Origin of the sequence: Streptosporangium amethystogenes, from assembly GCF_000721075.1 — a bacterium.
Taxonomy (GTDB): domain Bacteria; phylum Actinomycetota; class Actinomycetes; order Streptosporangiales; family Streptosporangiaceae; genus Streptosporangium; species Streptosporangium amethystogenes.
In genome coordinates this window covers 288,358-401,631 of record NZ_JOEQ01000005.1, presented here as the reverse complement: position 1 = coordinate 401,631, position 113,274 = coordinate 288,358, and the positions used below count along the sequence as shown (strand labels likewise).

The window sequence follows — 113,274 nt, the reverse complement described above, 5'->3', positions numbered from 1 at the left end:
ACACGGGCGCTGCTCGCCTCCGTCCCCCGGAGCGGCCTGGATCTGCCCCCGGCGGACCGGCTGATCAGCGGGGAGCCCCCGTCCCCGGTGACGCCGCCCAGCGGGTGCCGCTTCCGGACCCGTTGCCCGGCGGCGGCGCCCAGGTGCGCCGCGGAGGAACCGCTCATGCGGCGGATCGGTCCCGACCAGTGGGTGGCCTGTCACCATCCGCAGGCCCCCACGCAACAGGGGCCGCCGGTCAGCTGACGGGTTCCTGCCAGGCCGCGTCCCAGGTGGCGCGGTCGACGACGCCGGTGACGGGCAGCCCCTTCTCCTTCTGGAACTTCGTGCAGACATCGCCGGAGGCGGGGCCGTACAGACCGTCGACGTCGATGTTCCAGCCTCGGTCGCGCATCCGCCGCTGCCAGGTGCGGACGTCCTCACCCTTCATGACCGGCGGCTGCTTGAGTGTGCGGCCGGGGAAGGAGGGGTGCGGCTCCGGCGGGTTGGTGGTCCCTCCGCCGGGACGGGGGGCACCCTGCTTGACCCACGTGTACAGGGGCTCGCCGGGGCAGCTGGTCGAGTAGCCGTCGCGATGGCCCTTGATCTCCTTGCCCGCCCCACCCTTGTCCCTGAGGTATTCGATGGCGTCGAGGATGCCGTGCAGGATGCCGTCGGTCGGCTTGGTGAGCCCCGACGAGCCGACCAGGCCGAGCACCGCGTAATGACCGCTGTTGAGACCGGCGCCGTTGGCGGCCGGCACGTGATTCGGGCCCCGGCCCTCGAAGACCTTCCGATGCGGACAGACCAGCATGGAGTACCCCACGTCAATCCAGCCGTTACCGTCCATGTGGTGGTTCTGGATGGCCTTCACCATGGCGACACACTTGGCGTGGTCGTTCACGATGTCCGGGCTGACCTGGCCTCCCGTGTAGTGGACCTTCACTCCCCTGGTGGAGCTGAGCCTGCTGTAGGAACCGCGCGGCTGGCGAGCGCCCCACTCGCGGCGAGTAACAAGATCGATGGCCACGGAACGTCTCCACTGTCTGGGGGATACTGCCCTACCGGAGCGTAATGGTTGACATGACACCGTATGCCGCTGTTAATCAACTGATCTTCCATCACATCGTGACATGGGAACACTCCAGACGGTTATCGGGCAGCGAAACAGCCGCCCCCTAACCGCAACCGGGTGCCCTAAACCAGAAAAACCACCGCGCTCCTCTCGGTAGCCCCCATCCATCTGCCCCCCTCCCATTTCGGGTGGGCGTGGATAGCCTTACCCTCATGGTCGCGACCCCCCTCACCCCTGACGACCCGGTCCAGCTCGGCGCCTTCCGGCTGGCCGGAAGGATCGGCGAGGGCGGTCAGGGCGTCGTCTACCTCGCGCACGCCCCCAGCGGCGAGCGAGTGGCGGTCAAGGTGCTGTTCCGCGGCGACAGCGAGTCGCGGGCGCGGCTCGCCCGCGAGTTGTCCGCGCTGGAGAGCGTCGCGCCCTTCTGCACGGCGCGCGTGCTGACCGCCTCCGTGAACGGCCCCCTTCCGTACGTGGTCAGCGAGTTCGTCGACGGCCCGTCGCTGGAGGAGCGGATCCGCGAACGGGGTCCGCTGCGGGGCGGCGAGCTGGAGCGTCTGGTGATCGGTACGGCGACCGCGCTGGCGGCCATCCACGCCGCCGGGGTCGTGCACCGCGATTTCAAACCGGGCAACGTGCTGCTCGGCCCGGACGGCCCGCGAGTCGTCGACTTCGGCATCGCCAGGGCCGAGGGCGCGGCCACCACCGCCTCCGGCCTGGTCGGCACCCCGGCGTACCTGTCTCCCGAGCAGATCAACGGGGCTCCCGCCACACCCGCCTCCGACGTGTTCGGCTGGGCGGCCACCATGCTCTGCGCGGCGAGCGGCAGGCCCCCTTTCGGGGCGGACACCGTGCCCGCCGTGCTGAACCGGATCCTCAACCACCACCCCGACCTGTCGGCCCTGCCTTCCCCCCTCGCGGGGCTGATCGCCTCCTGTCTGGACAAGGACCCCACCCGGCGTCCCACCGCCCGTGCCCTGATGGTCGGCCTCGTCGACCCGGGCGCGGCCGATCCGTCCACCGAGGATCTGGCCAGAATCGGCAGCCGGATCGCCACCCCTCCCGGCGTCGGCACCCATCCGGGGCGATCGGCGCTCGCGACCCGGCCGAACGGACGCGGCTCCCGGGGGGTGGTCGTCGGCGCGATCCTCGTCGCGGCGTCACTGCTGATCGCCGCGGGCACCGCCGCCTGGTTCGCCCTGCGCGCCCCTGCGACGGTCGTCACCTGGGACATCGCCACCCCCACCCCCGGCCGGGAGACACCGTCATCCTCACCGTCCGGCCCCTCTCCCTCCACCTCGGCCGAGGCAGGGGCAGGGGCAGGGGCCTCGTCCACCCCTGAGCCCGCCGACAAGGTCCCGGCCTCCTTCGCCGGCGCGTGGGCGGGTGACGGCGTCACCTCGACCAACCCGTTCTCCCCCGGCAAGAAGCGGATCGAGGTCACCCTCAGGGAGGGCGACGGCGGAGCCGACTGGGCGGAGCCGGTCAACGGCTGCCAGGGACGGATCACCCTGACCGAGGTCGGCGCCGACGAGCTGACCTTCACCCTCGGCTCCGGCACCGGCTGCGTCCCCGGCACCGTGTGGCTCAGACGCAAGCGCAACGCCCTGACCTACACCTGGAAGGACGTCCCCGGACCCGGCCTGGTCACCGAGACCGGCGACCTGACCAGGAGCTGAACATGCCCTGGCCGGTCATGATGCCGACGATGACCACCACCGCTCCCAGCGGCTGGTTCCATGTCAGTGCCTCACCCAGGACGAGCACCCCCAGGACGACACCCACCAGCGGGGTCAGGTACGTCACCGTCGAGGCGGCCGTCGCCCCCCAACGGACGATGACCGTGGTGTTCCAGATGTAGGCGAGCCCCGTACCCAGGATGCCCAGGGCGGCCATGCTCGCCACGACGGGCAGATCCAGGCGTACCGGACCGCCTGCCAGCAGCGGGCTCAGCGCGAGCATGACCAGGGCCGCCACACTGATCTGGGCGGCGGCGATCGTGGGGGCGTCGTAGCCGTAGGAGACCACGAAGCGCCGCGTGTAGGCGAAGGCCAGGCCGTAACAGAACGTCGCCCCCAGGCAGGCCGCCTGCGCCCACCCGGGGCCGGTGGCCCCGGTCAGGTTCCACGGGGCCAGGACGACGACGACACCGGCCGCGCCCAGCAGCAGGCCGAGCACCCCCGCCGCCCCCAGGCGCTCCTGGCGGAGCGCGGCCAGGGTCACGAACATCGTCATCAGCGGCGTCGTGGCGTTGTAGATGCTGGAGAGTCCCGAGGGGATGTGCTGCCCGGCCCAGGCGAACAGCAGGAACGGCACCACGCACAGCAGCAGTGCGACCACCACCAGGTGCGCCCAGAGTCTCGCCTGCCTCGGCCACCTCCGGCGGGTGACCAACATGATCGCATTGAGGGTGAGTGCTCCCAGTGTGAGACGGCCCAGCACCGTCTGGACGGGAGACAGGCCGGTGAGAGCGACCTTGATGAACAGAAAGCTGGCCCCCCAGGTCAGGGCCAGCGCGAGATATTGGGCAAGCACGGACCGGCTCGCCGGGGGCGGCGCGGCGTCGGCCGCCCGCACCTGCGGAGATGCTGAGGTGGTTCCTTCACGGGTCACCGAAACAGTCTTGTCAGACCTGGATCATGTGTCCAATGAGTTGCTCTGGCAATGTGATGAGATGTCCTCATGAGTGCCACGGTCGCGCAGCTCCGAGTCTTCACCGCCGTGATCGCGAACGGCGGCTTCGGCGTGGCCGCCGAGGAGCTGGGCATGTCCCAGTCGGCGGTCTCCCACGCGCTCGCCGCGCTTGAGCGCGCTCTCGGCGCACCGCTGGTGCTGCGACACGGAGGCGCGGGGCCCACGGCCCTGGGGGCGACGATCCTGCCGCACGCCCAGGCGGCGCTCGCCTCGGTCGCCGCCATCGACGAGGCCGCCTCCGCACACCTGGGACAGCACACCGGAGTTGTCCGCGTCGCCGCCCCGCCCACGGTCTGCTGCGGGCTGCTCCCCCAGCTCATGCGGACGTGGCGCGCGGAACTCCCCGGTGTCGAGGTGCAGGTCTTCGAGGGCGACGACGACGAGCTGTCACCCTGGCTGGAGACCGGGGTCGTCGACGCCGCGATCCTCGTCGATCCGCTGCCTCCCCCTCCCGCCCATGTGGTGGTGGGCCGCGACGCCTTTCACGCGGTGGTCCGCGCCGACCACCCCCTGGCCGGCCAGGCACACATCACGATGGCCGAGCTGGTGGAGGATCCGCTGCTCGTCTCCAAGGGGGGCTGCGAGCCGCAGACCCGCATCCTGTGTTCCCTGGCCGGCGTCCCCTATGCTCCGGCCCAGCATGTGCGCGAGCTCGGCACGCTCATCGGCATGATCGCCGCGGGCATCGGCGTCTCGACGGTTCCCGACCTCGGCCGCGGTCTCCTCACCCCGGGGCTCATCATGATCCCGCTGAAACCGTCCCTGACCCGCGCCCTCGTCCTCACCGGCCCGCTGACCCGCCCGCCGAGCCCCCTGGTCGACGCCCTGCTCCGCACCGCCCCCGAGGCTCCCGCGCCGCCGGCGACCCCCTGAGCCCGGTCCCCCTGCGAAAACCCGTCGACCGGCGGACACGCCAGGAGGATCATTACCGCCATGTCCGTACTCAAGGAGGTCCGCTTCTCCTCGGAGCCCCGCCCGGCGGAGCTGCCGATGAAGATCTGGCTCGACGACACCGACTCCGCGGTGGATGTGATCGACGCCCTCGCGCTGTCGCCGTTCGCCACCGGGGTCCAGCCGTGGTCGTGCACCGCGGAGCTGGAACGGGTCCGTCCCGACGCCTCCCTCACCCCCGCCTCCGGGTCGCTCCTTCGGGCCGCGACGGAGAAGGACGGGCGTGACTCGCGGTTGCTGTGCGGGGAGGGCTGGACGCTGCGCGTGGTCCGCTACCGCAACCGCGCCGCCACGGTCAGCGTGACCGCGGTCGCCGAGGAACTGGCCCGCTCGGTGATCGACGAGATCGTCAAGGACGCCGAGGAGCCCGCCCCCGAGAGCGACCACGTCGAGATGGGCTTCTGGTGGCAGGGCCCCCACGGCAGCCGCCGCTCGGAGAAGCCGATCACCGTCTCCCCCTGGGCGAAGATCTCCGGCAACTACGCCAGGTCGGTCAGCGAGCGGCTGTCGCGGCTGATGTCCGTCACCGCCTCCGACGCACACGGCAGGCTGGTCCTGCTGCACGGCCCGCCGGGCACCGGCAAGACCACGCTGCTGCGCACGCTCGCCCACGAGTGGCGGTCGTGGTGCCAGGTCGACTGTGTACTCGACCCGGAGCAACTGTTCCACTCCCCCGGCTACCTCATGGAGGTCGCGGTCGGCTTTGACGACGACGACGGCAAGCGGTGGCGGCTCCTGGTGCTGGAGGACTGCGACGAACTGATCAGATCCGGTGCCAAGGAGGCCACCGGACAGGGCCTGTCACGCCTGCTCAACCTGACCGACGGGCTCCTCGGCCAGGGCCGTGACGTCCTGGTGGCCATCACCACCAACGAGGATCTGGCCCGTCTCCACCCGGCCGTCATCCGTCCGGGCCGCTGCCTCGCCCAGATCGAGATCGGTTCTCTCCCCTACGACGAGGCCGCCCACTGGCTCGGCGGCACCGAGGGGCTCTCGCCCGCCGGTGCGACCCTCGCCGAGCTCTTCGCGCTCCGCGACGGTGCGTTCAGCCGTACGGCCGTCCCCGAGAACACCGGCCTCTACCTCTGACCTCCGGCCCGCGGAGGATACGGGCCCGGGTGGCGTACGATCGCGGGCCCACCCCGGGCGCCCGTACCTCACCTCCGTGGGCGTGACCGGCGCCCGCGGCCTCGGGCGCATAGGCGAGGAGTCACCGGGTAACAGCAGCACATGCTCGATCTTCTACCGGAGGAAATCCTCCGGCAGGTCGTCAATCTGCTGGTCCGCCTCGTCGAGGCGGCCGGGGCGACTGTCATCTTCGTCGGAGCGACGGTGGCGTTCGTACGCTTCATCCTGGTGGCCGTGCGACGGCAGGACGATGGGTTCGTCACCATACGGCTGTTTCTGGGGCGGTTCCTGGCACTTGGCCTGGAGTTCCAGCTGGCCGGCGACGTGCTGCGCACGGCCATCGCACCGAGCTTCACGCAGATCGGGCAGCTCGCGGCGATCGCGACCATCCGTACCGCGCTGAACTTCTTCCTGAGCCGGGAGATCGAGCGGGAGGGGCGCACGGTGGACGCCCCCGGCAGGCGCGAGCCATCCGGTACCGGGGATGGCTGACCTCGCCCAGGCCGTCGTTCCTCTGATCGTCGTCATGGGGCTGGCCGCCGCGCTCGTCGTGCTGCTCTTCGGCGGTGGTCCCGGCGGTGCGCTGGCGGTGCTGCTGGACTTCCTGCTCGCGGCGGGACTTCTCCGTCTCTCCCAGGCCCAGACCTGGACTGCGATCGCCACGGCGGCGCTCACGGTGGTGATCCGCAAACTCGCCGCAACCGGTCTCTCCCTGTGGGTGGCCGGGCGGCGCCCGGCCGCTCCCCGTGGGTGAGGTCAGGCTTCGCGGACCTCGTCCCGGGTGCGGGAGATCGGCGGGACGGGCGAGAGCGTCCGTCCGGAGGGAGCGGGCAATCCCGCACCCGCCCTTCGGCCCTTACCCGAACAATTCAGGGAACGCCGGTTCTCGATCCTCCCCGACGATGGAACGGGCCAATGAAGGTCAAGACACAAACGGGGCCTGCGGCTCCTCCGCTCCCACAATACGAGACGCCCGGAATCATACGGTCCGTGAGCCGCGTCTCACCGCACCTGAGAGTGTCGGGACCGCGCCCCAATGTGATCGGCCACGTGTCGGCGAACATCTTCGAACGCACCCGATCTCGAGTACCGGCAAACCCGGGGACGTGCGGCCCGTATTCCGGGGCGCACGGAAGTCATTTGCCCTACGAAAATATCGGAACACGTTCGGCGACAGGCAGCTGGCACGTGCGAATTGTCCGGTGAACGTCCGGAGCGAGTCCCACGGCGCTTCTCCCCCGCCCCCGCTCTCTCCTCCGACCCCGCTCGCTCCCCGTTCCCTCTCCCGCAACCTCACCCCGGCAACCGCCATGACCAGCGAAAAAGAAACGGATGGCCGCCCCGGGCACCGGGAGGCGGCGGTCTGCGGGCCGGCCGGCCCACCCGGTCGGACTCTCGAAACGAACGGTAGTGGAACGATGGACTGGAACACCCCCAAGCAGCCGAAGTCGATTCTTTCGTAGCGACCAGGGTGGAAACCACCCGGAGGTCATGAAACTCCAAAGTGCTCGGACACCTCCATCCAGAAAACCCGCCGGGGCAACCGACAGATCTCGGTATACAAGACACCAAGGGGATCCCGACGCCGCCGTCGTTTTTAATCTCTCGTGAGCGGGAAGCATTTCCCAATGACGTGGAGACGCCGGAGTTCAGCCTTGGGTAATTAACCCGAGCAAGTGGATCTCCGGCGGACAGGGTTTCCCGGCGCGACAGCGAAAGGAGGGGCTAGAGTTTTACCACCGGGGAAGAGACGCGGTAGCCATCGTCGGCCGGGTTCACAGCCGCACACTCTGGCGCCAAGATTAAGGAGTGACACAATGGCACGTCAGCAAGTCGTCACGTTCACCGATGACATCACCGGGAAGCGGGCGGACGAGACCGTCTCGTTCGGCCTGGACGGGACCGCCTACGAGATCGACCTGAGCACGAAGAACGCCACAAAACTCCGCGAGGCCCTTAAGCCTTTCCAGTCCGCCGCCCGCAAGGCGAGCACCCCCCTGGGCCGCAAGGGCAGGGCGAAGGGTTCCAGCGGCAACCGCGAGCGGAGCGCCGAGATCCGGGCATGGGCGAAATCCCACGGAATCGAGGTAAGTGAGCGCGGGCGCATCGGAGGAAAGGTCGCCGAGGCCTTCGCGGCGGGTGACCCCAGCGTGGCCAAGGCGGCGACCAAGAAGACCCCGCAGACCACGTCCGGCCAGTAGCGGCCAGGCTCCCGGCCCCTCTCGGAGGTAGCGGCGTCACAGCCGACCGGGAGTACATAGAGCGAACCCCGAGGTGCCCCTCCCACTCCGGAGGGGTATGCACCTTTGGTCCTACATTTGGGCCATCATCTCCAGGGGGCGTTCTTCAATGAGTGAGGTCACACAGATCTGCTCGGACCTGATCAGATTCGACACCACCAATCCCGGTTCCGGCGAACGTCCGGCGGCCGAGCACGTCGCCACCCTGTTGTCGGAGGCCGGCGTCGAACCGGTGGTGTTCGAGTCGGCCAGGCACAGGACCAGTGTGGTCGCCAGGATCCCCGGCGACTCATCCGACGCCCTGCTGATCCACGGTCATCTCGACGTGGTCCCCGCCCACGCCTCCGACTGGCGGGTTCATCCGTTCTCCGGTGAGGTCTCCGACGGCTGTGTCTGGGGCCGGGGCGCGGTCGACATGAAGGGCACCCTGGCCATGACGCTCACCCTGGTCCGCGAGTGGGCGCGGCGCGGGGTACGGCCCGGGCGGGACGTGGTGCTGGCCTTCCTCGCCGACGAGGAGGCCACCGGCGAGTACGGCGCGCGATACGCGGTGCGACACCACCGCGAGCTGTTCGACGGCTGCACCGAGGCGATCAGCGAGTCCGGCGGTTACAGCGTCGAGGCTCCCGGAGCGCGGATCTACCCGGTCGCGGTGGGCGAGCGCGGCACCGCCTGGATGAGACTCACCGCGACCGGCGTCGCGGGCCACGGCTCCCGCCCGCCGGTGGACAACGCGGTGGCCGAGCTCTGCCACGCCATGTCCCGGATCGCCTCTCACCGCTGGCCGGTGCGGCTGACCCCCGAGGTGGCGACGCTGATCGAGAGCCTGTCGGACATCCTCGGCGAGCGCATCGACCTCGACCGGCTGGAGGAGGAGGCCGAACGACTCGGCCGGGTCGGCTCCCTGTTCGGGGCACAGATCCGGAACTCGGCGAACCCGACGATGCTCCAGGCGGGTTACAAGGTCAACGTGGTTCCCGGCACCGCCGTGGGCCACGTCGACGGACGGTTCCTGCCGGGGAGCCGGGAGGAGTTCCTGGAGACGATCGACCGCCTGCTCGGCCCCCGGGTGAGGCGGGAGTTCGTCAATCTGGAGGACGCCCCCTCCGCCCCGATGGACTCACCCTTCTTCGAGCGGCTCGGCGCGGCCCTGGTGGCCGAGGACCCGGCGGCGCGACCGGTGCCGTACGTGATGTCCGGCGGCACGGACGCCAAGTCCTTCGCGGGGCTCGGCATCAGGGGGTACGGCTTCGCTCCGCTGATGCTCACCCCGGAGCTCGACTACTTCGGCATGTTCCACGGCGTGGACGAACGCGTTCCCGTCGAGGGTCTGGAGTTCGGCGTCCGCGTCCTGGATCGCCTCCTCGCCTCCCCTGCCGCCTCCGCGGCTGACAGCAACAATCCCGGATAAAACAGGGCGCTCCTCACCACGATCGAGCCCTGCCGGCCACTTCCGGATACATGCCGGACACGGCCCGCCTGAAACTGGGGCATCATGGCTCACGTGCCGATTCTCATTTACCCCTCGGTGACCGGCCGGTCTCGTGACGAGACGCGAACGCTGGTGCGGCGCCATCCCACTCCCCTCGGGGACGTCGCCGAACCATCCCGTGCGAGCGACGGGCGGGCCTCCGGCACCGCCCCGGAGAGCGGTGCGGATCGGGAGCGTCGCGGTGAATGAGAACGGCACGGGGCTGCCCGCCTGGCACGAGGGCGGCACCCCCCCGTCTGGCCCCCTGCCGGACCTGCCGGGGGCGCGACCTGACTCGGCCACCGGCCTGCGTGCAGCCGACGGCAAGGTCGCTGCAAGCGCTCCACCCGATGATGACGAGGTGACGCGCGACGGAGGCGACCAGGCGATGGGCCGGACAGTGACCGAGGAGCGCAGGACCGGGCTGATGGACCGCCTGCGCAAGGATCTGAGAAACCCCCTGTTCCTCCAGGGCTACGCGCTGATGATCAATACCGGGATCACCGCTGTGCTGGGCCTCGGCTACTGGTTCCTCGCCACACACCTGTACACCGCCGCCGCGTTCGGTGAGGGCCAGGCCGTGATCAGCGCGATGCGGCTGTTCGCCTCTCTGACCGGGCTCGCCTTCGCGGGCGCACTGGCCAGGTTCATCCCGGTGGCAGGCCGCCGCACCGCCGAGTTCGTCCTGCGCGGCTACGCGATCGCCGGGGCCACCGGCCTGGTGGCGGCGTTGGGGTTCCTGCTGACGTTGCCGGCCTGGGGTGCGGTCTATGCCGATCTCGCCGGGTTCGGACCCGGACTTTTCTTCCTCGTCTCGGTTCTCGTCTGGACGGTCTTCACCCTCCAGGACGTGACCCTGGCCGGGCTGCGCAAGGCCGTCTGGGTGCCGGTCAACAGCCTGGCGTTCGGCCTGGTCAAGATGGGCATGCTCGCCGCGCTCGCGGTCGCGCTGCCGGAGGGCGGCCTCTTCGGCGGGATCTTCGTCTCGTGGATCGTGCCGACGGCCATGGCGCTGATCCCGATCAGCTGGTTCATCTTCGGTGTCATCATCCCCAAGCACGTCAAGAACACCGAGGAGAGTGCCGCGAACCCGCCGCGCCTGCGCGAGGTGGGGCGTTTCCTGGCCGGAGACTTCCCCGGCGCGTTCTCCATCCTGCTGATCCTCTATCTGGTCCCGGTCATCATCGCGGGCTGGCTCGACGACGCGCCGACGTTCGGCTACTTCTCGATAGCCCACACACTGGGCTCCATGATCGGGCTGCTGGCGGCCAACATGGCGGTGTCCCTGACGGTCGAGGGATCCTTCAACGCCGCCCGGCTGGCGCAGAGCGTGCGCAACGCGCTGCGCCGCACCTTCCTGATCGTCGGACCGGTCATCGCGGTGGTCGTGGTCGGCGCGCCCCTGATCCTGAGCGTGTTCGGCCCCGGGTTCGCCGAGGCGGGCACGCCGCTGCTCCGCCTGATGGCGATCGCCGTGCTCCCCCAGACGGTGATCGAGATCTGCCTCAGCATGCTGCGCGCGCAGAGCGAGGCCCGCAAGCTCGCACTCATCCAGATCGGGATGGCGGTGCTGGTCCTCACCTCAATCGCCTTGCTGTTCCCCCTCTTCGGGATCGCCGCGGTGGGCTACGCGATGCTCGGCAGCCAGCTCCTGGTCGCACTACTGATCTTCCCGAACATCCGCAGAGTGATCAATCACGGCAAGGCGTCCCAGGCTGCCGCAGGTTAGGGACGGCGTGGCTCTGTTTGCAGTCTTGATCTCATACGTGATAGACGGTCTCCAGTGACTCCTGAGCACATTGTGGCGAAGCGGACAGGCCGCCGCTGCCTTCCGCTGCCCTCCAACCGTCTGGGTCTGTATCTGGCCCTGCGGCACTGGTGCAGCCCCGGCCAGCGGTTGCTGATGTCGCCGCTGTCGGCCGACGAGATCCTCTTTCTCGTGCTCGCCGCCGGACTGCGCCCGGTCATCGCCCCGCTCTCCGCCGACGACGGCAACATCGACGCGGGCGCCGTCGACCTCGACGCGGTCGACGCGGTGCTGACCACCAACCTGTACGGCCTGCCGGACCGGGTAACGGCGTTCACCGGCAAGATCCTGATCGAGGACGTCGCGCACGCGATGGAGACGAGCGTGCACGGCAGGCCGCTGGGCACCTTCGGGGTGGCGGGCGTGTTCAGCCTGTCCAAACACGCCGGCGCGGGTTCCGGCGGGGTGATCGCGGTCGAGCACCTGGAGGACCTGCGCACCCTGGAGCGCGACCGTGACCGGCTGCTGCAGCCGGGTGCCTTCAGGAAGGAGATCCACAGCGTGCTGACCTCGATGGGCCGGCACGCCGCGCTGCGCCTGAACATGGTCCGCCCGGCGCTGAGGGCGATGCGCGCGTTCGGCATGGAGGAGGAGCGCGAGGGCTACCGGATCGCCCCGCGCCCGGCGGATCTGGTCAGGGCGCTGGAGTACGCGCCGCAGCTACCGGCGTTCGACTCCTGGGTCCAGGCCGACCTGCACGACTACCGGGCCAGGCGCGGCCACCTCTCAAGCTGGTACCAGTCGAGGCGCCTGCGGACGCTGCCCAGGCAGCGGTCGCGGCGGATCGCCGGCGTCTCGGCGCTGGCCGCGCTGCCCACCGTGGCACCGGCCGTCCACCAGCACCTGGATCAGCCGCTGTTCCGGGTCCCGCTGCTGGTCTCGGACCGGGACGAGGCCATCGCCGAGCTGGAGCGACACGGGGTCGCCACCGGATACCTCTACGACCCGCCGTACGACAGCTACCTGCCCGGGTTCACCAGCCCCTCGCCGGAGCCCGAGATCGCGCACTGGTGGGGCCGGCACGTGCTGCCGGTCGATCCGCTCTACGCCCATCGCGCCCTGCCGGTCGTCGAACGGCTCGTCCCGGCCGTCCCGCCCGTCTCTCCCCGGGTTCCCCCGGTGCTGCCGAGTTCGACCATTTTCGATATCGCTTAGCAGGTAAAGTAATATTTAGGTAGATTTACTGCATCGGGTGGCGGCGGTAGGGGGATCGCCGCCCGGTTCCGGGACGGTTCCGCACTCCGTGACGCATGCCGCTCATCTCCACGGGCCGGTCGGATCGCGCGTGCTCCGCCCCGAGGACGATGTTCAGTTTCCTGACCCGGGCTTCGAGAAAGGATCGCCTCCTCGTGAACGGTAGGTTGACGCGCACCGCAGACACGGTCGCCGGTCGCCCCGGCGCCGCGGGAGGGGTCGTATGAGGGTCGACGTCATCCGGCCTGCGGAGCTGGGCCCGGGCCAGGTCGCGGCCTGGCGCGAGATGCAACGCTCCAGCGCGCACCTCGCCAACCCCTTCCTCAGCCCGGACTTCACGATCGCGATGGGTGAGGTCCACACCGGGGCGCGGGTGGCGGTGATCACCGAGTCGGACGGACCCGTCGGGTTCTTCCCCTTCGAGCGGCACGGCGGCGGGGTGGGCGCCGCACTGGGCGGATGGGTCTCGCTCTCCCAGGGCGTGATCCACGTGCCCGGCGCCGAATTCGACTCCAACACCCTGCTCAAGGAGTGCGGGCTGAGCGTGTGGGAGTTCGGCTGCATGGTCGACCAGCAGCCCTGGTTCCAGCCGTTCGAGACGCTCAGGCAGAATGCCGTGGTCCTCGACTTCGCCAACGGCTACCCGGCCTTCCTCGACGAACTGCGCGAACGCTCTCCGAAGTTCGCCAAGAGCACCCTGTACAAGGAACGGAAGCTGGGCCGCGACGCGGGCGAGATCACCTCCGAGTTCGCGGTGCGCGACGCGGAGCAGTTCCGGCTGCTGCGGGAGTGGAAATCGGCCCAGTACCAGCGGATGGGCCGCCCCGACCGCTTCGCCAAGTCATGGGTCGTGGAGCTGGCCGAGCGCCTGCACGCCATCGACACCCCCGACTTCGCCGGGCCGCTGTCCATGCTGTACGCGGACGGCAGACCCGTCGCGGGCCACTTCGGGCTGCGCACCGGCACGATGATGATCGGCTGGTTCCCCGCGTACGACCCCGACTACGCCAAGTACTCCCCCGGTCTGATCCAGCACCTGCACATGGTCGAGGCCGCCGCGAAGATCGGTGTCAGCTCGCTGGACCTCGGCATCAGCAACGGCTCGGAGTACAAGGACGCGCTGTGCAGCAGAACCGTTCCCGTCACCGAGGGCATCGTGCGCCGCCGTTCGGCCGGCGCGGCGGCGCACTGGCTACGCACCACACCGGTCCGCCGGGTGCGGCGGTTCATCCTTGACAGCCCGGCCCTGTACGGCGCCGCCGACAGGGCCATGAAGCGGTACGGGCGGCTGCGCACCCGAGGAAGGGCCCAGTGAGCGGTCAGGACGGCAGCCGCGAGCTTGAGACGGCCATGCGAGACCGGATCGGCCAGGAGTGCCTGCACGTGCCCTCCGCCAGGTTCGGCCTGCTCCTGGCGCTGCGTCACTGGTTCGAACGCGGTGACAGGGTGCTCATCTCACCGACGAACTGCGAGACCGTGCTGTTCGTCGTGCTGGCCGCCGGGCTGGAACCGGTGATGGCGCCGGTCTCCTGGCGCGACGGCAACATCGACGTCCCCAACATCGACTGGAGCGGCCTGGCCGGTGTCGTCACCACGCACCTGTACGGCCAGCCCGACCGGGTGACCGAGCTGCGGGCCGAGTGCGACCGGCGCGGCGTGATCCTCCTCGACGACGCGGCGCACGCCATGCAGACGACGGTGGACGGCCGCCCCGCGGGCACGTTCGGCACCGCCGGGGTGTTCAGCCTCGCCAAGCACGGGCGGGCGATGTCCGGCGGGTTCCTCACCGCGCGGGACCCGGCCGCGCTGCCCGAGCTGGCCCGGGCCAGGGACGAGTCGCTGCTCCCCGGCGGGGCGCGTGCCCAGCTGTTCGGCACGCTACGGCCCGTGCTGCGCGAGACGATCTATCGCACCGGGCTGGTCCGGCCTATGTGGCACGCCCTTAAAGCGCTCGGCCTCGTCCAGTGGACCGGTCACCGCTGCCCGCCCCGCGAGAAGGAGCTGCGCGCGGCCCTCGCCGGCGATCCGGTGGACCTGCGCGCCCTGGACCACTGGCTGCGGATCGACCTCGACGACTGGCGGATGCGCCAGGGGCCGCTGCTCCGCCGCTACCAGCGCTCCCGCTTCCGGGTGATCGACCGCGAGCGCGACCGGCGGGTGGCCGGGGTCGAATTACTGCGCACCCTGCCCTGGGCGGCCGAGGGCGTCCGCGACGCGGTGCCGCAGCCGCTGCTGCGGGTGCCCCTGCTGGTCGAGAACCGCGACGAGGTGGTCGCCCGGCTGGAGAGCCGGGGCGTGGTGCCCGGCTTCATCTACGACCCTCCGCTGGACGACTACCTGGAGCTGGTGCCCGAGGGGCCGACCTCGGAGATCGCCCGGTGGTGGACCGGCCATGTCCTGCCCGTCGACCCGCTCCGCGCCGTCCGGATGGCCGGCTTGCTGACCGAACTCGACGTCCGCCCCGCCACCCGTCCGTTCACGGCGTCGCAACAACCGGCCTAGAGTCGCGGGCCTCCTTTCTCGGGGAGGCCGGGCCGTGTCGCCGGGGATCTCCACCACGCGGGCGGGCGCCAGGGTGCCGGGGGCGGGCTGCGCCTCATCCTGGCTCGACGTCCGGCCGAGCCCCGAACCCTCACCTGGCACCGGCCAGGCTGCCCGCGCGCATCCCGGCCAGTTCGAGCACCAGCTCGAACCAGACCTTGTTGCCCCCCGCCTCCCTGACCAGGCCCCAGCGGTGGGCCAGCGCCTCCAGCAGGGGCAGGCCGCGGCCCCCCGTCGCGTCCGCCGAGGCGTGGCAGACGCAGGGAGCCTGTGCGGAGCCCTCGTCCTGGACGCAGACCCGCACGCCCGTCGCCGAGTAGGCCACGGTGACCGTGAACGCCCCGCCGTCCCCGGACCGGGAGTGGATCACCGCGTTGGTGGCGATCTCACTGGTCAGCAGGACACAGTCGTCATGGAGGGGATGGTCTCGCCCCAGGGTCATCGAGACCAGGCGGCGGGCTCTGATCACCTGGTCCGGGGAACCCGCAAGGCGGAGAACCCATTCGCTGCCGTCGTACTCCGACGAGTCCATATGCCCCCTCCGATACCGTTCCTGCCTTTGGGAAGACGCGGAGCTCGAAAGGGAAGATGTCTCGGAAAAGTAGGAATGCGATCACTTACCGGATAGACAGATGGGGCTTGCCAGGCGGGCCTTCGGCTGCGTGCCCGCACCTGCCGTACCGTGCGGTTTCACCCGTCACATCCGGTGCCAGCGGGCCTCGAAGAAACAGTAGACCGCGAACAGCAGCAGGCCGATCGCGACGACCCCGAGCAACCACGGACCCGCCGGGGTGTCGGCCAGCGAGCGCAGCGTCGAGTCGATGCCCTTGGCCTTGTCGGGGTCGTAGGTGATCGCGGCCTGGATGACGAAGACACCGGCGACCGCGGCGATCACACCGCGGGCGAGGTAGCCGGCCATGCCGAGCTTCTCGGCGAGGTCACGCGCCTTCGGCGGCATCTCGCCGGTGCGCAGGTCCTGGAGGAACTTCTTCTTCCAGCCCTTGTGGATCCAGTAGGCCCCCAGGGCGATAACGCCCAGCCCGACCAGGCCCACGATGAACTGCCCGGCGGGCAGCTCCATCAGCTTGGCCGTGAGGTCCTTGGACTGACTGTCCGTCGAGCTTCCCGAGTCTCCGCGCAGCACGACACCGAGCAGCGTGGCCACGATCAGCCCGTAGACCGCCGTGCGCGCCGCAGCCTCCACCCGGTCCTTGGCCTGGCCCCGGCCGATGACGACCTCCGACAGCTGCCAGAGGACCAGGGCCGTGAAACCGACGACCATGAGCCAGAGCAGCGCCATGCCGAACGGCTGCTCGGCCACCGTCTCGATGGCCCCGGTCTTGTCGGCCTCCTTGCCACCGCTTCCACCGCCGAAGGCGATCTGCAGGGCGAGAAAACCGATCAGCCCGTAAAGGACCCCCCTGCAGGCCAAACCGACCCGCGCCAACCTGTCCAGCGTCTGACTGTTGGCCGCTCTGTGAGCGGCACCTGCCACCTGAGTCTGAGGGCTGTTCATAGCTATGCGCACTAACCTGCGCAAGGCCGGATAAACCTTACTGCTCGGGCATGGCGTCCAGCCTGCGCAGGATGACCCCCTCGCGCAGCGCCCACGGGCACACCTCCAGCTGGGCCACTCCGAACAGGTCCATGGTGGCGTCGGCGACGATGGCTCCGGCGGGCAGTTGCGGCGCCCGCCCCTCCGACACCCCGGGCAGCTCGGCCCTCTCCCCCGTGCTCATCCTGGCCAGCCGATCGGTCCACTCGACCAGGTCCGCGTGCCCGAGCACCCGGCGTACGTTCGCCCCCTCGTGCGAGGGCGCCGCGCCGGCGATCCTCGCGAGCTGCCTGAACGTCTTGGACGTCGCCACCGCGTGATCGGCCTGACCGTACCGCGACACCTTGCCCACCACGCGGGCGATCTCGGCCCGCACGTGCCTGCGCAGTGCCCGTACCTCGTCGGCCGGCGGCGGGTCGGCGGTGAAGCGGTCGCGGGTGAGACGGCCGGCCCCCAGCGGCAGCGACACCGCCACGTCGGGCTGCTCGTCGATCCCCGAGGCGATCTCCAGCGACCCGCCGCCGATGTCCAGTACCAGCAGCCGCCCGGAGGACCACCCGAACCAGCGGCGCACCGCCAGGAACGTCAATCTCGCCTCGTCCTGGCCGGACAGCACCTCGATGTCGACCTGCGTGTCGGCCTTGATCCCGGCGAGGACCTCCTCACCGTTCACCGACTCTCTGATCGCGGAGGTCGCGAAGGCCATGAGGTCCTCGACCCCCTTGTCCTCGGCGATCCGCAGCGCCTCCTCGACGAACTCCCGCAACCGCGTCGCGCCCCGCGCCGACAGGCGGTTGCCCTCGTCCATGTGCTCGGAGAGCCTCAGTTCCTCCTTGTGGGAGTACGCCGGTAGCGGCCGGGCCCCCCGATGTGCGTCCATCACCAGCAGATGAACCGTGTTGGAACCGATGTCGAGAACGCCCAGTCGCATGGGACGAAGCTACTACCTCTCGGAGCCTCGCCCGCTGGGGGTTCGTACGTGGACACTCACCGCGTATCCACCACCGTCGTAGGGTGCGCCGTCCCATGTCGCCAGGCGCCGCAGCGGAGCGAGCCCCGAGGCCCGGCACCAGGCGTCGTAGTCGTCCAGGGTGACCGTGGCGGAGGCGAGCGGGAGGTGCGCGGCGTCCAGCCCGAACCCGCTCACCAGCAGCCCGCCGGGCCGCAGCAGTGCCGCGAGCCCGGCGACGGTCCGCGCCTCGGTCCCCGGGGCCAGCAGGGGGATGACGTTGCCCGCGGCGACGACCATGTCGAAGCGCTCGCCCTGCCCACGCCGCTCGCCGGGCACGGCCCGCTCCGCGGAGCCGCCGAGATCACCGAGGTCGCTGAGGTCGCTGAGGTCGGCCAGGATCCAGGGCAGCTCCGGCGCGGCCCGCCGGGCGACCTCCAGCATGGACGCGTCGAGGTCGACGCCCACGCAGTCGTATCCCAGCTCCGCCAGCCGGATCGCCACCCGCCCGGTACCGCACCCGGCGTCCAGCACCCGCGCGCCCGGCGGCAGCAGCCCCGCGCACAACCGCGCCTCGCCGTGCGTGTCCGCCCCCGACTCGGCCAGCCTGGCGAACCTCGCCGCGTACCGCTCCCCGGCGTCGTCTCCCGCGATGTCCGCCCAGCGGCTTCTCTGTTCCATCAGGCCAGGGTCCCATCCCCGGTAGGAGCCGCGCACAGCGGCCGGACCGGACATGGCCCGCGACGGCGTTCGTGGATACCACCACACGCCCCCTGTCCATAGGACTGTCCGGATGCGGCCACTATAAGAAACAGATCTTGTCAATATGGGCGATTATTGCGAATACTTGCGATTTGCTCTTATTCGCGAGAGAGGCTGGTAATGAAGCACGTCATTGTTCACAAACCTGGCACCGTCACACTCAGTGGCACCGCAAGCGCCAAGCATGTCGGCTGAGACGAATCGCAGTACCGGCGTCCAGCAGTGGGCGCCGGCCCCCCAACACAACATAGCCATATATCATCGAATATCATCTAAATCGACTTAGAGGAGTCCGGTGAGTCGGGGAGCCCAACCGTCAGAAAGCCCGTCTCTTCCCGTGTCGCCGCCGCTCGTGGTGGACGCTGACCGGCACCTGCGCGGCCCCTACACCGCGGGGGGCGCGCTCGTCGCCGCCCTGGTGCCCACGGCCCGGCCCGAGCTCGTCGCCCGCTACGACATCGAGCTGCGCGCGGCGGCCCCCGACCTGCGGGACCTGGTTCCCGACCGGCGCCGCTCCGTGGCCGCCAGCCTGCCCAGCGCGGAGCGGATCCTGGTGCACGCGCCGCGACGCACGCTGCGCCTGGCTAACGGCCTGGCCGAGTTCGTCCGTGAGTACCTGGCCGAAACCGGCCCACGGACGCTGGTCGTCGAGAACGTCGACCGGGCCGACCCCACCGACCTCGAACTCCTGACGGTGCTGCGGCGCCGTGTCCCGGCGGAGTCGCTGACCGTGGTGACCCGCCGGGGGACCACCGTCGAGGATCCGCTCGGCGAGGAGGAGCACCGCGCCCTCGCCGACAGGCTGGAGCGGGAGGGAACGATCGGCGCGCGACTTGGAGCGGTCCCCTACCACCGCGAGCGCGGCGGCGACACGTCGAAGGCGGTGGAGGCGTTCCTGTTCGCGGTGCAGTGGTGTCTGGACGCGGGCTGCCATGACGCCGTGGTGGATCTCGGCAGGCGCGCCCTGCGTCTCGCCGATCCCGAAGACGACAGCGGGACCTGGTGGCGGCTCCTGCACAGCACCGCGACCGCGCTGGCCGCGCTGGGCAGGGAGGACGAGTCCGAGGACCTGTTCGACCTGGCCAGGCGGGAGAGCGTCTCCCCCGCCGTACACGCCTCGGTCGCCTACGCCACCGGAATGCTGAAGGTACGCCACCACGACCAGGCCCGGCGTGACCCGGACGCCGCGCTCGCACTGGTCAACCAGGCGATCGCCATCTCCTCGTTGCTGCCCGACCCGCGCGAGCGGGCGTTCAAGCTGGGGTTCGACCTCAACGGCCGGGCACTGGTGGAGGTACGGCGAGGCCGCCCGGCCAAGGCACTGGAGTTGGTCTCCGAGGCCGTCGCCCTGGCCGACCGCGACCTGCGTCCCGGCGAGCACCCGATACACCGGCTGGTGCTGCTGGCCAACAGGGCGCAGCTCACCGTGATGCTGGGCCACCCCGAGGAGGCGCTGGAGGACCTGGACGCGGTGATCGCAGCCGACCCCGGCTACCCCGACTACTACATCGACCGGGGCAACCTGCTGCACCGGCTGGGCCGGATGGACGCGGCGATCGACGACTACGAGACGGCCATGCGGGTCGGCCCGCCCTTTCCCGAGCCTTACTACAACCGGGCCGAGATCCGCTTCTCCCGGGGGGACCACCGGGGTGCGCTCAGCGACCTGGACCACGCGCTGGAGCTGGACCCGGAGTTCGTGGACGGCCTGGCCAACCGGGCCGGGCTGCTGGCCGCCCTCGGTGAGTACGGCAAGGCCAGGGTGGACGCGGAGGCCGGGCTCGCCATCGATCCGGCCAACCCGTACCTGCTGTGCGCGCTGGGCCAGGTGGAAACCGCGGAGGGTCGCTACGACAGGGCGCGTGCCGCCTTCGACAGGGCGCTGGAGCTCGCCCCCTCGCTGGCGGCCGCCTGGGCGAACCGAGGACTGCTGGCGTTCGAGACCGGTGACCCCGAGGGCGCCGTCGCGGACTTCACCCGGGCCCTCGAACCCGGAGCGGACCCCGCACTGCTGTTCAACCGGGCGATGGCGCTGCGCGCCGCCGGGCGGGAGACGGAGGCGGTCGCCGACCTCACCCGGGCGCTGGAACTGGCGCCGGACGACGAGGACATCAGGCGCGAACTGAAGTCCTGACCCCGCAGTCCTGACCCCGCAGTCCCGCCCCCACCGGACCGTCGCCCGCGGCCACGGAGACGAAGACCGCAGGAAAGCCCTCCGGATTCGGCGAAGGGGCGGAAAACAAGGGCTGGGACGATGGAATCCCCATCGCGGAAATCTCATTATCGGATTACGCGTTACCCGCACGGCGACGCGGAGGCCGACGCGTATTCACCACCGCGGACCCGCCGTGCCTCAGGAGTGGGTAGGGACGATTTCCCGATGCGCGGTCACAGCGCGCCACTTCGCCGAGCGGCCCGTACGAGAACGCCGCGCGTGCACTGGACGGACCGGGTCAGCGGAGCGAGCCCCCGAGATAGCGCTCGGCCAGCTCGCAGGCGCCCTCGGTGTAGCCGGAGCCCAGCTCGACGGCGATGTCCGCGCCGGTATGGGTGCCGATCCAGGCGACCAGCAACAGGCGGCGGAACATGACGAACGTCCAGATCTCCGCCTCGTCCTCGGCCGGAAGGTCCAGGACGGTCCGGTAACCCCGCACCCACGCGTCGATCAGCTCGGGGATCTCGGGGAGGTGCTCGATGAAGCTGACCGCCGCGGCCAGGTCGTAGAGGTGCCAGCCGAAGCCGCAGTCGTCGAAGTCGATGACGCTGGGCGGTCCCTCATCCGCCACGAGCAGGTTGGCGGAACGCAGGTCGGCGTGGATCAGGCCGTAGCGCTCCGGCCCCCGGCCGAAGCGGTGGAGCCGCTCGCGCAGTTCCTTGTCCAGCCGCCCCAGCACGGTCCGCGCCTCGGCCTCCATGCCCAGGCCCTCCTGCCAGCGGCCCCATCGTGCCCCGGCGCCGAGGGCCGCCTCGTAGTCCCAGTGGAAGCGGGTGAACCACTCGGGCCGTGACCAGCGGCGCGCGTGCCGGTGCATCCGCGCCGTGAGCGCGCCGAGCCGCTCGAACCCGGGCACCGGGTTCTCCAGGGACGGCTCGGCACCGGGCAGCAACTCGAACATGACGCACTCTCGGGGCTCCGCGCCGGGGACGGTCAGCACCCGGGAGCCGTCGGGAGCCTGGAGCACCCGGGGGGTGCGGATCCCCTCCTGCTCGCGGAGCGCCTCCAGCCAGGCCAGTTCGGACAGGATCGCCGGGATGGAGTGGTAGCCGAGGCGGTGCACCCGCAGGATGGAACGCCTCCCCGTGGCCGGGTCGTCCACCCGGTAGGTGGCGTTCTCCGACACGTTGATCAGCGTGACCTCGGCGTCGGGCAGTCCGTGGATCCGCGCCGCCGCACGGGCCACGTCATGCGCGCGGGCCAGCACGCCGCCCCCGGCGGACAGGTCGTGGGCCCGCATCGGTTCCTCCAGCTCGGTCGCACAGGGCGCCAGATCCTATCCGAGATCCGACATCGCCTGCCCGGCTTCGCGGTCCGACTCTCTCCGGTGGTCCGCTTCGGACCGGTCCTGATCACGTACGACGCGCCCCGCCGAGGGCTCGGGCCCGGGAAACCTGATGCGGATCTTGGACTGCCGGTGCGGAAGCCGCTCCCAGTCCTCCATGAGAGTCGCCTGCAGGCCGTACCCGGAGGCCAGGTCGAGCAGGGTTTCGGCGCGGTAGTAGAAGTCCTCACCCAGGACCTGGTGCTCCTTGCCCTCGGTACGGTCGAAGGTGAAGTCGAACCAGCCTCCCGGCTTCACGACCCGGCCGATGTTCCGGAAGCACTCCTCGATCACCGGCAGCGGGGAGTGGGAGAAGACGCTGTGGGCGTGCACGACGTCGAACATCTCACCGGGCAGGGCGGCGAAGCGCAGGTCCCCGACCAGCATGAGGTGGGGGAGTTTCTCCCGCAGATCGTAGGAGACCAGGGTCTCCTGGGCGGCGATCAGGATGTCCGGGGAGATGTCGAGACCGTAGTAGTTTCCGTCGTCGAGGTAACCGATGAACAGGCGCCCGGCCCGCAGGTTGCCACAGCCGATCTCCAGCATGCGGTGCTCGGGTTTCAGTCCGTGCCGCACCAGGTAGTCGAACTGCATCTTCCCCAGGATCGTCCAGCGCCGGTAGGACCTGCTGCCCACGGCCGCGTGGGGGCTGCGCGCGGTGTCGGACCTCATGATGGCCCGGTAGTAGGAGACATGGTCGCGGGTGCTCAGGCGCAGCCACGTGTTCCTGCTCAGCCGGCTCAGGTGCCTGGGGACTCGCCCCGGATGGCTGAGGGCGTATTTGAGCTGGTGGACGATGTTCGCACGGTTGTGGCTGTGCATGCCTCTCCCCACGTCGAGGCGACACCTCAACGATTCCGCCAGTGACGAGATCGTAGCTTGAGGTAAGACAAACATCACTCTTTGTAAGGGTCGTCGGAATGTCGCCGCGCGTGCTCCTCTCCTCACCGGGCGACAATCCCGGCCCACCCCGGTCCTCCGCAGAGCGCACATGAGCGTCGGATCGTTATGACACCTCGCACCCCCGAGCGGCGACACGTACGCATCCGATCGTCCGCGCCGGAGGTTTTCGAAACAGTGAGGAGCCTCGTGAACCTGGAACTCGCGCTGCGCATGTGTGAGGCCGCGGTGCGGCAGGCCGTGCGGGAGGGAGCGATCATCTCGGTCGCGGTGGTCGACGTGGGCGGACACCTGGTGGCGTTCCAGCGGATGGACGGCGCACGGATCTCCGGCCCCGTCCTCGCCCCCGGCAAGGCCCACACCGCGGTGGCCCACCACATGCCGACCGCCGACCTCGCGCCGCTGGTCCTGCCGGGAGGTGAACTGCACGGTCTGGCCGGCGACCGGTACGTGTGCTTCGGCGGCGGCATCCCGCTCGGGGAGCCCGGCAACGGCCGCGGGGTGGTGGGTGCGGTCGGCGTCAGCGGCGGCACCATCGGCCAGGACGTGGCCTGCGCTGAGGCCGCCGCCGCTCTCTGGGAAGGGACATAGCTGGATATATCAGGAAAAGGCGGGCTGGCCGAAGTTTCCGCTCCCATGAAACGGAGGCACGACGTGTTACCCCCGGTGCGCGCGGGGCAGTGAGGGCTTGCCCCGGACAGTGATCGTCCGGGGGCCGACCCTTTGGAGGATTCTCGTGGACGTTCTCGTGCTGCTCGCCCTGATCTGCTTCCTGGCCGCCACGATCTGGTCTGCCATCAGCCGGTCCTGGGCGATCGCGCTGCTCTCGGCCGGCGCGTTCCTGATCACCCTGTCGGGGACCTCCCTCATCGGTGGCTAGCGCTCCCGCGCCGAGATCGGCCGGGAGATCCCCACGGGTGTCAGGCACCGGCAGTGGAAAGGCTCCGGTCGATCTCGGCGCGGGTGGGCATCGAACTGCTGGCGCCCGCACGCTGGACGGACAGGCCCGCCGCCGCGGTGGCGAAGCGAACGGCCCGATCAGCGGGCTGTTCCTCGAGGTGGGCCGCGGCGAGGGCGCCCACGAAGGTGTCACCCGCGGCCGTGGTGTCCACCGCGTTCACCCTGGGTGCCTCGACCCACACGGCGGCCTCGTCTCCGGAGGCGGTGAGCGCGCCGCGCGCCCCCAGGGTGACGATCACCCATCCGACCGCGCCCCTCAGTTCCTCCAGGGCGCGCTCGTGGTCCGCCTGGCCGGTGATCGCGACGGCCTCGTGCTCGTTGGCCACCAGGATGTCCACGGCCTCCAGCAGCTCCGCGGGCAGGGGCTGGACGGGCGCGGGGGTGAGGACCACCGTGGTCCCCGCGGCACGGGCGGCCCTGGCGGCGGCGGTGACCGCCTCAATGGGAAGCTCCAGCTGGAGCAGGAGCACGTCGGAGCGGGAGATGACCTCGATCTCGGCCTCGGTGGGGGCGGTCACGGTCCCGTTGGCACCGGGAACCACGATGATCGAGTTGCCGCCGCCGCCGTCCACCACGATCTGGGCGATGCCCGAGGGCCCGGGGACCGTGCGCAGGTCCGTCACGTCGACGCCCGCCTCGGCGAGCGTCCTGCGCATCTCGGTCCCGAAGTCGTCGTCGCCCACCGCCCCCAGGAAGGCCACCTTGGCACCCGCCCGCGCGGCGGCGATGGCCTGGTTGGCACCCTTGCCACCGGGAACCGTGCTGAAGGCGCGGCCGGTCACGGTCTCGCCAAGTGCGGGTGCGACATCGACATAGGCCACCAGGTCCATGTTGACGCTGCCGAACACCGAGATCATGATTCCTCCGCCCTCAGGGCCAGCGTACGGCGGGCCAGCTCGTCCAGGCCGATGCCGTCGAACCCGCTGATGCTACTGGACAGCCGGTTCGCCAACGACCACCCCTCCGGGATCCCCGACGCACCGCGCAGCGCGCCGACGATCGAGCCCACGGTCGCCCCCGCCGAGTCGGTGTCCCAGCCGCCCGCCACGGCGCCGGCGATCGAGGCGGTGAAGTCACCCCGGCCGTGGACCAGTGCCGCCGTGATCAGTGCGGCGTTGTTGATCGTGTGAACCCAGTGCAGCTCCCCGTGGCGTACGTGGAGCCGGTCGACGACCCGTTCGAAGTCCGGTTCCCGGCGCGCGTCCTCGGCGGCCTGCCGTACGGCGGCGGCCAGACGGGAGTCCGGCGGGATCACGGCGAGACCGGTCGCGACCACCTCCTCGGCGGAGGAGGCCGTCAGCGCCGTGGCGCACATCGCCGCCACGAACATGGAACCGTAGATCCCGTTGGCGGTGTGGCTGAGCCGCGCGTCGCGCCAGGCGAACTCCGCGGCCGTGGCCGGATCGCCGGGGTTGACCCAGCCGTAGACGTCGGCCCTGATCAACGCACCGATCCACTCCCGGAACGGGTTGCGAAAGGTCGCCGTGGAGAGAGCCCGCGAGTCATGGGGAGCGGGCGGTTCCAGGCCGGCCAGCAGGTTGCGGTAAGCGGCGCGCTCGGCGGTGAAGACCCGGCCGCCGGGCAACTCGTCCAGCCAGAGCCGCGCGACGTCGTCGGTGCCGAACCCCCGGCCGTGCCGCTCCAGCAGGGCCAGGGCGAGCAGCGCGAAGTTGAGGTCGTCGTCCTCGGGGACGCCGTCGATGTTCTCGGCGAGGCTGTTGACGGCGCTGCGCCGGTTCCACGGCCAGCGCCGGCCGAGTTCGGCGGGAAGTCCCCTGGCGGTGAACCATCCCCGGATCGGCCAGTTCCCCGTCGCCTCGGCGATCGCCCTGATCCCCTCCCGGGGGATCTTCTCCACCGGCTTGCCCAGCACGCAGCCCACCGCCCGGCCGAGCCACGCGCCGAGCATCCGGTCCATGTCCGGTGTGCCCGAGGTGGCCGTGCCCCTTTGTGACGGCCACCTCGGGCAGGCTGTGACGATCTCGGCCAGGGTGGAGGGCTCGGCGAGCGGGGACGGGATCGCGGCCAGCTCGTCGAGCAGGTCCTCGGCCAGGCGGCGCAGCCGTACCGGAGGAGCCTGCTGCGAGGCTCCCGCCCGGGTCGGGGCGCCGTGTCCTCCCGCGGCCTGCCAGCGCGCGGCGATCTCCGTCACCTCGCGGCCGTCCTCGGCGGCCTGGCGCAGCTCGTGGCCGACCAGGTCCTCCGGCTGCACCCAGGTCAGCCTGATCATCCGGCGTCCCCGGCGAGGGCGGCGAAGGCGGACTCGTGGGCGCGGCGGCGTTCCAGGTCCGCGCCGTGGATGCGTCGGGCGACGCGGGCCAGGCTCAGGCCGGGGGTGAGGAGGTCGGTGCGGCTGGCGGTGGAGATCTGCTCCACCCAGTCGGCCGGGACGGCCCCGCGCCCGCCGAGGGCGCCGGCGACGGCGCCGCCCATGGAGGCGATGGAGTCGGCGTCGCGGCCGTAGTTGACGCCGCCGAGGACGGTGTCACGGTAGTCGCCCTTGGCGATCAGCAGGAAGGCCAGGGCGAGCGGGAGTTCCTCGATGCTGTGCAGGCGGCTCGGGCGGCGGGCGCCGAGACCCTGGTCACGATAGGTGTCGGCGACCGTGTCGTAGGGCTTCATGGCGGCGCGCAGTGTCTCGAAGGAGCCGTCCCAGTGGCCGAGGTCGCGGGCCACCGAACACACCGCGTCGATGGCCGCCTTGGTACCGTCGCGTGCCAGCCGCAGGCAGGTGGCGACCACCGAGTCGGGCGTCGCGCCCGGGCGCATGGCCTCGGCCACCGCGGCGGCGAGCACCCCGGCCGCCTCCCGGCCGTAACTGGACTGGTGGGCGCCGGCAAGCTCGATCGCCTCGGCGTAGGCGGCGTCGGGGTCGGCGGCGTTCACCACGCCGACCGGTGCCATGTACATCGCGGCGCCGCAGTTGACGATGTTGCCCACGCCTGCCTCACGCGGGTCCGCATGACCGTGGTGCAGCCGCAGCACCAGCCATTTCTCCGCCAGGAAGACCCGCTGCAGCAGCAGCGCCTCGGCCTCCAGTTCCGGGATCCAGCGCTTCTCCCCCATCATCTCCGGTACCAGGTGATCGGCCGCCGCGTAGGCGTCCAGGTGGCCCCCGACCCGCTCGTAGACCCGGATCAGCGCGTGGGTCATCAGGGTGTCGTCGGTGATGTGGCCGTCACCCTTGTGGTAAGGCGCGATGGGGCGGGCGTTCCGCCAGTCCTCGAAGTACGGCGGGACCAGGCCCTCGACGTATCCGCCGTAACGCTCGTGGATCTGTTCGGGCGTCCAGCCCTCGGTGGCGCCGCCGAGGGCGTCGCCGACCGCGGCACCCGCCACGCATCCCACGGCCTTGTCCTCAAGCATGCCCCTGCCCGCTGTACTCATCCGATCCGTCCCCTCACGATGTCCAGTAGATCGATTCCCGCCAGTTCGGGTAGGCAGCAGCCCGTCAGGGTGGTGCTCCATCCCCGCGGCAGCGCGTCATGGCCGGTGAACGCGCCGGTCAGCGCACCGGTCAGCGCGGGCGCGGAGTCCGCTGCGGCGGCCAGGCAGGCGGCGGCCGGTACGGCGGTGCGTATCGAGCCGCCGGAGACCTCCGCCAGGGCGAGAGCCACCGGGAGCGTCTCGGCGGCGGCCACCCCGTAGCTGTAGACGTGGTCGAACAGCGCCTCGTCCAGCGCGGGCACCGCCGCGAACGGATCGCCCGCCTCGCGCGCGACCGCGAGCGCGACGCGGGTCGCGCGGCCGATGACGGTGTCGCCGGGAAGCGCCTCCAACGCGGCCCGCACGGCGTCGCCCATCGGACCGCCGTCCACCAGGACGCCGATCGCCCGGGCCATCGCGACGGCTCCGAGCACACCGTCACCGGCGTTGGTGACCTGGGCGTCGGCCGTGGGATCCAGCCCGGCGGCCCCGAAGGCGACCGCCCGCACGACCGCGGCGTCGTCGAAGAAGTGCGGGTTGTCGTGCCCGCTGGCGGGAGGGCCGAGACCGCGCGCGAGGTTGTCCAGCGCGGTCCGCACCGAGATCCGCGCCCTGACATCGTCCCTGCCGGTCAGGCCGGCGAACGCCGCCGCGCGGTCCTCGTCGATGGTGAGCACGGTCCAGGCGAGCCATTCGGCGTCGTCGGACGGCCCCATCACCAGCGGCGCGACCGGCTGGTTGAGCGCGAACGGCACCGGCAGAGTGGTCACCCGATGCTCCTCGGCGAAGGCGTCGAGCTCGCGGTGCAGGCGTCTGCTCCACGGTGCGTGCACCCCCGCCCTGTGCCGCGACGACGGCCATCCCGCCGCGTCGCCCATCGCCAGACCGGCGAACGCCCCCAGGATCCTGTCCCCCGACGTCATCGCCCTACGTCCCTTCCACGAGTTGATCGGCCACATCGAGCACATGCCGTCCCGCGGTCACCGGCAGGCAGCGCCCCTCGACCGGGCCGATCTGCCGTGCCCACCGCTCCGGCACCGCCGCCTCACCGCGCCCCGCCCCGGCGAGGGCGCCGGCGATGGCCGCGGTGGTGTCGGCGTCCCGCCCCAGGTTCGCCGCGATCACCACGGACTCCTCGACCTCTCCGCCGCCCATCAGGTAGGCGGCGAAGGCGAGGGCGACGGCTTCGGGAGCCAGGTCCGTCCACGGGTAGTGCCGGACCACGACCGCCTCGTGCAACCGCCCGGCGACGTCACCGGACCCGGGGCCGAGGGCCTCGCGGGCGCGGTTGACGCTGCGGGCGGTCCACGAGTCCTCGGGGATCACGCCGAGGCCGGCCGTGACCGCCTCGTCCGGGGAGGCGCCCGCCATCGCGGCGGCCACCGCCCCGGCGACCGCACGGCCGCCGAGGATGCCCTCCCCCGCGTTGCTCACGCTGCCGTCGACCTCCACCAGACGAGCGGCCTCGCCGGGGTCACCCGCGGCGAAGATCCCGTACGGTGCGGCGCGCATGGCCAGGCCGTCCGACCAGCCGTGGCGGTGCCACTGGCCGGTCAGCGGTGGCCGGAGTCCCTGCCGGAGTGCCTGGATGGCACCGAGCTCGGAGAAGCCCGCGCCCTTCATCGGTCCGTCGATCAGCGGGATGATCTCCTGCTGGTAGGCCTGGGCGACGTCCTGGGAGGTCAGCGCGTGCCCGTGCCGTATGAGCAGGGAGGCCGCGAAGATGGTGTACTCGGTGTCGTCGGTGCCGCCGCCGTCGATCTCGGTCAGCCTCCCCCAGCGGGCGGCGATCTGTTCGGGCGAGAGGTTCTCAGCCGGCCGCCCTAGGGCGTCGCCGGCCGCGAGGCCGAGCAGACACCCCCGGGCGCGCCCCCGATGTGTCAATGTCACCGGTTGTACCGCTCCAGCACCTTGTTGCCCTCGTCGACGAGCTTCTTCGCCGTCTCGTCGAGGGTGATCTTGTTGGCGAAGTACTGCTGCAGGGCCGGCGTGGCCACCTTGCTCTTCCACTCGTCGAAGCCGTTGACCTTCAGGAACGGCGCGACCACGAGATTCTTGGCCGACGCGGTCGCCACGTTCCATCCGTTCTCCTCGACCGTCATGGCGGGGTCGCCCGCGGCCTTGACGGAGGTCGGCAGCAGCCAGTCGCCCTTGGCGAGCTTGACCTGGTTGGAACCGTTGAGGAAGAAGGAGATGAACTTCAGCGACTGCTCGGGATACTTGCTGTCCGCGGCGACCGACAGCGTCTGCGAGACGGCTCCCTGCTCGGAGCCGACGCCCTTCAGCGGCGGGAGGGTGATCCACTCGAAGCCGTCCGGCGCCTGCTCCACGACCTGCTGGCGCAGGTAGACGCCTGCGGGCAGCATCGCGTACTTGCCGGCGTAGAAACCGGGCAGCGGATCGGCCGAGCCCATGCCGAGCGCGGACGGGTCGGCGGACCTGTCCTTGTGGAGCTGGTCGTGGATGCGCTGGAGCACCTCGCGCTCCTCGGCACCGACCTTGACCGTCGTCTTGCCGCCGGCGTCGGTCTGGAAGAAGGTGCCGCCGAAGTTCAGGGCAAGGTTGAGCACCTTGTTGACCGGTGACTTCATCGGCCAGGCGACACCGTAGGCGTCACCCTTGGTGAGCTTCTTGGAGATCTCGGCGAACTCGTCCCACGTCCACGGACTGTCCGGGGTCGGGATCCGCACGCCGGCCGCCGCGAGCAGCTTCTTGTTTCCGATGATGACCTGCGACTCCTGCAGGAACGGCACGCCGTACACGCCCTGGCCGCCCTTGCCGTCGCCGAAGGTGACGGTGTCCCAGGCGGGCTGCGGGATGTCCCCCTTCAGCTCGGCCGGGATCTTGTCCTTGATGTCCAGCAGGTAGCCGCGGCTGGCGAAGCCGGACAGAGCCGGGGAGTCGTCGTGGATGACGTCCGGGGGGTCGCCCGCCTCGAAGGAGGTGACGAGCTGGTCGTTGACGTTGTCCCAGCTTCCCTGGATGTACTCGACCTGGATCTTGGGGTTGGCCTTGTTCCACTCCTCGACGAGCTGCTTGTTGGCGGCGATCGACTCCTTCTGCCAGGCGAGGCTCTGGAATTTGATCGTCACCGGCTCGTCGGGGGCGGCCGCTGGCGATTCCGAACCGCATCCGGCGGCCAGAACGAGGAGGCCTGCGGCCAGCACGACCCTCATGCGCATATGACTTCTCCTATCGGGGGGTGGGGCTATCCCTTGACGGCTCCGGCCATCAGGCCGGACTTCAGCCGTCGCTGGATGAATGCGAAGAACACCAGGCTCGGGATCGTCGCCAGAAGCGAGGCTGCGGCGAGCGGCCCGAGGCGCACGACCCCCTCCGCGCCGGTGAACTTCACCAGCGTCAGCGGCAGGGTCGCCACATCCGGGTCCTTAAGGACGATCAAGGCGAACAGGAACTCGTTCCAGGAGGAGATGAACGAGAACAGCAGGGTCGCGACCACACCGGGGGCCAGCAGCGGGGCGACGACGCTCAGCAGCGACCGCACCCGCCCGGCCCCGTCCACCGCGGCGGCCTCCTCCAGCTCACGCGGTACGGCACGCACGTATCCCTGGAGCATCCACAGCGCGAACGGCAGCGTGAAGGTGACGTGCACGACGGTCAGGCCGGGCAGCGTGTTGACCAGGTCCAGCCCGCGCAGCACCATGAACAGCGGGATGATGATCAGGATGAACGGGAAGACCTGGCTGACCAGCACCCACCCGATCGCGATCCGGTTGACCATCGAACGGTGCCGAGCCAGCGCGTAGGCGGCGGGCAGCGCCAGGATCACGGTGAGCACCGCACTGACCACCGCGACGACGAGGCTGCGCACCCCGCTGCCGACCAGGTCCTGCTCGGCGAAGGCGTCGGCGAAGTTGGTCAGCGTCGGTGAGCGCGGGATCCACGTCGGGTCCAGGCTCGCCATCTCCTGCGGCGTCTTCAACGCCGTGGACAGCAGCCAGACCAGGGGGAACGCCAGGAAGACGAGGTAACCGGCCAGGGCCAGATAACGCAGTGACCTGCCCATGTCAGCTCGCCTCCCGCATCTGCCGCCAGAGATAGGCGCCGAGCACGGCCAGCACGACGATCACGATCGCCACCCCCAGGGTGGCCGCGTAGCCGAAGAAGCCGTAGCGGAAGGCCTCCTCGTAGGCGAACAGCATCGGCAGGCGGGTCTGGCCTCCCGGACCGCCCTGCGTGAGAACGTAGACCAGCCCGAACTGGTTGATGTTCCAGACGAAGTCCAGTGAGGTGATGGCCACGATGACCGGGCGGAGCTGGGGCAGCGTGATGTTCCAGAACCTGCGCCAGACACCCGCGCCGTCCACCTCGACCGCCTCGTACAGCTCTTTGGGAACGCTCTGCAGCCCGGCCAGCAGCACCACCGTGGTCTGCGGCATGCCGGTCCAGATCCCGACGACGATCACCGCGGGCAGCGCGATGGAGAAGTCGTTGAGCCAGTCGATCTCGGTGCCCAGCATGCTGTTGAGGATCCCGGCGTCCGGATGGTAGACCAGCCGCCACATCAGCCCGATGACCACCGGCGGCATCGCCCACGGCACCATGGCCAGCACCCGGGCGAACCCCCGGAACCGCAGATCCTGGTTGAGCAGCAGGGCCAGCCCCAGCGAGGCCAGGAACTGCAGCACCGTCACCGAGACCGCCCAGATCATCCCGATCCGGAACGACGCCCAGAAGTCCCCGTCGGAGAGCAGGTCCCCGAAGTTCGACAGCCCGACGAACGAGGTGACCGAGTTGCGCCCGGAGCGCGCGTCGGTGAACGCCAGGAAGATCCCGTAAAGCAGCGGCCCCACGCTGAACACCAGCACGGGCACCAGCGCGGGCAGCATCAGCAGCAGCGCCTCACGCCCCTGCCGCCCGCCCCTTTGGGGTTTCCTCGGGCTCGCCGTCCTGACCGGCCGGTCCGCGGTGAGGGTCACGGCGTCTCCTCTCCCGTGGTCGATGCCCTGACCACCAGGCGGGGCGGTACGGTGACCACTCTGGGCTCCCGTTCGCCGTTGCCCAGCCGGTCCAGCAGCAGTTCCGCCGCCGCCCTGCCCCGCTCGGCCGAGCCGAGGGAGACGCTGGTCAGGGCGGGCCAGACGGCCGCGGCCATGTCGATGTCGTCCATGCCTGCCACCGCCACGTCCTCGGGCACCCGGCGGCCGTTCCGGCGCAGGACCTCCAGGGCACCGAGCGCGATCAGATCGTTGGCGCACATGATCGCGTCCAGGTCGGGTGCCCTGGCCAGCAGTCGGCTTACCGCGGCCGCGCCCTCGGCGCGGTAGAAGTCACCGATCTCCACCAGGTTCTCGTCATAGGGCAGGCCGAGGGCGGTGAGCGCCTCGGCGTAGGCGATGGACCGGGCCGAACCGGGGACCGTGTCCAGTGGGCCGTTGACGAACCCGATCCTGCGGCGTCCCAGGGAGTGGAGGTGGTCCAGCGCCAGCCGTACACCGGTGCGGGAGTCGGCGCGGATGTTGTCCACCCGCGTGCCGTCCGGTACCGAGCCGATGATGACGACGGGGGCGCGGGCCGCCTCGACGGCCTTCAGATGCGCCTCACTCACCCTGAGCGGGATCATGATCAGCCCGTCCACGTAGCGCTCGCCGAGGCCGCGGAGCACGTCGATCTCGTCGGCGACGTCCGCGTCCGTGGAGTGCAGTACGAGACGGTACCCGGCGGCCTTCAGCACCGGCTGGATCTCACGGACCATCGCCAGGTAGACCGGGTTGCCGATGTCGGCCATCGCGAAGGCCACCTGGTTGGTCCGGCGCGACTTCAGCGACCGGGCCACCGAGTTGGGGACGTATCCCAGTTCCTCGGCCGCGCTGAGCACCCGGCGCACGGTGTTCTCGCGGGTCGGCAGACCGTTGAGGACGCGGGAGACCGAGGCGATCGAGACGCCCGCCCGCTCCGCGATCGTGGTGATCGTCGGCCCGTCGCTCACAGAGACCACGCCTTTCTGTAAACGATTACGGTGATCCTGATGATTTACTGAAAACGTTTACGGAGTTAGAGGCATGTAACTCGCAGGCAACAGAGGACGTCAAGTCACGATCAAGTAACAGCGCGCACGATGGATGGCGGCCCGGCCGTCGCGGCGTTCCAGCCGGCGGGCGGGGGCGGCGGTCAGGAACGCAGGTAGGCCAGGACCGCGAGGACGCGGCGGTGCTGGTCGCCGTCCTCGGCGTACAGGCCGAGCTTGGCGAAGATGCTGCGGATGTGCTTCTCCACGGCCCCGTCGCTGATCACCAGCTGACGGCCGATCGCGGGGTTGGACCTGCCCTCGGCCATCAGGCCGAGCACCTCGCGCTCGCGCGGGGTGAGCTGGGCGAGAGGGTCGTCACGACGGCGCCGCACCATCAGCTGGGCCACCACCTGGGGGTCGAAGACCGTACCGCCGGCCGCGACGGTGCGCAGGCCCGCCATGAAGTCGTCCACATCCACGACACGGTCCTTGAGCAGGTATCCCACCGCGCCCCTGGCGTCGGCGAGCAGGTCGTCGGCATAGGAGACCTCCACGTACTGGGACAGGATCAGCACCGGCGCGCCCGGCACCCTCCGGCGCGCCTCCACCGCCGCCCGCAGCCCCTCGTCCGTGAAGCCGGGCGGCATCCGCACGTCCACCACCGAGACGTCGGGCCTGTGCTCGGCGACGGCGGCCACCAGCCGGTCACCGTCCCCCACCGCGGCGACCACCTGGCAGCCGAACTCCTCCAGGAGCCTGATCAGGCCCTCCCTGATGAGCACCGCATCATCGGCCACGACTACCCGCACGGAACCTCCGCCACTATGACCGTCGGCCCCCCGACGGGTGAATCAACAGCCAGCTCGCCGTCGACCGCCTTCAGGCGGTCACCGAGACCGGACAGGCCATGTCCCTTGGCGACATGTGCGCCACCGACCCCATCATCCCCGATTGTCAGCATCAGGAAGCCACCCGTCCTGGTCAGTGTCACGGTGCAGATCGTGGCGTGGCTGTGCTTGGCGATGTTGGTGAGGCACTCCGCGACGACGAAGTAGACGCTGTTCTCCACGGCGGCGGGGAACCGTCCCTCCACCTGGACGTCCAGCTCGACGGGGACGGTGCAGCGCCCGGCGAGCGCGGCGAGCGCGGGGGCCAGGCCGCGGTCACTGAGGATCGGAGGGGCGATGCCGCGCGAGAGGGCACGCAGCTCGTCCAGCGTCTCGCGGGTGGAGGTGATGGCCTGGCCGAGCATCTGCTCGACCCCCGCCGGGTCGCGCCTGAGCTGGCGCTGCGCCCGTGACAGGTCCATGGCCAGGGAGACCAGGCGCTGCTGCGGCCCGTCATGGATGTCGCGCTCCAGCCGGCGCAGCGCGTTGGCCTCGGCCGACACCGCGGCGGCCCGGCCCTCGGCCAGGTCGTCGATGCGATCGTGCAGCTCGGCCACCCCGGTCAGCATGGCCCTGCCGAGCCCGGCCTGGATGAGCGCGGCGCTCCGCACGACCGGCGTGAGGGTGATCGCGAACAGCACACCGATGACCGTGTTGATCACCACCTCGATCCAGAGACTGCCGCCCAGGCCGAGGAGCGGGCCGAGCCCGCCGTCGTTGCCGGGGATGGCGTAGACGATCCACCCGTAGAGCGGATAGGTGAGACCGAGGATCGTCCCGGCCCACCAGACCACCGCGAACACGAAGGTCACGATGGAGATCGGGAAGGCCACGATGCCGTAGAGCAGGTCGAGCCAGGACTGGCCGTTGGTGAGCGGATTGATCATCTTGCGGAACCACCCGGCGTCCTGCGGGGCGGGCCGGTACCTCGGTCTGGCGACGGGCCGGCCGAGCACCTCGGGCAGCCAGCGCCGCTCGACGTCCGCGAAGCCCCGGGCGACCAGGAGTGTCGTCGCGAGGATGGGCAGGCCCACGAACACCACAGCCAGGCCTGTCCCGGCGGAGAAACCGGCCACCATGATGGCGAACCAGATGACCGAGAGGGGAAAGCCCACGACCAGGTAGCGGGTGTCGGAGCCGATGCGGCTGAGGAGGGTTCTCATACCGCTAACGCTATGAGCACGGGGCACGGCAATCGACCCTGCGCACCTGCTTGCCGGGGTGGGGCCAGCACTACCCCCGAGGGTGAGGAGATCTGGCGAGAAGACTACCGCGTGCGTCACTGCGTCGCCGGGGTCCCGGCGGAAGGCTTTTCACACGGCCTTTCCCAAGGTTTCCACTCGCCCTCCCGAAGAATCGAGCCCCCCTTGACCGCCGTGATCCCCGGCCCGGCAACGCGTCCGACAGCCCGCACGGCACCGGCGCCCGCCGGTCGCGACCCGTTCATCGACGTGCTCCGCGTGTTCGGCATGGCCCTGGTGGTGCTCCAGCACTGGAGCATGCCGGTGCTCTCCTTCGCCGACGGTCGGATCACCACCGGCAACGCGCTCGCCACCGGGAACGGCTGGATGATCACATGGATCAGCCAGGTGATGCCGCTGGTCTTCTTCGCCGGGGGCGCGGCGGGTGCGATCAGCAGGCGCGCCGCCGTACGGCGCGGTGACGCCACTCCCGCCTGGCTGGCGACGCGCCTGCGCCGCCTGGCCTGGCCGGTCGTGCCGCTGGCGGCGGTCTGGCTGCCCCTCCCCCACCTGCTCCTGACGCTCGGCATGCCGGAGCAGCCGGTCATGACCGCCTCACGGCTGGCCGGACAGCTTCTCTGGTTCCTGGCGATCTATCTTGTCGCGGTGGCACTGACCCCGCCGATGCTCAGGCTCAACATGGCGTACGGCTGGCGGGTGCCGGCCACGCTGGCGGCGGGGGCGGTGGCGGTGGATCTCCTGCGCTTCACCAGTGGCCTGGAGGTGACAGGTCTCCCCAACATCGTGCTGATCTGGCTGGCGGTGCACCAGCTCGGCTTCCTGTACATCGACGGGCGGCTGGGCCGCCCCTGGATCCTGGCGCTGGCCGGGTACGGTCTGGCCGCGGTGCTGGTGACCTTCGGCCCCTACCCGCTCAGCATGATCGGGATGCCGGGTGCCGCCGTCTCCAACATGGCACCGCCCACGCTCGCGCTGTTCTCGGTCGGGATCGGCCAGATCGGGCTGGCGCTGGCGCTGCGCCGCTGGATCGTCTCATTCGCGGAGTGGCCCGGGGTGTCGAGGGTGCTCGGCTGGGCCGGCGACCGGATGATGACCCTCTATCTGTGGCACATGAGCGCGCTGTTCGTCATCGTCTCGATGGTCGTGGTGGGCCTGGGAGTCTCCACCCCCGAGCCGGGCACCTCGGCCTGGGTCTCCGGCTGGCCGCACTGGCTGCTCATGCTCACCCTGGCGATATGGCCGATGCTGCGGGGTCTCGGGCGGTTCGAGACGCCCCCCTCCGGCAGGCCGTACACCGGGGGGACGGCCAGGATCGTCGTGGCCACCGTGCTGGTGGGACTGGGGCTGCTCACACTCACCGCGATCGGCTTCGTCCCGGGGACGGCTCCTCTGCTCGGGGCGGGCACGATCGTGGCGGGCCTGGCGCTGACCGGGCCGTCCTTTCGCACCTCACCCGCCTCGCGGGCGGGCGTTCCCGGGGCGCGTCCGGTCCCGGATCACCCTCGGCACGTCTGACGGCTCCGGCACTCCAGCCGATGCCAAGTCCTTTTAGTAGCCGTTTATGCCAAAAAAAGTGATCATAACTACATAATGTTACATATTTTACGCTAAATGTAATGTCATCCATCGCCGCCTCCGGTTCGACCACCACAAGTTCTTCGGCAGTATTGGACTGTGAGCCTTGTAGACCGCCTGCCAGAAGAGATCGACGCCGATCCCGATGCCATCTTCGACGCCTTCGTCGAATGGAACTCCGAGCGAGGGCTGACCCTCTACCCCGCGCAGGAGGAGGCGCTGATCGAGGTGGTCTCGGGGAACAACCTGATCCTGGCCACCCCCACCGGCTCGGGCAAGAGCCTGGTCGCCGCCGGAGCCCACTTCACCGCGCTGACCAAGGACGTCCGCACCTTCTACACCGCCCCGATCAAGGCACTGGTGTCGGAGAAGTTCTTCGATCTGTGCGCGGTCTTCGGCACCGAGAACGTCGGGATGATGACCGGCGACGCGAGTGTGAACCCCGGGGCGCCGATCATCTGCTGCACCGCGGAGATCCTCGCCAACGTCGCGCTGCGCGACGGCGCCCGGGCCGACATCGGCCAGGTGGTGATGGACGAGTTCCACTTCTACTCCGAGCCCGACCGCGGCTGGGCCTGGCAGGTGCCACTCCTGGAGCTGCCGAACGTTCAGTTCATTCTGATGTCGGCGACGCTGGGCGACGTCACCAGGTTCGAGGAGGACCTCACCCGGCGCACCGGCAGGCCCACCGCGGTGGTGAAGAACGCCGAGCGCCCGGTCCCGCTGGTCTACTCCTACCGGATGACCCCCCTCCACGAGACGCTGGAGGAGATGCTCACCACCAACCAGTACCCGGTCTACGTCGTCCACTTCACCCAGGCCTCGGCCATGGAGCGGGCGCAGGCGCTGATGAGCATCAACATGTCGACCAAGGCCGAGAAGGAGGCGATCGCCTCCATGATCGGCCACTTCCGGTTCACCACCAAGTTCGGCAAGGCGCTCTCCCGCCTGGTGCGGCACGGCATCGGCGTGCACCACGCCGGGATGCTCCCGAAGTACCGCCGGCTGGTGGAGCGGCTCGCCCAGGCGGGCCTGCTGAAGGTCATCTGCGGCACCGACACGCTCGGCGTCGGCGTCAACGTCCCGATCAGGACCGTGCTCTTCACCGCGCTGTCGAAGTACGACGGCAACAAGGTGCGGCGGCTGCGCGCCCGCGAGTTCCACCAGATCGCCGGGCGGGCCGGACGCGCCGGATTCGACACCATCGGTTACGTCGTCTGCCAGGCCCCCGACCACGTGGTGGAGAACGAGAAGGCACTGGCCAAGATCGGCGACGACCCCAAGAGGCGACGTGGGTTCGCCCGCAAGAAGCCGCCGGAGGGCTTCGTGGGGTGGAGCGAGGAGACCTTCGAGAAGCTGCAGAGTGCCGAACCGGAACCGCTGAACTCCCGGTTCAAGGTCAGCAACGCCATGCTCCTCGCGGTGATCAACCGGCCCGGCGACTGCTACGCGGCCATGCGCCACCTGCTCACCGACAACCACGAGGACCGCAGGTGGCAGCGGCGGCACATCAGCCAGGCCATCGCGATCTACCGGTCGCTGCTGGCCGGAGGCGTGGTGGAGAAGCTGGACGAACCCGACGAGCACGGCCGGATGGCCCGCCTGACCGTCGACCTGCAGGAGGACTTCGCGCTGAACCAGGCGCTCTCCACCTTCGCGCTGGCCACCCTCGAACTGCTCGATATGGAGTCTCCGAACTACGCCCTGGACATGGTCTCGATCATCGAGTCGATTCTCGACGACCCCCGCCAGATCCTGTCCGCGCAGCTCAACAAGGCGCGCGGCGAGGCGGTGGCGCAGATGAAGGCCGACGGCATCGAGTACGAGGAGCGGATGGAGCTCCTCAACGAAGTGACCTATCCGATGCCGCTGGCCGACATGCTGCTGGGCGCGTACGAGACCTACCGGCGCGGCCACCCCTGGGTGGGCGACTACACGGTCAGTCCCAAGAGCGTCATCCGCGACATGTACGAGCGGGCGATGGCCTTCGCCGACTACGTGCAGTTCTACGAGCTGACCCGGTCCGAGGGCACGGTCCTTCGCTATCTCGCCGACGCCTACCGAACCCTGTCGCGGACCATCCCCGAGCACCTCAAGACCGAGGACCTGGTCGACCTCATCGAGTGGCTCGGCGAACTGGTCCGGCAGGTCGACTCCAGCCTGCTGGACGAGTGGGAGCAGTTGCAGAACCCGACCGGGGAGCTGGAGGCGCCCTCCCTGGAGGAGAGCACCAAGCCGGTCACCGCCAACACCCGCGCGTTCCGCGTGCTGGTCCGCAACGCGATGTTCCGCCTGATCGAGCTGGCCGCCCTGGAGAACGAGCAGGAGCTGGAGCAACTGGCCCCCGACGTCGACTGGGGCGCCGCGCTCGACGCCTACTACGCCGACCACGAGGAGATCGGCACCGGCCCGGACGCCCGGGGTCCCGGCCTGCTCCGCATCGAGGAGGAGAAAGAGTTCTGGCGGGTCCGCCAGGTCGTCTCCGACCCGGCCGGCGACGGCGACTGGGGCATCGACGCCCAGGTCGACCTGGCCGCCTCCGACGAGGAGGGCCGCGCCGTGGTCCACGTCATCGGCCTGAACCGCCTCTGACGACCTTGGGACGGAGAGTGCGACGGGGCCGCGATCCGCAGAAACTCCTCCGGGCTCACTCCCCGGCCGTCCAGGGCGCAGAAATATCAGACGGGACCGACAAGAATGGCGGGATGAGCGACGAAGCGATCAGGCAGGTGCTCGGCCTGCTCTACCAGGAGGACACGCTGCGGGTGCTGGCGACTCTGGCATTGGGCGGCAAGCCCGAGGAGGAGTCCGGCCTCGACAGGGAGGTGGTCAGGCGCGCGCTGGACCGCCTGGAACGCGGCGGGCTCGCCGTGCGGGGGGAGGGCGGCGAGTGGCGGGTGCGGCGCGAGCGGTTCCGCGAGCTGCTGCACACCACGGCCAAGCCCGCGGCCCCGGTCTCTCCCGAGGAGAAGGTGCTGCGCTCCTTCCTCGTCGAGGGACGACTGCGGGCGATCCCCAGCAAGCGGGACAAGCAGTTGGTCGTGCTCGACTACGTGGTCCAGGTCTTCGAGCCGGGGGTCCGCTACCCGGAGAAGGAGGTCAACGTCGCGCTGCGCGCCTTCCACGACGACTACGCGGCGCTGCGCCGCTATCTGGTCGACGAGGGCATGCTCACCAGGGAGAACAACGTCTACTGGCGCAGCGGCGGCTCCGTCGAGGCCTGAATCAGCCGTAGTACTTCCTCGCGCCGTCGTGCAGGGGCACCGGCTCGGTCTTCCGCGCGTTGTCCCGGCTGATCTCCCTGGCCACGGGGTGGATCTTCTCCAGCTCCGCTCTGCGCTCGAAGAGCAGCCTCGTCAGGCTCTCCACCAGGGCGGGGTCCATCCTCTCGTGCACCACGAGCAGGTTGGGCACCGAGATGGTCGACACGTCCGAGGGGGTGTCGTAGACGTCCTTGGCGATCGTGCCCGGGGCGTAGGCCGAGCCGTGCTCGGCGCGCATCGCGGGCAGCACCCCGTCCAGCGGTACGAAGGCGACCTGGCCCCTGAGCGAGGTCAGCAGATCGGTGATGCCCGGTGTCGGCAGGCCACCCGACCAGACCAGGGCGTCGAGGTCGCCGTCCTTGAGGGCCTGCACGCTCTCCGGCAGTCCCAGCGACTGACGGGTGACGTCCTCCTCCGGGTCGAGACCGGCCGCCTTCAGCAGGCGCAGCGCGATCACCTCGGTGCCGGAGTTGGGCGAGCCGGTGGAGACCCGCTTGCCCCTGAGGTCGGCGACGGACCTCACTCTGGAGCCGGCGGTGGCGACCACCTGGGTGTGGTTGTCGTAGAGGCGGGCGACGGCGCGGATCGGCTGGGGCGTGCTGAAGGCGCCCTTGCCCGCGACGGCGTCGGCGGCGGAGTCGGCCAGGGTGAAGGCGATGTCGGAGTCACCCCTGACGACCCGCTGGATGTTCTCCACAGAGGCGCCGGTCGCCTCGGCCGTGGCCTGATAGCCGGGGATGTTCCTGCCGATCTGGTCGGCCAGGCCCCCGCCGAGGACGTAGTAGACGCCCGTGGTGTTGCCGGTGGCGATCGACAACCTCTTGCCCGTGGCCTGGTCGGCCGACCTGTCTCCGCCACAGCCGGCCAAGAACAGCAGGATCGCCGCCAGCAGGGCGGCCCCACGTCTGACTGTCAATGCTCCGCCTCTCGTTCGCGTGTCATCAGATGGAGGGAGACGACCACGATCAGAAGCACCGCTCCGGCGAGCGCGGGCAGCGGCGACAGGAACAGCAGCAGGATCGCCGCCACCGCGCACAGCACCCGCTCGACCGGCCCTGCCGGACCGATCAGCCACCCGCCGGTGGCTGCGGCCAGCGCGGCGACCGCCACCGCCGAGACCGTCGTGGCCGCCAGGATCTCCCCGAACGTGCCCTGGGCCAGCAGCCCGGCCCCGCCGGGGGTCAGCACGAAGGCGAAAGGCACCAAGAACGCGGGAAGGGTGTACTTCCAGGTGGTCATCATGGTCCGGTAGGCGTTGCCCCCGGTGATGGCCGAGGCCGCGAAGGCCGACAGCGCCGTGGGCGGACTGACCTCCGACAGCACCGCGTAGTAGAAGATGAACATGTAGGCCTCGGCCTGGCTGACACCGAGATCCGTCAGCGCGGGTCCGATGACGACCGCCGCGATGACGAACGACGCGGTCACCGGCACCGCCAGACCGAGCACGAGCACCGCGACCGCGCACAGCAGCGCGGTGACGGCGAGGATCCCGCCCGAGGCGCCGACGATCAGGGAACTCGCCTTGAGTCCCAACCCGGTGAGCGTGACGACGGCGACTATCAGCCCGGCGGCGGCGCAGGTCGCCGCGACCGGCAGCACCCCGGTCGTCCCCGCGGCCAGGGCCCTCGCCGCCCTGCGGGGGGTCAGGGCGTGCTCGGAGTCGAGGAAGGAGAGCGCGAGGGCGAGCAGCGTGGCGTACACCACGGCGCGGAACGGCGACTGGCCGAGCGCCATCAGGACGACGATCACGAACAGCGAGCTGAAGTGGTAGCCGAACCGCCTGATCAGCGGCCAGAGGTTCGGCGCGTCCACCCCGACCGCCCGTGTCCCGTACCTGCGGGCGTCCATCTCGATGGCCAGGAAGATACCCAGGTAGTACAGGACGGTGGGGATGGTGGCGTAGAGCAGCACCGTCAGGTAGCTCACCCGCATGTACTCGGCGATGATGAACGCCGCGGCGCCGAGAGTCGGGGGCGACAGGATCGCTCCGATGCCCGCCGCCGCGAGCACTCCCCCACCCTGCTCGGGCGGGTATCCGGCCCGGCGCAGAATCGGCCAGGCGACGCTGCCCACGCTCACCGTCGTCGCGACGCCGGAGCCGCTGACCGTACCGAGCAGGAACCCGGCGAGGGTGACCGTGCGGCCCGGCGCCGAGCGCGAGCGGCGGAACGCGGCCAGTGAGACGTCCACGAAGAACTTGCCCGCCCCGGAGTGGTCGAGGACGGCGCCGTAGACGGTGAACAGGATGATGTAGGTGGCCGCCACGTCGAGCGGCACGCCGTACACGCCGTCGGTACCCATCACGAACGAGACGACGATCCGGTCGAGGTCGTAGCCGCGGTGCCCGACGACCCAGTCGAAGGGCAGGTAGCCGCCGTAGTAGGCGTAGGCGGCGAACCCGACGCAGACCGCGGGCAGTATCCACCCGACGGTGCGCCGGCAGGCCTCGAGCACCAGCAGGACGATGACCGCCCCGGCCACCACGTCGAGGGTCGTCGGCTCGAAGGCGCGCCGGATGAAGTCGTCGAAGACCGCCAGTGGGTAGAGGCAGGCCACGAGCGCCAGCGCGGCGAGCGCCCAGTCATCGGCGCCCGGCCGGTCGGTGCCCCGTCGCCCCGGCTTGTAACAGACGAAGGTGAGCGGCAGCACGACCGCGAGGAAGAGCATCCGGTACGGGAGAACGGGGCCGGGCCGGAACGCGCGGTAGAGGACGTACAGCGACAGGCCGAGGGCGACCAGCATGACGGCCTGCGCCACCCTGCCGGAAAGGCGCCGGGCGGGCCGTTCCGCGTCGAACTCCGCGATCAACTCATCCGCTGATGTGGTGCTCGTCAACCGTCGTCTCCACGTGTGAGCCGCGATATTCGACTGCAGATTACCCAGAAGGTTGACTCTGATCTGTCAGAACGGGTCACATTCGCGTCACGCCCGTTCCGCGGGAGACCTCTGCTCCGGCGGCGTGGGGAGGCGGGTGTCAGAGGGCAGGATCGGGACGCGCGGCCACCGATGGCGGTCGACCGTCCGCCACAGCGACGGCACACGGACGGCACACGGCGAGGCGGCAATGGGGCCGCCGGGCAGGAGGACGCGGTCAGCCGCCCGAGGTGTCGGTCTCGGCGTCGGCGCAGGGGACGGCGAGGTCGTACGGATCGTCGAGCCAGCCCGCGGGCAGGTGAACGCGGTCGCGCGGGTTGGTCTTACCCCGGGGGACGTCCACGCCCTCGGGCCAGGGCTGGTCGGCGTCGAGTTCGGCGAGGCCCTCCCGCAGGCCCGCCAGGGTCTCGGAGGTGGCCAGGCGGCGACGGAGGGCGGAACCGACGGTGAAGCCCTTGAGATACCAGCCGACGTGCTTGCGGAAGTCGGCCACGGCGTGCGGCTCGCTCTCGAAGCACTCGGCCAGCAGGGTGGCGTGCCGGTCCATGGTCGCGGCGACCTCGCCCAGCCGGGGACGGCGCCGCGCGTCGCCGCCCTCGCACACGGCCGCCAGGTCGGCGAAGAGCCACGGGCGCCCCAGGCATCCCCGGCCGACGACGACGCCGTCGCACCCGGTCTCGTCCATCATGCGGCGCGCGTCGCCGGCGCTCCAGATGTCGCCGTTGCCGAGCACCGGGATCTCCGGCACGCTCTCCTTGAGCCGCGCGATCGCCTCCCAGTCGGCGGTTCCGCCGTAGTGCTGGATCGCGGTGCGGCCGTGCAGCGCGATCGCGGAGACGCCCTCCTCCACGGCGATCCGCCCGGCGTCCAGATAGGTCAGGTGGTCGTCGTCGATGCCCTTGCGCATCTTCATGGTCACCGGCAGCGTCCCGGCGTTGCGCACCGCCTCGCGCAGGATCCCCCGGAGCAGGTTCCGCTTGTACGGCAGGGCGGAGCCGCCGCCCTTGCGGGTCACCTTGGGCACCGGGCAGCCGAAGTTGAGATCGACGTGGTCGGCCAGGTCCTCCTCGGCGATCATGCGGACGGCCCGGCCGACGGTCACCGGGTCGACCCCGTAGAGCTGGAGGCTGCGAGGACGCTCGTCCGGCTCGAACCGGATCATCTTGAACGTCTTGGGGTTGCGTTCCACCAGCGCCCGCGTCGTGATCATTTCGCAGACGAACAGACCGCCGCCCTGCTCCCGGCAGAGGGCGCGGAACGCCGTGTTGGTTATCCCGGCCATCGGGGCGAGGACGACCGGCGGCCACACCTCCAGCGATCCCAGTTTCAACGACTCCACCTGGCTTTTCTACCGCACCGCGACGAGCGGGACGAATCATCCGCTGGATATGGTGTACCTGGCGTAACCCGACGTGACATGGGAGGCCGCGGATGCTGCTGCGACTGCGGATCGCACTGCCCGACCAGCCGGGCTCCCTGGGGAAGGTCACCCGCGTCCTCGGCGTCGCGGGCGCGGACATCACCCAGGTGGTCGTCCTGGAGCGCGGCGAGGGCCGGGCGCTGGACGACATCACCGTCTACTGGCCCGACTCAGCTCCCAGACAGACCCTGGTCGAGGGGTTGGAGAGCGTGCCAGGGGTGACGATCGAGGGTGTCTGGAGCACGCGCGAGGCACCGGGCACCTACCCTGAGCTGGAGATCCTCAAGTACATCACCACGGCGGGCGATCGGGCGCTGGCCACCCTGATCGACTCCATGCCCGTGCTGTTCAGCGCCGACTGGGCCGCGGCGGCGACCGAGAAGGTCCCTCGCGCGACCGTTCACTCCAGCTGGCGGGCTCCCGAGCAGGTCCCCTTCCCCGCCGAGACCCCCGCCCGCCCGACTTCCCTCACCCTCGACTCCGGCCTGCACGTGATCGCCGCCCCGCTGCCCCCGCTGGCCCTGACCTTCCTGCTGGCCCGCGCCGACGGCCCCGCCTTCCACCGCATCGAGGTGCACCGCCTCACCCGCATCCTGGAGATCTTCCTCACCCTGCCCGCGGTGGAACGCGCCGTCGTCCGCCAGCTGCGCCACCAGACCGACCAGACCGGCTGAGCCGCCCTACGGCCACCGGGCGGGCGGCTGAGCGCACGGTTACGCAACCGCGCGGAAAACCCGCTAGAGTTCTCTCGTCGCCACCGGGAGCGAAACCCGGAGGAAACACGCGGAAGTGGCTCAGTGGTAGAGCATCACCTTGCCAAGGTGAGGGTCGCGGGTTCGAATCCCGTCTTCCGCTCGAAGGGTCTTAGGGCTCTCACTCCGGTGGAGTGGCCGAGAGGCGAGGCAACGGCCTGCAAAGCCGTCTACACGGGTTCAAATCCCGTCTCCACCTCTGGTCTTTCCCCATGCGGACGATTAGCTCAGCGGGAGAGCGCTTCCCTGACACGGAAGAGGTCACAGGTTCAATCCCTGTATCGTCCACTTTTTTAATGGCCGCGCCTTCGGCGCGGCGACCTGGTCGACCGGCTCTACCAGGATGGGGATCCCCCCCATGGGAGATCGTCCTGGCGGCCAGTGTGGTGCCCCCTGCCACTGATCGTGATCTTCTCTCTCGGTCAGCGCTACTTCCTGCGGGGCATCACCACCACCGGCCGCCGATGACGGTCACTTCCCGAGGACCGAGACCAGTTCGTCCTTGGTCATCGAACTGTGGCCCTCGATGCCCTTCTCCTTGGCCTGCTCCACCAGTTCTTCCTTGGTGCGGCCCTTCGGCTTGGGCGGCTTGGCCAGTTCCTCGGCCTTGGCCTGGCTGAAGACCCGGCCCAGCTTGACCAACCTGTCACCGGGGATCGCCTTGGCCATGGCGGGGAGGATGTCGCTCTCCTCCTCCTCGACATGGTGCTTGACGGCCTTGACCATCTGCTCCAGCGCCGTCAGGAACTCCGGCCGGTCCGGGTCGGTCTCCATCAGCGTAACCAGCAGTTCCTCGGCCTCGTGGTGCTCCTCGACCCCGTGGCGCACCTCGCCCTGCTCATTGGGGGCGGCCTTGGCGAGTTCGGGGTAGACCTTGGCCTCCTCAGCGCGGGCGTGCGCGACGAACTTCGCAGCCAGCTCGGCCACCAGCGCGGGACGGTCCTCCGGCTGTTTCTTCAACTTCTCAAAGATCATCTCGACGTCTCGGTGATCCGCCATGATCAGATCGATGACATTCTGTGGCACATTTCCTCCTTAGGACCGGGCCTTGACCGATGCCCGTCGGTTGGCCTTCTCAAAGGAATGCTTGAGAGCGGAGTTGGCGATCCGATGGGCTCGCTCACCCTTGCCGTACTGCTCGACAGCCGAGTCGTGGGCCTTGATCCAGGCCTCCTGGGTCTTCTCGGGAGAGCGCTTCAGGGTGGCGGGAAGCTCCTGTCGGGCCGGCATGATCGTCACCTCTCCTCTGGCTCTGCATCAACCTCCGCCGCCTCCCTACCCACCGCCACCTCATGAAACGCGAAAGACCCGGCCGTATCGCATGGCCAGGTCCCGCACGGTGAAGAGTCAGCTGGTGATCAGGGTTTCCATCGGATCACCGACCGAGGTGTCGGGCAGCGCTCGGGCGACGTCGGCCCGGGCGACCATGCCGACCAGGGGGTGGCCGTCGATCAGGGGCAGCCGGCGCACCTTGTGGGAACCCGTGGTGCGCAGGATCTCGCGTGCGGTGGTCATCGTTCCCCCCTTCTGATACGACCCTGCTGTCCCCTTTCCGGCAAGGCAGATCTACGGCTTCCTCAACGGGTGTCAGGCGATCAGTTGGACGGGCACGGACCGGAAATGCCTGAGGAAGCAGACCAGACACCGCCGGCACAGCATCAGGACTATCCGGGCAGCAGCGGGGACATGGTCCCCGAGCCCCGGGACGAGATGCGCGACTACCAGGGCCGTGACCTGCTCAAGGGCAAGCGGGCTCTGATCACCGGCGGCGATTCGGGTATCGGCCGGGCGGTCGCCGTGGCCTTCGCCAAGGAGGGGGCCGATGTCGCGATCGCGTACCTGAGCGAGAGCGAGGACGCCGGGCACACCCGCAAGCTGGTCGAGCAGGAGGGGCGGCGCTGCGTGCTACTGCCCGGCGACCTGAGCCGGGCCGAACAGTGCGCCGAGGTGGTCGAGCGCACCGTGGCCGAGCTGGGCGGGCTCGACCTGCTGGTCAACAACGTCGCCTACCAGGAGCCGGTCGATTCACTCGACGAACTCGACGATGAGCAGTGGGAGCACACCTTCGCCGTCAACATCCACAGCTATTTCCGGGTCACCAAGGCCGCTCTGCGGCACATGGGCGACGGCTCGGCGATCATCAACACGTCCTCGATCAACGGTCTGCGCGGCAACAAGACCCTGATCGACTACGCCGCCACCAAGGGCGCGATCAACGCCTTCACCCAGTCGATGGCGCAGAACCTGGTGGAGCGCGGTATCCGGGTCAACGCGGTCGCCCCGGGCCCGGTCTGGACGCCGCTGATCCCGGCCACCCTCCCGCCGGAGAAGGTCGACGAGTTCGGCAAGCAGGTCCCGATGAAACGCGCCGCCGACCCCGACGAGATCGCGCCGTCCTACGTGTTCTTCGCCTCCGGACGCCTGTCCTCGTACTACACGGGCGAGGTGCTGGCGCCGATCGGCGGCGAGACCCTCCCCGGCTGACATGGCCGAACCGCGTCCCAGCGAGCCCGCCTGACCCGGCATCACGCGACGCCGCCGAGGGCGGTCGTTCTCGTACGCCTACGCCGACGGCCGCCCCGTGAAGGACCTGCGCACCCTGCGCAGAATCAAGGCGCCGGTCCTTCCCCCGGCCTGGCGGGAGGTGTGGATCTGCCGTGACCCGAACGGCCACATCCAGGCCGTCGGCACCGATGCGGCCGGACGCCGCCAGTACCGCTACCACGACGTCTGGCGTGCGGCGCTCCGGCTTGGCCGCAGATCTTGATGTGCCCCGAGTGCTGCGGAGAACAGCCTTTTGATCTTCTGCGCGACCAGATCGCCCTGCCCTCGGCGGCGAAGGCCGGATCCAGTCGCCGCACCCCACGAACGCGTCCCGGTCGCGTCCGGTGAAGCGTCCGTCTTGAGGATCCTCGCGCCGGACGACCCCGAGCGGCTGGCGGCCGCTCGCACGGAGCGCACCGCCGCTGCCGCCGCCTCCCGAGATCGAGGGCGGCCGGCTGGCGCTGCTGCCGCGGCCCGGCGCGCCGCAGTCCCGTGTCCGGCTGTGCGCGCAGGCGGTGACAACAGAGCACGAGCGCTATCCGGCGCTCTTCCTGACCTGCGACGTCCTGGGTGGCTACCTCTCCTCCCGGTTGTCGAGAAGCCTGCGCGAGGACAAGGGCTACGTGTACGGCGTCACCACGTTCTTCGACCTCCGGCCCGGCAGCGGGCTTCTGGCGATCGAGGCCGATACCGCGGCCGGCACCACGAGCGCCGCGATGGAGGCGCTGGCCGCCGAACTCCGCGGAATGCGGACGCGTCCCCCCACGAGACAGGAGATCCAGGCCGCCCGCGCCTACGCCCTCGGTTCGATGGCGACCCGCCTGGCCCCGCGTGCCGCCTTCGCCTCCTCACTCGCCGACCTGGCCGCCAAGGGCATGGACCCGCTCTGGCTGCTCGGCTTCTCGCACCGCCTGGCCGCCGCGACGCCGGACGCCGTGGTGGCGGTGGCCGAGGAGTTCCTCGCTCCCGAGCGCTTCTCCGGCGTGGTCGCCGCGGATCCCGAAGCGCTCCCCCGTCCCCTCACCCTCACCGAGGTGGAGTAGGGACAAGACCGCCAGGACCAGGCGGGCACCGCCCGGCCGGCTGGTGCACGGTGCCCGGCGGCGCGTCACCACCTTGCCAGGGGGAGCGCCGAGCCGTTCATCGAGCCTTCGGGGCTGTAGACCACGCACATCACGTCGCGGTCGCCGTCGGCCCAGGTCCTCCGGGTCGGCATGACCGGGTAGAAATCCAGTCCCGAAGCCGACTCACCGCTCCAGTTGCCGTCGAACCCCCGCCGGCAGCTCTCCCGGGCGAACGTGGTCAGCGCGGCCGGATCCCACTCACCGTCGGGGGCGTGCACGAAGCCGTACGACTGGTTGGCCGCCTGCTCCTTGCAGGGCGTGTAGAGCACGACGACCTCGGCCGCCTCCGGGGAGTAGGCCGGGTCGGTGAAACACTCCCCCGCCTCGATGTGCAGGAGCCCGCCGGTCTCCGCGGTGACGAAGGTCTCGTCCTTGACCGTCGGCCCCGTCGGCCCCGACATGGACGGCGGCAGGAAGAGCATGCCGAGCACCACGAAGCCGGGAAGCAGCGTCCGGCGGCGGGCAGGTCGCCGGCCGCCGGCCTGCCGGGGGCTCGTCATCGAATACCTCCCGTTCGAGGACCTCGGCCTCGGCCCAAAAGGAGAGACGACGCCCGTTCGCACGATGTTAGGCGCGCGCCACCGAACGCGAGGGCAACGGAAAGTGTCGGGCGCACGGCCTTCCGGCGACATCAATGGTGCGGTTGGGGCCAGAGATACCAGGGAGGAGGTGTTCATCCGGGCGTAATGCCCTATACGAGTTTTTGTCCATCTTTTCTGGATCAATACCGACGTCCACCGCACTCCCTCGGTGGAATGTGATCCTCCCTGGAAAAGAGCTCATGATGGGCAAAGTCAAGCTGCCCCGATCCGCCGGATCCCGGCGTACCAGGCTGACGGCGGCCGGCGCGGGCGTGCTGATCGTCAGCGGCCTCGCCTTCAGCCCGGTGGCGTTCGGCGCGGCCGCGCCGCCGAAGTACCCCGCCGCCGATATCCACAAGCCCTCCCCCATGCCCGACCGGGTCATCCTCACCCCGACCACCACGCCGTCGGCCAGCCAGAAGGTCACCTGGCGGGCCGTGACCGACGCCGAGTCCGCGCAGGCCGAGATCCTCGAGGCCCCGCGCGCGCTCGGTGGGGTCGTACCGCCCGCGGGCGCGGTCACCAACGTCAAGGCGATCAGCACCACCCCGGTCAACACCACGCTGGGGTACGCCTCCGTCTACCACACCGTTGAGTTCACCGGCCTGAAGCCGAACACCCGCTACAGCTACCGGGTCGGCGACGGCACCAACTGGGCCGAGTGGAGCGACTTCACCACCGCGGCGGCCGACCTCCAGCCGTTCTCGTTCATCTACTACGGCGACGCGCAGAACTACATCGACTCCGCGGTGCCGCGCGTCTTCCGTCAGGCGTTCGCCGAGCGCCCGCAGGCCAAGATGATCGTCAACGCCGGTGACCTCATCGACTCCGCCAACAGCGAGGAGCAGTGGGGCCAGTGGTACAAGGCCGCGGGTTTCATCGACGGCCAGGTCAACAACCTCTCGATCCCCGGCAACCACGAGTACAGTGGCGGCCTGTCCGCCTTCTGGCGTCCGCAGTTCCCCTATCCGGACAACGGACCGGGTAACCCGGAGCTGAAGCAGACCGCCTACACCGTCGACTACCAGGGCGTGCGCTTCATCGGCCTGGACTCCAACGTGCAGGGCAACGCCGCCCTGATGGCCACGCAGGCCACCTGGCTGGAGGGACTGCTCAAGGACAACCCGAACAGGTGGACCGTGGTGACCTTCCACCACCCCGTCTACTCCACCACCGGCACCCGCAACAACCCCGCCGTACGCGCCCAGTGGGGCCCGCTGTTCGAGAAGTACGGCGTGGACCTGGTCCTCCAGGGCCACGACCACTCCTACGGCCGCGGCAACGTGGCGACCGCCCGAAAGTCGGTCACGGTCAACAACGGCGTCGCCTACGTCGTGTCCGTCTCCGGCGGCAAGATGTACGCCCTCAACAACGGCGAGAACTGGACCGGCAACGGCGCCGAGGTCGTCAGCAAGAGCCAGAACACCCAGCTCTACCAGCTGATCGACATCGAGGCCGACAAGATCACGTTCGAGGCCCGTTACGCCAACGGCGAGCACCACGACGGCTTCGTCGTCCGGAAGAACAGCAAGGGCGAGCGCACCGTCAACGAGGTCCGCACCGCGGAGAACACCGTCGGCGAGCAGGTCACCGTCGACAAGACCACCGTCGACCACCGCGGCGAGCTCACGATCTCCGCGTACGGTTACGACCCGGCCGAGCGCGTCTCCGTCTCCCTGCGGAAGGCCGACGCGAACGCACGCGGCAAGGACAAGGACAGCGTCTCGGTCGGCGTGCGGGACGCCGACGAACTGGGCCGCCTGACCTACACCTTCAGGCTTCCGGCCAACGTGAAGAAGGGCGAGACCTACGTGGTCCACCTGGACAGTGCCAACCAGAAGATCACCAGCCCGGCCGTCACGGTCAACAAGAAGTAAGCCCGCCGGGCGCGGGGCCGCCGTTACGGCGGCGGCCCCGCGCCCGGACGTGCCGGAACCTTGTCGGACAGGAAATCCATTGAAAATCCATGCCCGCACGCTGGCGGGCGCGCTGCTCGTCTGCGTCCTGGCCGGCTGGGCCACCCCGGCCGCCGCCCACCCCTTCGGACCTCCGTCCACCGCGCGGATCGAGGCCGACGGCTCGCGCGTGACCATCTCGTGGCTCCCGGCCGAGGACGACTGGGTCGCGCTCGGCCAGTCGCTCGGCGCGTTCGAGGACCCGGCCACCGGCACCGTCTCGACGGAGCTGACCGGCGAGCAGAAGCTGGAGCGCTCAACGGCCCTCCGTGACTACCTGCTGGAGAAGATCACGGTCGCCCAGGCCGGCCGGCCGTGCGAGAGCAGGCTGGAGGAACTCCGGGCGCTGCTCGTCGACGGCGCCCGGTTCGTCTTCGACTGCCGGAACCCGGTGACCGAGGTGGACGTGACCGTCGCCGCCCTGACCGACCTCAACACGGCGTACCGGACGATGCTCATCGCGGACACTCCCGCCACCCCCGGGCAGGCACTCTTCACCGAGGCCGTCAGCACCCGGCGTCTGAGCTTCTCCGGCTCGGGCGGGAACGGCATGTCCGGGCAGACGACGAGCGTCGCCGTCGGCACCGCCGTACTGCTGGCCGGGGCGGGCGCGTTCGTCATGCTGCGCACCCGGCGCAGGGTGAGCACGACGGGTACCCGGTCGTGACGGAGCTCAGCGGCTTCGAGAGCCGGTTCATCTCGCTCTTCGACAACAGGGGCGTCTTCTGGGCGGCCCTCGCCGTCGCCCTCGTCGCCGGAGCGATGCACGCGGTCGCCCCCGGCCACGGCAAGAGCGTCACCGCGGCCTACCTGGTCGGCACCCGGGGCAACCACCGCGACGCGCTGCGCCTGGGAGTCATCGTCGCGTTGATGCACACCTTCTCGGTGCTGGTGCTGGCGTTCGCCTGGGTGGGGCTGAGCAGCGCCGCGAGTTTCGGCACGGAGAGCGTCACCGCCTGGATGCAGGTGCTGGCCGGACTGGTCACCGTCTGCGTGGGCGTCCACCTGACCTACCGCCACCTGCGAGGACGTCGGCTTCAGGCGCAGACCCAGCATGGACATGGCCACGGGCACGGACACGGACACGGACACGGACATGGGCATCAGATCGAGGACGGACCGGACCCCTGGTCGCGCCGGGGTCTCGTCGCGCTCGCCCTCTCCGGTGGGCTGCTGCCCTCGCCGTCGGCGTTCGTCGTCCTGATGAGCGGGCTGCTCACCGGCCGGGCCTTCGACGCCGTCACGCTCGTCGCCGCCTTCGGCGTGGGAATGGCCCTCACCCTGACCGGCGTGGGCGTCGTGACGATCCGGGGCTACACCCTGCTGGCCCACGGAACGCACAGGTGGCCACTGGCCTCCACCGTGATGGCCTGGGCCCCGGCCGCCGCTGGCCTCGCGGTCTCCTCCGCCGGCGGCCTCTACCTCGTCGCGGCACTGGGCACCATCACCGGTTGACACTCCCGGGCGAGGTCGTCGATCGCCTTCCCACGGTGGGAGGCGTCCGGCTCAGAACAGAATTCCGCACCCGACGCCCACCTCGTGAACCGGGCGAAGAGGTACCGCGGGCCGGTGTCCGGTGCCTACCGAGGTGGAAGCAGTGAACGGACGGCCTCCTCGGTTCGGGCGACGACGGCCGGTCCGTCATCGGCGGTGATGATGGGACGCTGGATGAGGATCGGGCGGTCGGCGAGCGCCCGGATCCAGCGGTCACGGCTCTCCGGAGTACGGGGCCAGTCGGCCAGGCCGAGTTCGGTGGCCGCGCTCTCCCCCGTCCGGGTGATGTCCCAGGGTTCGAGGCCGAGCCTGGTCAGCACCTCGCGGAGTTCCCGCTCGTCGGGCGGGTCCTCCAGATAGCGCCGGACCGTGTACTCGGCCTTCTCCGCATCCAGGACGGACAGCGCGGAGCGGCACTTGGAACAGTCGGGATTGATCCAGATTTCCATACTGTCCTCCCTTGGGCTCGGGCGGCGGGTGAGGAAGAAGAACCCGCTCTGAGAACCGTAGTGGAACGGTTGTCCGGACCTGGTGCGTGGTGCACGAGCCCCCGGTCCTGGCACGTGTTCCACCTGGATCAACCGGCGTTCATCCGAGAAAGATCAGTTTGTTGTCAGGGTGCGCCTGGGAGGTCGCGGGCGAGGACGGTGCTCAGCTCGGTGGGGGCGCGTCCCAGGAGCATGGTGAGCACCCGGGGGTTGCCCGGGAGGCCGTGGTCGTCGTAGTAGTGGAACATCGCCGCGAGGCCGTCAGCCGTGGAGTCCGGCAGCGAGGTCGCGCCGGTCCGCCACTCTTCGAGGGTCTGTTCGACCGCGACCACCGGAATGCCGAGCACCTCGCCGAGCGTGGCACCCATCTCGCGGGTGTCCAGCAGTCGCGGCCCGCTGAGCTCATAAGTGGCGAAGTCGTGACCGCTCTCGGTCAGCACGACGGCCGCCGCCTCCGCGACGTCGTGAACGTCCACTGGTGCGAACGGGGCCGAGACCGAGTACGGCACGGCGATCCGCCCGGTGTCACGGGCCTGTTCCGCGTACGGCAGCAGGTTCTGCGCGTACCACCCCGGCTGCAGGATCGTCCAGGTCAGGCCTGATTCGCGCAGGGTCAACTCGGAGTTCGCCTTGCGCAGATGGTGCGGCATCCGGGGCAGGTACGGCGCGAGGACCGAGTGCAGCACGAACCTCGGCACCCGGGCCCGCTCCGCGGCGTCGATCACCACGGCGGTGAGCATGTCCTCGGCCGGATGCATGTTCGGTGGAATGTGGTAGACGGCGGCGGCGCCGCTGAACGCGTCGGTCAGCGATGAGAGGTCCGCGAGGTCGACCGCCGCTGCCCGCCTGGCACCGGCGGCGAGCACCTGGGGCCCTTGTTCCGCACGACGCACCAGCGCGATCACCTCGACACCTTGGCGCGACAGCGCGGCCGTGACGGCGCGGCCGGTGTATCCGGCCGCGCCGGTGAGAGCTATCACCGGAGTCACGCGCTGAGCACCTCGTTACCGAGCCGGCGGAAGCGAGCGCGGCGGTCCGCGAGCCTGGAGGCGGTCGGGACCTTGAGCAGTCCGGCGAGTTCGTCCTCGATGACCTGGCCGAGGCGCGACAGGAACTCCTGGGGGTCCCCTGAGTCCTCCCCCACGATCCGGTCGACGATGCCATGGCGGAACATGTCCGTCGAACGGATCTCCTGTGCCGAAGCGAGTTCGGGCGCCCGGTCGACGGTGCGGTGCAGGATGGCGCTGGCACCCTCGGGAGGCAGCGGCGACAGCCAGGCGTGCTGAGCGGCGACGACGCGGTCGGCCGGCAGCAGGGCAAGTGCTCCGCCGCCTGTCCCCTGGCCCAGCAGGACGCAGAGCGTCGGTGACTCCAGGGTGATCAGAGCGTGCAGGCTCCGCGCGATCTCCCCGGCGAGGCCGCCCTCCTCGGCCTCCCTGGACAGTTCCGCCCCGGACGTGTCGACGATCGTTACGAGCGGCAGGCCAAGTTCCCGGGCGAGCCGCATGCCGCGCTGCGCCATCCGCAGACCGTCCGGACCCACCGGCCCGCCTTGTCGGCCAATGCTCCGGTCGTGTCCGAGGACCATGCACGGCGCGTCGCCGAAACGGGCCAGGGCGAGCAGGATCCCGTCCCCTCGGGCGCCGCCCAGCCGGACCACATCCTGTCCGGCGCTCTCCAGCAGCGCGCGGACTCCGGGGCGGTCGGCCTGGCGCGATCGCGTCACGGAATCCCAGGCGGGAGTGTCCGCGATCTCCTCATCGGCCGAGCGGTATGGCCGGTTCAGGCGCCCGGTCGGCGCGCAAAGCACGTTGAGCGCCCGATCGACCATCTCGGCGAGGCCGGTGACCGGCAGGACCGCGTCGAGATGACCGTGCGCGAACAGGTTCTCCGCGGTCTGCACCCCCTCGGGAAACCTCTCGCCGTTGATCGCCTCGTGCACCCTCGGCCCCAGGAAGCCGACGAGCGCGCCCGGTTCGGCGACGGTGAGGTGTCCGAGCGAGCCCCAGGAGGCGAACACGCCTCCTGTGGTGGGATGCCTGAGGTAGACGAGGTAGGGCAACCGCGCGGCACGGTGCACGGCGATGGCGTCGGTGATTTTGATCATCTGCACGAAGGCGACCGTGCCCTCCTGCATCCGGGTGCCTCCGGAAACGGGCGCGGCCAGCAGGGGCAGGCCCTCCCGGGTGGCGCGGTCGATGGCCCGGACGAGCCGCTCGGCCGTCGTGACGCCGATGGAACCGGCCAGGAAACGGAAGTCGCCGATGAGCGCGGCGACCCTGCGCCCGCGGATGGTGCCCTCGCCGACCGTCACCGCTTCGTCCAGCCCGGTGGACTCCCGGACGCGGGCGAGCGTCTCGCGATACTCGGCGTCGTTGTCGCGTCGATCACTGACCGGAAGGTCCCAGGAGATCCAGCTTCCGGGGTCCAGGACCTGCTCGATCAGCTCGTGCGAGGTCGGTCGCGGGGTCATGAGTCCCCTCCCCTGCCTCGCGCGTCGACGTCGTCGAGCCAGGCCCGTACCGACTCGTTGTGCTGTCCGAGCGTGGGCGGCGCCAGATGCTCGACCAGTGCCGCCCCGTCGAATCGGAGCGGCGATCCCGGCAGCGTCACCCGCCCGAGGGTGGCATGATCGACCTCGATCAGCAGATTCTGGGATCGGGTCTGCTCCCACTCGTAGACGCGGTCGAGGGTGCGGACTTCACCTGCCGGGATGCCGAGCTCGGCGAGCCTGGCAAGCAGGTCGTCGAGCTTCCAGGGGGCGAACGCGGCGTTGACCGCGGCGATCACGGCTTCGCGGTTCTCGACCCGCTGGGCGTTGCCGGCGAAGCCGTCCTCGCCCGAGGGCAGGCCGAACGCCGCGGCGAAGGTGTCCCACAGGCCCTCGGAGCCGACTGCCAGTTGCAGCATGCCATCCGCGCAGCGGAACAGGCCATAGGGGCAGATCGACGGGTGGTGGTTCCCGGTGGCGCGTGGTGTCTCACCGGCCACCGTGTACCTGGTGCCCTGGAAGGCGTGTACCCCGACGAGGGCGGCGAGCAGGCTGGTCCTGACCACGCTCCCGGTGCCGGTGCCGGTGCGTTCGTGCAGTGCGGAGACCACTCCGTAAGCCCCGTACATCCCGGCGAGCAGGTCACCGATCGGCACCCCCACCCGGGTCGGCTCGTCCGGCGAGGCGCCGGTGAGCGACATCAGGCCGGCCTCCCCCTGGGCGATCTGGTCGTAGCCGGCCCGGCCGCCTTCGGGACCGTCGTGGCCGAATCCGGTTATCGACAGGATCACCAGCCTCGGGTTCAGCTCGCGCAGCGCGTCCATCGAGAATCCCAGGCGATCCAGCACGCCGGTGCGGAAATTCTCGATCAGCACGTCCGCCTGGCGGACCAGCCTGCTCAGCGTCTCCCTGCCGTCTTCGGACTTCAGGTCGAGGATGATCGACTCCTTGTTCCGGTTACAACTCAGGAAATATGTTGATTCGCGAGCGTGCTCGGAGCCGACGAACGGCGGGCCCCAGCCCCGGGTGTCATCGCCGGTCCCCGGGCTCTCCACCTTGATCACGCGGGCTCCGAGGTCGCCCAGCATCATCGCGGCATGCGGCCCGGCCAGCGCCCGCGACAGATCCACGACAACGGTGCCCGCCAGCGGTCCAGTCACTTCAATACCTTTCGAGCAGAATTGTGGGCTACGCCGGTTGGCCGGACGGCACCGAACCCGGTCGCCATCTCCAGCGCACGGGCGAACCTCAGCGCGTCGAGATCGCGTCTGGGTCCGGCCACGATCTGCACCCCCACCGGCAACCCCCGCTCGGTGAAACCGGCCGGCAGGCTCACCGCGGGCAACCCGGTGGCGGTGATGTAGTAGAGGTGCCGCATCCAGTCCAGGTAGGAGACCACCGGCGCGTCGCCCAGCGTCTCGGGGTGGCGGCTGTCCGCGCCGAACGGCGCGACCGGCACGCACGGCATGACGAGGATGTCGTACTCCGCGAAGAAGTCCGCCATCCGCAGGTGCAGAGCGGTCCGCAGCACCTCGGCCCGTCCGAGATCCTCGCCGCTCACGGCCAGGCCCGCCCGGGTGTTGGCCGCGGTGAACTCGTCAAGCACCTCGGGGCGCTCGCGCAGCAACGTTCCGTAGCTGGTGGCGTAGTACCAGGACCGCCAGGTGAGAAACGCCTCGTCCGCGCCGGTGAGGTCCGGTTCCGCCTCGACCACCTCGGCGCCGAGTCCGCAGAGCGTGCCACCCAGCCGCTCCAGTACCAGATGGACGTCGGCGTCCACCGGTAGCCCGGCGATGCCGGGCGCCCAGGCGACCTTGAGCTTCGAGAGGGCGGCGTTGAGCGGCGGGGCGAACCGGTCGCCCCGCTCCTCGATCGAGATCGCCGCCCGGGCGTCCGGCCCGGCCGTCACCGACAGCAGCAGCGCGAGGTCGTTGACGGTCCGTGCCATCGGCCCCGGCACCACATAGGGAAACCACCCCATCCGTGACGGGAGCCACGGCACCCGGCCAGGTGAGGGGCGCATCCCGACCACGTTGCAGAACGCCGCCGGAATCCGGAGCGATCCCGCCATGTCGGTACCGGTCGCCAGCGGTGCCATTCCGGCGGCGAGCGCCGCCGCCGAGCCTCCGCTGCTGCCCCCGGCGCTCCGGGTGGTGTCGTATGGATTCACCGTCGTGCCGAACAGTGCGTTCCAGGTGTGGCCGCCGGTGCCGAACTGCGGGGTGTTCGTCTTCCCGAGCATCACGGCTCCGGCGTCGGCCGCCCGCCGCACGATCAGCGCGTCCTGGGCAGGGACATGATCACGGTATGCCGCCGACCCGAAGGTGGTACGCACCCCCGCGGTCTCGATCAGGTCCTTGTGCAGGATCGGCAGGCCGTGCAGCGGGCCAAGGTACTCGCCGCGAGCCATCCGGTCGTCGGCTCGCCGTGCCTCGGCCCGCGCGCGATCCTCGCTGACCGAGCAGACGGCGTTGATCATCGGGTTCAGCTCCGCCATCCGCGCCAGGTGCGCGTCGAGCACCTCGGTCGCGGAGACCTCGCCGTACCGCAGCAGCGCCTGCAGATCGACCGCCGAGAGGTCGGTGAGTTCCGTTTCCTGGCGTCGCGGTGCCCGCACCTCGCTCACTTCCGAAGCCCGGCCTCGGTGACGTACGAGTGGAGCAGGGACGGGCTCAGCGGCACCTTCCTGATCGGCGCGATCTCCAGCGGTCGCAGCGCGTCCTCAATCGCCGAGGCGATCACCTGCGCCACCGGGATGGTGCCGGCTTCGCCGACGCCCTTGATGCCGAGCGGGTTCAGCGGCGACGGCGTCTCCTGGTGGATCATCTCCACGTGCGGAATCTCGGTCGCGTAGGGGATCAGGAAGTCCATGAAACTCGCGTTGCGCAGGGCTCCGTCCTCGTCGTACTCCAGTTTCTCGTAGAACGCACCGCCCATCCCCTGGGCCACCCCGCCGGCGATCTGGCCCTCGACGATCATCGGGTTGATCATGTTTCCGCAGTCGTGCACGCAGACGTAACGGTGGATCTTGATGCCGTAGGTCATCGGGTCGACCTCGACGATCGCACCGTGCACGCCGTAGGCCCAGGTGGCGTGCGGCGGCGCGTAGTAGTCGGTCGCCTCGATGCCCGGGTGTGCCCCCTCGGCGAGCGGCGGGCCATCGCTGCGGGCCGCCGGTGCGAACTGGGTCGCGCGCTCGGCGGCCTTGTTGAAGGCGTAGCGCAGCGGGTTGCTGGCCGTCGCTATCTCGGCCAGCGTCACCCCGTCGACTCCGGAGCCCGCGACGAAGGCCCGGCCGTCGGAGAGCTCGATGTCGTCCGGGTTCGCCTCCAGCATGTTGGCCGCGGCGTCGATCAGCTGCTTCCTGGCCAGTACGGCGGCCTTGTGCACCGCGCTGCCGCTGACGACCGCGGCACGGCTGGCGAAGGTGCCGACGCCCCAGTCGTACACCCCGGTGTCGCCCTCGACGACGATGACGTCCTCCACCGCCACGCCGAGCTGATCGGAGACGATCTGCGCGAACACCGTGGCGTGGCCCTGTCCCTGGGTGGTCAGGCCGGTGTTAACGAACACCTTTCCGGTGATCGGATGGACGCGGACGTGGCCGCCCTCGTACGGGCCGAGGCCGGTGCCCTCGACGTAGAAGGACAGGCCAAGGCCCAGGTAGCGTCCCTGTTCCAGGGCCGCCTGCTGGTCCGCCTTGAACGCGTCGACGTCGAGTGCGTCCATCAGCGCCCGCAGCGCCTGCTCGTACTCACCGGAGTCGTGCGTCACCGGCAGGCCGTCCGCGAAGATGAGGTTCGGCCGGGTGTAGGGGAACTCCTCGGGCTGGATGAAGTTGCGCCGGCGGATCTCGAACCGATCCAGCCCAAGTTCGTCGGCGAGCTGGTCCATCGCCCGCTCGATCGCGAAGTTGGCCTGGGGCCGCCCGCAGCCGCGGTAGGGCGTCACCGGCACGGTGGGCGTGTAGACGCAGGAGAACTCGACCAGGATGTTGGGGATCCGGTAGGGACCGGCGATCTGGCAGGAGGCCACCTGGGCGACCGCGATGCCGTAGGGGATGAACGCCCCGGTGTCGTGCAGGAACCGGTCCCGCAGCCCCAGCACGATTCCGTCCCTGGTGGCCGCGAGCTCGATGTCGTGGATCTGCAGCCGCTCGTGGGTCATGTGCACGAAGTTCTCGGAGCGGTCCTCGATCCACTTCACCGGACGGCCGAACTCACGGGCCGCCAGGGGCACCAGGACCTCGTTCGCGTACGGGAAGTGAATCTTCGGGCCGAAGCCGCCCCCCACGTCGGGAGCGATGACCCGTACCGCGTGCTCGTCCAGATCGAACAGGCTGGCCAGTGCCCCGCGCAGCCCGATCGGTGCCTGGGTCCCGTCCCAGACCGTCAGCTCGCCGGACACCTCGTCCCAGCGCGCCGCGGTCGCCAGGCACTCCATCGGGGCGGCGGTGCTCCGCTCGCAGTGCACGGTGATCGACGTGATGTGGTCGGCTTTGGCGAACGCCGATGCCACGTCGCCGCTCTCCTGCACCAGGTTCGCCGCGATGTTGCCCGGGACGTCGGCGTGCACGAGCGGCGCCCCGGGCTCGGCGGCGCGTCGCAGGTCGATCTCGACGGGCAGCGTCTCGTACTCGACATCGATCAGCAGCGCGGCGTCCTCGGCGACGTAGCGGTCGACGGCGACGACGAACGCGATGGCCTGGCCGACGTAGAACACCTCGTCGCGGGCGAGCGGATACTGGGTCCGGCCGTGCGTGATGCACGGGTGCGGGATCAGCAGCGGCATCTTCATATCGAGGCTGCCGAGGTCTTCGTGGGTGTATACCTTCAGCACGCCGGGCAGCGCCGCGGCTCTGGAGACGTCCAGGCGGGTGATCTTCGCGTGCGCGACGTTGCTGCGTGCAAACACGCCGTGCAGCGCGCCCTCCAGCGGGATGTCGTCGACGTAGCGGCCCTTACCCCGGATCAGCCTGTCGTCCTCGTTGCGCTGTACCCGAGCGCCGAACTGGCGGGTGGACACCGGCCGTCACCCCTTCTCGTTGGTGAGTTCGGCAGCACGCCGCACCGCCGACACGATGTTCATGTAGCCGGTGCACCGGCAGACGTTGCCCGCGATGTCCTCACGAATCGAGTCGTCCTCGGCGGTCCGCAGGTCGTCCCGCTCATCGAGGAGACCGGCGACCGCCATCATGAATCCCGGGGTGCAGAACCCGCACTGCAGTGCGTGGCACTCCTTGAACGCCTGCTGCACCGGGTGCAGGCTCCCGTCCGCGTTCGCCAGTCCCTCGACGGTGCGGATGGAGCACCCGTCCACCTGGACGGCCAGCGTCAGGCACGACCTCGCCGGGGTGCCGTCGATGTGGACCGTGCAGGCGCCGCACACCCCGTGCTCGCAGCCGACATGCGTACCGGTCAGCCGGAGCTGGTGCCTCAGGAAGTCACTCAGCAGCAGCCTGGTCGACACCTCCTCGCTGACCGCGCGTCCGTTGACCTCGACGTTGATCCGGACGAGGGCGTTCGGCTCGAATTCAGTGGTCTCGGTCATCACGCACCATCTGTTCTGGTCATTGCCGTTGTGAGGTTTCGTGCGACAAGGCCGGCGAGTACATGCTGCCGGTACACCTTGCTCGTCGCGCTGTCGTCGGAAACGGTGACCGCGTCGCGGGCCAGTGTCCCCGCCTCGGCGAACAGCTCCGGCGACGGCGACTTGCCGGTCAGGAAGCGCTCGCACTCGGTCAGCAGGGCCGGCGTGGTGGCGATTCCGCAGGCGCCGAGCCGTACCCGGTCGATCCTCCGGTCGGCACCGAGTTTGAGCGTGACGGCGACCCCGGCCACCGAGTAGTCGCCGTGCCTGCGGGCGAACTCGGCGAAGGCCCAGCCCTCACCGGGCTCCAGCGCCGGTATGGCCGCCTCGACGAGCAGTTCGTCGGGCTCCATGGCGGTGGTGAAGATGAACTCGAAGAAATCCTCGGCCGCGATGGTCCGGCGGCCCGACGGCCCGCAGACGGTGATCGCGCCACGCATCGTGGTCAGCAGCGTCGGCAACTCCGCGGAGGGATCGGCGTGCGCCAGGCTGCCGCCGACCGTGCCCCGGTTGCGGATCACCGGGTGTGCCACGTTCAGCAGGGTCTCGCGGATCAGCGGGTTCGCCGCGGCGACCTCGTCGTTCTGCTCGACCACTCGCTGCCGAGCCATCGCACCGATCCGCACGACGCCGTCCGCCACCCGGACATAGTTGAGTTCGTCAAGTTTCCGCAGGTCGATGACAACCTCCGGATTGGCCAGCCTGAAGTTCATCGTCGGGATGAGGCTCTGTCCACCGGCAAGGATCACCGAGTCCTCGAACCTGGCCCGGATGTCGATGGCATCCCGCAACGTCGACGGCAACGCGTATCGAAAAGCGGATGGTTTCAACTGTCACTCCTACAAGGGTCGAATCGATCGGCACCTCCGGCGACCCGGTACGGTGCCATCGTCACAGGTCCGTCAGCTTGCCCTCGTACTCCGGGTAGCTCATCGGTGACTTCGCCACGATCGAATCCTTGTTCTCGCCGGTCATCATGTCCTGGAAGACGGTGTTCTTGAAAGTCGGGTCGCCGCCCTCGATCGCGGCGCGCACTGCTTTGGTGGCGAGCACCCCGGTCTCGGCCGCCGAGTAGTAGCGGGTCGCCGCCAGGTACGGCGTGCCCAGCCAGGTCAGCATCTCCGCATCCGCGTCGCTGGTGACGTGGGTGATGTTCTTGATGTCGTTCTGCTTCAGGTACGCGGAGACGCCGTTGCCCATCGCCGCGGCGTAGGACACGATCGTGGTCACGTCCGGGTGCGCCTGCAGAGCGCGCTCGACGACACCGACCGCCTTGTTACGGTCGAAGTACCCCTGTTCGCGGAGCACAATCTGGAATCCGCTCCCCTTGAGCGATTCGTCCAGGCCCTGGTCGATCCGTTCCGAGAAGCCCTGCCCGACCACGCCCTGCACCACCACGACCTTGCCGGGCTTGGCGTTCTTCTTGAGCCAGTCGCCGATCAGCCGGCCGCCGCCGACGGAGTCGACGTGGGCGACGCCCTTGGCGTACTCGTCTAGCGGACCCGGCGCCGCCCACAGGGCGATGCCGGTCGGGATGCCCGCCGACTTGGCCTGTTTCACGGCCGACAGCACGGTGTCGACGGTGTTGGGCAGCACCACCAGCCCGGCGACGCCCTGCGAGATGAGGCTTTCGAGGTTCTTCAGTTCGGTCTGTACGTCGAAGTTGGCCTGTACGATCTTGAGGTTGTACGAGGTGCCGTCCAGCACCTTGGCGACGCCCTCGGCGACGTACCTGGTGTACTCGACGAGGCCGTTGAGCGATACCCCGATCGTCTTGCCGGAACCGATCCCCGCCGCGGAGCCGGTCGGCGCGGAGCCGGTCGACGACCCGCAGGCACTGAGGATCGGGGTGAGCAGTCCCAGTCCGCCGAGTGCGGCGGCGCCGGTGAACAGTGTCCGTCGGCTGATGCCCGTCATCGCGGCACCGGATGCGGGTTCTTGCTGGGTCATTACTTTCTCCGTTTCGTTCGGGCCAGCCGGGTCAGGCACGTCGCTGGACCTTGCGGCGTCTGCGGAAGTCGGCCCCGGCGGTCACCGACACGGCCGCGATGAGGATCGCGCCGAAGACGAACTGGTCGTAGGAGTCGGGAACGCTCAGGAACGTCAGCGAGCTGGTGACGACACCGAGCACGAGCACACCGAGCAGACTTCCCAGGATCGAGCCGCGGCCGCCGGCCAGCGAGGCGCCACCCAGCACGATCGCCGCGATGACGACGAGTTCGAGCCCGATGCCCGCCCGAGGATCGCCCGCGCCGACCCTGCCGGTGATAACAACCGCGGCTAGGCCGGCGAGCGTGCCGTTGAGGACAAAAATCGCGATCTTCGTCCGGGTGGTCGCGATACCGGAGAGGAAGGCAGCTTCCTCGTTCGCGCCGAGCGCGAAGACGTTACGGCCGAACCGGGTGAAATGCAGCAGTACACCGCCGACGATCACGCAGAGCAGCCAGATCAGGGTCGGGGTACGCAGGCCGAGGAAGCTGCCCGTCTGCAGCCAGTCCAGGCCGGTCGGCAGCGGAATCGGAGTGCTCTTCGCCACGGTCAGCGCGATCGAGGCGAACACCGCCAGGCCGCCGAGCGTCAGGATGAACGGTGGAACCCGCAGCAGCGACACGAGCAGGCCCCACAGCGCTCCGGAGGCCGCACCGACCAGGACCGCGACCAGCACGATCACGACGTCGGGCACCTCGCCCGCCACCAGCTTCGCGGTGAGGACACTGCCCAGCGAGACCAGGCTGCCCACGGAGAGGTCCAGCTGGCCACCGACGAGCAGGAAGGTCTGGCCCACCGCGAGAATGCCCAGCACCGAACTGGCGACCAGCATCCGCTCCAGGTTCATGGTCGATAGGAAGGCGCCGTTGCGAGAGGAGGCGAGCGCCGACAGGGCGATGACGATCACCAAGAGCGGCAGATAGACCTGGAGGTGCTCGCGAACCGCCGGAGTGAGCCACTTTCGCCGGGCGGTCGTCGGGAGGACCACCTGAGTCTGCGTTGCCGACATATCAGCTTCCTAGTTCCATCTCGAAGATTCGGTGCTCGGTGGCGCTCTCGCCGTCAAGCTCACCGGCGATCCGGCCGTCCCGCATCACCACGACGCGGTCGGCGATGCAACAGATCTCCTGGTATTCGGTCGAGAACACCACCACCGCGTCACCCGCGGCGGCCCGCTCGCGAAGTAGTCGGTAGATCTCGGACTTGGACGGGATGTCGACTCCGGCAGTGGGTTCGTCCAGGACCAGGACGTCGCTACCGACCTGGAGCCAGCGGGCGAGGATGACCTTCTGCTGGTTACCGCCGCTCAGCCCCCGGATCGGCGCGCGGACGTCGGAGAGTTTGACGGACAGCCGCCGGCAGACCTCGGTTGCCCTGCGCGCCGCCGAGAGGGGGTTGAAGGCGGGAGCTCGCAGCATGCCGTTCTCGGCGAGCAGGGCGTTCTCGACAATGGAGCGATCCAGCATTAGGCCCTCGCGCTTGCGGTCGGCCGGCAGGAAGCCGACGCCCGCGCGGGTCGCCGCCCGGCGTCCGCCCCGATGCCCGTCCAGAATCCGCACCGTGCCGGACGTCGGCTGGATGGCGCCCGCCATCAGTCGCGCGACCTCGCGGCTGCCGCAGCCGACCGCGCCGGTCACCACCAGCACCTCGCCCCGGCGCGCCTTCAGGCTCACCGACCGGACGGCTCCACCGAAGCAGGCGTCCTTGAGTTCTATCGCCACCGGGCCGGGGGTCGCGGCGCCCTCGTGAATGTCAGCACGTCGCATCGAGACCTCGTCGCCGAACATGTGGCTGACCAGTTCGCCGGTCGTCACCTCCGCGACCAGGCCGTCGTGGACCTTCGTCCCGTCGCGCAGCACCGTGTAGTCGTCGGCGAGCTCCATCACCTCGTCGAGGTGATGGCTGATGTAGATGACCGCGATGCCGCTGTCGCGCACCTGCCGTACGACCGAGAACAGCTGGTCGATCTCCGCGCGGTGCAGGGTCGCCGTCGGCTCGTCCATGATGATGCACTTGGCGTCCGCACACACCGCCCGGGCCAGCTCCAGCAGCTGCATCTGGGCGACGCTGAGGGTCCAGGCGGGGGCGTCGGGATCGAGGTCGGCCCCGACTCGCGCCAGTCGCCGACCGGCCTCGCGGGCCACCCCGCGACCGGTGACCAGGCCGAACCTGCCCCGAGGCGGCAGATCGAGCAGAACGTTGTCCGCGACGGACCGGGTGAGCGCGATCTGGCGTTCCTGGTGCAGCACCCGTACCCCGGCGGCCTTGGCGGACCGCGGCGTGAACCGCTGCCGGCGACCGTCCACCAGGAGTTGACCCGCGTCCGGCTGTAGCGCGCCGGAGGCGATTTTGATGAGCGTCGACTTGCCCGCGCCGTTCTCACCCAGCAGAGCGTGAACGCGGCCGGCGAAAGCGGTGAGCGAGACGTCCTTGAGGGCTCGCGCGCCAGGAAAGGATTTTTCCACATTACGCAGTTCTAGCGTGGCGCGCATGCCATACCCCTTATTCGCTGGGCGGATACTGTGTTCGCTAGTCGATGATGAGAGTTTAGGGCGAGAAGTACCCGTGTCAATAGGTCTCACCACTGAAGTTCTTTTCCGGTGAGGTCGCCTGTGACCAGGGACGCGGCCGCTACGCTGCGACGATGCCCGCAACGCGGACGCCGCGATCACCGGTCGGCAGCGGCCGTCGCGTCACGACGCGACGGCGTCACCGCCGACCGGGTCCGGTGGGGCGAGGATGGAGCGAGACTGAGTGGCGGCGGATCAGGCCTGGTAGCGGAGGTTACGCATCGGCTGCCAGCCGATGCCCAGCGAGAGCGCCTGGGCCAGTCGCTGGACTGCGTCGGTGACCACGACCTGGTTCCGGCCACCGTCGAGATGGGCTCGCGAGACGACCGCGCAGACCGCCGCGACCACCGCGCCTTCACTGTCGAACACGGGCGCGGACACCGAGCCGGTGAAGGTCTGCACATCACCCATGGTGACGGCGTAGCCCTGTTTCCTGACGGTGGCGAGCACCTCGCGAAGTTCCTTCGGATCGGTGATCGATCCGGGAGTCAGCGCGATGAGATCGCCGGCCAGATATTCCTCGATGAATTCATCGGGCTCGTAGGCCAGTAGCACATGGCCTTTCGAGCCGGTATGCAGCGGGAAATGGTAACCATAGGTGGTTCTGGTGATGATTTCACCGGACAGCGCCTCATGGGAGTAGAGGACCACCGCGGTGCCCTCACTCCGTTCGACCAACTGGAAAACGGCGAACGGGGTGTCCTGGGTCGCGCGGTTCATCAACGGAATGGCCAGTTCGAGCAGTCGGTGCCCGACCAGGTAGGTGGAGCCCAGCAACCAGGTGCGCCGGCCGATCCTGAAGACACCGGACGCGTCCCGCTCCAGGAACTGGTCCGCCTCCAGTTGCGACAGCGTGCGGTGCAGCGTCGCCCACGACATGCCCAGCGCCTCGGCGGCTTCGGAGGCGCGCATCGGCTGCTGGGACAGTAACTCCATGACCCGCAGCGCGCGGGAGACTCCCTGTAGCGTCGGTTTCGCCCGACCGGCGGAGTCGGTGGGCTGCCCAGAGGACTTCGCGGTGCGTCGCGCCACGTTCACCCACTCCCTTCCCGGCCCCGAGCAGTAGATATGCGGACCCGGCCCGTGGCAGTGGTGATTCTAACGCACGACAACGATCTACGGACGGAGTCCGGTGGGGGAGGACCGTGTGTGGGCCGCCTCCCCCACCTGGGCTCATCCGGTGACGGCTGGCCAGTCGTCCGGATCGGACCACCCCTCGGGCCAGACCAGGCCACCGGCGCTCTGTACCTTGCGGAAGTGCTCGCCGCGGTCGAACATGCCGAGCGTGTCACGACCCCGCCGCCGTTCGTCCCTGAGGCGCTCGGTGGCGTCGGCGTCGACCACCAGATCGTTTCCGGTTCCGGTCACCACCACCCCGTACTCGGATTCGGCGGCCTCGGGAGTGACGAGACCGCACAGCACGTCGTAGTGAACCAGCTCGGTCTCCCGATCCAGCGGGTCTCCCCAGCCACCGCCGCCCGTCGTCCACAGGCGCACCAGATCACCGGCGCGCACCGGCACGTCGTCGACCATCCCCGGCAGCGACCGCGGGCCGCCGCCGTCACTCTCGATGGACACCCCGTACGGCTGGCCGGCGACTCCACCGTTCACCCCGTAGGGAGCGAGCTCAGAGCGGTCCGCGTTGGACAGCAGGAAACAGTCGCGCAGCGCTCGAACCCGCTTGTCGTAGCCGAACCCGCCCCGGCGCTTGCCCGCGCCGGCCGAGTCGGTCTGCAGCGCGAGGCTCTCGACCAGCACGGGGTAGCGCTGCTCAGAGAATTCGGCAGGCAGGTTGCGGGAGTTCGGCACGATGTGCACCACGTCGCTGCCGTCAGCCCAGGGGCGCCCCGGGCCGCCGCCGCCGAGCACCTCGCGGAACAGGCTCAGCTTGCCGTCGGTCTCGCGGCTGTGCATGCCCCAGATGCGGATGGTCTCGTGGTCCGCGGGCATCTTCCCGCCGGTCGCCTTGGCGAGGACTCCGGCGAAGATGCCCAGGGAGCGGATCAGGATGAAGAACCGGAGCCCGGTGGGACGCCCGAAATGCGGGGTGACCAGGGTGCCCTTCTCCGGGAACCTCACATCGAGGACGTCGAGGATCCCCTCGTTGATGTCGATCTCGGCCGCACGCTCGGGGGAGTCGGCCAGGCAGCGCAGCACCGGTCCCAGCCACTTGCGAACGAAACGCCCCTCGCAGTAGTCGATCGCCCAGTTGATCGGCCCCTCGGCCTCCGGGTCGGTACCGGTGAAGTCAAGGGTGATCTTCTCCGCGGTCTTGGTCATGGTGATGCGCATCGCGAACAGCTTGCGGGTGAAACCGTCGGACTCGATGTAGTCCTCGAAGGTGTACACCCCATCGGCTATCTTGGGCAGCAGTTCTCTGCGGATCGTCTCGGCGCAGTTGTCGATGATGGAGTCGAAGGCGCTCTCCAGGGTCTCGACACCGTACCGCTCGGCGAGCTCGATGAGCCGGCGGGAGCCCAGCTGGCAGGCGCCGATCTCGGAGTCGATGTCGCCGCGCAGGTGCTCGGGGAGCCGCGAGTTGCGCTCGATGATCCTGAAAGCGGTCTCGTTCAGCACGCCCCGGTCATAGAGCTTGGCCGGCGGAACCACCAGACCCTCGCCCCACTGGTCACGGACCTGCACCGGCAGGCTGCCCGGCACGCAGCCGCCGATGTCGTCGTGATGGCCGAAGACCTGGGCGAACCCCAGCAACCGGTCCTCGTGGAAGATCGGCACGGTGGTGCACAGGTCCGGGACGTGACCGCACGAACCGGAGCTGTTGTACGGATCGTTCCAGAAGAACACGTCTCCGGGGTTGATGTCGTCGCCGAAGAACTCGAACACCGGCTCGACCAGCGAGCCGTACGACCGGCCGGTGAGCTTACGCCCCTTGGCGTCGTACAGACCGACCCGGTAGTCGTGCTGGTCCCGGATCATCGGGGATCGGGCGGCTCGCTCGACGGCCGCCTCGATCTCGACCTCGGCCGAGCGGATCGTTCCGGTGATGACTTCGAGCTCGATGGGTCCGAGTGTGGTTTTCATGCCTGCCGCCTCACCATGATCAAATTGCCGAAGGAGTCCGTCGAAGCCGCCCAGTGCGCGGGTACGACGACTGTGGCGCCGTACTCCTCGACCACGCAGGGGCCGCTGATCCGGCTGCCCGCGCCCAGCTCCGAGCGTTGGTAGATAGCGCAGTCCTGCTGGCCGACGCCTCGCCAGTAGACCTCGCGCCGTGCCGCCGGCTCGACGGGACCGGTCGAGGCGGGCACTCCCACCAGTTCCGGCCGGTGCAGCCGGCCGATCGCCTGCACCCGGAGGTTGACGATCTCGACCTCCTGCTTGCCCTCGTAGGAGAAGCCGTAGATCCGGTCGTGCTCGGCGTGGAACTCGGCCGTCACCGCGGCCAGTGAGTCCTCGTTCGAGACGCCGGCCGGGATCGACACGGACACCTCGTACCCCTCGCCGACGTACCGCAGGTCCGCGCCCCGGATCAGTTCCACGCCGGCGGCGTTGATGCCCTCTTCTGAGAGCTCGTCCCGGCCCTGTCGCTCCAGCTCCTGCCAGACCGGCGTCACCTCGGCGTCGACCCCGTCCGCCACCTGGCGGACGAACGTCCTGACGTAGTCGCGCTTGACATCGGTCACCTGCAGGCCGAAGGCCGAAAGGTTGCCGGGGTTCGGCGGGACCAGCACCGAGGTCATGCCGAGGAAGTCGGCGACCTCTGTGGCGAGCAGCGGCCCCGCGCCACCGAAGGCGACCAGCGTGTAGTCACCGGGGTCGCGGCCCTTGAGCGTCGACACCTGCCGGATGCCGGCGACCTGACCGGCCACCGCGACCTCCAGGACGCCGGCGGCGATCTCCTCGGCGGACAGGTCCCAGTTGGCGCCGAACTCATGGAAGACGGAGTGCGCCGAGGCCCGGTCGAGCAGGAGATCGCCCCCCACCAGGGAGGCCGGGAAGTATCCCAGGACCGCTGCCGCGTCGGTCACCGTGGGCAGTTCACCACCGCGCCGGTAGCAGATCGGCCCGGGCACGGCACCCGCGCTCTTCGGACCGACCTTGAGCGCCCCGTTCGGACCGACCCATGCCAGCGAGCCGCCGCCGGTTCCCACCGTGGCGATGTCGATCATCGGGATCTTCACCGGGTAGTTCTCGATCACGGTCTCGCTGGTCAGCCTGATCGTCAGGTCCTCGATCAGCGCGACGTCGGTCGAGGTTCCGCCTACGTCCAGCGTGATGATGTTCTTGATACCGGCGCCGCGCGCCGATTCGATGGCGCCGAGCACGCCGCCGGCAGGCCCGGACAGCAGCATGGTGACCGGCTTCTCCCCGGCGGCACGCGCGCTGACCACGCCACCGTTGGACTGCATGATGAGGAAGGGCAGCTCGCCCGAGCGGGCGCGAAGTTCCTGGTGTGCCCGATCGAGATAGGTGCGGCAGTACGGCTTGACCATCACGTCGAGCAGCGTGGTCATGGCGCGCTCGTACTCGCGGTACTCGGGCAGCACGGTGCTGGACAACGACACGAAGAGGCCGGGGAACGCCTCCTTGAGCAGCTCCCCGATCCGCTGCTCGTGCATCGGGTTCGCGTAGGAGTGCAGCAGGCAGACCCCGAGCCGGGTCACCCCGGCGTCCACGAGTTCCCGCACCGCGCTCAGCACCGCCGCCTCATCCAGCTCGCGATGGACCGAGCCGTCGTAGGTGAGCCGCTCGGGCACCTCGCGCACCAGGTGCAGCGGCACGATCCGCGGGGGCTTCACCCAGAAGAACGAGTTTCCGTAACCGTCGGGAACGGACTGGCGTGCGATCTCGATGATGTGCCTGAAGCCTTCGGTGACGAGCAGGCCGATGCCGCCGAACTCGTGCTCCAGGACGGCGTTCGTCGCCGTGGTGGTGCCGTGCACGACCATCTCGACGCTGTCGAAGCCGCGGTTCGCCTGGGTGAGGACCTTCTCGATACCGGTGAGCAATGCCCTGCTTGGATCCTCCCGGTCGCTTGGGGTCTTGACGACGTGAACGTCGCCGGTCTCCCCATCGATACCGATCACGTCAGTGAACGTGCCCCCGGTGTCCACCGAGATCCGCAAAGTATTGGCCACGTGATCGCTCCTATTGACTCGTATCCGCTGAACGGACATACTATGCGCTGAAGGGACAGTAGCTTTACCAAACGACCGATGTCAACGGAACACCTGACGGCCAAGCAGTAAGGATCGCCTTCGCTGACCGGGTCTCATATCCGTTCTATGGGTGCAGAATTCGCTGCTGTCACCGCCCCACCACCCTCGTCTGGAGTACCCGATGAAGCTCGAGCAGGAATTCACCATCCCCGTCGAGGTCGATCGCGCCTGGGAGGTTTTGCTGGACGTGGAGCGGATCGCTCCGTGTTTTCCCGGTATGTCGTTGACGTCGGTAGAGGGGAACGTCGTCAACGGCTCGGTGAAGGTGAAACTCGGCCCGGTCCTGCTGAACTACAACGGCGTGGCCGAGTTCAAGGAGCAGGACGCCGCGAACCACCGCGTCCTCATCGACGCCAAGGGCGCCGACGTCAAGGGCGGCGGCAACGCCTCCGCGCAGGTGACGGCCACCCTGCACGCGATCTCGGCGTCGAGCACGAGGTGTTCCATCGTCACCGACCTCAACGTCACGGGCCGGCCCGCGCAGTTCGGCCGCGGCATGATGCTCGAGGTCGGCAACAAGGTCCTCGGCCAGTTCTCCGCCAATCTCGCCGCGAGCCTCGCCGCGGGCGACCAGCCGGCCCCGGCACAGCCCGCCGCCCCGCACCTGAACTCGGCCGCGGCGCCCGTGGCGGCCGTGCGGCCCGCACCGCAACCGGTCGAGGCGCTGGACCTGCTCGGCGCCGCCCGCGGCGCGGCCCTGAAGCGACTCGCCCCGGTCGCGATCGCCGGGGTCGCCGCGATCGCGCTGATCGTCTGGTGGTCCACGAAGTAGCCGCCTCGATCACACCTGGGAAGGGGCCGACCGATGCGTGAGGCAATGGCCGAACTCGGAGACTGGTACCGGCGCGGGATACCGTTCGCCCTGTGCACCGTGGTGGACACCTGGAGCAGCGCACCGCGTCCGCCCGGCGCGATCATGGCGGTGAACGCGGCCGGAGAGGCGGTCGGCTCCGTGTCCGGCGGCTGCGTGGAGGCCGCGGTGTACGAGGCCGGGCGCGAGGTGCTGTCCTCGGGCCTGCCCCGGCAGGAGCACTACGGCATAGCCGACGATGACGCCTTCTCCGTCGGGTTGACCTGCGGTGGCCTCATCGACGTCTTCGTGGAACGGGTGTCCGCCGAGACGTTCCCCGCCCTGACCGAGGTGTTCGCCTCCGTCGAGGCACGCGAGCCGGTCGCCGTCGCGACGGTCGTCGCCGGAGACGGCCGCGTCGGCGCGCGGCTGGTGATCTGGCCGGACCGTGTCACCGGCTCGCTGGGAAACGACCCGCTCGACCACGCCGTCACCGATGACGCGCGCGGCATGCTGGCCGCCGGACGGACCGGTGTGCTGACCTTCGGCCCCGGCGGTGAGCGGCGGCTCGATGACGTGCGAGTGTTCATCTGCTCCTATGCCCCGCCGCCGCGCCTGCTGGTGTTCGGCGCGATCGACTTCGCCGCAGCGGTCGCCAGAATCGGCAAGTTCCTCGGCTATCACGTCACCGTCTGCGACGCCCGGCCGGTTTTCGCCACCGCGAAACGCTTCCCGGACGCGGACGACGTCGTCGTCGACTGGCCGCACCGTTTCCTGTCCGAGACGGTCGTCGACGAGCGCACCGCGATCTGCGTGCTCACCCACGACCCGAAGTTCGACGTCCCGCTTCTCAAGCTCGCCGTCCGAACGCCCGCCGCCTACATCGGCGTCATGGGGAGCCGCCGCACGCATGACGACCGGATGGCACGGCTACGCGAGGAGAACGTGTCCGAGGCCGACCTGGCCCGGCTGTCCTCCCCCATCGGCCTCGACCTCGGCGGCAGGACGCCGGAGGAGACCGCGGTGGCGATCGCGGCCGAGATCATCGCCCTCACCTGGAACGGAACAGGTGCCCGGCTCTCCACCATCAAGTCGGCCATCCATCGTTGACCAGCGGTGTCGCCTCACATACCGGCGAGCCTGGCAAGACCGGGGACCTGAGATCGACCTTCTGTTCGCAGCAAGCACGCGGCCTCCCCCTGGGACTTTGACAGACCGTCGTCTCAGCCCCGTGTCTTCCTGCCCGATACCGACGAGACCCGTCTGACCTCGCGGATCGTCTCCGGGAGGCAACCGGCCGCCAGGAGGGAATGTCCAGGCGGCCGGGAGGGGACCTCTCAGCCGAGGTCGAACTCGCTGGCCTTCACACCGCTGACGAAGGCGTCCCACTCGGCGGGGGTGAAGAAGAGCTTGGGACCGTCGGGGTCTTTGGAGTCGCGTACGGCGATCAGGGCGGGGTGCTCGGCCTTGTGATCGGGGCCATCGGCGATGTCTCTGAGCTCCGCGACCTCAACGCAGTTTCCGCCGTTGTCTCCGGAGAAGCTTGACTTGAACCACTTGGCGCTACTCAGGTCCATTTTTCTGCTACCGCCTTCTGAATGAGATCGATAGACATACTTAGCGGCAACGCTTCGCTCCGAAGCGCCTCGAAACGCTCTACGGCTACAGCGACGTCTTCTTGGTCGTTCGTGGTGAGACCTCGCACGGCCGTCTCCGCATACAGTACGTCGTTTCCTCCCTTCAGCGTGGCGATTGCGAACCCACCCATCAAGCCCGAGTGCATTCCATGCGGAACCACCTGAACGCTTAGCCGCGGGGTTATCGCCGACATGAGACGCTCCAGTTGCTCCCGCATCACCTGGGGACCACCGATCGGGCGGTAGAGAACCGCCTCATCGATCACGCAGCGGAATGCCGGCGGCTGAGGGTCTTCGCGAACGAGGATGGTCTGGCGATCCAGGCGGGCCTCCACAGCCGCCTCGTCATCGCGCAGCAGTACGCGAGCATAGCCCTCCGTTTGAAGCAGGCCGGGAAACACCAGGGGTTCGTAGGAGCGCAGGGTGATCGCCTCCTGCTCCTTGTCGCGCCATTTCCCGAACCACGAAGGAATCTGCTGCCCTTTCCTCCAGTCGAGGAGGCGACGGAGGGCGCCGCCCGTGTTGAGGGCCTTGTCGCAGGCGTCGGCGAACTCAGGACTGGCCGGAAGCAGGCCCGTCTCGACGCCGCTGATCAGGGACTCGCTGAAGTGGATTACCTCGGCCAGCTGCCCCTGGGTGAGGCCCGCCGCCTTCCGGTAGTGCTTCAGCTCCCTGCCCCATATCGCCTGAGGCGTGTAGAGGTTGACCACGATGCCCTCCTTGCCGGAGTTCAACGACAGCGGCGCGAACCCCAACCATCGAATCCGGCAACCATTCGACTACCAAGCGTAGTCATTTCCCGGCATGCTGGCCATACGAATTCCAGAGAATAAGAAGAGAATTCCAAGGCGCACGAGGCGCCGGACGAGTATCACCACAGGCCGGCCTCCTCGCCATTTCGTGCTGGGCATAAGTGAATAGCGGAGACCGGTATCCGCTGAAAAGCCCGGTGTCGCGCACGGCAAAAAACACAGCGAGGGCAGGTGCGGTTTCAGAGCCGCTCATCTGTGCGGCCTGTTCGGGATAGAAGGTCAAAGGCGCAGCGAGAGCAGGTGAGGGTTCGGGGACCGCCCCCGCCGCCGCCGATGGTGACCGAGCCCGGACGTGACCGAGCCCCACCCCCGGGTACCCGTACACCACATTCGCTGACGTGCCCCGGTCACTCAAGCCCGCCACCAGGTTCGATAGCGGAGCGATAAGGCATGGATGCTGGGCGGTCCTACGTTTCGGACATGAGCACTCCGATCTTTGCGCTTTGCGATGAGTACGTCACCCGCTGGGCGGCCCTCGACCCGATCGCAGCAGGTGCCGAGGGCATCGTGTCCGACTTCGTCGCCGCCACCGACCACAGCCCCGCCGGAAGCGCCGCCAGGGCCGAGCTGATCCGTACGACCCTCAAGCGTCTCGACGAGCTGGTCCCGACCGGGGAGTCGGACGTCCGGGCGGCCGCCCACCTGCGGGAGCGGCTGGAGGCCGAGCTCGGCTGGCACGACATGGGTGAGCCGCTCCGCTGGGTGGCCGCGCCGTACGGACTGCCCTACCGGGTGCGCTCCAGCGTCGTCCTCCTCCCGCACGGCAACGACGACGAGTGGCGCGACGTCGCCGCCCGCCTGGCGGCGATCCCCACGATGCTCGCCGGATGGCGGGAGAGCCTGGAGGCCGGCCTGGCCTCGGGTCTGCGGGGCGCTCGCAGGCAGGCGCTGGCCATGGCCGACCAGGCCGACCAGTTCGCCGGCGTGGGCGGGACTCCCCCGGCGCACGACGCCTTCGTCGCCACCTACGGCGAGGGTCCGGTCAGGGAGGAGCTGCTCAGCGCGGCGGCCGCGGCCCACGCCGCGTACGCCGACGCCGGGCGCTACCTGCGCGAGGAGTACGCCCCAAGGGCGGACGAGGCCGACGCGGTGGGCCCCGAGCGCTACGCGGTCGCGGCCAGGATCAGCCTGGGCTCCGACATCGACCTGCGCGAGGCGTACGAGTGGGGCTGGGCCGAGCTGGAGCGCATCGGGACCGAGATGGCCGCCGAGGTCGAGCGGATCAAGCCGGGCGCGACCATCGAGGAGGCCACCCAGATCCTCAACGAGACCCAGGCCGTCGACTCCCTGGAGGAGTACCAGGCCTGGTTGCAGGAGCGCCATGACCGGGCCATCGAGCAGCTGAACGGCACCCATTTCGACATCCCCGAGCCGCTGCGGCTCGTCGTGGCCGAGGTCGACGTGAGCTCCACCTCGGGTGCGGCCTCCTACAACGCGCCCAGCGAGGACCTGTCGCGGCCCGGCCGCACGCTCTGGCCGGTCGGCGGGCGGACCCGCTTCGCCACCTGGAGCGAGCTGACCACGATCTTCCACGAGGGCGTTCCCGGCCATCACCTGCAGTTCGGCGCCATGCGGATGGCCGAGGACCGCCTGTCCAGGTTCGCCAAGGTCTCCTGGGTGGACGGCCACGGTGAGGGCTGGGGCCTGTACGCCGAGCGGCTGGCCGACGAGCTGGGCTGGTTCACCGACCCCGGTACCCGGCTGGGCATGCTCAACTGGTCGGCGCTGCGCGCCGCCCGGGTGGTCATCGACCTGGGCGTCCACCTGGACCTGCCACTTCCCGACGGCTCGAAGTGGACCTTCGAGAAGGCCTGCGAGGTGCTGCGCGACCGGGGCCGTTGCGAGCCGCACCGGGTCGAGGCCGAGGTGGTGCGCTACTTCGGCTGGCCCGCCCAGGCCATCGCCTACAAGCTGGGCGAGCGGGCCTGGGTGCAGGCCCGTGAGGAGGCCAGGCTGCGCCAGGGCGACGCCTTCGACCTGCGTGCCTGGCACACCGCCGCACTGGAGCTCGGACCGGTCGGCCTGTCCAGCCTGGCCGACGCCCTGCGCCGGATCGGCTGACCCTTGGTCCCGCACCTCGTGTGATGCCGCCGACGGCGGCCGGTCCGGCCAGGGCGGACGACCGGCCGCCGGGCGGCATCACATGAAGGCCACCGGTGACCGACCCGCCGCACCGTCTCCGTCGCCTCTCGCCGGGCACGGCCGGGGTCAGCCGACGGGAGGGTCCGCCAGCTGGGTGCGGATCTGGGCGGCGATCGCGGGGGGCATCGTGTCGGCCAGTTCGAGTGCCTCCTCCGAGACGCTCAGCGCCGCCTCGGTCTCGCCGACGGCCGAGTACGCCTCGCTGAGCATGACCAGGACGCGGACCACGTGGAACGGCGCGTCGATCTTGTGGAACAGGCCGAGGGCCTGGTGGAAGCGGCCGATGGCCTGTTCGGTCTGGTCGGTGGCCAGCGCCAGCTCACCGAGGCCGAGCACGACCCGCGCCTCGGCCAGCTTCTCTCCCATGGTGCTCGCCAGTTCCAGAGCGCGCTGGAGCGTGAGGTCGGCCTCGGCGAAGTCGCCCTGGCGCAGCCGCGCGATGCCCAGGCCGTGCAGGGCGTACGCCTCTCCGGTCGGGTCCCCGATGTTGCGTACCGTGGTGAGCGTCTGCTCGAAGACCTCGGCCGCCGACGGCAGCTCTCCCGAGCGGAGGTAGGTCTCGCCCAGCCGGTGCAGGACCTGTGCCTCCACCCGCCGGCTGCCGCCGACCCTGCTGAGTTCCAGCGCCTCGCTCAGCAGTCGCTTGGCCGCGTCGAGGTCCTCGCAGTCCAGCCTGATCTGGGCCACGCTGTGCAGCACGTAGGCGGAGGCGACCTGGTCATCGGTGCTGCGGAAGATCGTCAGCGCGCGTTCGTAGCGTTCCACGGCGTCGTCGAGCCGACCGCTGATCCGGTCCAGGAAGGCGATGTTGCGGATGACAAGGGCCACGCCGAGGTCGTCGCCCGCCTCCTCGAACAGTTCCGCGGCCGCCTCGAAGTCGCGGCGCGCGTCTCCGAACCGCTGCTCGGCGATGTAGAGCGAGCCGATCGAGTAGAGCATCGCCGCCTGCCCCCTGCGGTCCCCCGCCCGCCGGGCGGCGGCCAGCGCGACCTCGTGGGTCTCCCGCCAGTCGTCGAAGTAGATCCTCGACTCGAACAGGGTCACGGCGCTGATCGCGAGATCCCAGCAGAGCTCGACGAACCCGGCCTGCGCCGCCTGGCGGATCCCCGCGACCAGCGTCAGCCGCTCGCGCTCGTACCAGGGCAGGGGGGCCATGACCAGCTTCTCGACCAGCCGGTCGGGCAGCGACCAGCGCGGGGCGTCGCTGTGCACCTGTACGTAGTCGCCGCCGTACTCGCGGCGATGCGCCTCCCCGGTCAGGAAGAGCAGTCCGCCGAGCACCCTCTCCAGCGCGGCCTTGCGGTCGGCGACCGCCTCCTCGGTGGCGAGGCGCTCGCGGGCGAAGACGCGGATCAGGTCATGGAAGCGGTACTGGCCGTGCACGCCGTACCCGGTGTCCGTCGCCTCGATCAGCTGGGTGTCGGCCAGGTCGTCGAGCAGGTCCTGGGCATCGGAGGGGTCGCTGTCGAGCAGCGCGGCGGCGACCCAGCCGGAGAAGTGCCGGAACTCCAGGATGGCCAGGCGCCGAAACAGCCTCCGCGCGTCCTCGCTGACGCTTTCGTAGGTCAGCGAGATGCTCGCCCTGATGCCCAGGTCTCCGTGTTTGAGCTCGTCGAGCCTGCGGGTCTCGTCTTCGAGCCGGCCCACCAGCTGGTCGATCGTCCAGTGCGGACGGGCCGCGAGCCTGGCGCCCGCGATGCGCAACGCCAGTGGGAGGTGGCCGCAGAGGTCCGCCAGCCGGGCCGCCGCCTCGTGCTCGACCTGCACCCGCTCGACACCCGCGATGCGGGAGAGCAGGTCGACCGACTGCCGCGAGTCGAAGAGGTCCACGTCGAGGTGGGCGGCACCGGGCAGGCCGGCCAGCCGGGTCCTGCTGGTGATTATCACCGCGGCCTCGGGATTTCCGGGAAGCAGGGGCAGCACCTGGCTCTCGCTCCTGGCGTCGTCCAGGACGATCAGCATCCTGCGTCCGGCGAGCAGCGCGCGGTACATCTCCGCCCGCTCGTCCACCCCGTCGGGAATGGCGGTGCCCGGCACGCCCAACGCCCGCAGGAAGCGTTCGAGCACCTGCCCGGAACCGAGCGGGCGCGACTCCCCTCCGTGCAGGTCGGCGAAGAGCTGGCCGTCCTCGTAGCGGCCGGCGACGCTGTGCGAGACGTGCACCGCGATCGTGGACTTGCCGATCCCCGGCTTGCCGACCACGGCGATGATGGGCACGGCGAGTCGCTGCCGGTCCTCCGCGGCGAAGGTGAGCTGCCTGCGGATGGCCTCGACCAGTTTGATCCGGCCGGTGAAGTCCGCGATGTCGGTGGGAAGCAGCCGGGGTACGGCCCGGTGGGCGACCGGCACCTCGTTCGTCTCACCGTGGCGCTGGAGCTGCTGCGTTTGTTGCTGCTGGCGCTCCGGCGGGTCCAGGCTCTCGTCGGAGGTGAGGATCGCGTACTCGAGTTGCTGCAGGCTCTCATTGGGCTCGATGCCCAGTTCGTCGATCATCGTCTGGCGGGCGCGGCGGTAGACCGTCAACGCCTCCGCCTGGCGCCCGGAGCGGTAGAGCGCGAGCATCAACTGGCCGCGTAGCCGCTCCCTGAGCGGATGTTCCTCGACGAGCTCGCTGAGCTCGCCGACCAGCTCGTGGTGCCTGCCGAGTTCCAGTTCCAGATCGACGCAGTCCTCGTTGGCGTTGATCCGGCGCTCGGTCAGCCTGCTGACCGCCGCCTGCACGAGCCGGCTCTCCTGGCCGTCGAGGGCGGGGCCCCGCCAGAGGGCGAGCGCGTCCCGGTAGTGTCTGACCGCCTCCTCCGGGTTGCGGTTCTCGCGGGCCTGGCGGGCCTGGCTCAGCAGGTTCTCGAAGTTCTGGGAGTCGAGCTGCCCCTCGGTGACCCGCAGGGTGTATCCCTGGGAATGGGTCGCGATGACGTCGAGGTTGCCGTGGGCGGCGAACAATCGCCGGAGTGAGGAGATACAGATCTGCACCTGCGCGCGCGAGGTGCTGGGAAGGTCGTCACCGTAGATCGCGTCGGTCAGTCGCCCGATGGTGACCATGCGATTGGCCTCCAGCAGAAGGCAGGCGAGAACCACCTGCTGCCGGGGTGCTCCCAGATCCAGGCGCTGGGAACCGGCCACGACTTCCAGAGGACCGAGGATCCGATACTCCACCCGAATCTCCTTACAGAGTCGCGGCCTGTCCAGTAAATCACCGCATGGTTTGGCGTAAGAGAGACGTCAGGCACCTGACCATTAACTTAAACTCAGGGAAAATATACCGAATCCCAACCGCCCATAATCCTGAACATATAACCCAGTGACCACGACGGGTGATTTTATGTGTATGAACCGCTGTCTGCCCGGGATCATACAACGTCGCCGGGTGGAGAACCAGGGGGGTTTGTTAAGGTCTGGCCTGACTTGCGACTAACGGGTGGGTTTGAGACGCGAAGAAGCGGCCGGGCCTTGGACGGCTCCGACCGCTCCGGCGAATCCCCGCCGATGACCACCGGGCGGGGGGTGCAGTTCAGCCCCAGGGGGTGTTGCTGGCGAGCACCACGGTCTCCGGAGACCCGCCGGCGGCGACCGCGGGGAGGACGGCGGTGAGGCCGAGGCATCCCAGGATGGCGGCGGCGGCGATGATGGACCGGAGAGCGTTGGAGCTAGCGAATTTCTGCATTTTCTGCACCTCTTGTCGTGTCTTCCTGGCTGCTGTTCGCCTGTCTGCTTCAAAACGTAGGCAGCCCCCCTATTCGCCCTTTATCCGATCTCTTCTGATCCGGCATCCGCCCCATTCGCCGGGAAAAGATAGGGAGCGGTAGCCGATGGATAGCGGGCCGAAAGCGGACGGATAACGCTCCGGTGGAACCTGATGGGACCGAGGTCGCGTGATACGGGTCAGGCGGCCCCGACCAGAAGATGGGTATCCTCACCATGAGCATCGCCACGCAGGCACTTGACGGCGTCTACGGCCGATCCGCGGCCGGTGTCCGAGCTCGCCTGGAGCGAGCCGTGGGCGCGGACTGGCAGCAGGTCTCCGAAGGAGAGACCGACATCGAGGGAAACGTAAAAGAATGGATGGACGAATTCATGGAGCGCGGGCTCTATCGTCTCATCCTCGCCACCGACCACTACTTCGCCGGGCTTGGCATGACCACCTCCTATCCGGAGGTCACGGTGATGTTCAGAATGCACGACGAGTGCATGCCCTATCACATCCAGGTCGTGCTGGCACCGCACTCGTACACGACGTATTTCGGCGTCCGCGGTTGACTCCGCGAGCGGCGGAGTCCGTTCTCCTGAGGGAAGCGAACATGCCTGTTCAACAATTGGCGGTACCTGGCCCCCACAACCCCGGAGCCGACGAGGGAACACCCTCGGTCGTCGCCCGCTGCCTGAGCAACTTCCGTCTGGAGGTCGATGGGCAGGCCGTGTCACACTGGCGCGCCGGCAAGGCTCGGGCCCTGTTCCAGTACCTGCTGGTCAACCGTGATCGGTTCGTCCACCGGGACCGGCTGCACGAGGTGCTGTGGCCGGAGAGAGCGGACCACCACTCCAGCTCGCTCAAGGTGGCCGTGCACGGCGTACGCCGGGTGCTCAACGAGTTCGAGGAGCGGGACGGTTTCACCCTGCTCCACCAGAACCACGGCTACCTGCTGCGGACGAACAGCGCGTGGGTGGACATCGAGGAGTTCCAGCGCGCCTTCGACCGGGGCCGGGACGCCTGGGTCGCCAAGGACCACGACACCGCGATCGCCTGGTTCCAGCGCACCGCCGACCTCTACATCGGTGACTTCCTCACCGGCGAGACCGGCGGCTGGATCAACGAGCAGCGGCAGTGGATGCGCGGGACCGCCCTGCGCGCGCTGTCCGCGCTGCGCAGCGAGTCGCTGGAGCGAGAGGACTGGCCGGCCGCGATGCACTGGTGCCGCCGGACCCTCGACGTCGACCCCCACCACGAGGCCACCTACCAGACCCTGATGATGATGCACGGCGAGCTCGACGAGCTCGGCCGCGTCCTGAGCTGGTACGAGGTGTGCCGTCACCGGCTCCGCACCGACCTCGGGGTGGAGCCGAACGAGCGCACCGAACGGTTGCTGGCCGCGCTGATGCGGGGCCGGAGCCGGCCGCCGTTGACCGGCCGGTGACCATGACGACTCCGTCGTGGGAGATGGGATCGCGTTCCGCCGCTCCCGGCACGGACGGGGGGCCCGACCTGGAGCGCCTGCGCGCGGCGGTCGGCGAGTTCGCCGGCTACACCGCGGCCGAGCGGTCCTGGGAACGACTGCTGCTGGCGACCGGGCCGTGGGTCGACCCGGCGCTCGCGGCCCATCGCCGGGCACTGCTGACCTGGTTGAACGCCTGGGGGTGCCGGCTGCGCTATCCGCGCGAGGGCGAGCCGGACGTCTTCTGCGCGGAGACCGGCGCCTGGTGGGAGCGCTGGCGGGATCGCCTTCCCGGCCGGGACGTCACACTCGCCCAGCTGGGCGACGCCGAGATCGACACGGTGGGCGAGTGCTACGCGGACCTCGCGGCGATGCGGGCGGCCCCCGGATCCAGACCCCGCTCGCTGGGGCCGACCGCGGCGACCAAGATGCTGCACGCCCTGCGCCCGCGAGCGCTGATGCCCTGGGACGCCGCCATCGCCGACGCCCTGCACGGTGCCCGCAGCGCCGACGCCTACCGCGCACACCTGCGGCTGGGCCGCCGGTGGGCGCGGCGCCTCCTTTCCGAGGCCGGTCTCGGCGAGGAGGCGCTGGCGGTGCGGCTGGGCCGGCCTGGCCGGCCGCTGACGAAGATGCTGGACGACTACTGCTATCTGGTGTTCACCGCGACGACCTGACCGGGTGCCGTGGTGACGTTCACCGCGCCCCGGCCAGGTTCTTCGCTCGCGGTCAGCGCAGTGACCTGACCAGGCTTCGCGCGGCCGTGCGGCTCGCGGCGAGCACCGTCTTGCCCGCGCCGCCGCTGCCCCCGGTGAAGGTGTAGACGCCCTTCGCCAGGGGGCGCAGCGACAGCCCGCCCGTGGGGTGGTAGCACTCGACCGCGGTGACGGCCCTGACCTCCCCGCCCGGCGGGCGGTACCCGATCCTGGACTCGGCGACATCCAGGATCCTGCTGGTGAGGACGGGGTCGATCGGCGCGCTTCCAGGAGTGATGTCCCATCTGTCGGTGGGCAGTCCGAGCAGAATCCTTCCCTCCGCGTACGTCCTGCCGTACAGGCCGGACGTATCGTCGACGAACGCGCCGGGGTTTCTTCCGGCCGCGGGCCCGAGCACGTACTGGATCACCTTGGTGCGCAGTCCCGCGTCCGACAGGCCGGTACGGGCGAGCAGGTCCTGGGTCCAGGCCCCCGCCGCCACCACGACGGCGTCGAACCTGGCCGGGCTGCCCTCGGCGGGGCGAACCTCGGCTTCCGCGGTGATCCCGTCGACCTGCCCGTCGGTGACGAACGCACCCGACCGGGCGAGCTCGACCAGGAGCCGGTCGCGGAAGCCGTTCGGGGAGAGGTAACCCGCGCGTTTCTCGACGACGGCCACGCTTCCCTCGGGCAGCTCGCGGAACGTGCCGTGGCTGCTGAGCTCCTCACCGCCGATCAGGGAGATCGAACCGGGCAGGCGGCTGCGCACCAGTTCCACCAGGCCCTCGGTGCCCGGCCCCAGACCGGGGAGCAGGTACACCGAGCCGGTCTCCCGGTAGGAGGCCCACTGGCGCAGCTCCGGACTCGACTGGAGCTCGGCCAGGCTGTCGGCGGCCTCCAGGCAGAGCGCGGCGTCTGGTTCGAACGCCCTGGTCAGGCCGCCTGAGGCGGAGCTGGCATCGGCCCGCCTGTGCGGCTCTCCGGTGTACAGGTGGACGGCGCTGCCCCTGATGACCTCGCACAGCCGCCAGGCCAGCATGGCCCCCGCGATCCCACCGCCCACAACAGCGATTCTGAGCATCTCACTCCTCCGTTCATGTCGCCGAGGCGGTCGCGGGCCGCGACTCTTCGGCCTTGTGCGGGTCGCGCATGCCGATCAGGCCCGCCACGGTCGCGATCGCGGAGACCAGGGCCGCCCACAGCCACACCGAACGTCCGACCTGGAACCACACCAGCGTTCCGATCACCGGCCCGATCGCGGTGCCGAGCCCGAAGACGCTCTGCATGGCGCCGATGTAGCGTCCGCGGAGCCGCTCGGGGCCGGCCAGCGCGGGGTAGGCGAACGTGGTGGGCCCGCCGATGATCTCCGAGAGCGTCCAGACCAGGGTGCCGATCATGAACCAGATCGGCAGCGGGGATATCGCGTAGATCGCGTAGCCGACCGAGACCAGGCCGAGGCCGAGCAACGCGGTCAGCCGGATCGGCCACTTCTGCACGATCTTCGTCATCGCCAGCTCGCAGGTGATGACGATGAAGCCGTTCAGCGAGACGGCCGCGCCGTACCACCACAGGCTGATCCCGGCGGCGGAGATGTCCAGCGGAAGGGTGGCCGTGTACTGGCAGTAGACGATGGAGGTGAGCAACATCGCGAGCAGGTAGACGCTGTAGCGCCAGTCGGCGAACACCGCGAGGTAGCCGGAGCGGCCCTGCGTCGCCGGGTCCGCGTCCTCCGCCACCGCCTCCCGCTTCTCCGCGACGTACGCGGCGTGTGCGGCGCGCCTGGGCAGCGCGAACATCACGGTGACGCCGAAGATCAGCGCGGCGGTGGCCTCGCCCCAGAAGAGCGCGTTGTAGGAGAAGGAGAGCAGCGCGGCGCCGATCAGCGGTGCGGCGGTCATGCCGAGGTTCAGGCCGAGCCGGTACATCGCCGTGATCATCACGACCCGGTGCCTCGGCGTCAGCTCGGTCAGCATGGTCTGGGCCGCCGGCCGGTAGAACTGGCCGACCGTGCTGACCATGAAGACCGCGGCGAGCAGCAGCGCGTAGGTCGGGGCGTACAGGATGGACACGATCAGGAGCGCGGAGCCGCCCATGCTGATCAGCGTGACCGTCCGGGCGCCGAGCCGGTCGGAGAGCGATCCGCCGGCCAGCGAACCCACCACCGCACCGGCTCCGTATATGCCCAGCGCGAGCCCGGCCTGGGTGGCGGAGAAGCCCCGGTCGGTCAGGAAGAGCACCAGGTAGATCTGGATGAACGCGGCGAGCCTGCTGATGAAGCCGCCGAAGAGCAGCGCCTTGACGGCGCGCGGGGTCTCCCGCAGGGTGACGAACACCCCGTCGTCCGGCTTGGCCGGGGGTCCCGGAGGCACGTTCTTCTCGTTCTCGATAACGGCGGTCACGCGGTTGCCCTCACCTTCAGGCCGGCCTCGGCGGCGTCCAGCGCCGCCCGGCACTCCTCGACGGTCTCTGACAGCGCGGTGGCGTAGGCGATACGCCCCCACAGGGTGCCCTTGGGCGGCGGCGAGACGGTCGCCCCGGGGGCGACCACCACAACCGCCCTGTCGATCTCCGGGGGCAGGCCGGCCTCGTCGAACTCGATCGACTCGATCACGGTGTCGTCCTCGGCGACGTAGAAGAAGCGCACCCCGCCCACGAGCTTGCGCTCGGGGGCGAGCGCGGGGGTACGGCCACAGGCCACCGCGGCGGCGGCCAGGCCGGGGTTGATCCCGGTGGTGAGCAGCCCGAGGTAGGGGATCATGTCCCCGCCCAGTCGGGCGTTCACCTCGATGACGCGCAGTCCCCTGGAGGAGAGCTTGATCTCGGTGTGGGTGAACCCGTCGGTGAAGCCGAGAGCGGTGTGCGTGTCCTGCAGGACGCGGCAGAACTCCGCATCCTGCAGGAGCGCGTCCTGGGCGTCGACGAAGTGACCCACCTCCTCGCAGTACGGCTCGTAGCCCAGGACCTTCCTGCCGAGGAAGAGCGGGGTCACCACGCCGCCCTGGACGACGGCGTCCACGCTGACCTCGGGGCCGTCGGCGAACTCCTCGACCAGGACGGGAATCTCGTAGGTCGCCCCGTCGGGGACCGTCAGCTCCCGGACGAAGGCGAACCGCTCCGCCAGCTCCGAAGGGTCCTCGACCCTGATGACGCCCAGGCTGCCGCCGAGGCCGCGTGGCTTGAGGATGGCCGGATAACCGACCTCCTCCCCGGCCCGCAGGGCCTCCTCCAGCGTGGCGACGGCCAGCGACCTGGGCTGCGGCACGCCGAGCGCGTCAAGCGCGACGCGGGTGCGGTGCTTGTCGCGGCAGCGGCGCACCATCTCGGGGTCGCCGCCGGGCAGGCCGAGTGCCTCGGAGACGTACGAGGCGGCCAGGATCCTGGCCTCGTCCCAGCAGAGCACGCCGTGCACGGGTTCGCGGGCGGCCAGCTCCAGTGCGACGGCGGCCATCGCGGGGCCGTCGGTGGTGTCGGCGACCACGGTCCAGCCGGTGACGTACTCCTGCTCCCAGCCGGGTTCTGCGGTCACCAGGAGGTGGATGCGGTATTCGGTGGCGATGGAGCGCAGCAGGTACTCGCGGTAGTGCCGCATTCCCGTCGCGACCACCAGGATCAGTGGCCTGCTCTCGGTAGTCATCTCATGCCTCCTTGGCGGTGATCACGAGCTCCTGGCCGGAGCCCTGCAGGGTGTCGAAGAACTCCTCGCGGACGGTCTCGTCCTCTGTGGGGGCGATCCGGGCGGCCGCGTAGCGCAGCAGGGGCGGCGCCATCATCGAGGTCACGACCGCGACCAGGACGATGACCGTGTAGGACGCGGTGGTGAGCACGCCCAGGCGGAGACCGACCATCGCGATGATCACTTCGATCACGCCCCGGGAGTTGAGACCCGCGCCGAGGGCCAGGGCCTCCCACTTGGTGCGCCTGGCAATGCGCGCCCCGAGGTAGGCGCCGGCGAACTTGGCGGCGATGGCGGCGAACAGCACCGCGATGCCCGCCACCAGCACGGGCGGCTTGGCCAGCTCGGTCAGGTCCATCCGCAGGCCCGCCGTGGCGAAGAAGATCGGTGCCAGCACCGCGGCGACGAGCGTCTGCAGGGGGGCCAGTCTGGCGACCTTCAGGTCGGGTGAGGAACCGACGAGCGCGCCGCAGATGAAGGCGCCGAGGATGGCCTCGAACCCCATCGCCTGGGTGGCCGCGGCCGAGAGAAGGATCATGATCACCACTGCGGCGATGGTGGTGACGCTCCCGCCCCGGTCGGCGGCGCGCAGCACCCTGGCGACCACCCGGCGGCCGAGCAGGACGGCCACCAGCACGAGCGCGGCGAGCAGCGCGATCGCGGTCAGCGCGGCCTGCCCGGTGCGCGCCCCGGCGGTGGCGAGCGCGGAGACCACCGAGAGCAGCAGCCAGCCGACCACGTCGTCGACGACCGCGCTGCTCAGGATGAGCTGGCCGATGTCGCGGTGCAACAGGCGCATCTCCATCAGCACCTTGGCGATGACGGGGATGGCGCTGACGCAGAGCGCGACACCGAGGAAGAGCGCGAAGACCGTGTGGTCGACGCCCTCGGCGATCATCTCGGCGGGGGCCAGGAAGCCGATCCCGACGCCGAGGGCCAGCGGGATGATCAGTCCCATGCCGCTGATCCAGGCGGCGCTCCTGCCCTGGCGGCGGATGAAGCCGAGGTCGAGATGCATGCCGGTCAGGCCCACCAGCAGCAGGACGCCGAGCTGGCCGACGGCGTCGATCATGTGGAATCTGGCCGGGTCGGTGGGGAGCAGCCAGGCGGACAGGTCGGGGGCGACGTTGGCGAGCAGTGAGGGCCCGATCAGGATGCCGGCGCTGAGCTCGCCGAGCAGGGCGGGCAGCCCGAACCTGACGGACAGGCGGCCCAGGACGGTGGCCAGGCCGAGGAGTAGTCCGAGTTGCAGCAGCAGGACCATGAGGTTCTGCGCGGGGATGACGGCGACGGGGGCCACGGCGAGAATCATGGAATCAGCTACCGTTCTCGACGTAGTACCAGTTCTCCGGGCTGATCATCCCGAAGGGGTTGATCGGCTCGAAGCCCCGGAGAGTGTTGGCGACCTCGAACAGCCGCAGGGAGAAGTTCGGAATGAAGATGACCGGGACCTGCTCGGCGATGTAGTCCTGGTACTCGTAGAGCGCGGCCGGGTCGTCGCTGGTCAAGGTACGGTCGATGAGCTCGTCGGCCCTGGGGTCGGTGTAGTGGCCGAAGTTGCCGCCGGCGTCGGTCCGGAACAGGATCTCGCCGCTCGGATAGTGGTAGACCCAGCCGCCGCCCCAGGTGCTCAGCTCCCACAGGCAGGGGCTGTCGGGTCCGGCGACGCAGGGGGCGTCCTCGGCCACCAGGACCGAGCCGTAGACCTCCTGGAGGCGCATCTCGATACCCGCCCTGGCGGCGTCGTCGCGGAACTGCTCCATCACCCGGGTGAGCGCGGGCCGGCCCTCGGCGTATCTGAGGGAGAAGCTGAGTTTGGTACCACCGGGGATGCCCGCCCCGGCCTGGCCGGGCCCCTCTCCGGGGTTGACGCAGACGGCGGGCGTCACGCTGGTGTCCCAGCCGTTGGCCTCCAGCAGCTCGCGGGCCCGCTCGGGGTTGAAGGGCAGGATCGGCGCGCCCTGCAGGGTGGGCGAGACCAGGTCGCTCACCGGGTAGCGGGGCACCGGGCCGTCCTGCCGGTAGGCGTAGCCGTGGTAGATGTCGCGGGCCGCCCGGTCCTGGTCGAGGGCGTGCTGCATCGCCTGCCTGATGTAGGTCTGGGCGAGCATCTTGCCGGCGACCGTCGGGTTGTTGTAGTTGAGCGGGATGTAGCGGATGCAGAAGGCCGCCTGCGGGACCAGCGTGTAGTTCTCGCCCAGCGGGTTGGGGCCGCCCTTGGTGGGGTCGTCCGTCGGCTCGGCGCTGAAGCTCAGCGGCAGGTAGCCGACCTGGATGCCGTTGGATCCGTCCGGTCCCTCCAGCAGTTTCTGGTACTCCTCCCCGTCGGACATGAAGGGGACCTGCCGGAACTCGTCCAGGTGCGCCTTGTTCGGCCCCGAGTAGTGCTCGTTGGGGACGAAGGTGACGACGCCCTCCATGGTGTAGCTCTTCAGCCGCCACGGGCCGCTGACCACGCTCCACACCGGGCTCGTCGCCCAGTGCACCCGGTCGGAGTTGTCCTCCTCGATGACGCCGCCGTTCTCCCCCATCAGGAAGTCGTAGACCGCGGCCACGTTCTCCAGGCCGTAGGAGGCGTCGGAAGGTCCTTCCGCGGTGCGGTCCCACGCCTTGGGCATCGGGGTGATGGTGCTGAGCTGGTTCATCAGCACCCAGCGCTTGGAGTAGACCTTGTCGAAGGTGAAGTAGACCTTGTCCTCGGCGAGCTTGCCGTAGGAGACCAGGTTGTCGGGGAAGCAGCCGGGGACGTACTCGCCGTAGCGCTCGCCCTTGACCGCCATCATGTTCACCCAGAACAGCACGTTGTCCGCGCAGATCGTCTCGCCGTTGGACCACTTCCAGGGCTTGACGGTGACGGTGACGGTCAGACCGTCCTCACTCCACTGCGGCGGCTCACCGATGCTGAGGTCGTAGTCGACCTCGGGGGTGCCGTGCGTGCCGAAGAAGTAGAGCGGCCGGTACATCAGGATCTGGAACTCGAGCAGGTTGCGGGTGCCGAAGCGCTCGGGCGGGGTGAAGGGGAAGATGATGGACGGGGGGAATCCCGGCGCGCAGGCCCAGGTCACGGTGCCGCCCTTGACGGGCTTCTCCATGTTCGGGCGGGCGATGGTGTTCAGGGTCATGTCCGGCTCTCCGTCGTCTGGTGGTTCTGTGCGAACGTCTTCGGGTCGATCTCCTCGAGCAGGGACACGCCGCTGTCCGCGTGGGCGCCGTAGCGCTCCCACGTCTCGTGGAGCAGCACGCGGCCGTCGGGGAGCAGTTCGGGGGTGCTGCGGCAGTGGCCCGACACGACGGCGCCGTTGTCGAGGACCATGGTGTAGGCGAAGTCGAGGGTGCCGTCGGGGGCGCAGAGCCCGGTGAGGGTCCCCCGGCGGGCGTGCCCGCCGGAGAACTCGCCCCACAGCAGGTCCCCGTCCTGGCGGTACAGGGCGATCGGGTGCCTCTCGGTGGGGGGGACGCCGCCGGTGGTGAAGCGGCGCCCGTCGTAGTCGATCATGACCGGCCCGCCCTGAGTTCGAGGGTGCAGCACTTGGCGCTGCCACCGGACTTCAGCAGCTCGGAGAGCTCGACACCGATGGGCTCGTAGCCGCGCTCGCGCAGCTCGTCCATCAGGTGGGTGGCCGAGGGCGGCATCAGGACGTGGCGGCCGTCGGAGACGGCGTTCAGCCCGAACACCTCGGCGTCGGCCTCGGTGGCGATGATCGCGTCGGGGTACAGGACGCGCAGCACGCCCTGGCTCTCCTTGGAGAAGGCTCCCGGGTAGTACATGATCTGGTCGTGGCCGAGCACGGCCAGCGCGGTGTCGAGGTGGTAGAAGTGCGGGTCCACCAGGCGCAGGCCCGCCACGGGCATCCCGAAGAACCGCTCCGCCTCGCGGTGCGAACGGATGTCGGTGCGAAACCCGGTGCCGGCCAGCAGGTACCTGCCGGCGTGCAGGTAGTCGCCCTCGCCCTCGTTGACGTGGACCGCCTCGCGGGTCTCGTAGCCCCTGGCGCGGAACCACTCCAGGTAGGCGGGGCCCTCCGCGGCCCGCTCCTCGTACCGGAAGCGGGCCGACAGCACCTTCCCGTTGATGACGGTCGCGCCGTTGGCGGCGAACACCATGTCGGGGTAGCCGGGCAGCGGTTCGATGAACTCCACCTGGTGGCCCAGTGCCAGGAAGGCGCGGAGCAGACCGTCCCACTGGAGCCTGGCCAGCGCGCCGTCGACCGGCTTGTCCGGGTTCATCCAGGGGTTGATGGAGTAGACGACGTCGAAGTGGGTGGGCGGGCACATCAGGTAGCGACGGGTGCGCGCCACCCGCCGGGTCCGCTGCGACGCCTCGGCGGCCAACTGTGTCATGTCAGTTCTCCTTCCTGGACGAAAGTGACGTTGATCTTGGATGCGTAGTCGAGCATCGTCTCCCTCGCGTCCTCCAGGGAGGTGCCGGTGGTGCCGAGGAAGCCGAGGATGCTGTTGCCCTCCGGCGGGCGCCGGATGACGTCCCCGGGCCTGGCGGTGATCTTGAGGAAGAAGACCCGGTCGGACTCGGCGACCTCGGCCGGCACCTCGATCGAGGCGATCCGGCCGGCGTCGCAGAGCAGGCACATCGCGGTGACATGGACGCCGGTCGGCCGGTAGTGACGCACCCTCGGCGTGGCGCCGCGCGCCACGTCCATGACCGCGCGGATCGGGTTGTGCGTGGCGGTGATCCCGGCGATGAGATCCAGCCCCCCGCCGCCGGGCCGGATCGCGATCTCCAGCAGGTACGGCTCGCCCCGGTGGAAGCGAACTTCGGCGTGCAGCACGCTGCGCCGCAGCCCCTGGGCGTGCGCGCCGGCCCTGACCACCCGGTGGACCGCGGCCACCTGCTCGGTGGTGAGCGAGGTCGGCGCGTGGTGCACGTCGTCGTCGAAGGTGCCGCCCTCGACGGTGATCCGGTCCACGATGGAGCCGAGGTAGACCTCGTCGTCCCAGGCCACGGCCTCGATGAGGAACTCCTCGCCGTCCAGGAACGACTCGATCAGCAGGCCGTGCGGACCGAGGTCGAGGCCGTGCGCCTCCATCTCGAACCACGACATCCCCTCGATGCCCTCAAGAGCCTGGGGGAACAGCTCCGCCATCTCCTCGCTGTCGTCGACCTTGAACACGAAGTTGCTCGCGGCGCCCAGGGTGGGTTTGAGGATGACCGGGTAGCCGAAGTCGTCCGCGGCCCCGAGCGCCTCCCGCAGCTCGGTGACGAAGCGGAAGTCCGGATGCGGGGCGTCGTACCTGCGGTGCGCCTCACGCATCAGCAGCTTGTTACGGCTGGTCCTGGCCGCCTCGACGCCCACGCCCGGCAGGCCGAGCGCCTCCGCGACCGCCGCGACCGTGGTCACGGCCGACTCGGAGAAGGTGATGATCCCGTCGAAGCGCTCCTGCTCGTGCCAGTCCTTGGCCTCGGTGATGAGGTCGTCGATGCGCTGGGAACCCACGACGCGGTAGCGGTCCTTGGGCCAGAAGTCCGGGGTGCCGATGCCGTTGAGCACGTAGAGCTCGGCACCGAAGTCCTGAACCTGCTGGTAGCGGGACTGGTAGTAGGTGGCGTTCTGTCTGGCTTCAATGGCGAGGAGTTTCATCGGGGACTCCCGGGCAGTCGCGGTAGTGAGAAGGCGTCGATCGTCTCGGCCGAGGTGTCGAGGGTGAGCTCGACGCCGGCCGCCTCGGCCTCGGCCGCGACGTCGATCAGGATGGGCGCGGCGCAGGCCAGGAAGGCGCGTACCTCCATCAGCAGGTCACCGGTCTCGTCACGCTCGGCGGTCAGCAGCCTGCCGAGCTGGGTGACGATGCCGTCCGCCGCCCTGGTCAGGCTGAAGGAGGTGAGGTCGTAGCAGAGCCTGAACCTCTCGACGATCACCGCGGCCCGGTGCCGACCGGCGGCGGTGACCTTGAGCTCCTCCCCCGGGTCGGTGACGAGGGTGTCGAGGCGGTCGGCAAGCGCGTTCCACGGCTCGCGCAGCCGCCTGCCGGTGACCTTGTCGAGTCCCTCCCTGGTGAAGTTGGCCCGCTGGTCCTCGGGGCAGGTGAGCGCGAGGTAGAACCGGACGAGGTCGCGCGGCACCTCGGCGACCAGCTCGGCGCCGCGGATCAGGTGGTTACGGCTGGTGGAGAACTTCTCGTTCTCCAGCTCGTAGAACTCGTTGCAGACGTTGGCGTCCGGGGTGATGTAGCGGTCGCCGTGGGCCAGCAGCATGACCAGGTCGACCATGCCCCAGAAGTAGACGTTGTCGAAGCCGTGGAAGTAGACCAGCTGGTTGCCGCTCTCGGCACGCCAGGCGCTGTCGACGGGGCCCTCTGGTTCGCCGGCCGCCTTCCAGGTGCTGTAGATCGAGGCGGGCATCGCCTCGACCCACGGGTAGAGGATCTGCCCGGGGGTCTCGGCGAACGGGGCGTCGATGCCCCACCCCGGTGACGGCACCGTGATCGGGATCTCCGGGAGCGGCCGGGCCAGGATCTCGCGGATGAGCTGCCTGCTGTGCCCACGCCAGGTGCTCTCCCGGGCGGCGTAGTAGGCGGTGAGCTCCTGGCGGTAGTTCTCGATGGGCAGGACCAGGACGGTGACCTCGCGCGAGGTCACCGGGTCGTCGGGGTCCAGGACCGAGCGCGGGTCGCCGAGATCGTCGAAGTGGTTGGGGTGGCCGCAGCCCTCGCACGACCCGCCGCAGCTCTCGGTCAGGCAGGCCGGGCACTCGCCCTTGACCAGCCCGTCGAACAGGTGGGTTCCGGCGTTCTCCGCGTACGGCATGCGCACGGTACGGAGTTCGAAGCGGCCCTGGCGGTGCAGGGCGGTGACGAAGTCGAGCACGGTCTGCCGGTAGGCGTCGTCGACGGGCGGCAGCGGGGCCAGTGAGATGCCCATCGCCTCGACCGACCGCTGGATGGCCGCGGTGGAGGTCGCGCACAGCTCGGCGGGCGTGGTGCCGTGCTTGCGGGCGGTCGAGATCATGTAGGACTGGCTGTCGTCGGTGCAGGTGTTGTAGTTGACACCGCGGCCGTCGGCCCGCAGGTAGCGGGCGTAGACGTCACCGGCGATGTAGGGGCCGGCCATGTGGCCGACGTGCAGGTCGCCGTTCGGCGTCGGGGTGGCGGCGATGACGATCGTCCCCGTCATTTCTCCTCCAGGTGCCGGGTCTCGAACGCGCGGGCGAGGTCGTGGTCCCACCAGATGCCGTACATCTCGAAGTCGGCGGTGCCGTCGTTGACCACCTGGTGGTCGGTGCCGGGCGGGAAGTAGGCGACGTCCCCGGCGGCGAAGGGGGCGCGCTCGCCCTCGCTCTCCAGGATCGCCTCGCCGGAGACCGCGATGAAGATCTCGTACTCGTGGTGGGCGTGCCGGGTAGAGGCGGTGCCGGGCGCGATGACGCACCAGGCCCCCTCGAACGGGGCGTTCAGCGTCTCCCAGGGCAGCAGCCTCTTGGCGAGCAGGCCGTTGTCCGGACGCAGGTGGGCAGGGTCATAGGAACGGAGGTCCACGGGGATTCTCCTCGGTGGGTTTCAGGGGGGTTCTGGGGGATCAGGAGGCGACCGGCAGAGCGAACGGGGACAGGAGCTCGGCGGTGGCCTGGCTCTCCTGGATGTCGCCGACGATCTCTTCGGCCCGGTTGGCCAGCGTGCTGAGCAGGGAGTCGGCGATGCCGTGCGTGTCCTCGTTGACGCCCTGCAGGTAGCAGGCGGCGCTCGACCCGGCGGGCAGGGCCAGCTTGTAGACACGGTCGACACCGATCTCGCCGAGGCCGGCCTTGGTGGCCAGGTCGCGGATGAGCGAGGGCATCCGGCGGTCGAAGCCGGTGCCGAGCAGCAGGACGTCGCAGGGCAGCTCGTCGTGACGGCCGCTCTTCTTGTCCTTGAGGGTGAGGACGATCTCGTCGCCCTCGATCCTGGCCTGGGAGATCTCGGCCATCGTGATCATCCGGATCCTCTCCTGCCCGGTGAGGCGCTCCAGGTAGATCTGCCGGTAGAGGTTTTCGAGCATGCCCGGGGAGAGACCCGCGTAGTTGGTCCGGTGCATCTCGTTGAGCAGCTGGCGGCGGGCCTCGGGGCGCGACTCGTAGAACTTGTCGACGAAGGAGGCGTAGAAGAGCTCGTTGGTGAACTTGCTGCTCTCGTAGCCGTTGAGACCGATGGAGCGCATGATCATCGTGCATTCGGCGTTGGGCATGCCCTGGTGGGTGGCCCACAGCATCTCGGCCGCGCTCTGCGCGCCGCCGATGACCGCGACCCGGTGCGGGGCGGCGTGGTCGAGCCCGGCGACCTTCTGGCTGAACTCGGTGCTGTGGATGATCCGCTCGCGAGGGAGCGTCTCGAACACCTCGGGGATGTGCGGATCGCGGCCCGCGCCGACCACCAGGGTGCGGCAGCCGATGGTCGAGCCGTCGGCGAGCCGGGCGATCCACCGCTCGACCTGGCCGTCACCGGACAGGACCGGCTCGACCGCCACGCAACGCCGGCCGTACTCGATGCGCACCTGGGCGAGCGACTCCGCGACCCAGAGCAGGTAATTCGAGATCTCCATTCTGTACGGGGTGAAACTACCCAGGTTGACGAATTCAGTGAGCCTTCCCACCGAATGCAGGTGATTCACGAAGGAGAATCTGCTCTGCGGGTTCCTCAGGGTGACCAGGTCCTTGAGGAAGGAGACCTGGCTCTGCGTCCAGGGCAGCAGCATTCCCCGATGCCAGGCCACGTTCTCGTGCTGCTCTATGATCAGCGTTCTGGTTGCCAGTTCCGGAGCGAGCTCTTCGAGAGCTACGGCGAGGGCGAGGTTGGACGGCCCTGCGCCGAGAGCGAGTAACTCGACTTCCTGGTGCTTCACGGTGGTCGCCTCCCGGACGACTTTCGGGCATTAGGCCCGTTACGAATGGGTTTCTCCTGGTCGGCTCACTGCCAGCCGGCTCCGCCGGCCAGGATGAGGGCCGTGGTCGCCGCGGGGCCACCGGCCTTCTTCCCGGTCGCGGCCTCGGCCGCCACGGCGGTCGTGAGGATGGCGGTGAGCGAGAGGACGCCGATTACGAGGGCGACTGGACGGATCGCGGCATTCATTGTTCTTCTTCCTTTCGGCCGGTAATCATCGGCGCCCTTTTTGCTGTTTCCCGGGCGATCTTCCGGCTTATTTTCACCGGACATTTCCCGTTTTGTTCTGACGCTTCGATTCTTGGTTGATGTCTGGGTATTCCGGAAGGCCTCGGGGCTGTCAGCGCGCTGCAATGGCAGGACGCTGACAGGCCTGGCCGCCGGAGGCCTCGAAGTGGGCGAGAGCGAGGGCGAGGTCGGTACCGCAGCCCAGCAGCGACCAGCCCGCGAGCTCGGGCACGCCGTCGAGACAGCGCCCGCAGAGCCGGGCCGCCGCGCTCTCGGCGGCGTCGAGGGTGGGTCTGCGAATGAAGAGGCCGAGGTCCACGCCGCCGGCACGTTCCTCGCCGTAGACGTGCTCAAGCCCCTCTTCGGGCTCCGCCAGCACCAGGAGCAGACGCCGGATCTCGCGCGCGGACATCCGGCCGCCGGGTGGGGCCAGGCGGCCTGCGATCTCGGGGGCGCGTAGGCGCACGTTGATGAGATACATGAATCGACAGTGGTCGGCACGCGGCGAATAGACCAGGTATTTCCCCTGGCAGGTCCCTAACGTGGCAGGGTCATGCCAGCGTGCCGCGGTACGGCCCGGGACCGGCTCCCGCTGCCCCCGCCATCCACCCTTCCGGCCCCCGGCGTGCCCGGAGGCGAGCGCATAACCCCGTCGTCACTGCGCCTGGCTAGTTTCAGGCTGAGACCATCGTGGGCCCTGCCCGCAGATCGGGTCTTGGTCATGCTCGAACCGTGGAGGAGTCGTGCTCATGCTGCTTGGCATCGGGTCCGCCGAGGAAACCGTCTACCGAACCATCCTGGAGAATCCCTCCTACGGCGTGGTGGAGCTGAGCCTTGAGCTGGGCTGGCCGGTCCACCAGATCCGCAACACACTGGACGAGCTGGCCAAGCTGTCGCTGCTGCGCCCCTCCTGGGAGGAGCCGGACGTGCTGCGCCTGGTCCGGCCGGAGGTGGGGCTGGCCGCGCTGCTGGCCCGCGAGGAGGCCGCGCTGCTGGCCAAGCAGCAGGAGATCGAGCGGAGCCGGATGGCCGTCGCCCAGATGATCGCGGCCTACGCCGACCAGAACCCGGCGCGCTCCGGCGAGGACTCCGAGTCGCTCGTCGGCATCGACACGATCCGCACCAGGATCGAGGAGCAGGTCGCCGAGTGCCGGCAGGAGCTGCTCGGGTTCGAGCCGAAGAGCACCCAGACGCCGGACAACATCGCGGCGAGCCGCCCTCTGGACGAGGCGCTGCTCGACCGGGGGGTGGCGATCCGCGTCGTCTACACCGACAGCATCCGCAACGACCCGCCGACCGGCGCGTACGCGGCCTGGCTCACCGACCGCGGCGGCCACGTGCGCACCACTCCCGGCCTTCCGCTCCGCATGCTCGTCTTCGACCGCCGGGTGGCCCTGCTGCCGACGGACCCCGAGGACAGCAGCGTCGGCGCGGTCCTGCTCCGCGGCGCGGGCGTCGTCACCGCCCTGGTAGCGCTGTTCGAGCAGACCTGGGGTGCCGCCACCCCTCTCGGCGAGGAGCGCAGACGCGACGAGAAGGGCCTCAGCCACCAGGAGCGCGAGGTGCTTCGCCTGCTCTCCGCGGGACTCACCGACGAGGCGGTGGCCCGCAGGCTCGACGTCTCGGTACGTACCCTGCGTCGTGTCACCGCCGACCTGATGGAGCGACTCGAAGCCCGCAGCCGTTTCCAGGCCGGCTACCTCGCGGCCACCAGAGGGTGGCTGCCCCGTCCGTGACGGCGGCTCCGCCTCCCACCGGACCGGGGATCAGGCATGGCAGGCGCGCGTACGGGGCCACCACCAGGGCACGCCGCCCCTCCCCGGCCTCCACACATCGGACCACTGCTATAACGGTCTACAACTTTGTGGAGGTACGACATGCGCATCGCGCTGCACACCCGGGTCAAGCCTGGTAGGGAGTCCGAGTACGACCAGGCGCACCGGGAGGTGCCCGCCGAACTGGTCGAGGCCATCAAGCGGGGCGGCGCGCACGAGTGGACGATCTGGCGCAGTGGCCAGGACCTGTTCCACGTGATCGAGTGCGACGACTACGAGGCGCTGCTCTCGTCGCTGGCCGGCCTGCCGGTGAACATCACCTGGCAGGCCCGGATGGCCGAACTGCTCGAGGTCACCCACGACTACTCCGAGGACGGCGCGGGCAAGGGCCTGCCCGCGGTGTGGCGACTGCCCTGAGCCCCGCTCCCCTCAGAACGGTGCCCGGCGCGGCCGGGAGGCGCGCTCGCTATCGTGGCTGGATGCCGCCCGCCCTCCGTACCCGTCTGCTCGTCGCGCTCGCCGCGGCCCTGACCGTCGCCGCCGGGCTGACCGTCCGCGCGGTCACCGGCGGCTGGTTCGGCAAGTACGCGGGCGACGCCCTCTACACCGTGCTGGTGTACACGCTGATCGTGCTGGTGTGGCCCCGGATCGCGCCGGCGCGGGCCGCGCTCGGCGCACTGGTGTTCAGCTGGGCGGTCGAGCTCGCCCAGCTGACACCCGTTCCGGCCGCGCTCTCCGAGGTGAGCGTGGTGGCCAGGCTGGTGCTCGGCAGCACGTTCGGCGCGGCCGACCTGGTGGCCTACGCGGCCGGGGCCGCCCTCGCCGCCTCGGTCCACGCCCTGCTCAGGCGGCGGCGCGAGCACCGCCCCGAGCCGGTGACCACGCCGCCTTGATCGTCGGCCGGGTGGCCGGCCCGCATACCCGCGGTGGTCAGCTCCAGGCCACCGGCAGGTGGGTGGGGCTCCGACCGCGTGACCGGCCTTTCGGGGGATGTCCTCGGCGGCTACCGTCAGGCGTAGCGGTAGGCGCATGCCGGTGGCCCTGGGCTCCGCGGGAGCGGTCCCACGGCCACAAGGTCATGACAAAAGGATCAACGCGTCATGGCGGAATGGTCGACATCACTTGAGCGAGTCGAGGCCGCCTCCCCGGATGGGGCCCTCCCACGGACCGTACGTCGCGGAGGTCGTCATGAATTACGCTCTGTGGAATGCCTGAAGGACACACCATTCACCGACTGGCCGGAGAGCACCGGCGGGCGTTCGGCGGCCGTGAGGTCCGCGCGGAAAGCCCCCAGGGGCGGTTCACCGCCGGGGCGCTGCGGATCGACGGGCGGGTGCTCACCGAGGCCGACGCCCACGGCAAGCACCTGCTGCTCGGCTTCGACGACGAGCGGTGGCTCCACGTCCACCTGGGCATCTACGGTAAGTACGCCTTCGGCCCTGTTCCCGTGCCCGCGCCGACCGGGATGGTACGGCTGCGCCTGAGCAATACCGGCGAGTACGCGGACCTGCGTGGCCCCAACACCTGCGAACTGCTCGACCCGGCGGGAAAGGCCGCGCTGCACGCCAGACTCGGACCCGACCCGCTGCGCGCGGACGCCGATCCCGAGTCGGCCTGGCGGCGGATCGGCCGCAGCCGCACCTCCGTGGGGGTCCTGCTGATGGACCAGTCGGTCGTCGCGGGCGTGGGGAACATCTACCGGGCCGAGGCACTGTTCCGGCAGGGCGTCGACCCGTCACGGCCCGGCCGCGACCTCACCCGCGAGCAGTGGGAGGCGATCTGGGCGGATCTGGTACTCTTAATGGCCGACGGTGTCCGGGTGGGCCGCATCGACACGGTCAGGCCCGAGCACACTCCGGAGGCGATGGGCCGTCCGCCCCGCGTCGACGACCACGGTGGCGAGGTCTACGTCTACCGGCGTTCGGGCATGCCCTGCTTCCTCTGCGGCACCGAGGTGCGTACGCAGGTGCTCGCCGGGCGCAACCTCTTCTGGTGCCCGGCCTGCCAGACCGGCTGACGGCGGCGCACCGGCCGGGATCCTTACCGGTACGGCAGCTCCATCACTTGGCATGGAGTCGAATACCGGAATTAGTTACTCTTAAGTAATTCACAAGTGTCCCGGGCCACACTGCCGATCATGAATGCTAAGAGGATCATGGGCTCCGCGGCGTTACTCGCCCTGGCGGCGAACCTGACCGTCTCGACCGGCACCGGCACCGCCACGGCCGCGACGGCCCCGAAGAGCTTCGACTTCAACGGCGACGGCTACAACGACATGGCCATCGGCCTGCCGCAGCAGGCCGCCCCCACCGGCAGTGCCAACACGGGCATGGTCGCCGTCCTGTACGGCGGGCCGAACGGGTTCAGCGGCCAGAAGCTCCTTCGCCCCCCTACTGACTGCTCGGTCCCGAGCGTCGCCGGGTCGCCCTACGCCTGCAACTTCTGGGGGGAGCAGCTGGCGGCCGGCGACGTCACCAAGGACGGCAGAACCGACCTCGTCGCAGGCAGCCGTTGGTACTCCATCGTCAACTCGTGGTCGTCCGCGGGGATTGCCCAGAACAAGCACTACTTCACGGCCAATGGCTACAACGGCTGGGAGAACAGAGGGCTGCTGCGGGTCGGTCAGTTCGACAACCAGCCCGGAGCCGACATCGTCAAGCCGATGCGCGCGTACTACTTCTCCGGCGACGGCATGATCGGGTGGTACAACGGAGCCGCGGAGGCCACCTACCAGGCGCTTCCCCCCGTCGCGAACCCGTCCTACGCGTCCGTCGTGGCGAGCGCCTCCGGTGACGTCAACGGCGACGGGAAGACGGAACTGGTGTACGTCAACGCCGGCGACACCATCGACCTGGACGTCATGTCCCCCCCGCACACCTCCCCGCTGCAGAACGTCGTCCTCGCCTCGGCGACGCCCTCCAGCCAGAGCGCCCCGCAGAAGAGCTCCCGCCTCGAAATGGGCGACGTCAACGGCGACGGCAACGACGACGTGGTCCTGGTCACCCCGAGCCTCGGCTCCCTGCAGGTCTGGTACGGCTCGCCCACCGGCCTGGCCGCCGCTCCGGGTTTCTCTGCCAACGGGCTGACCTGGCTGAACACCGGAAGCCTCGCCACCGACCGCGGCCTGTCCGTCGGTGACGTCAACGGCGACGGCGCCGCCGACATCGCCATCGGCGTCGCCGACGCCACCGTCTCCGGCAAGGCCGGCGCCGGCATGGTCGCGGTGATCCCCGGCTCCGCCAACGGCCCGGTGCTCACCGGCACGCAGTACATCACCCAGGACAGTCTCGGCTCCACCCCGGCCCCCGCTCCCCCGCTCGTCGACCCCGTCAGCGAGCAGTCCAAGGCGAGCGACGGCTTCGGCTACAACGTCTCGATCATCGATGTGACCGGCGACGGCAAGGGCGAGGTCATCGTCGGCACCCCCGGCAAGAACAGCAACGTCGGCATGCTGGCCGTCCTGCGCGGCTCGGCCACCGGCGTCTCCGCCACCGGCGCCCAGGTCGTCCACCCCGGCGGCGTCGGCATCACCTCCGCGACCCGCTTCGGTGTGTTCCTGCTGCGCTGAGACCGGCCCCCCACCCGACGGAACCTTCCTGCCCCCGAAGGGCGGCCGGACGGCCGATGGGGGTCGTGGAGGCATCACGCGGACCCCTGAGGCGTCGTCCCGCAAGCCGACGACGGCCACTACAGGGGACTCGTAGGCTCTGGTCGGGCCGCACTCACATCAGGGTGCGGGCCGTCCAGAGTTCGGGGAAGACCTCCCGCCGCATGCTCCGCTCCAGCCAGCTCAGGCCGCTGGATCCGCCGGAGCCGGGCTTGGCGCCCATCGAGCGGCGCACCGCCATCAGGTGCCGGTAGCGCCAGTCGGAGAACTGCTCGGCCAGATCGGTCAGCGTCTCGGCCAGCGGGGCGAGCGGCCCGGCGTAGACCTCGACCCAGACCGCCTCGACCTCGGCGCTCGGCTCGTACTCCGCGGCGAGGTCGCGTTCGAGCACCGAGGTGGGGATCGGGTGGCCCGCGCGGGCGAGCATGGCGAGCACCGAGTCGTAGAGGCTCGGCCGGTGCAGCGCCTCCACCAGCTCCCGGTGCGCCTCGGGGTTGCGGCGGTGCGGCCTGATGAGCGCCTCGGACTTGTTGCCGAGCAGGAACTCCACATGGCGGTAGAGCGCGGACTGGAAGCCCGATCCCTCGCCGAGGGCGTCGCGGAAGGTGTTGAACTGCGCCGGGGTCAGCCAGCTCAGCGCGGCCCAGGCGGCGTTGAGCGCCTCGAAGTGCCGTACCGTGCGCCTGATCGTCCACGTCGCGGCGTTGACGTCGTCCTCGTCGAGCTGCCGCTGGGCCAGACGCCACTCCGAGCGGAGCAGCCCGAAGTAGAGCTCCATCACCTGTGTGGTGACCAGGAACGCCAGTTCCTCCGGGGCGTCGGTGACGGTGTGCTGAAGATCATGAAGGGCGGCGGTGCCCACGTACTCGTCGTAGGGCGTGCCGGCTGCGAAGCCCAGCGTCGGCAGCCCGTCGTTGGCCTCCGCGCGCGCCTTACGGTCCTGCTCCGTGAGCTGCTTGATAGCGGTCATCGCTCCTCCTACGCCTGTACACCCCCATACTGCTCTGTATCGGTCTGTACGAAAATAATGCGGGAAAGGTGATTATTGGGTTATGCCTTCGGAACGGAAGGCATCCGGCAGATCAACTTACGGCATGACGGAGCGTGATCGTGGACGCGATGGACTGGGCACTGCTGGCCGAGTTGCAGCAGGACGCGCGACTGTCCTACAGCGAGCTCTCCCGGCGGGTGCACCTGTCCGCTCCGGCGGTGGCGGAGCGGGTACGGCGGCTGGAGGAGACCGGGGTGATCACCGGCTACCACGCCCGGGTCGATGCGTCACGGGCCGGGCGCGGGGTGGCCGCCCTGATCAGGATGTCGTGTTACGGCCCCCGCTGCGTGCTCCGCGACGAGCAGGCACTGGCCTGGCCGGAGATCCTTGAGGTGCACCGGGTGACCGGTGACGCCTGCTGTCTGCTGCGGGTCGTCACCTCCTCGATGACGACATTCGAGGAGATGATCGACCGGCTCGCTCCGTACGGCCATCCGTCGAGCATGATGGTGCTGTCCAGCCCCGTCCCCTGGCGCCCCCTGTCGTCCGGCTGAGACCCACCGTCGCGTCAGGTGACCTTGCCGTGCTCGGCGATCGCCCCGGCGGTGGCCCGCCAGATCGGCGACGCGGGGTCGATGACGTCGAAATGATCACCCGACATTTCGAGATATACCACCTGATCGCCTGACTCCTGAGCGGCTCGCGCGTAGCGACGGCTGAAGTCGACCAGGTCCAGGTCGTCCCCACCCCCCTGCACGATGAGCTGGGGCACTCCCAGCGGGAGTCGCTCCAGCGGCCCCGACCGCAGGTAGGTCTCGGGCACCTCGGCGGCGGATCCACCGAGCGCCGCGGCGACCGCGCCGGAACTCATGTGCCTGCGGTCCCCCTCGGCCAGGTCGAGCACCCCCGCCAGAGAGACCGCCAGGGTGATCCGCCGGTCGTCGGCGGCGGCGCGGAGGGCGAGCTGCCCGCCCGCGGAGTGGCCGATCACCACCAGCGGGCCGCGGGCGCCCTGTGCCGCGAGGGCGATGCCCCGGGCGACATCCGCGGTGGTCGCCTCCCAGCCGTGCAGGTCGGGGCGGCGGTATTCGAGGTTCCAGGCGGCGAACCCGCGCTCGGCGAGGTCGATGGCGAGCGCGTCCATCAGATCCGCCCCCCAGACCGAGCGCCAGAAACCGCCGTGCAGCAGCACCGCGACGGGTGTCCGTCCATCGGCCTCGGGCGAGGGCGCCTGCCCCGGGGTCCCGTACGGCGGCCGTATCTCCGCCCACTGATCGGGGTGATCGCCGTAGCCGACCCGGTGCGCCGGTCGGCGCAGCCGGTGTACGGCGTGCCTGATCGCCCAGGTCAGCCCCCAGACCCCCCGCCCGTGCAGGTGGGTGCCCGACGCGCCGTCCGCCGCCCCGGGGAGCGGGGCCTCGGACTTCGTCAGGTCGAGCCAGACCGCTCCGGGATACTCGGCGAACAGGCCACGGGCCTCCGGATCCGGACCCGGCATGACGACCAGGGCGCCGGGAGACTCCAGCGCCGCCCGGAAGCCGGGCAGGTCGGAGGTCATCGACACCGTCCCGCCGACCCCGAGGGCCGCGAACTCGCGGTCGGCCACCTCGGTGAGCAGGCGAAGGTCCGCGACCAGGCCGGGGCCGGTGACCACGAGCACATGTAGATTCGAGGGAATCATTCGCCTATTCTGCCGCATTACTCCGTGATTACGGTCCAGGGATATACGCCCGTACCAGCAGCTCCCCGGCGTCGTCCTGGTGGATCTCCGCGGGGACCGCCGAGGCCGAGCCGAAGCCGGCGCAGACCGACGTCGGAGTCATCTGGCGTCCTGGGCCTGGGCAGGCGCGAAGCGGTACATATAAGATCATTAAATGATGGTATGTCCGCTTATTGGAATGATCTCTGGTCCTGGAACTCCCGAGAGGTTAGCGTCTGCGCATGCGCCACGTTGAGATCTCGGGCAGGAGACTCCGGCTGAGGGAAGTCACCATCGAGGACGTGGACGCCCTGCACGCGGTGTACGGCGACCCCACTGCCACCGAACACCTGCCGTTCGACCCCCGCACACGCGAGGAGGTCGAAGAGTCGATCATCGAGGCGATGAAGTCCTCGGAGACCGAGCCCCGGCGTCTCTACGTACTGGCGGTGACCGACCTTGACGGCGGCGAGGCCTTCGGCGTCGCCAGACTGCACATCGAGGCCGACCACCCGCACAGCGCGGAGATCGGCCTCGGCCTCCGCCCCGACCACTGGGGCCGGGGCATCGGCACCGACCTGATCCGGCTGATCCTCGCGTTCGGCTTCCGCGACCTGCGCCTGCACCGCATCTGGGGTGCCCGCTCCCCGGCCAACACCGCCGCCCAACTGGCGATGCTGGTCGCCGGAATGGTCGAGGAGGGCAGGATCAGGCACCACGTCCGGGCTCGCGGAGCCTGGCGCGACTCCATCGTGCACTCGGCGCTGGAGGACGAATGGGAAGGCCACCGCGATGTCTGACCTCGAAGGAGCCCCCCTGCCACGCACCGAAGAAAGACATCGGGAGGCCCGTCCCCGATGATCCCGTGCACCTCGCCTTTCAGAATGTTGTGACGGAAATGCTGCCGTTTCCGGTCACGGGAAGAGTCAAATGGCCCTAGAGTCCGCGCATGTGAGCGAGAGTCCCATCCTCCCCGTACGAGGGCGCCCGGTACGGCCCTCCGGCAGGCACCGCAGGCCCGTGCCTTCCCAGCTCCCGCCCGAGGCGCCGGCACTGGTGCTGGCCGCGCTCGGCGACGCCTCCGGCACCGCCGCGGAGCTCGCGGCCCTCATCCGGGTGGACAACCCGCAGATCCAGGTCAGACTGGCCGGGCTCGGCGAGGACGCCAAGGAGCTGACCTCCGAGCTGGAGTCAGCGGCCAGGGAACGGCCCGAGGACGCCACAGCCGCCATCGTGGTGCCGCTGCTGACCGGCCCGCACCCGGTCGCGGACCGGCTGATCTCCATGGCTGTCGCGGCCAGCGGCGTGCCGGTGACGGTCACCGACCCGCTGGGGCCGCATCCGCTGCTCGCCGAGGCCCTGCACATCCGGCTGTCGGAGAAGAGCCTGGCCCGGGCCGACCGGATGCGGCTACTCAACGTCTCCAACCCGGTCGACATCCCGGTCGACGCGGTCATCCTCGCCACCGTCGGCGGAGAGAACGCGGCGACGGAGGCACAGCCGACGGCCGTGCTGCTGGCCTCTCGGCTGACGCTGCCCGTCCTGGTCGCCTCGCTGGACAGCGCACCCGCCGTAGCCGACGCCGCCGGCCGACTCCGCGGCATCGGCGCCCAGCGGATCGCCCTGTCCCCGTGCGTCCTGGGTCCCGAGGCGGCCCCTGGGCTCGCGAGCGCGGCGGCCGAGGAGATCGGGGCCGAGTGCGCCGACCTCCTCGGCCCCCACGACCTGATCGCGGAACTGGCCGCCCGCGCCTACGGAAGCATCCTGTCGGCGGACTGAGCGACCCGACGTGACGGATCCCCTCTGACGGGTAATGACCTGCGTAAGTTGTCAGAGGGGACAGATCATGCTGTACGGAAAAGAACATGTAGCGCGGTACCAGGCGACCGATGGTGCGGAAGGACACGAGTGGCAGGGCACCACCACCCTGATCCTCACCACCACCGGTCGCAAAAGCGGCGAACGGCACCACACCCCGCTCATCTACCAGCGCCACGGCGACGACTTCCTTGTGGTGGCCTCCAAGGGCGGCGCCGACAACCCTCCGCTGTGGTATCTCAACCTCCAGGCCGACCCCGAGGTCGGGGTCCAGGTGCTGGGCGACCGCTTCACGGCCAGGGCGCGCACCGCCACCCCGGAGGAGAAGCCCGAACTGTGGCAGATCATGACGGCGGCCTGGCCCGCCTACGACGAGTACCAGACGAAGACCAGCCGGGAGATTCCGGTGGTCGTGCTGGAACGCGTCACCTCATGACCGGCGTTACGGCGACCGGTCGGGTTCCACCACGTTCGGTCACACCGGAGTGCATCACCCTGTGAGGTGTGACCGGGGTGAGAACCGGGTCAGGGCTCCAGCCAGACGTAACCCGCGAACCTGCCGGTCGTGCCCTCCCTGCGGTGCGAGAACAGGTCGGCGGTCTCGATGGTGCAGCGGGTGTCGTGGGTGATCTCTCCGACACCCGCCCTGCCGAGCTGCGAGGTGATCGCGGCCCGCAGGTCCAGTGCCGGGGTGTCCCTGGAGGTGATCGACCACGCCTCGGGGAGGTGTACCGCGACCTCCTCGCGCAGCTCGGCCGGAACCTCGTAGCAGGTGCCGCAGGCCATCGGACCGATCAGGGCGGTCATCCTCGCCGGGTCCGCACCGCGCTTGGCCATCTCCTCGACCAGGGCGGTCACCACACCGGACACGGTGCCGACTCTTCCTGAGTGCGCGGCCCCCACCAGGCCCGCCCGTGGCTCGGCCAGCAGGACGGGCGCGCAGTCGGCACAGAGCGCTGCCAGACCGAGACCCGGCACATCGGTGCAGATCCCGTCCAGCGGCGGCGGGTCGTCACCGAACGGCTCACTGACGTAACAAACGTCGGCGCTGTGAACCTGCCGCATGAACACGACCCGTTCCAGCCCGAACTCGGCGGCCGTCCTGGCCCTGTTCGCCGCGACCGCGCCCGGTTCGTCACCGCACAACCCTCCGAGGTTGCGGCTGCTGTACGGCTCGGCGCTGACGCCACCATGACGATCGGTGATCCTCATCTGAAAGTTCACGGCCCGACCTTACTCGCCCAGGAACCTCGTTCCTCGGACGTTCGTTTCACAGGAACACAGATCCCCCGAGAGATTGCGAGCGTCATGGCGGAGGTTGTGTACGACCGCAAGGAGCAGTACCAGCAGATCGCGAGCGGTCTCATGCCCGGCGAGCAGATCATCGCGGTCTACGACGCCATCGGCACGGGCACCGGCTTCCTGGGGCTCACCGACAAGCGTGTGATCGTGCAGGACAAGTCGTTCGTCGGCAAGAGGGTCGCCATCACCAGCATTCCCTACTCCAGGGTCTCAGCGGTGAGCGTGGTGAGCAACAAGTCGCTCGCCGGTTCCTTCTTCTCCTCCGGTGCCATCGCCATCCACGTGGGCACCCACACCTACGAGGTGGAGTTCCGGGGCGACAACAAGGCGCACCACGTGCACAACGTGATCTTGCACTTCATCGCCGCCTGAGGAACCCCTCATCCCCCGGCGGAAGCCGTCGTCCGGCCGTGCGCGACCTGCCGGTAGAGCTCCATGGTCCGCTCGGCGATGCGCTCCCAGGAGAAGTGCTCCACCGCGCGGAGGCGCCCGGCCGCGCCCATCCGGGCCGCGAGGGCCGGGTCGGCCAGCAGCCGGTTGACCCGTTCGGCGAGGTCGGCGGCGAAGACACCGGGGTCGTGCGGGGTGCCGTCGGCCGCCTGGTCGATCGGGACCAGCAGGCCGGTGGTGCCGTCGGCCACCACCTCGGGGATGCCACCGGTGGCGGTGGCCACGACCGCGGTCTCGCAGGCCATGGCCTCCAGATTGACGATGCCCATCGGCTCGTAGACCGAGGGGCAGACGAACACCGTCGCGTGGGTGAGAATCTGGATCACCTCCGGGCGGGGCAGCATCTCCGAGATCCAGACGACGCCCTCGCGATCGAGCCCGCGCACCAGTCCGGTCACCTCGGCGGCGATCTCCGGAGTGTCGGGCGCGCCCGCGCACAGCACCAGCTGCGCGTCGGGGTTGAAGGCACGCGCCGCGTGGAGCAGGTGGACGAGACCCTTCTGCCGGGTGATGCGCCCGACGAAGACGACGTACGGCCGGCTCGGGTCGATGCCGTGTCGGGCCAGGGCACCGGTACCGCGGTCGGGGGCGTACTCCGCGGTGTCGATCCCGTTGTGGATCACCGTGACCCGCTCCGGCGGGATCTCGGGGTAACTCGCCAGCACGTCGCGGCGCATCCCCTCCGAGACCGCGATGATCGCGTCGGCGCCTGCCAGCGCGCCGCGCTCGGCCCACGACGACAGCGTGTAACCACCGCCCAGTTGCTCGGCCTTCCACGGCCGCAGCGGTTCCAGGCTGTGCGTGGTCACCACGTGGGGCGTTCCGTACAGCATCTTGGCCACCTGGCCGGCGAAGTTGGCGTACCAGGTGTGGCTGTGGACCAGGTCCGCGCCCTCACATCCGGCGGCCATCTCCAGGTCGACACCGAGCACCTGGAGCGCGGCGTTGGCCGCCTCCAGGCCGCCGGGCACCCGGTAGGCCGCGACGCCCTCCTCCTGCCGTGCCGCTCCGAAGCAACGGACCCGGGTGTCGGCGAGCCTGCGCAGCTCCCGGGCGAGGTACTCGACATGGACTCCCGCCCCTCCGTACACGTCGGGGGGATATTCACGGGTCAGCAGATCCACTCGCATGCGATCAGCCTAGTGTTTCATCCCTGTTCATCAGGTTAGGGTCCAACACATGAGAGTCCTCGCGATCGTGCTCGCCGGTGGAGAAGGTAAGAGGCTCATGCCTCTGACAGCTGATCGGGCGAAGCCCGCGGTGCCTTTCGGGGGGATATACCGACTCGTCGACTTCGTGCTGTCCAACCTGGCCAACGGTCACTACCTCCAGATCGTCGTGCTGACGCAGTACAAGAACCACAGTCTCGACCGGCACATCTCCCGGACCTGGCGCCTGTCAGCGATGCTCGGCAACTATGTCACCCCGGTCCCCGCCCAGCAGCGCCTCGGGCCGCACTGGTTCTCCGGCTCCGCCGACGCGCTGTTCCAGAACCTGAACCTGATCTACGACGAGATGCCGGACCACGTCATCGTGTTCGGCGCCGACCACATCTACCGCATGGACCCGCGACAGATGGTGGAGCAGCACATCGAGACCGGGGCCGACGTGACCGTGGCCGCGATCCGGCAGCCGATCTCCCTCGCCGACCAGTTCGGGGTCATCGAGGCGGATCCGGCCGGCCGCCGGATCGTCGCGTTCCGCGAGAAGCCGAAGGACGCGGTGGGCCTGGCGGACGCGCCCGACCAGGTCTACGCGTCGATGGGCAACTACGTCTTCAAGACCCAGGCGATGATCGACGCGCTCAGGGAGGACGCGCTCGACCCGACGAGCAAGCACGACCTGGGCGGCAACATCATCCCGATGATGGTGAAGTCGGGCAGCGCAGAGGTCTACGACTTCGCCGACAACATCGTGCCCGGCTCCACCGAGCGCGACCGGGGCTACTGGAGGGACGTCGGAACGCTCGACGCCTACTACGAGGCCCACATGGACCTCATCTCCGCGCACCCGGTCTTCAACCTCTACAACAACCGCTGGCCCATCTACACCGGCCACGATCCGCTCCCCCCGGCCAAGTTCGTGCACAACGAGGGCGACCGGGTGGGCCGGGCGATCGACTCCCTGGTCTCCTCGGGCGTGATCGTCTCCGGTGGGCTGGCGGAGCGCTCGATCCTCTCCCCCGGCGTGGTGCTGCACTCCCACTCCCAGGTCGAGGACTCGGTGCTGATGGGCAACGTGAAGGTGGGCCGGGGCGCCATCGTCCGCAAGGCCATCATCGACAAGAACGTGATCATCCCGGACGGCGCCAGGATCGGCTTCGACCTTGAGTACGACCGCAGCCGGTTCGCGGTGACCAAGGGCGGTGTCGTCGTCATCGGCAAGAACGAGATCGTCGAACGCTGATCCGGCCCCGCCCGGTTCAGCGCCAGACGGTGCCGAGCCAGGCGGTTGCCGCGGCGGCCGCCAGCAGGGCGATGTTGAGCCCGATCTTCCTGACCTCGCCGCGGCTCAGGTGGACCGCGATGCCGCCGATCTGGATCAGGACAAGGCCGATCGCCGCGGCGATGGCGAGCCAGGGTGCGATCCCGGTCAGCGGCGGCAGGATCAGACCGGCCGCACCGAGGACTTCCAGGACTCCGATCAGGCGGACGAGCGGCATGGGAACGGTGTCGACCCAGCCCATCATCGGCTGGAGTCGCTCCTGGCCTTGGGTGATCTTCTTGCCTCCGGCGTAGGTTCGAGACCGAGCTGCCGTGCCTGGTCGCGGCCGTCACCCAGGCGGCGACCGGGGAGCCCGAAGTCGCTCGCTTCGTCACCGATCTGATGCCGCTGGTCAGGGCCAGGGCGACGAAGTGCGGTCACTGGCGGAAGCTTGAGACCATGGCCCGGCTCGCCGTCGAGGTGGCGCGGCGGCATGGTGACAGGACCGGTGAGGCGTTCACCCTGACGACGCTGGGGGTGGCGGAATGGCGCACCGGCCGGATCGACGCCGCTCGCGACTGCCTGCGTCGCGCCCTCGGACTCCGGCGCGACCTGGGCGACCGGGAGGCCGAAGGGCTGGCGCTGCACAACCTCGGCTGGCTGAGCATGCGCACCGGTGATCTCGATGACGCCCTCGACCACATCACTGCGGGGCTGCGGCTGATCGAGGCACATGGGTCGAACCGGGCCGGCATGGTCAGGCACAACCTGGGCGAGGTCCTGCTCCAGCTCGGCCGTTCGACAGAGGCGGCCGACTGCTTCGAACGGTGCCTGTCCGCCCGGAGGGCGGACCGTGACCTGTTCGGGGAGAGCATCACCCTGGCCGCGCTCGGCCGCGCCTACTGCCTGCTCGATCGGCGCGGCGAGGCACTGGTCACGTTCGAGGACGCGCTGAGCCGTTGCCGGGAGACCGGTAACCGGGAGGACGAGACGACCAGATACGCCAAGCTCTGCTACGTCGTCGGCGGTACGACCGGCTGCGCGCAGGGCTGCGAGAAGCACGGAAGTCGCTGACCGAGCCGAACCCGTAGTCCGGACCCCGACCACGTACTGCTGCCGGTCGGCGGCCTCACCGCCATCGGGCTGGTCTCCGGGGTGCTGCCGCAGCTCATCATGTACCTGCGGGCCGAGTCGGAGCGCCGACTGGATCGTCTGATGCAGGACAGCCTGTACACGGCGGTGAACCGATTCCAGGGCCTGTCGAGGTTCGAGAATCCGGCGTTCCTGGACGGGCTGCGCCTGGCCACCCAGGCTTCGGGAAGCATGTTGGCGCCCATCACCTCGGGGCTGTTCGACATCGGGCGCAATGCCATCACGCTGGTCAGCCTCTTGGCCGCCCTGGCCGTGCTGAGCCCGCTCATGGCGGGACTGGTGGCGCTGGCGGCGATTCCCGCCCTGGTCGCCCGGATATCGCTGGAGAAGCGACGGATGATGATGATCGCCGGGCAGTCCACCTCGATCCGGCGGCAGCTCTTCTACTCCTCCATGATCACCGACGTGCAGGCCGCGAAGGAGGTCCGGCTCTTCGGGCTGGGCGGCTTCCTCAAGGATCGGATGTTCGGGGAGCTGGCCACCGTCCAGGCCGGTGAGCGGCGGCTGGACCGGCGGGAGGCGCTCACCCAGTCGCTGCTCGCGACGCTCTCCGCCGCGGTCAGCGGCGTGGGGTTGATCTGGGCGGTGTACGCGGCGGTGGACGGCCGGTTGCCCCTCGGCGACGTGACCGCGTTCGCCGCCGCCGTGGCCGGAACGCAGGGTGCGCTGATCTCGGTGGTGGAGAACGTGGCCAACGCCCGTCAGGCGCTGTCCCTGTTCGGTTACCACGAGCAGGTGACATCGCTGCCCGACGACCTGCCGCCACCGCGTCGCCCCACGGAGGGGCCGGCCGCCACACTGCCCGCGCTGCGGCGGGGTATCGAGCTGCGCGATGTGTGGTTCCGCTACGGCGAGAGCCACCCGCGGGTGCTGCGGGGAGTCGACCTGACGATCCCGCACGGCACGTCGGTCGCGCTGGTGGGGCTCAACGGGACCGGCATCAACGGCTCGGTCGTCGTCTCGTCTCTGCCCCACGTGGCCGACGCCCTCGCCACGATCCTCATCAGTGGGGGCACCACATCACCCAGTAGCGTGACCGTCTCCACGCTTTGAGGGGATCGACAATCAGGTCTGAGTCTGAGTGTTCTTCACCCGGTCACGCACCACCGCGGCGCCCGGCCAGCGATCATGCGAAGCGCGGCCCTGGCCGCGCCCAGCCGTCCACCCGTCCGCACGGCGGTGACCCGGACACCCAGCAGCCGCTTGCCGCGCGTCCGCCCCCACAGAGCGTGCTGCACCCAGAGGTGAAGGAACAACCCGGCCAGGATGACTGGTCCCGCGGGCTTCACACTGCTCCGGAACACGTACGCGCCGGCCCCACTCCAGAAGGCCGGCTCCCATGCGAACCTCGATGTTGATGTCGATCAAGAGCCCTGCTGCGGGGTCTGGTGCCCACGCTGGAGACCGCTGCCCGATCGGCCCCCGAGGAGCGGCGGATCGCACCCACCGGAAGACCTGGACCACCTACAACCGCTACGCCCCTGGCGACCACAGTCACCACGCCCTCTTCCGAAGCGACGAACCGACGAGCTCACCAGTTCGGCATACCCAAGAACAGACGATCAGGCGGTTCGACCGCGGCTTGAAGATCTCCTTCTGTGTCGTAGTCAGGCCGACGTTCCCCTCGACAACGACGCCATTCACCGTCGATGACTTGCACGGATTCACAGATGGCGACTTCCCTGCCCGCGGGTGCAGGAACCATTGACGGAGTGAGTACTCACTCCGCATACTGGGCACATGGAAACCACCACCGTCCGACGACGCGCGCCGGGGATGAGCCCGGAGCGGCGCCGCCAGATGATCGTGGCGGTCGCCCTCCCCCTGATCGCCGAGCACGGCGCCGCCGTGACCACCAGCCAGATCGCCAGGGCCGCCGGCATCGGCGAGGCCACGATCTTTCGGGCGTTCACCGACAAGGACGAGTTGCTCGACGCCTGCATGGCCGAGGCGCTCCGCCCGGACCACGTGCTGGAGCAACTCGCCGCGATCCCGCTCGACCAGCCACTGACCGAGCGTCTCGTCGAGGCCGCCGACGCGATGCGGGCGCACATGGCCCGGATCGGCACCGTCATCGCCGCCCTGCACGTCTCGGGGCGCCGCCCTCGCGACCGCCCCGGCGTGCCGCTTCCCCCGCGAGGCCCCGAGGCGACGTCCCGGGACCCCGCGGGCACGCCCCCTCCGCCGAAGCGGGAGGCCGGAACGCCCGCCCCGGACCGAGAGGGAGATCCGTCACCGGAGCGCGAGGATACGGCCCGGCTTGACCGGGAGTCCTCGTTCGGGGAGACCCGCACGGCGCTGGCCGAGCTGTTCGAGCCCGAGCGCGACTCCCTCCGGCTGCCCCCGGAACGCCTGGCCGCGCTCTTCCTCGCCATGGTGTTCTCCAGCGCCCGCCAGCCGGAGGGCGCCCCCGAGCTGAGTGCCGACCTCGTCGACGTGTTCGTCCACGGTGCCCTGACCTGAGCTGACTCGTCGTGGGCCGGCCCGGTCTCGCTCGGCCTCATCCGCCCGTGGGTCACACGGACTCGCCGACACCCGGGTCCGCCGCTTCGGAGCGTCACGGCCGAAGGAGGGGGTCGCGGCCTACCGGACGCCCGGCGGCCACCTCCCCTGTCCGACCCGTCCTCGAACGATCTCAGAAGACCCCACCGAAAGGCCCCGCAGTGACGATCACTTTGAACCACACCATCGTGCCCGCGCTCGACAATCAGGGGGCGGCCGACTTCTTCGCGGGCATCATGAACCTGGAGTGCCTGCCACCCGCCGGGGCACACGCCCACTTCGCCCCGGTCCGGGTGAACGAGTCCCTCACCCTCGACTTCATGACCGTGGAAGACCCCGAAGGGCACCACCTGGCCTTCGACGTCGACCCGGCCACCTTCGACGGAATCCTCGCCCGTCTCAAGGACCGAGGCGTGCCGTACGGCAACCACCCCGCCCA

General features: G+C 69.7%; 108 protein-coding genes, 3 tRNA genes and 2 pseudogenes (2 of these 113 cut by a window edge). 50 read left to right on the top strand and 63 right to left on the bottom strand.

The annotated features are described in order from the left end of the window. On the top strand, positions 1-246 hold the final stretch of the coding sequence (locus IG98_RS0109710; RefSeq protein WP_037969771.1) for an ABC transporter ATP-binding protein. 756 nt of this gene lie to the left of the window's left edge; only the last 246 of its 1,002 coding nucleotides appear in the window; its start codon lies off the left edge, out of view; its stop codon occupies positions 244-246. Here IG98_RS0109710 and IG98_RS0109705 read toward each other — a convergent pair. After that, positions 239-1,009, bottom strand: a complete 771-nt coding sequence (locus IG98_RS0109705; protein WP_030908715.1) for a peptidoglycan recognition protein family protein — start codon at positions 1,007-1,009, stop codon at positions 239-241. The genes IG98_RS0109710 and IG98_RS0109705 overlap by 8 nt on opposite strands. A 257-nt stretch (positions 1,010-1,266) precedes the next feature. Between IG98_RS0109705 and IG98_RS46735 the strand changes: the two genes are divergently transcribed. Next, complete coding sequence (locus IG98_RS46735) at positions 1,267-2,733, top strand: serine/threonine-protein kinase (RefSeq protein ID WP_051751929.1); 1,467 nt, start codon at positions 1,267-1,269, stop codon at positions 2,731-2,733. Here IG98_RS46735 and IG98_RS0109695 read toward each other — a convergent pair. Then, positions 2,702-3,667: a DMT family transporter gene (locus IG98_RS0109695; protein ID WP_211263923.1), complete on the bottom strand. Its 966-nt coding sequence runs from the start codon at positions 3,665-3,667 to the stop codon at positions 2,702-2,704. The genes IG98_RS46735 and IG98_RS0109695 overlap by 32 nt on opposite strands. Positions 3,668-3,736: 69 nt before the next feature. Between IG98_RS0109695 and IG98_RS0109690 the strand changes: the two genes are divergently transcribed. The 11 genes from IG98_RS0109690 (at position 3,737) to IG98_RS0109645 (ending at position 15,041) form a co-directional block, all read left to right on the top strand. Next, positions 3,737-4,621 (top strand): LysR family transcriptional regulator, encoded by an 885-nt coding sequence (locus IG98_RS0109690; RefSeq protein ID WP_030908711.1) that lies wholly within the window; start codon positions 3,737-3,739, stop codon positions 4,619-4,621. 60 nt (positions 4,622-4,681) lie between these two features. Then, complete coding sequence (locus IG98_RS0109685; RefSeq protein WP_030908710.1) at positions 4,682-5,788, top strand: DUF5925 domain-containing protein; 1,107 nt, start codon at positions 4,682-4,684, stop codon at positions 5,786-5,788. A gap of 141 nt (positions 5,789-5,929) precedes the next feature. Continuing rightward, positions 5,930-6,319: a DUF1622 domain-containing protein gene (locus IG98_RS0109680; RefSeq protein WP_030908709.1), complete on the top strand. Its 390-nt coding sequence runs from the start codon at positions 5,930-5,932 to the stop codon at positions 6,317-6,319. After that, entirely contained in the window at positions 6,312-6,581 is a 270-nt protein-coding gene (locus IG98_RS0109675) for a hypothetical protein (protein WP_051751927.1), read from the top strand. The genes IG98_RS0109680 and IG98_RS0109675 overlap by 8 nt, the downstream gene beginning before the upstream one ends. Positions 6,582-7,644: 1,063 nt before the next feature. Continuing rightward, complete coding sequence (locus tag IG98_RS0109670) at positions 7,645-8,028, top strand: histone-like nucleoid-structuring protein Lsr2 (protein ID WP_063766183.1); 384 nt, start codon at positions 7,645-7,647, stop codon at positions 8,026-8,028. Between the two features lie 148 nt (positions 8,029-8,176). Beyond that, positions 8,177-9,478: a M20/M25/M40 family metallo-hydrolase gene (locus IG98_RS0109665; RefSeq protein WP_084195232.1), complete on the top strand. Its 1,302-nt coding sequence runs from the start codon at positions 8,177-8,179 to the stop codon at positions 9,476-9,478. Between the two features lie 93 nt (positions 9,479-9,571). Continuing rightward, the gene (locus IG98_RS50320) at positions 9,572-9,748 is read left to right on the top strand and encodes a hypothetical protein (protein WP_157594253.1); all 177 of its coding nucleotides are present in this window, start codon (positions 9,572-9,574) and stop codon (positions 9,746-9,748) included. Continuing rightward, positions 9,741-11,267, top strand: coding sequence for a lipopolysaccharide biosynthesis protein (locus IG98_RS0109660; RefSeq protein WP_157594252.1), 1,527 nt, complete (start codon positions 9,741-9,743; stop codon positions 11,265-11,267). The genes IG98_RS50320 and IG98_RS0109660 overlap by 8 nt, the downstream gene beginning before the upstream one ends. Positions 11,268-11,339: 72 nt before the next feature. Next, complete coding sequence (locus tag IG98_RS0109655) at positions 11,340-12,500, top strand: DegT/DnrJ/EryC1/StrS family aminotransferase (protein WP_051751924.1); 1,161 nt, start codon at positions 11,340-11,342, stop codon at positions 12,498-12,500. A gap of 262 nt (positions 12,501-12,762) precedes the next feature. Beyond that, positions 12,763-13,854 (top strand): GNAT family N-acetyltransferase, encoded by a 1,092-nt coding sequence (locus IG98_RS0109650; protein ID WP_030908696.1) that lies wholly within the window; start codon positions 12,763-12,765, stop codon positions 13,852-13,854. After that, positions 13,851-15,041, top strand: coding sequence for a DegT/DnrJ/EryC1/StrS family aminotransferase (locus IG98_RS0109645; protein ID WP_030908692.1), 1,191 nt, complete (start codon positions 13,851-13,853; stop codon positions 15,039-15,041). Before IG98_RS0109650 ends, IG98_RS0109645 begins: the two co-directional genes overlap by 4 nt. 130 nt (positions 15,042-15,171) lie before the next feature. On the opposite strand, the gene IG98_RS0109640 is transcribed toward IG98_RS0109645, so the two are convergent. From IG98_RS0109640 to IG98_RS0109625, 4 genes are all read right to left on the bottom strand, one after another. Next, positions 15,172-15,612 carry an ATP-binding protein gene (locus IG98_RS0109640; RefSeq protein WP_030908690.1) on the bottom strand — a complete coding sequence of 147 codons (441 nt, stop codon included), beginning with the start codon at positions 15,610-15,612 and terminating at the stop codon, positions 15,172-15,174. 165 nt (positions 15,613-15,777) lie between these two features. Beyond that, positions 15,778-16,527, bottom strand: a complete 750-nt coding sequence (locus IG98_RS0109635) for a DUF1206 domain-containing protein (protein ID WP_245651467.1) — start codon at positions 16,525-16,527, stop codon at positions 15,778-15,780. Positions 16,528-16,633: 106 nt separating this feature from the next. After that, the gene (locus IG98_RS0109630; RefSeq protein ID WP_030908686.1) at positions 16,634-17,566 is read right to left on the bottom strand and encodes a Ppx/GppA family phosphatase; all 933 of its coding nucleotides are present in this window, start codon (positions 17,564-17,566) and stop codon (positions 16,634-16,636) included. Between the two features lie 12 nt (positions 17,567-17,578). Further along, complete coding sequence (locus IG98_RS0109625) at positions 17,579-18,265, bottom strand: class I SAM-dependent methyltransferase (protein ID WP_030908684.1); 687 nt, start codon at positions 18,263-18,265, stop codon at positions 17,579-17,581. 418 nt (positions 18,266-18,683) lie between these two features. Here IG98_RS0109625 and IG98_RS0109620 point away from each other — a divergent pair, with 418 nt between their 5' ends. After that, complete coding sequence (locus tag IG98_RS0109620) at positions 18,684-20,480, top strand: tetratricopeptide repeat protein (protein WP_245651466.1); 1,797 nt, start codon at positions 18,684-18,686, stop codon at positions 20,478-20,480. A gap of 319 nt (positions 20,481-20,799) precedes the next feature. Here the strand turns inward: IG98_RS0109620 and IG98_RS0109615 are convergent, their stop codons facing one another. Together IG98_RS0109615 and IG98_RS0109610 are read right to left on the bottom strand one after the other, a co-directional pair. After that, positions 20,800-21,801 (bottom strand): phosphotransferase enzyme family protein, encoded by a 1,002-nt coding sequence (locus IG98_RS0109615; RefSeq protein WP_051751923.1) that lies wholly within the window; start codon positions 21,799-21,801, stop codon positions 20,800-20,802. A 36-nt stretch (positions 21,802-21,837) separates the two neighbouring features. Beyond that, the gene (locus IG98_RS0109610; protein ID WP_051751922.1) at positions 21,838-22,707 is read right to left on the bottom strand and encodes a class I SAM-dependent methyltransferase; all 870 of its coding nucleotides are present in this window, start codon (positions 22,705-22,707) and stop codon (positions 21,838-21,840) included. 267 nt (positions 22,708-22,974) lie between these two features. Between IG98_RS0109610 and IG98_RS0109605 the strand changes: the two genes are divergently transcribed. Both IG98_RS0109605 and IG98_RS50315 read left to right on the top strand, forming a co-directional pair. After that, the gene (locus tag IG98_RS0109605; protein ID WP_030908676.1) at positions 22,975-23,376 is read left to right on the top strand and encodes a GlcG/HbpS family heme-binding protein; all 402 of its coding nucleotides are present in this window, start codon (positions 22,975-22,977) and stop codon (positions 23,374-23,376) included. A gap of 145 nt (positions 23,377-23,521) precedes the next feature. Then, the gene (locus tag IG98_RS50315) at positions 23,522-23,665 is read left to right on the top strand and encodes a hypothetical protein (protein ID WP_157594251.1); all 144 of its coding nucleotides are present in this window, start codon (positions 23,522-23,524) and stop codon (positions 23,663-23,665) included. Between the two features lie 40 nt (positions 23,666-23,705). Here the strand turns inward: IG98_RS50315 and rbsK are convergent, their stop codons facing one another. The 11 genes from rbsK to IG98_RS0109545 form a co-directional block, all read right to left on the bottom strand. Then, positions 23,706-24,602 (bottom strand): ribokinase, encoded by an 897-nt coding sequence (gene rbsK / locus IG98_RS0109595; protein WP_030908673.1) that lies wholly within the window; start codon positions 24,600-24,602, stop codon positions 23,706-23,708. After that, positions 24,599-25,975 (bottom strand): ADP-ribosylglycohydrolase family protein, encoded by a 1,377-nt coding sequence (locus tag IG98_RS0109590; RefSeq protein WP_030908670.1) that lies wholly within the window; start codon positions 25,973-25,975, stop codon positions 24,599-24,601. The genes rbsK and IG98_RS0109590 overlap by 4 nt, the downstream gene beginning before the upstream one ends. Next, the gene (locus IG98_RS0109585) at positions 25,972-27,132 is read right to left on the bottom strand and encodes an ADP-ribosylglycohydrolase family protein (protein ID WP_030908666.1); all 1,161 of its coding nucleotides are present in this window, start codon (positions 27,130-27,132) and stop codon (positions 25,972-25,974) included. Before IG98_RS0109585 ends, IG98_RS0109590 begins: the two co-directional genes overlap by 4 nt. After that, positions 27,129-28,094 carry an ADP-ribosylglycohydrolase family protein gene (locus tag IG98_RS0109580; RefSeq protein WP_030908664.1) on the bottom strand — a complete coding sequence of 322 codons (966 nt, stop codon included), beginning with the start codon at positions 28,092-28,094 and terminating at the stop codon, positions 27,129-27,131. Before IG98_RS0109580 ends, IG98_RS0109585 begins: the two co-directional genes overlap by 4 nt. 4 nt (positions 28,095-28,098) lie before the next feature. Next, entirely contained in the window at positions 28,099-29,061 is a 963-nt protein-coding gene (locus tag IG98_RS0109575) for an ADP-ribosylglycohydrolase family protein (RefSeq protein ID WP_030908662.1), read from the bottom strand. Beyond that, positions 29,058-30,353 (bottom strand): ABC transporter substrate-binding protein, encoded by a 1,296-nt coding sequence (locus IG98_RS0109570; RefSeq protein ID WP_030908650.1) that lies wholly within the window; start codon positions 30,351-30,353, stop codon positions 29,058-29,060. Before IG98_RS0109570 ends, IG98_RS0109575 begins: the two co-directional genes overlap by 4 nt. Before the next feature lie 26 nt (positions 30,354-30,379). Next, entirely contained in the window at positions 30,380-31,198 is an 819-nt protein-coding gene (locus tag IG98_RS0109565; RefSeq protein ID WP_030908640.1) for a carbohydrate ABC transporter permease, read from the bottom strand. Between the two features lies 1 nt (position 31,199). Next, positions 31,200-32,111, bottom strand: coding sequence for a carbohydrate ABC transporter permease (locus IG98_RS0109560; RefSeq protein WP_030908637.1), 912 nt, complete (start codon positions 32,109-32,111; stop codon positions 31,200-31,202). Continuing rightward, on the bottom strand, positions 32,108-33,121 hold the full coding sequence (locus tag IG98_RS0109555) for a LacI family DNA-binding transcriptional regulator (protein ID WP_030908635.1): 1,014 nt from the start codon (positions 33,119-33,121) through the stop codon (positions 32,108-32,110). The genes IG98_RS0109560 and IG98_RS0109555 overlap by 4 nt, the downstream gene beginning before the upstream one ends. Before the next feature lie 182 nt (positions 33,122-33,303). Continuing rightward, positions 33,304-33,951, bottom strand: coding sequence for a response regulator (locus IG98_RS0109550; RefSeq protein WP_030908631.1), 648 nt, complete (start codon positions 33,949-33,951; stop codon positions 33,304-33,306). Next, positions 33,942-35,192: a sensor histidine kinase gene (locus IG98_RS0109545; RefSeq protein WP_030908628.1), complete on the bottom strand. Its 1,251-nt coding sequence runs from the start codon at positions 35,190-35,192 to the stop codon at positions 33,942-33,944. The genes IG98_RS0109550 and IG98_RS0109545 overlap by 10 nt, the downstream gene beginning before the upstream one ends. Positions 35,193-35,405: 213 nt before the next feature. On the opposite strand from IG98_RS0109545, the gene IG98_RS0109540 reads away from it, so the two are divergent. The 3 genes from IG98_RS0109540 (at position 35,406) to IG98_RS0109530 (ending at position 40,030) form a co-directional block, all read left to right on the top strand. Further along, complete coding sequence (locus tag IG98_RS0109540) at positions 35,406-36,746, top strand: acyltransferase family protein (protein WP_245651499.1); 1,341 nt, start codon at positions 35,406-35,408, stop codon at positions 36,744-36,746. Positions 36,747-36,905: 159 nt separating this feature from the next. Next, positions 36,906-39,398, top strand: coding sequence for a DEAD/DEAH box helicase (locus IG98_RS0109535; RefSeq protein ID WP_030908620.1), 2,493 nt, complete (start codon positions 36,906-36,908; stop codon positions 39,396-39,398). A gap of 113 nt (positions 39,399-39,511) precedes the next feature. Continuing rightward, the gene (locus IG98_RS0109530; protein WP_030908617.1) at positions 39,512-40,030 is read left to right on the top strand and encodes a DUF2087 domain-containing protein; all 519 of its coding nucleotides are present in this window, start codon (positions 39,512-39,514) and stop codon (positions 40,028-40,030) included. A gap of 1 nt (position 40,031) precedes the next feature. Here the strand turns inward: IG98_RS0109530 and IG98_RS0109525 are convergent, their stop codons facing one another. The 3 genes from IG98_RS0109525 to dusB all read right to left on the bottom strand — a co-directional run bounded on the left by IG98_RS0109525 (position 40,032) and on the right by dusB (position 44,282). Then, a complete protein-coding gene (locus IG98_RS0109525; protein WP_030908614.1) occupies positions 40,032-40,985 on the bottom strand; it encodes a TAXI family TRAP transporter solute-binding subunit in 954 nt (317 codons plus the stop codon). After that, positions 40,982-42,904: a TRAP transporter permease gene (locus IG98_RS0109520; RefSeq protein ID WP_030908612.1), complete on the bottom strand. Its 1,923-nt coding sequence runs from the start codon at positions 42,902-42,904 to the stop codon at positions 40,982-40,984. The genes IG98_RS0109525 and IG98_RS0109520 overlap by 4 nt, the downstream gene beginning before the upstream one ends. A gap of 256 nt (positions 42,905-43,160) precedes the next feature. Next, on the bottom strand, positions 43,161-44,282 hold the full coding sequence (gene dusB / locus IG98_RS0109515; RefSeq protein WP_030908609.1) for a tRNA dihydrouridine synthase DusB: 1,122 nt from the start codon (positions 44,280-44,282) through the stop codon (positions 43,161-43,163). Between the two features lie 92 nt (positions 44,283-44,374). Between dusB and IG98_RS0109510 the strand changes: the two genes are divergently transcribed. The 4 genes from IG98_RS0109510 (at position 44,375) to IG98_RS0109495 (ending at position 45,403) form a co-directional block, all read left to right on the top strand. Continuing rightward, positions 44,375-45,037: an ACT domain-containing protein gene (locus IG98_RS0109510; protein WP_051751920.1), complete on the top strand. Its 663-nt coding sequence runs from the start codon at positions 44,375-44,377 to the stop codon at positions 45,035-45,037. Between the two features lie 109 nt (positions 45,038-45,146). Next, positions 45,147-45,218: transfer RNA gene (locus IG98_RS0109505), tRNA-Gly, on the top strand. A gap of 25 nt (positions 45,219-45,243) precedes the next feature. After that, positions 45,244-45,314: transfer RNA gene (locus IG98_RS0109500), tRNA-Cys, on the top strand. A 17-nt stretch (positions 45,315-45,331) separates the two neighbouring features. Further along, positions 45,332-45,403: transfer RNA gene (locus IG98_RS0109495), tRNA-Val, on the top strand. Positions 45,404-45,586: 183 nt separating this feature from the next. Here the strand turns inward: IG98_RS0109495 and IG98_RS0109485 are convergent. The 3 genes and pseudogenes from IG98_RS0109485 to IG98_RS44660 all read right to left on the bottom strand — a co-directional run bounded on the left by IG98_RS0109485 (position 45,587) and on the right by IG98_RS44660 (position 46,630). Further along, complete coding sequence (locus IG98_RS0109485) at positions 45,587-46,141, bottom strand: hemerythrin domain-containing protein (RefSeq protein ID WP_063766182.1); 555 nt, start codon at positions 46,139-46,141, stop codon at positions 45,587-45,589. 45 nt (positions 46,142-46,186) lie between these two features. Beyond that, positions 46,187-46,345, bottom strand: a pseudogene (locus IG98_RS0109480) (ChaB family protein); the annotation flags it as partial. Positions 46,346-46,462: 117 nt separating this feature from the next. Next, positions 46,463-46,630 carry a CBS domain-containing protein gene (locus IG98_RS44660; RefSeq protein WP_157594250.1) on the bottom strand — a complete coding sequence of 56 codons (168 nt, stop codon included), beginning with the start codon at positions 46,628-46,630 and terminating at the stop codon, positions 46,463-46,465. 105 nt (positions 46,631-46,735) lie between these two features. On the opposite strand from IG98_RS44660, the gene IG98_RS0109470 reads away from it, so the two are divergent. From IG98_RS0109470 to IG98_RS52400, 3 genes are all read left to right on the top strand, one after another. Next, positions 46,736-47,599, top strand: a complete 864-nt coding sequence (locus IG98_RS0109470) for an SDR family oxidoreductase (RefSeq protein WP_030908596.1) — start codon at positions 46,736-46,738, stop codon at positions 47,597-47,599. A 40-nt stretch (positions 47,600-47,639) separates the two neighbouring features. Continuing rightward, entirely contained in the window at positions 47,640-47,882 is a 243-nt protein-coding gene (locus IG98_RS0109465; RefSeq protein WP_342666806.1) for a hypothetical protein, read from the top strand. A 199-nt stretch (positions 47,883-48,081) separates the two neighbouring features. After that, complete coding sequence (locus tag IG98_RS52400) at positions 48,082-48,702, top strand: M16 family metallopeptidase (protein ID WP_211263941.1); 621 nt, start codon at positions 48,082-48,084, stop codon at positions 48,700-48,702. A gap of 65 nt (positions 48,703-48,767) precedes the next feature. Here the strand turns inward: IG98_RS52400 and IG98_RS0109455 are convergent, their stop codons facing one another. Beyond that, positions 48,768-49,283, bottom strand: a complete 516-nt coding sequence (locus tag IG98_RS0109455; protein ID WP_030908586.1) for a hypothetical protein — start codon at positions 49,281-49,283, stop codon at positions 48,768-48,770. Positions 49,284-49,564: 281 nt separating this feature from the next. On the opposite strand from IG98_RS0109455, the gene IG98_RS0109450 reads away from it, so the two are divergent. The 3 genes from IG98_RS0109450 to IG98_RS0109440 all read left to right on the top strand — a co-directional run bounded on the left by IG98_RS0109450 (position 49,565) and on the right by IG98_RS0109440 (position 52,774). After that, positions 49,565-51,241 (top strand): purple acid phosphatase family protein, encoded by a 1,677-nt coding sequence (locus tag IG98_RS0109450; protein ID WP_211263922.1) that lies wholly within the window; start codon positions 49,565-49,567, stop codon positions 51,239-51,241. 79 nt (positions 51,242-51,320) lie between these two features. Further along, positions 51,321-51,986: a hypothetical protein gene (locus IG98_RS0109445; protein WP_030908580.1), complete on the top strand. Its 666-nt coding sequence runs from the start codon at positions 51,321-51,323 to the stop codon at positions 51,984-51,986. Beyond that, positions 51,983-52,774: a HoxN/HupN/NixA family nickel/cobalt transporter gene (locus tag IG98_RS0109440; RefSeq protein ID WP_030908578.1), complete on the top strand. Its 792-nt coding sequence runs from the start codon at positions 51,983-51,985 to the stop codon at positions 52,772-52,774. Before IG98_RS0109445 ends, IG98_RS0109440 begins: the two co-directional genes overlap by 4 nt. A 125-nt stretch (positions 52,775-52,899) precedes the next feature. Here the strand turns inward: IG98_RS0109440 and IG98_RS0109435 are convergent, their stop codons facing one another. The 14 genes from IG98_RS0109435 to IG98_RS0109370 form a co-directional block, all read right to left on the bottom strand. Then, on the bottom strand, positions 52,900-53,262 hold the full coding sequence (locus tag IG98_RS0109435; RefSeq protein ID WP_030908576.1) for an ArsC/Spx/MgsR family protein: 363 nt from the start codon (positions 53,260-53,262) through the stop codon (positions 52,900-52,902). Between the two features lie 164 nt (positions 53,263-53,426). Then, positions 53,427-54,290, bottom strand: coding sequence for an SDR family oxidoreductase (locus IG98_RS0109430; RefSeq protein ID WP_030908575.1), 864 nt, complete (start codon positions 54,288-54,290; stop codon positions 53,427-53,429). Next, the gene (locus IG98_RS0109425) at positions 54,287-55,774 is read right to left on the bottom strand and encodes a carboxyl transferase domain-containing protein (RefSeq protein ID WP_037969761.1); all 1,488 of its coding nucleotides are present in this window, start codon (positions 55,772-55,774) and stop codon (positions 54,287-54,289) included. The genes IG98_RS0109430 and IG98_RS0109425 overlap by 4 nt, the downstream gene beginning before the upstream one ends. Beyond that, the gene (locus IG98_RS0109420) at positions 55,771-56,952 is read right to left on the bottom strand and encodes a CaiB/BaiF CoA transferase family protein (RefSeq protein ID WP_037969759.1); all 1,182 of its coding nucleotides are present in this window, start codon (positions 56,950-56,952) and stop codon (positions 55,771-55,773) included. Before IG98_RS0109420 ends, IG98_RS0109425 begins: the two co-directional genes overlap by 4 nt. Next, positions 56,949-58,418, bottom strand: a complete 1,470-nt coding sequence (locus IG98_RS0109415) for an amidase (protein ID WP_245651465.1) — start codon at positions 58,416-58,418, stop codon at positions 56,949-56,951. The genes IG98_RS0109420 and IG98_RS0109415 overlap by 4 nt, the downstream gene beginning before the upstream one ends. Beyond that, on the bottom strand, positions 58,415-60,817 hold the full coding sequence (gene cutA / locus IG98_RS0109410; RefSeq protein WP_030908569.1) for an aerobic carbon-monoxide dehydrogenase large subunit: 2,403 nt from the start codon (positions 60,815-60,817) through the stop codon (positions 58,415-58,417). The genes IG98_RS0109415 and cutA overlap by 4 nt, the downstream gene beginning before the upstream one ends. A gap of 6 nt (positions 60,818-60,823) precedes the next feature. Beyond that, positions 60,824-61,342, bottom strand: coding sequence for a (2Fe-2S)-binding protein (locus IG98_RS0109405; protein ID WP_030908567.1), 519 nt, complete (start codon positions 61,340-61,342; stop codon positions 60,824-60,826). After that, positions 61,342-62,211, bottom strand: coding sequence for an FAD binding domain-containing protein (locus IG98_RS0109400; RefSeq protein ID WP_037969757.1), 870 nt, complete (start codon positions 62,209-62,211; stop codon positions 61,342-61,344). Before IG98_RS0109400 ends, IG98_RS0109405 begins: the two co-directional genes overlap by 1 nt. Before the next feature lie 61 nt (positions 62,212-62,272). Next, a complete protein-coding gene (locus tag IG98_RS0109395; protein ID WP_084195231.1) occupies positions 62,273-63,331 on the bottom strand; it encodes a sugar ABC transporter substrate-binding protein in 1,059 nt (352 codons plus the stop codon). A 31-nt stretch (positions 63,332-63,362) separates the two neighbouring features. Then, positions 63,363-64,379 (bottom strand): ABC transporter permease, encoded by a 1,017-nt coding sequence (locus IG98_RS0109390; RefSeq protein WP_051751916.1) that lies wholly within the window; start codon positions 64,377-64,379, stop codon positions 63,363-63,365. A 1-nt stretch (position 64,380) separates the two neighbouring features. After that, the gene (locus tag IG98_RS0109385; protein WP_030908559.1) at positions 64,381-65,862 is read right to left on the bottom strand and encodes a sugar ABC transporter ATP-binding protein; all 1,482 of its coding nucleotides are present in this window, start codon (positions 65,860-65,862) and stop codon (positions 64,381-64,383) included. A gap of 273 nt (positions 65,863-66,135) precedes the next feature. Then, entirely contained in the window at positions 66,136-66,972 is an 837-nt protein-coding gene (locus tag IG98_RS0109380; RefSeq protein WP_157594249.1) for an IclR family transcriptional regulator, read from the bottom strand. A 141-nt stretch (positions 66,973-67,113) separates the two neighbouring features. After that, entirely contained in the window at positions 67,114-68,982 is a 1,869-nt protein-coding gene (locus tag IG98_RS0109375; protein WP_037969755.1) for a hydantoinase B/oxoprolinase family protein, read from the bottom strand. After that, positions 68,979-71,039, bottom strand: coding sequence for a hydantoinase/oxoprolinase family protein (locus tag IG98_RS0109370; protein ID WP_030908549.1), 2,061 nt, complete (start codon positions 71,037-71,039; stop codon positions 68,979-68,981). The genes IG98_RS0109375 and IG98_RS0109370 overlap by 4 nt, the downstream gene beginning before the upstream one ends. A 202-nt stretch (positions 71,040-71,241) precedes the next feature. Between IG98_RS0109370 and IG98_RS0109365 the strand changes: the two genes are divergently transcribed. Together IG98_RS0109365 and IG98_RS0109360 are read left to right on the top strand one after the other, a co-directional pair. Continuing rightward, positions 71,242-71,892: an SRPBCC family protein gene (locus tag IG98_RS0109365; protein WP_030908546.1), complete on the top strand. Its 651-nt coding sequence runs from the start codon at positions 71,242-71,244 to the stop codon at positions 71,890-71,892. Between the two features lie 33 nt (positions 71,893-71,925). Beyond that, the gene (locus IG98_RS0109360) at positions 71,926-73,020 is read left to right on the top strand and encodes an XdhC family protein (protein WP_030908543.1); all 1,095 of its coding nucleotides are present in this window, start codon (positions 71,926-71,928) and stop codon (positions 73,018-73,020) included. Positions 73,021-73,247: 227 nt separating this feature from the next. Here the strand turns inward: IG98_RS0109360 and IG98_RS0109355 are convergent, their stop codons facing one another. Both IG98_RS0109355 and IG98_RS0109350 read right to left on the bottom strand, forming a co-directional pair. Continuing rightward, on the bottom strand, positions 73,248-73,487 hold the full coding sequence (locus IG98_RS0109355) for a DUF397 domain-containing protein (protein ID WP_030908540.1): 240 nt from the start codon (positions 73,485-73,487) through the stop codon (positions 73,248-73,250). Further along, complete coding sequence (locus IG98_RS0109350; RefSeq protein ID WP_169750098.1) at positions 73,478-74,257, bottom strand: helix-turn-helix domain-containing protein; 780 nt, start codon at positions 74,255-74,257, stop codon at positions 73,478-73,480. The genes IG98_RS0109355 and IG98_RS0109350 overlap by 10 nt, the downstream gene beginning before the upstream one ends. Positions 74,258-74,779: 522 nt before the next feature. Between IG98_RS0109350 and IG98_RS0109345 the strand changes: the two genes are divergently transcribed. Next, on the top strand, positions 74,780-76,420 hold the full coding sequence (locus tag IG98_RS0109345) for a DUF885 domain-containing protein (protein WP_030908535.1): 1,641 nt from the start codon (positions 74,780-74,782) through the stop codon (positions 76,418-76,420). 147 nt (positions 76,421-76,567) lie between these two features. On the opposite strand, the gene IG98_RS0109340 is transcribed toward IG98_RS0109345, so the two are convergent. Together IG98_RS0109340 and IG98_RS50310 are read right to left on the bottom strand one after the other, a co-directional pair. Then, positions 76,568-79,657, bottom strand: coding sequence for an AfsR/SARP family transcriptional regulator (locus IG98_RS0109340; RefSeq protein ID WP_037969752.1), 3,090 nt, complete (start codon positions 79,655-79,657; stop codon positions 76,568-76,570). 355 nt (positions 79,658-80,012) lie between these two features. Then, positions 80,013-80,165, bottom strand: coding sequence for a hypothetical protein (locus IG98_RS50310; protein ID WP_157594248.1), 153 nt, complete (start codon positions 80,163-80,165; stop codon positions 80,013-80,015). Between the two features lie 254 nt (positions 80,166-80,419). Here IG98_RS50310 and IG98_RS0109330 point away from each other — a divergent pair, with 254 nt between their 5' ends. From IG98_RS0109330 to IG98_RS0109320, 3 genes are read left to right on the top strand one after another with little or no spacing between them, the layout of a single operon-like run. After that, the gene (locus tag IG98_RS0109330; protein ID WP_030908530.1) at positions 80,420-80,758 is read left to right on the top strand and encodes a hydroxyisourate hydrolase; all 339 of its coding nucleotides are present in this window, start codon (positions 80,420-80,422) and stop codon (positions 80,756-80,758) included. Positions 80,759-80,799: 41 nt separating this feature from the next. Beyond that, positions 80,800-81,633, top strand: a complete 834-nt coding sequence (locus IG98_RS0109325; RefSeq protein ID WP_084195229.1) for an AfsR/SARP family transcriptional regulator — start codon at positions 80,800-80,802, stop codon at positions 81,631-81,633. A 2-nt stretch (positions 81,634-81,635) separates the two neighbouring features. After that, complete coding sequence (locus IG98_RS0109320) at positions 81,636-82,328, top strand: hypothetical protein (RefSeq protein WP_211263921.1); 693 nt, start codon at positions 81,636-81,638, stop codon at positions 82,326-82,328. A gap of 52 nt (positions 82,329-82,380) precedes the next feature. Here the strand turns inward: IG98_RS0109320 and IG98_RS0109315 are convergent, their stop codons facing one another. From IG98_RS0109315 to IG98_RS0109255, 13 genes are all read right to left on the bottom strand, one after another. Next, complete coding sequence (locus IG98_RS0109315; protein WP_030908520.1) at positions 82,381-83,427, bottom strand: FAD-dependent oxidoreductase; 1,047 nt, start codon at positions 83,425-83,427, stop codon at positions 82,381-82,383. Between the two features lie 13 nt (positions 83,428-83,440). Then, positions 83,441-84,745 carry an MFS transporter gene (locus IG98_RS0109310; RefSeq protein ID WP_211263920.1) on the bottom strand — a complete coding sequence of 435 codons (1,305 nt, stop codon included), beginning with the start codon at positions 84,743-84,745 and terminating at the stop codon, positions 83,441-83,443. Continuing rightward, positions 84,742-85,980, bottom strand: coding sequence for an ATP-grasp domain-containing protein (locus IG98_RS0109305; RefSeq protein WP_030908515.1), 1,239 nt, complete (start codon positions 85,978-85,980; stop codon positions 84,742-84,744). The genes IG98_RS0109310 and IG98_RS0109305 overlap by 4 nt, the downstream gene beginning before the upstream one ends. Before the next feature lies 1 nt (position 85,981). After that, positions 85,982-87,319: a cation:proton antiporter gene (locus IG98_RS0109300; protein WP_245651464.1), complete on the bottom strand. Its 1,338-nt coding sequence runs from the start codon at positions 87,317-87,319 to the stop codon at positions 85,982-85,984. Between the two features lie 16 nt (positions 87,320-87,335). Beyond that, a complete protein-coding gene (locus IG98_RS0109295) occupies positions 87,336-89,141 on the bottom strand; it encodes an ABC transporter substrate-binding protein (protein ID WP_030908508.1) in 1,806 nt (601 codons plus the stop codon). After that, positions 89,138-89,515 (bottom strand): avidin-fold protein, encoded by a 378-nt coding sequence (locus tag IG98_RS0109290; protein ID WP_037969750.1) that lies wholly within the window; start codon positions 89,513-89,515, stop codon positions 89,138-89,140. The genes IG98_RS0109295 and IG98_RS0109290 overlap by 4 nt, the downstream gene beginning before the upstream one ends. Beyond that, entirely contained in the window at positions 89,512-90,360 is an 849-nt protein-coding gene (gene ddaH, locus IG98_RS0109285) for a dimethylargininase (protein ID WP_030908503.1), read from the bottom strand. The genes IG98_RS0109290 and ddaH overlap by 4 nt, the downstream gene beginning before the upstream one ends. Then, positions 90,357-91,616 carry an ATP-grasp domain-containing protein gene (locus tag IG98_RS0109280; protein ID WP_030908500.1) on the bottom strand — a complete coding sequence of 420 codons (1,260 nt, stop codon included), beginning with the start codon at positions 91,614-91,616 and terminating at the stop codon, positions 90,357-90,359. Before IG98_RS0109280 ends, ddaH begins: the two co-directional genes overlap by 4 nt. After that, positions 91,613-93,148 carry a class I tRNA ligase family protein gene (locus IG98_RS0109275; protein WP_030908497.1) on the bottom strand — a complete coding sequence of 512 codons (1,536 nt, stop codon included), beginning with the start codon at positions 93,146-93,148 and terminating at the stop codon, positions 91,613-91,615. Before IG98_RS0109275 ends, IG98_RS0109280 begins: the two co-directional genes overlap by 4 nt. Continuing rightward, on the bottom strand, positions 93,145-93,510 hold the full coding sequence (locus tag IG98_RS0109270; protein ID WP_030908495.1) for a cupin domain-containing protein: 366 nt from the start codon (positions 93,508-93,510) through the stop codon (positions 93,145-93,147). Before IG98_RS0109270 ends, IG98_RS0109275 begins: the two co-directional genes overlap by 4 nt. 40 nt (positions 93,511-93,550) lie before the next feature. Further along, positions 93,551-94,849, bottom strand: a complete 1,299-nt coding sequence (locus tag IG98_RS0109265; RefSeq protein WP_030908492.1) for a SidA/IucD/PvdA family monooxygenase — start codon at positions 94,847-94,849, stop codon at positions 93,551-93,553. Between the two features lie 65 nt (positions 94,850-94,914). Beyond that, entirely contained in the window at positions 94,915-95,241 is a 327-nt protein-coding gene (locus tag IG98_RS50305) for a hypothetical protein (RefSeq protein WP_157594247.1), read from the bottom strand. Further along, positions 95,228-95,596 (bottom strand): hypothetical protein, encoded by a 369-nt coding sequence (locus tag IG98_RS0109255; protein ID WP_030908489.1) that lies wholly within the window; start codon positions 95,594-95,596, stop codon positions 95,228-95,230. Before IG98_RS0109255 ends, IG98_RS50305 begins: the two co-directional genes overlap by 14 nt. Positions 95,597-95,864: 268 nt before the next feature. Here IG98_RS0109255 and IG98_RS0109250 point away from each other — a divergent pair, with 268 nt between their 5' ends. The 5 genes from IG98_RS0109250 (at position 95,865) to IG98_RS0109230 (ending at position 100,458) form a co-directional block, all read left to right on the top strand. Then, complete coding sequence (locus IG98_RS0109250; RefSeq protein WP_037969747.1) at positions 95,865-96,851, top strand: helix-turn-helix domain-containing protein; 987 nt, start codon at positions 95,865-95,867, stop codon at positions 96,849-96,851. A 141-nt stretch (positions 96,852-96,992) separates the two neighbouring features. Further along, on the top strand, positions 96,993-97,307 hold the full coding sequence (locus IG98_RS0109245; RefSeq protein WP_030908484.1) for an L-rhamnose mutarotase: 315 nt from the start codon (positions 96,993-96,995) through the stop codon (positions 97,305-97,307). Positions 97,308-97,369: 62 nt separating this feature from the next. Then, a complete protein-coding gene (locus IG98_RS0109240) occupies positions 97,370-97,783 on the top strand; it encodes a ribosomal maturation YjgA family protein (protein WP_051751902.1) in 414 nt (137 codons plus the stop codon). A gap of 314 nt (positions 97,784-98,097) precedes the next feature. Continuing rightward, on the top strand, positions 98,098-98,907 hold the full coding sequence (locus IG98_RS0109235; RefSeq protein WP_030908477.1) for an Fpg/Nei family DNA glycosylase: 810 nt from the start codon (positions 98,098-98,100) through the stop codon (positions 98,905-98,907). 120 nt (positions 98,908-99,027) lie between these two features. Next, a complete protein-coding gene (locus tag IG98_RS0109230; RefSeq protein WP_157594246.1) occupies positions 99,028-100,458 on the top strand; it encodes an FG-GAP and VCBS repeat-containing protein in 1,431 nt (476 codons plus the stop codon). 154 nt (positions 100,459-100,612) lie between these two features. On the opposite strand, the gene IG98_RS0109225 is transcribed toward IG98_RS0109230, so the two are convergent. Next, positions 100,613-101,467 carry a tryptophan 2,3-dioxygenase gene (locus IG98_RS0109225; protein WP_030908472.1) on the bottom strand — a complete coding sequence of 285 codons (855 nt, stop codon included), beginning with the start codon at positions 101,465-101,467 and terminating at the stop codon, positions 100,613-100,615. 149 nt (positions 101,468-101,616) lie between these two features. Between IG98_RS0109225 and IG98_RS0109220 the strand changes: the two genes are divergently transcribed. Beyond that, the gene (locus IG98_RS0109220; protein WP_211263939.1) at positions 101,617-102,042 is read left to right on the top strand and encodes an Lrp/AsnC family transcriptional regulator; all 426 of its coding nucleotides are present in this window, start codon (positions 101,617-101,619) and stop codon (positions 102,040-102,042) included. A 14-nt stretch (positions 102,043-102,056) separates the two neighbouring features. On the opposite strand, the gene IG98_RS0109215 is transcribed toward IG98_RS0109220, so the two are convergent. Continuing rightward, the gene (locus tag IG98_RS0109215) at positions 102,057-103,169 is read right to left on the bottom strand and encodes an alpha/beta hydrolase (protein WP_030908466.1); all 1,113 of its coding nucleotides are present in this window, start codon (positions 103,167-103,169) and stop codon (positions 102,057-102,059) included. A gap of 260 nt (positions 103,170-103,429) precedes the next feature. Between IG98_RS0109215 and IG98_RS0109205 the strand changes: the two genes are divergently transcribed. From IG98_RS0109205 to IG98_RS0109195, 3 genes are all read left to right on the top strand, one after another. Further along, the gene (locus tag IG98_RS0109205; protein WP_030908463.1) at positions 103,430-103,987 is read left to right on the top strand and encodes a GNAT family N-acetyltransferase; all 558 of its coding nucleotides are present in this window, start codon (positions 103,430-103,432) and stop codon (positions 103,985-103,987) included. Positions 103,988-104,138: 151 nt separating this feature from the next. Further along, positions 104,139-104,966, top strand: coding sequence for a sirohydrochlorin chelatase (locus IG98_RS0109200; RefSeq protein ID WP_245651463.1), 828 nt, complete (start codon positions 104,139-104,141; stop codon positions 104,964-104,966). Positions 104,967-105,033: 67 nt separating this feature from the next. Beyond that, positions 105,034-105,441 (top strand): nitroreductase family deazaflavin-dependent oxidoreductase, encoded by a 408-nt coding sequence (locus tag IG98_RS0109195; RefSeq protein WP_030908457.1) that lies wholly within the window; start codon positions 105,034-105,036, stop codon positions 105,439-105,441. Between the two features lie 89 nt (positions 105,442-105,530). Here IG98_RS0109195 and pgeF read toward each other — a convergent pair whose 3' ends face one another. Then, a complete protein-coding gene (pgeF, locus tag IG98_RS0109190) occupies positions 105,531-106,217 on the bottom strand; it encodes a peptidoglycan editing factor PgeF (RefSeq protein ID WP_030908454.1) in 687 nt (228 codons plus the stop codon). 96 nt (positions 106,218-106,313) lie between these two features. Between pgeF and IG98_RS0109185 the strand changes: the two genes are divergently transcribed. Further along, positions 106,314-106,679, top strand: coding sequence for a PH domain-containing protein (locus IG98_RS0109185; protein WP_030908451.1), 366 nt, complete (start codon positions 106,314-106,316; stop codon positions 106,677-106,679). An 8-nt stretch (positions 106,680-106,687) separates the two neighbouring features. Here IG98_RS0109185 and glgA read toward each other — a convergent pair whose 3' ends face one another. Next, positions 106,688-107,887: a glycogen synthase gene (glgA, locus tag IG98_RS0109180; protein ID WP_037969743.1), complete on the bottom strand. Its 1,200-nt coding sequence runs from the start codon at positions 107,885-107,887 to the stop codon at positions 106,688-106,690. 49 nt (positions 107,888-107,936) lie between these two features. On the opposite strand from glgA, the gene glgC reads away from it, so the two are divergent. Then, positions 107,937-109,163, top strand: a complete 1,227-nt coding sequence (glgC, locus tag IG98_RS0109175; protein ID WP_030908445.1) for a glucose-1-phosphate adenylyltransferase — start codon at positions 107,937-107,939, stop codon at positions 109,161-109,163. 16 nt (positions 109,164-109,179) lie between these two features. Here glgC and IG98_RS44655 read toward each other — a convergent pair. Further along, positions 109,180-109,485 (bottom strand): annotated as a pseudogene (locus IG98_RS44655) (DoxX family protein); the annotation flags it as partial. A gap of 98 nt (positions 109,486-109,583) precedes the next feature. Between IG98_RS44655 and IG98_RS48495 the strand changes: the two are divergent. Continuing rightward, positions 109,584-110,255 carry a tetratricopeptide repeat protein gene (locus IG98_RS48495; RefSeq protein WP_084195226.1) on the top strand — a complete coding sequence of 224 codons (672 nt, stop codon included), beginning with the start codon at positions 109,584-109,586 and terminating at the stop codon, positions 110,253-110,255. Positions 110,256-110,336: 81 nt separating this feature from the next. Then, entirely contained in the window at positions 110,337-111,386 is a 1,050-nt protein-coding gene (locus tag IG98_RS0109165) for an ABC transporter ATP-binding protein (RefSeq protein WP_211263919.1), read from the top strand. A gap of 35 nt (positions 111,387-111,421) precedes the next feature. On the opposite strand, the gene IG98_RS0109160 is transcribed toward IG98_RS0109165, so the two are convergent. Next, positions 111,422-111,622 carry an RDD family protein gene (locus tag IG98_RS0109160; protein WP_342666801.1) on the bottom strand — a complete coding sequence of 67 codons (201 nt, stop codon included), beginning with the start codon at positions 111,620-111,622 and terminating at the stop codon, positions 111,422-111,424. 451 nt (positions 111,623-112,073) lie between these two features. On the opposite strand from IG98_RS0109160, the gene IG98_RS0109155 reads away from it, so the two are divergent. Together IG98_RS0109155 and IG98_RS0109150 are read left to right on the top strand one after the other, a co-directional pair. Next, the gene (locus IG98_RS0109155) at positions 112,074-112,796 is read left to right on the top strand and encodes a TetR/AcrR family transcriptional regulator (protein WP_245651460.1); all 723 of its coding nucleotides are present in this window, start codon (positions 112,074-112,076) and stop codon (positions 112,794-112,796) included. A 200-nt stretch (positions 112,797-112,996) separates the two neighbouring features. Next, positions 112,997-113,274, top strand: the 5' portion of a protein-coding gene (locus tag IG98_RS0109150) for a VOC family protein (RefSeq protein ID WP_030908432.1). It continues 94 nt past the right edge of the window; 278 of the gene's 372 nt are visible here — the first part of the coding sequence; the start codon lies at positions 112,997-112,999; its stop codon lies off the right edge, out of view.

Coding starts and splice junctions, on each gene's coding strand:
- IG98_RS46735 (WP_051751929.1), top strand. CDS start 1,267: ATGGTCGCGACCCCCCTCACCCCTGACGACCCGGTCCAGCTCGGCGCC.
- IG98_RS0109690 (WP_030908711.1), top strand. CDS start 3,737: ATGAGTGCCACGGTCGCGCAGCTCCGAGTCTTCACCGCCGTGATCGCG.
- IG98_RS0109685 (WP_030908710.1), top strand. CDS start 4,682: ATGTCCGTACTCAAGGAGGTCCGCTTCTCCTCGGAGCCCCGCCCGGCG.
- IG98_RS0109680 (WP_030908709.1), top strand. CDS start 5,930: ATGCTCGATCTTCTACCGGAGGAAATCCTCCGGCAGGTCGTCAATCTG.
- IG98_RS0109675 (WP_051751927.1), top strand. CDS start 6,312: ATGGCTGACCTCGCCCAGGCCGTCGTTCCTCTGATCGTCGTCATGGGG.
- IG98_RS0109670 (WP_063766183.1), top strand. CDS start 7,645: ATGGCACGTCAGCAAGTCGTCACGTTCACCGATGACATCACCGGGAAG.
- IG98_RS0109665 (WP_084195232.1), top strand. CDS start 8,177: ATGAGTGAGGTCACACAGATCTGCTCGGACCTGATCAGATTCGACACC.
- IG98_RS0109650 (WP_030908696.1), top strand. CDS start 12,763: ATGAGGGTCGACGTCATCCGGCCTGCGGAGCTGGGCCCGGGCCAGGTC.
- IG98_RS0109640 (WP_030908690.1), bottom strand. CDS start 15,612: ATGGACTCGTCGGAGTACGACGGCAGCGAATGGGTTCTCCGCCTTGCG.
- IG98_RS0109630 (WP_030908686.1), bottom strand. CDS start 17,566: ATGCGACTGGGCGTTCTCGACATCGGTTCCAACACGGTTCATCTGCTG.
- IG98_RS0109625 (WP_030908684.1), bottom strand. CDS start 18,265: ATGGAACAGAGAAGCCGCTGGGCGGACATCGCGGGAGACGACGCCGGG.
- IG98_RS0109615 (WP_051751923.1), bottom strand. CDS start 21,801: ATGCGGGCCCACGACCTGTCCGCCGGGGGCGGCGTGCTGGCCCGCGCG.
- IG98_RS0109610 (WP_051751922.1), bottom strand. CDS start 22,707: ATGCACAGCCACAACCGTGCGAACATCGTCCACCAGCTCAAATACGCC.
- rbsK (WP_030908673.1), bottom strand. CDS start 24,602: ATGATCTCGGTGTTCGGCAGCGTCAACATGGACCTGGTGGCCTATGTC.
- IG98_RS0109590 (WP_030908670.1), bottom strand. CDS start 25,975: ATGATCAGGCTGACCTGGGTGCAGCCGGAGGACCTGGTCGGCCACGAG.
- IG98_RS0109585 (WP_030908666.1), bottom strand. CDS start 27,132: ATGAGTACAGCGGGCAGGGGCATGCTTGAGGACAAGGCCGTGGGATGC.
- IG98_RS0109580 (WP_030908664.1), bottom strand. CDS start 28,094: ATGACGTCGGGGGACAGGATCCTGGGGGCGTTCGCCGGTCTGGCGATG.
- IG98_RS0109570 (WP_030908650.1), bottom strand. CDS start 30,353: ATGCGCATGAGGGTCGTGCTGGCCGCAGGCCTCCTCGTTCTGGCCGCC.
- IG98_RS0109565 (WP_030908640.1), bottom strand. CDS start 31,198: ATGGGCAGGTCACTGCGTTATCTGGCCCTGGCCGGTTACCTCGTCTTC.
- IG98_RS0109545 (WP_030908628.1), bottom strand. CDS start 35,192: ATGAGAACCCTCCTCAGCCGCATCGGCTCCGACACCCGCTACCTGGTC.
- IG98_RS0109530 (WP_030908617.1), top strand. CDS start 39,512: ATGAGCGACGAAGCGATCAGGCAGGTGCTCGGCCTGCTCTACCAGGAG.
- IG98_RS0109510 (WP_051751920.1), top strand. CDS start 44,375: ATGCTGCTGCGACTGCGGATCGCACTGCCCGACCAGCCGGGCTCCCTG.
- IG98_RS44660 (WP_157594250.1), bottom strand. CDS start 46,630: ATGACCACCGCACGCGAGATCCTGCGCACCACGGGTTCCCACAAGGTG.
- IG98_RS0109470 (WP_030908596.1), top strand. CDS start 46,736: ATGCCTGAGGAAGCAGACCAGACACCGCCGGCACAGCATCAGGACTAT.
- IG98_RS0109455 (WP_030908586.1), bottom strand. CDS start 49,283: ATGACGAGCCCCCGGCAGGCCGGCGGCCGGCGACCTGCCCGCCGCCGG.
- IG98_RS0109450 (WP_211263922.1), top strand. CDS start 49,565: ATGATGGGCAAAGTCAAGCTGCCCCGATCCGCCGGATCCCGGCGTACC.
- IG98_RS0109435 (WP_030908576.1), bottom strand. CDS start 53,262: ATGGAAATCTGGATCAATCCCGACTGTTCCAAGTGCCGCTCCGCGCTG.
- IG98_RS0109425 (WP_037969761.1), bottom strand. CDS start 55,774: ATGACCCCGCGACCGACCTCGCACGAGCTGATCGAGCAGGTCCTGGAC.
- IG98_RS0109405 (WP_030908567.1), bottom strand. CDS start 61,342: ATGACCGAGACCACTGAATTCGAGCCGAACGCCCTCGTCCGGATCAAC.
- IG98_RS0109395 (WP_084195231.1), bottom strand. CDS start 63,331: ATGACCCAGCAAGAACCCGCATCCGGTGCCGCGATGACGGGCATCAGC.
- IG98_RS0109390 (WP_051751916.1), bottom strand. CDS start 64,379: ATGTCGGCAACGCAGACTCAGGTGGTCCTCCCGACGACCGCCCGGCGA.
- IG98_RS0109385 (WP_030908559.1), bottom strand. CDS start 65,862: ATGCGCGCCACGCTAGAACTGCGTAATGTGGAAAAATCCTTTCCTGGC.
- IG98_RS0109375 (WP_037969755.1), bottom strand. CDS start 68,982: ATGAAAACCACACTCGGACCCATCGAGCTCGAAGTCATCACCGGAACG.
- IG98_RS0109365 (WP_030908546.1), top strand. CDS start 71,242: ATGAAGCTCGAGCAGGAATTCACCATCCCCGTCGAGGTCGATCGCGCC.
- IG98_RS0109360 (WP_030908543.1), top strand. CDS start 71,926: ATGCGTGAGGCAATGGCCGAACTCGGAGACTGGTACCGGCGCGGGATA.
- IG98_RS0109355 (WP_030908540.1), bottom strand. CDS start 73,487: ATGGACCTGAGTAGCGCCAAGTGGTTCAAGTCAAGCTTCTCCGGAGAC.
- IG98_RS0109345 (WP_030908535.1), top strand. CDS start 74,780: ATGAGCACTCCGATCTTTGCGCTTTGCGATGAGTACGTCACCCGCTGG.
- IG98_RS50310 (WP_157594248.1), bottom strand. CDS start 80,165: ATGCAGAAATTCGCTAGCTCCAACGCTCTCCGGTCCATCATCGCCGCC.
- IG98_RS0109330 (WP_030908530.1), top strand. CDS start 80,420: ATGAGCATCGCCACGCAGGCACTTGACGGCGTCTACGGCCGATCCGCG.
- IG98_RS0109325 (WP_084195229.1), top strand. CDS start 80,800: ATGCCTGTTCAACAATTGGCGGTACCTGGCCCCCACAACCCCGGAGCC.
- IG98_RS0109320 (WP_211263921.1), top strand. CDS start 81,636: ATGACGACTCCGTCGTGGGAGATGGGATCGCGTTCCGCCGCTCCCGGC.
- IG98_RS0109315 (WP_030908520.1), bottom strand. CDS start 83,427: ATGCTCAGAATCGCTGTTGTGGGCGGTGGGATCGCGGGGGCCATGCTG.
- IG98_RS0109305 (WP_030908515.1), bottom strand. CDS start 85,980: ATGACTACCGAGAGCAGGCCACTGATCCTGGTGGTCGCGACGGGAATG.
- IG98_RS0109295 (WP_030908508.1), bottom strand. CDS start 89,141: ATGACCCTGAACACCATCGCCCGCCCGAACATGGAGAAGCCCGTCAAG.
- IG98_RS0109290 (WP_037969750.1), bottom strand. CDS start 89,515: ATGATCGACTACGACGGGCGCCGCTTCACCACCGGCGGCGTCCCCCCC.
- ddaH (WP_030908503.1), bottom strand. CDS start 90,360: ATGACACAGTTGGCCGCCGAGGCGTCGCAGCGGACCCGGCGGGTGGCG.
- IG98_RS0109280 (WP_030908500.1), bottom strand. CDS start 91,616: ATGAAACTCCTCGCCATTGAAGCCAGACAGAACGCCACCTACTACCAG.
- IG98_RS0109275 (WP_030908497.1), bottom strand. CDS start 93,148: ATGACGGGGACGATCGTCATCGCCGCCACCCCGACGCCGAACGGCGAC.
- IG98_RS0109255 (WP_030908489.1), bottom strand. CDS start 95,596: ATGTATCTCATCAACGTGCGCCTACGCGCCCCCGAGATCGCAGGCCGC.
- IG98_RS0109250 (WP_037969747.1), top strand. CDS start 95,865: ATGCTGCTTGGCATCGGGTCCGCCGAGGAAACCGTCTACCGAACCATC.
- IG98_RS0109245 (WP_030908484.1), top strand. CDS start 96,993: ATGCGCATCGCGCTGCACACCCGGGTCAAGCCTGGTAGGGAGTCCGAG.
- IG98_RS0109240 (WP_051751902.1), top strand. CDS start 97,370: ATGCCGCCCGCCCTCCGTACCCGTCTGCTCGTCGCGCTCGCCGCGGCC.
- IG98_RS0109235 (WP_030908477.1), top strand. CDS start 98,098: ATGCCTGAAGGACACACCATTCACCGACTGGCCGGAGAGCACCGGCGG.
- IG98_RS0109230 (WP_157594246.1), top strand. CDS start 99,028: ATGAATGCTAAGAGGATCATGGGCTCCGCGGCGTTACTCGCCCTGGCG.
- IG98_RS0109225 (WP_030908472.1), bottom strand. CDS start 101,467: ATGACCGCTATCAAGCAGCTCACGGAGCAGGACCGTAAGGCGCGCGCG.
- IG98_RS0109220 (WP_211263939.1), top strand. CDS start 101,617: ATGGACTGGGCACTGCTGGCCGAGTTGCAGCAGGACGCGCGACTGTCC.
- IG98_RS0109215 (WP_030908466.1), bottom strand. CDS start 103,169: ATGATTCCCTCGAATCTACATGTGCTCGTGGTCACCGGCCCCGGCCTG.
- IG98_RS0109205 (WP_030908463.1), top strand. CDS start 103,430: ATGCGCCACGTTGAGATCTCGGGCAGGAGACTCCGGCTGAGGGAAGTC.
- IG98_RS0109195 (WP_030908457.1), top strand. CDS start 105,034: ATGCTGTACGGAAAAGAACATGTAGCGCGGTACCAGGCGACCGATGGT.
- pgeF (WP_030908454.1), bottom strand. CDS start 106,217: ATGAGGATCACCGATCGTCATGGTGGCGTCAGCGCCGAGCCGTACAGC.
- IG98_RS0109185 (WP_030908451.1), top strand. CDS start 106,314: ATGGCGGAGGTTGTGTACGACCGCAAGGAGCAGTACCAGCAGATCGCG.
- glgA (WP_037969743.1), bottom strand. CDS start 107,887: ATGCGAGTGGATCTGCTGACCCGTGAATATCCCCCCGACGTGTACGGA.
- glgC (WP_030908445.1), top strand. CDS start 107,937: ATGAGAGTCCTCGCGATCGTGCTCGCCGGTGGAGAAGGTAAGAGGCTC.
- IG98_RS48495 (WP_084195226.1), top strand. CDS start 109,584: ATGCCGCTGGTCAGGGCCAGGGCGACGAAGTGCGGTCACTGGCGGAAG.
- IG98_RS0109155 (WP_245651460.1), top strand. CDS start 112,074: ATGGAAACCACCACCGTCCGACGACGCGCGCCGGGGATGAGCCCGGAG.